This window comes from Rhodococcus sp. MT28, from assembly GCF_058792695.1.
The window spans coordinates 115,344-228,776 of sequence record NZ_JBXAFD010000006.1; the positions used below are offsets into that span (position 1 = coordinate 115,344).

The following is a 113,433-nucleotide window of genomic DNA, read 5'->3' on the forward strand; positions in this document are numbered from 1 at the left end:
CGACGAGATCGACGCCGTCGGTCGTCAGCGCGGCGCAGGCCTGGGCGGCGGACACGACGAGCGCGAGCAGACACTCAACCAGTTGCTCGTCGAGATGGACGGCTTCGGTGATCGCACCGGCATCATCTTGATCGCCGCAACCAACCGCCCCGACATCCTCGACCCCGCACTGCTGCGTCCGGGACGCTTCGATCGCCAGATTCCGGTCGGCGCCCCCGACCTCGCCGGTCGCCGCGCGATCCTGCGCGTGCACTCGCAGGGCAAGCCGATCGATCCCAACGCCGACCTCGAAGGTCTCGCCAAGCGGACCGTCGGAATGTCGGGTGCCGATCTCGCCAACGTCATCAACGAGGCTGCGCTGCTCACCGCACGCGAAAACGGAACCGTCATCACCGAAGCCTCGCTCGAGGAATCGGTGGACCGTGTTGTCGGTGGACCGCGGCGTAAGAGTCGCATCATCAGCGAGCACGAGAAGAAGATCACGGCGTACCACGAGGGCGGTCACACGCTGGCTGCTTGGGCAATGCCTGACATCGAGCCGGTCTACAAGGTCACGATCCTCGCTCGCGGTCGCACGGGTGGCCACGCGATGACCGTGCCAGAGGACGACAAGGGTTTGATGACGCGTTCGGAGATGATCGCTCGTCTCGTCATGGCAATGGGTGGACGCGCCGCCGAGGAGTTGGTGTTCCACGAGCCCACCACCGGAGCGTCGTCCGATATCGACATGGCGACCAAGATCGCCCGCGCGATGGTCACCGAATACGGCATGAGTGCCAAGCTCGGCGCGGTTCGCTACGGACAGGAGGGCGGGGATCCGTTCCTCGGCCGTTCGATGGGCGTTCAGTCCGACTACTCACACGAGATCGCCCGTGAAATCGACGAAGAGGTGCGCAACCTCATCGAGGCAGCGCACACCGAAGCGTGGGCAATCCTCAACGAGTACCGCGATGCGCTCGACCTCATCGCTACCGAACTGCTCGAGCGTGAGACGTTGACTCGCAAGGACCTCGAGAAGATCCTTGCCGGCGTCGAAAAGCGTCCGCGCATCACGGCTTTCAACGATTTCGGTGGGCGCACGCCTTCGGATCGTCCGCCGGTGAAGACTCCTCGCGAACTCGCGATCGAGCGCGGCGAAACCTGGCCGGAGCCCGCTGCCGCACCTGTTCTCGTCAAGGCAGGTGCACCCAACAGCGGTGCCCCCAACAGCGGTGCCCCCAACGGTGGTCTCCCCAACAACGGCAACCAGGGACCCTCGAACGGCTACGCACAGCCTTCGTACCCGCAGCCGAGTGCTCCGCAGCAGACTCCGCAACCGGGAACACCCGACTACGGAGCGCCCGCCGGATGGTCGGCACCGGGTTGGCCTCCGCGTGAGAACCCGTCGCCGACGTACCCCGGACAGCAGTCGGGTGGGTACACCGGTGGACAGAATCCGACCCCGCCGAACCAGTCGCAGGGCCAGTACGGTCAGCCCCAACACGGTCAGCCCCAGCAGCCCGATCAGGGGCAGTACGGCCAGCCGCACCCGGGGCAGCAGGCGTACCCGGAGCAGCCGCATCCCGGCCGCCGTTACCCCGCGCAGCCCGATTACCCGGTGCAGTACCCGGACAGTGGACCCTTCGCCGATCCGAACCGGGGAAACCCGTCGGGTGAAAACCAGTGGCAGAGCCCCGCACCGGAACAGCCGCAAACTCCTCCGCCGCATCATTCGGCTGAGGACGAGGGACCGAGCACCGTTCGCTGGGACGGACCGGACGGATCTCGCTGACCTTGCGCCACTAGGCTCTGCGGCGGGGGACCTGTGAACAATTCTCGAGGAGAGTTCGGTTGTCGGTGAATGATGTGGCCAGTGAACTGGTGTCGCTCGGAACGGGCCGCCCGTTCGATCAGGCGCGAGCAGAGGCTGCCGTACGGGAATTGTTGATCGCGGTCGGGGAAGATCCGGAGCGCCCAGGCCTGCTCGATACGCCGGCCCGGGTTGCGCGCTCGTACAAGGAGATCTTCGCGGGTCTGTACTCCGAACCTGACGACGCGTTGAACACAACTTTCGACGAGGGTCACCAGGAGTTGGTGCTTGTGCGAGACATTCCGATGTTCTCGACGTGCGAGCACCACCTGGTGTCCTTCCACGGTGTTGCTCACGTTGGCTACATCCCGGGAAAGTCGGGCAAGGTCACCGGTTTGTCGAAGCTCGCGCGCGTCGTCGACCTGTACGCCAAGCGTCCGCAGGTTCAAGAACGCCTGACCAGTCAGATCGCGGATGCTTTGATGCGCAAGCTCGACCCGCGTGGAGCCATCGTCGTCATCGAAGCCGAGCATCTGTGCATGGCGATGCGCGGTATCCGCAAGCCCGGAGCCAGCACGACCACGTCTGCGGTTCGTGGGCTCCTGCAATCCAGCGCGGCCTCGCGGTCCGAAGCGCTGGACCTCATCCTGCGTAAGTGAGCAAGATGTCCGCGGCTCCCGTTGCAGGCAGCGATCCGGCCCGGATGGTCGTGATGGGGATTCTGAACGTCACCGCCGATTCGTTTTCCGACGGTGGTCAATTTCTCGATCGTGACGCGGCGATCGCTCGCGGACTCGAACTGCAACGCATCGGCGTCGACATCGTCGACGCCGGCGGCGAGTCGACGCGTCCCGGAGCCACCCGCGTCGATCCGAAACTCGAGGCGGACCGAATTGCCCCGGTGATCGAAGAACTGGTGGCAGCCGGAATTCGCGTCAGCGTCGACACGATGCGTGCTTCCGTTGCCGCCGCCGCGATCGAAGCGGGCGCAGGCATCGTCAACGACGTATCGGGCGGTCGCGCAGACCCCGACATGGCCTCCGTTGTGGCCGACGCCGGAGTGCCCTGGATCCTCATGCATTGGCGCTCGGCCGGTGACTATGTCCATCGTGGCAGCGCCGATCACTACGACGACGTGGTCCGCGATGTCCGTGACGAACTGCTGTCGCAGGTCGATCTGGCGTTGAAGGCGGGGGTCGATTCGTCGTCGATCATCCTCGACCCCGGCCTCGGGTTCGCTAAGAACGCCGACCACAACTGGGCACTGTTGCGTGCACTACCCGAGTTCAACGCGACCGGATTCCCGGTACTGGTCGGCGCTTCCCGAAAGCGGTTCCTCGGGTCTCTGCTCAGCGATCCCGACGGCAATCCGCGTCCACCTGGTGGCCGCGAGACTGCGACGGCCGTGGTCTCCGCCCTTGCAGCGCGCGAAGGCGCCTGGGGAGTTCGGGTGCACGACGCACAAGCTTCGCTCGACGCCATTGCCGTGGTCGACGCCTGGAACCGTGGACGAGAAAGGGCCTGACATGGGGGACCGAATCGAATTGCGCGGACTGAAGGTTCGCGGCAATCACGGAGTGTTCGACCACGAGAAGCGTGACGGTCAGGACTTCTTCATCGACATCACCGTGTGGATGGACTTGGCTCCCGCCGCGGCGTCGGACGACCTGACGCAGACCCTGCACTACGGCGAGTTGGCGGAAGCCGCCGCAGCGATAGTCGCCGGCCCGTCGCGCGATCTCATCGAGACCGTCGCCGCGGAGATCGCCGACGACGTCATGAAAGATTCGCGAGTCGAGAGCGTCGAGGTTGTTGTCCACAAACCGTCGGCACCGATTCCGCTGGTTTTTGCGGACGTCGCCGTCGTCGCGCATCGGACCCGATCGGCATGACGCGCGCTGTTCTGTCGATCGGTTCCAACATCGGCGACAGCGTGGCTCACCTGCAGTCCGTTGTCGACGGGTTGGGCAGCGCCGTCGTTGCTGTCTCACCGGTCTACTCGACCGCGCCGTGGGGTGGCGTCGAGCAGCAGGATTTCTACAACGCGGTGGTGGTGGTCGACGATCCCGAAGCCGATGCCGCTGAATGGCTTCGCCGCTCGCAAGCTCTCGAGGAAGCCGCAGACCGGGTGCGCGAACAGCGGTGGGGGCCACGGAGCCTGGACGTGGACGTAGTCGACTGCGAAGGCGTCGTCAGTTCCGATCCCGTGCTCACACTTCCGCATCCGCGCGCGCATCTTCGGGCATTCGTTCTCGTTCCCTGGCTGGACGTCGAGCCTGACGCGACGCTGATCGTCGACGGCCAGAAGTTGCCGGTGGCACAAATTCTCGACGGCCTCGATCGCACTGAGCGCGAAGGTGTCCGCACTACCGATGTGGTGCTTGCGCGGTGACCGAAAAAGACAAGGGTTTGAAGCCGACCCGGATCAGTGAACTCGCGGTACTCGCCGCAGTGGCGGCCGTGGCCACCTGGATTCTGATTCGCGTGTTCTACGGTTCGATGCCGCCCATCCCCGTTTATGCGGGAGCGTCGCTCTACTTCGTCGCCGTTGCCGAGGCCGTCTTCGCTTTTGTCATTCGTTCACGCGTCAAGAACCGGCAGGTCGGCGACGGGCTCAGACAGCTTCATCCGATCACCGCCGCCCGAGCGCTGGCATTGGCCAAAGCATCCGCTTTGGTCGGTTCAGCTACCGTCGGTGTCTGGGTCGGAGTGCTGGTGTATCTCATCCCACAGCGCTCGGTTCTGCAGGCTGCAGCCTCCGACACGCCGGGCGCGTGGGTGGGGTTGGGCGCCGCAATTGCGCTGGTAGCGGCAGCTCTGTGGCTCGAACATTGTTGCAAGACGCCGGAAGATACACCTGACGAGCCTGCGCACTGACAGCCTGGTCGGCAAATCACCCACCGAGGTACGTGGCGACCCCGGTCTCGGCAAGTACCCTGGCAACCATGACAAATTCTGGTCGATCGAAGTCTGCGCGCCGAAGCAAGCGCAGCGCGAGCCAGATGATCATTGCTGCTCTTCTGGCACTTGCTGTCATTGCTTCGCTGTTTCTGATTTTCAGCAACAGCGTTCAGCTTCTTCGGGTGGGTCTGGTCGTCGCTCTGTGGGCAGCCACCCTCGGCGCTATCGCCATGACCAAGTATCGGCGTGAGTCGGCACTGGACAAAGCCAAGGTTGCCGATCTGCAGACCGTGTACGAACTGCAGCTCGAACGTGAAATTTCTGCTCGACGTGAGTACGAACTGAGCGTCGAAGGTCGCGTGCGACGTGAGGTGACCGCGGACGCGGAGGAACTGGCCGGGCTGCGCGCCGAATTGGTGGCGCTGCGCCGAAACCTCGAAGCACTGTTCGAAGGTGGACTGCTGCCCGAACAGACCGCGCTCAAGACCGATTCCACGCGAGTACCGGAACTTGGCGGTAGTTCGTACGGCGCGTACCAGCCGGCACCGTCGGGGTTGTATGTTCCCGGCGCCGGCCAGAGCGGACCCAGCCAACCGGCACCGAACGTCGGCGGCTTGGCTTCGCCCAACGACGATCCGGTGACTGCTGAGACAACCGTCGTGTTCGCGGAGACGTCGTGGCGTGACAGCAGCTTCGTGGCGCCGCGCGTCATCCCGACCCAGAAGTCTCGAGAGACGCAGAAGCCACAAGAGACACAGAAGCCCCAGAGCGGGAACCTAGCGCCGAGTTCTCCGGTGAGTTCCTCGCCGACACGAACGGTGAAAGACGTTCCGGTGAAGAAGGATTCGGAGCCGGTCGCGCCGGTCGAGCCTGAAGTCAAGGCTCCCGCCCAGGCCCCGAACATCGAAGATGCCGTCATCGAAGACGCTGTCGTCGAAGAGGTGCCCGAGGTTGTTCCCGCGGTTGTTCCCGAAGCTGTCGCGGAAGCTGAACCCGAATCCGCTGCGGAGCCTGACGCGGAGCCGCGACGTCGTCGCCGTGCTGCCCCGGAAGATGCCGCCAGTGGTGCTCATTCCAACGGATTGACCGTCGCCGAAATCATGGCAAACCTGAGTTCGAACAGCCCGTCCGAAGGCTCCGGTCGACGCCGTCGCCGAGAGGACTGAGTCGCAGATCACTCGCCCGGCCATGGCATGACGGTTCGGGCGAAGGATATCCTCGGACGCAGAACGTCTGGTACCCGCCGAGCGGGACTGGAACGAACGAGAGGAATCCGGTGACTTCCTTCGGGATCACTAATGGACCTGCACCTGCGCGATTGACGGTAGGAATTGTCTCCGCAGGCAGGGTCGGAACAGCTGTCGGTGCCGCATTGGAGCGAGCCGGTCATGTTGTCAGCGCTTGCTCCGCCGTCTCCAGCGCCTCGGTTGCCCGCGCTGTGAAGCGGCTTCCCGATACCGAAATTCTTCCGGCCGCCGACGTCGCAGCTCGTTCCGAGTTGCTGATTCTCGCCGTTCCTGACGATCAACTTGCGGATCTTGTTCGAGGTCTGGCGGCCACCCATGCCGTCAAGCCGGGCACGCTCGTCGCCCATACGTCCGGTGCCAACGGGATCGCGATCCTGACTCCACTCACCGAACTGGGCGCACTACCCCTGGCTATCCATCCGGCGATGACGTTCACCGGTCACGACGAGGACACCGCACGGCTGTCGTCGGCATGCTTCGGAATCACCGCTGCCGACGACATCGGTTACGCGATCGCGCAGTCACTGGTCCTCGAGATCGGCGGCGAGCCCGTCCGAGTGCGCGAGGAGAACCGCGCGCTCTACCACGCCGCACTGGCTCACGGCAGTAATCACCTGGTCACGCTCGTGGTCGACGCCGTCGAGGCCCTGCGAGCGTCGTTGCAAGGTGACGAGCTGCTCGGTCAGCAGTTGGTCGACGGCGATCCGGGTGGAGTGGCCGAGCGAGTCCTGCAGCCGCTGCTGTCGGCGGCCTTGGACAACGCGCTACGACGCGGTCCCTCGGCGTTGACCGGCCCGGTGGCACGCGGCGACGCTGCTGCTGTCGACACACATTTGCGCGTACTGACAGACCTGGATCCGGAGCTCGCTGCCGGCTATCGGGCGATGTCCTTGCGATCGGCCCAGCGGGTGGGCGCCCCCACCGAATTGTTCGACATCTTGACTGAAACGGGAGGTGACCGTCGTGAGTGATCTGCAGGGCGGATACAAGCGCGGCGAACTGACGGTGCACCACGATCCGGACAAGCTTCGGCGCGTCTCGCGGGCACTGCGAGGTGTCGGGCGTCAGGTGGCGCTCGTTCCGACGATGGGTGCGCTGCATGCCGGCCACATCGAACTGGTTCGTCAGGCCAAGGTCACCGGCGCCGTCGTGATCGTTTCCATCTTCGTGAACCCGCTCCAGTTCGGTGCCGGCGAAGATCTGGACGCGTACCCGCGCACTCTCGATGCGGATCTCGACCTGTTGCGCGCCGAGGGCGTCGAATTGGTGTTCGCGCCGAGCGCCAAGACGATGTACCCGCGTGGTCAGCGCACCACCATCGTGCCGGGCCCGTTGGGTAGCGAACTCGAAGGCGGAGCGCGCCCCACTCACTTCGCGGGAATGCTGACGGTAGTGGCGAAGCTGCTGCAGATCGCGGCACCCAATCACGCGTACTTCGGTGAGAAGGACTACCAGCAGCTGACGCTCATCCGTCAGATGGTGTGGGATCTCAACTTCGATGTACAGATCATCGGAGTTCCGACGGTTCGCGAGTTCGACGGCCTCGCGTTGTCCTCTCGCAATCGCTACCTCGACGAGAACCAGCGCGCGGCAGCGGTCGCGCTGTCCGCCGCTCTGATCGCCGGTGCACACGCGGCGGCTGGGGGAGCGGAAGCAATCCTGGAAACCGCACGCGCTGTTCTGGCAGCTGTTCCGGAAATCGAGGTCGACTACCTCGAGGTTCGGGGCGTCGATCTGGGCCCCGCGCCCGAGCGAGGTGACGGCCGACTGTTGGTGGCCGCCAAGCTCGGAACCACCCGTTTGATCGACAACGTCGGTGTCGCGGTGGGAACCGGCTTCCTCGAGCGTGACACCGACCCATCCGCCGACGCCATCGACGACCTGCTGTCTCACTGAGCACTTTTCACGAGTAAGGACCTGGATATGTTTCGCACGATGATGAAGTCGAAGATCCACCGCGCCACCGTGACTCACGCCGACCTGCATTACGTCGGCTCCGTCACCGTCGACCAGGATCTGATGGACGCCGCAGACCTCCTCGAAGGCGAACAGGTGTGCATCGTCGACATCGACAACGGTGCGCGTCTCGAGACGTATGTCATTGCCGGCGAGCGCGGAACCGGTGTCATCGGAATCAATGGTGCGGCAGCGCATCTGGTCAAGCCAGGCGACCTGGTCATCCTCATCGCCTACGGCGTGATGAACGAGCAGGAAGTCAAGGAGTACTCCCCGCGCGTAGTCTTCGTCGATGCCGACAACAAGCAGATCGAACTCGGTTCCGACCCGGCTCACGCGCCGGAGGGTTCGGGTCTGATCACCCCACGCATGCTGTCGACGCTCGAGGCCTCGCGCGAATCCAGCCTGGTGTAATCCATGCTGCTCACGGTCGACGTCCGGAACACCAACATCGTTCTCGGTCTGTTCTCCGGGACTGGTGAGTATTCGAAGCTGTTGCAGGACTGGCGAATGCGAACCGATCCTCGGATGACTGCCGACGAGTTGGCGTTGACCTTCCGTGGGCTGTTGGGTTCTCATGTCGATCAGATCACCGGCGTTGCGGCGCTGTCGACAGTGCCGTCCGTCTTGCGTGAAATCCGTGTGATGCTCGAGCGGTACTGGGGTCACGTTCCCCATGTGGTGGTCGAACCGGGTATTCGCACCGGAGTGCCACTGCTGGTGGACAACCCCAAAGAGGTGGGAGCCGACCGGATCGTCAACAGCCTTGCCGCTCACCATCTTTACGAGGGGCCATGCATTGTCGTGGACTTCGGTACGTCGACCTGTGTCGACGTCGTTTCCGCCAAGGGTGAGTTTCTGGGCGGCTGCATCGCGCCCGGACTCGAGATCTCGACCGATGCCTTGGCGTCGCAGTCCGCTGCGCTGCGCAAGGTCGAATTGGTGCGCCCGCGTTCGGTGGTCGGCAAGAATACCGTCGAATGCATGCAGTCCGGTGCGGTATTCGGCTTTGCGGGCCTCGTCGACGGATTGGTCAACCGCGTCCGCGACGAACTACCGGAGTTCGGTGGTGACGACGTCTCCGTGATCGCGACCGGGGACAGCGCACCGCTGATCATTCCCGAGTCCGACACCATCGATCACCTCGAACGGGACCTCACCCTCGAGGGGCTGAGGTTGGTCTTCGAGCGCAATCAGGCGCGTCGTGGATCCGGTCGACGACCCGTCGCCTGATCGATGGTTTCGTTCCAGCGGTTTCGCGATTGCAAAAGTTATGCCACAATGGTGCTCGTGAATCGCTGCATGGGTGCTCAGGAGTGTTGTCGAGGCTGACCGCTGCCTTGACCAATTCACATTCCTTGGAGCTAGCTCGTGCTATCCACATATTCTGCAGATCTCTCTGATTTGACCCCGACTCTCGCTGCTGATCGTGCTGTTTCCGCAGGTCGTAGCGCTAATCGTGGGGCGTCCGGACGCCGTCCGAGTGGTGCGTCGTTGCCTACCCGCCTTCGCCCGGCCGATCTGCTGCGGCTGACCGACGAGGGAGCAAACGGCGTGCTCGACGGCCGTTTCGATCACCTCATCCCCGATACCTTCCCGACGCTCGACCGTTGGTCCACCCGCTTGCACGCGGACGACGACGTCGATGTGTGGCTCATCAGTTGGGTGCCCGAACGCAACACCGAATTGCACGACCACGCAGGCTCGTTCGGCGCCTTGACCGTCCTCAGTGGTTCGCTCACCGAATTCCGTTGGGCCGGTGACGCCCTGGTGGAACGCCAGCTCGACGCCGGCGATCAGGCTTCGTTCCCGCTCGGATGGGTTCACGATGTCGTGCGTTCGACGGATGCTCCCGGTGCTCCGATCGAAATCAGCTCTGATGCACCGACTCTGAGCGTTCACGCCTACTCGCCGCCGCTGACGGCAATGTCCTTCTACGAAGTGACGGATCACCGGACACTTCGCCGCACCCGTACCGAGCTGACCGACCTGCCCGAGGGGGGGCACCAAATGACCATCGACCAAATGCTCGACGACGCTCGCGCACAGATCGATCGTATGTACGTCTTCCAGCTCACCGAAGCCTTCCACCGCGGCGCGATCTTCGTCGACATTCGCCCGCAGGCGCAGCGCGCCATCGAGGGAACTCTCCCCGGTGCACTCGCGATCGAGCGGAACGTGCTCGAATGGCGCCTTGACCCCACCAGCAGCGCACACCTCGCGTTGGCCACCGACCACGACGTCGAGTGGGTGATCGTCTGCTCCGAGGGTTACACCTCGAGCCTGGCCGCAGCGTCGTTGCAGCAGTTGGGTCTGCACAAGGCCACCGATCTCGTGGGCGGGTACCAGGCGATCAAGGCCGCCGGCCTGCTCGGTGCGCTCAGCGGAGTTCGTCATTGCTCCCGCGAGTTGGCGGCGGTTTCGGCTCATTGAGGTATTTGCTGTGCGCCTTTCTTCACCGCGGGCGGTTAATAAAGGCGCACAGCGGGTCTGGCGGTACATCTTCGGGCTCATTCCGTGATGACGGGTGAACGCGGTTGTGAGGGCAAAGGGGCTCGAGTAGCCCACTTCTCGCGCGATCGACGACACCGTTCGTGCCGGGTCTGCGAGTAGATCCGCCGCCACGGACAGTCGCCACTCGGTCAGATAGCCGACAGGTCCGAGCCCCATGAGGCTGGTGAACCTGCGCGCGAAGGCCGCTCGTGAACTGCCGGACTCCTGGGCCAGGCTCGCGACCGTCCAGGGGTGCTCCGGCCGATTGTGTATGAGCCGCAAGGCATGCCCGATGACGGGATCCTCGTAGGCCTTGATCCAACGCGGTGATCGATTCGGGTTCTCGGCGAACCACGTACGGACCGCCGATATCAGGACCAGGTCAAGGAGCCTGTCCAACAACACTTCCTGCCCTGGCCCGTCGGCGGCGATCTGTTGTTCCAGAAGGTTTGTCATCGGCGCGGTTTCGATGCTGCGTCGTACTACCGCGACGGGTGTCAGGCTGTCGAGGATCTGACGGCTGACATAGGAGTCCAAACGGTATGTGCCCGTGAGCATGACGGTCTGACCACTGGTCGAGTTGCCCCAGGTGCGAATGCCGTGAACTGACATGTCCTCGAGTGGTGATCCGTCGACCGCAGCGCAGTTTTGTGCCTCGTCGATGAGTACGTGGACCGGGGTGTCCGGGTGATCGGCGACCGTGTAGGGATCGGGGCCGCGCAGGAGTGCAACGTCGCCGGCCTCGAGATCTTCTGTCTGTCCGGTGTCGGAGACGACGACCGCGCTGCCTCGAACCAGAACCAGCACGGTGATCGGTGCGTGGTCCTCGATACGTAATGACCACGGTGGATCGAGCAGCGAGCGCAGTAGAAAAGCGCCCTCCGCCCGCGATCCCGCCAGCATCATCGACAATGCATCCATGCTTCGACCGTAGACGCTGGCGTATGTTTTTGCGACCTTCGGCTATGGATCGTATTGATGCTCCGCGGTCGAATGAGTGCATGACGACAACAAGCGACATTCAATCGGCAGTAGTGATCGGTGGTACCGGTAAGACCGGTGCGCGCGTTGCGCAGAGGCTGACGGCGGTGGGAATCCGTACCCGAATCGCGTCGAGAACATCCGGGACGCGTTTCGACTGGAACGATCAGACGACGTGGCAGCCAGCAGTGTCCGGCGTCGACGTGGCATATGTGACGTATGCGCCAGATCTGGCTGTTCCGGAATCGAGCGCCCACATCGAGGAGTTCGCGGAGCTTGCGTACCGCGAAGGGGTTCGTCGCATGGTGCTCCTGTCCGGGCGCGGTGAACCGGCGGCGCAGAAAGCCGAGCAGGTTCTCGCCGACAGCGGTCTGGAATGGGCTGTGGTGCGGGCCAGTTGGTTTGCCCAGAACTTCAGTGAGGGGTACCTACTCGATCCGATTCGGGAAGGCCACCTGGCACTTCCGGTCGGTGAGGTGGGGGAGCCGTTCATCGACGTCGACGATCTCGCCGACGTTGCGGTGGCCGCATTGACTCGAACCGACCTCCTCGGCCGAGTTCTCGAGGTGACAGGTCCGGAGTTGCTCACTTTCGCGGCGGCGGTTGATGCGATTTCGACGGCGTCGGGTCGTCTCGTGACATTCGAAAGAATTGGACTCAAACAGTTTTCCGACGGCATGGCGGAGGTCGGCGTCCCGAGTGACGTCGTGGAGTTACTCAGGTACCTGTTTGCCGAGGTTCTCGACGGACGAAATCAAAGTGTGACCGGTGTCGTCGAAGAGGTCCTGGAACGACCCGCTCGAGATTTCACCACTTTTGCCGCCGAGGCTGCCCGAACGGGGGTCTGGTCGTGAAGAAATCCGAGATTTTCTTGGAGCTGCTGCTCGGCGTGACTGCACTCGGCGCGCTCGTCGCCGGTGGTGCGTTGTTTGCCTTCTCTTCCTTCGTGATGCCCGCCCTGCGGTCGGTGGATGCACATACCGCGATCACGTCGATGCAGGCGATCAACGTCGAAGCGCCGCGTAGTGCGTTGATGCTGCCGCTGGTCGGATCGGCGCTCACCGCGATCGCCGCTGGAATCTGGGCATCGATCTCCAGACCGGACGGCTGGGTCCTTGCTGTCGTCGGTTGCGTCGGGGTGCTCGCGTCCTTCGCGGTGACCGCGTCCTACCACGTCCCTCGCAACGACGCTTTTGCCTCGGTCAGCGCTACCGACGCAGCCGCATGGGCGTCGTACGAGGCGGGTTGGACTATGTGGAATCACGTTCGGGTCGGGCTGTACCTGCTGTCGGGAATCGTGCTCGCGGTTGCCGCGGTGCTACCAGCAACAAACGCGGTGGACACGGCCCAGTAGTCTTGTACCCCGTGAGTGATGTAGAAGCCCAGCCAGTCGACGACACCCCCGAGCAGCTCCGTATCCGGCGCGAGAAGCGTGAACGGATCCTCGCGCAGGGGCAGGAGGCGTACCCGGTTTCGGTCGATCGCACCCACACGCTCGCGCAGATCCGCGCGGAGTACCCGGAACTCGAGCCGGACACGGCGACTGGCGTGCTGGTCGGCGTCGTCGGCCGCGTCATCTTCATGCGCAACACCGGCAAGTTGTGCTTCGCGACTCTGCAGGAAGGCGACGGTACCCAGCTGCAGGCCATGATCAGCCTCGCCGGCGTCGGCGAAGAGGCACTGGCTGCCTGGAAGTCCGACGTCGACCTCGGCGACTTCGTCTTCATCCACGGTGAGGTCATCAGCTCCCGTCGCGGCGAGCTCAGCGTGATGGCCGACGCGTGGCAGATCGCGTCCAAGTCGCTGCGCCCCCTGCCGGTTGCTCACAAGGAAATGAGCGAAGAGTCCCGGGTGCGTCAGCGCTACGCGGATCTGATCGTTCGCCCCGAGGCTCGGGACAACGCCCGCAAGCGTGTCGCTGTTGTCCGTGCGCTGCGCAATGCACTCGAGAGCCGCGGCTTCCTCGAGGTCGAGACGCCGATGCTGCAGACGCTGCACGGCGGCGCGGCAGCTCGCCCGTTCGTCACGCATTCGAACGCCCTCGACATCGACCTGTACCTGCGTATCGCGCCGGAACTGTTCCTCAAGCGTTGCGTCGTCGGCGGTATCGAGAAGGTCTTCGAGATCAACCGCAACTTCCGTAACGAGGGCGTCGACTCCACCCACTCGCCCGAGTTCGCAATGCTCGAGACGTACGAGGCCTACGGCACGTACGACGATTCCGCAAAGATGATTCGTGAACTCGTCCAGGAAGTTGCGCAGGAAGCATTCGGCACGCAGGTCCTCACCCTCGCCGACGGTTCCGAGTACGACGTCAGTGGCGAGTGGCAGGTTCTCGAGATGTACCCGTCGCTGTCGGCTGCCATCGGCACCGAGGTCACGCCGGATACGACGGTCGACGAGCTTCTCGCTCTGGCGGAGAAGGTCGGCCTCGAGGTTCCCAAGGACAAGGGCTACGGCCACGGCAAGCTCGTCGAGGAACTGTGGGAACACCAGTGCGGCGATCAGCTGTACGTGCCGACGTTCGTCCGTGACTTCCCGGTCGAGACATCGCCGCTGACCCGTGATCACCGCAGCAAGAAGGGTGTCACCGAGAAGTGGGACCTGTACATCCGCGGATTCGAGTTGGCGACCGGCTACTCCGAACTTGTCGACCCGGTCATCCAGCGTGAGCGCTTTGTCGACCAGGCGCGCCTCGCGTCGGCAGGCGACGACGAAGCGATGGTGCTGGACGAGGAGTTCCTCGCCGCGATGGAACAGGGCATGCCGCCGACCACCGGCACCGGCATGGGAATCGATCGACTGCTGATGGCTTTGACTGGTCTCGGTATTCGCGAGACGATCCTCTTCCCGATCGTTCGTCCGTCCGCTCGCTAGCTTTACTTCGATCAAGGTTCGGCCGCACATGTTGCGGCCGAACCTTTTTCAGTTGAGGCGCTCCCAAGGTATTCGATAGTTCCCAACGACATTCGCCTGCGGCAAAGGATTCATCCATGCGCGGTCGCCCGAGTTTCGGACTCTCGAATTGTTGCGATGATTTGGTCGATCGTGCCCTGGTTGAGTGCGTCAGGTAGTCCCCGATCCGACTGGACAAGGAAGACCATGACCTCGGCTGTGGAGTATCCGGGTGTGGTGACGACATCGAATTGTGCTGAGGGCGGATCGCATTCGTTGTCCGCCGGGATATTTGTGACGGTTGGGGTGTACCGGATCGCCGGGCGTCCGGAGATGGTGAAATTCGTGGGTCCGCCGTAAGCGATACTGGCGAGAGTGCCGTTCTTGGAGGCGAAGATTGCGCTCGGTAGAGGTCTTTTCTCGAGCCGTCGTCTGTCATGATTCCCCCGTCTGGATGCATCCCCCGATGCGCCGCAAAGAATGTATCGGCACTGTCTTTGTCGCAAGACAAGTCGACTGGCATACCCGGCGGAGATCAGTCCCAATCATCCTGACGAGCCGAGACAGGACGTTTGTCCAGGTGCTATTGTCGCTGCTTATCGAAGGATCTGGGGAGGAATGGTCGTGGTGAAAAAGGTTGTTGTCACGATGGTTGACGATCTGGACAAAAAATCGCCCGCCGACGAAACTGTGGAGTTTTCCGTCGACGGAGTTGCTTACGAAATCGATCTCACCGCCGCCCACGCCGCGGAACTGCGCGATGCACTGAAAAAGTGGATTCCTCATGCGAGAAAGTCGAATTCCGCCAAATCAGTCAACGGAGCGGTGACCAAATCCCGTCCCGTTGCGGACCGCGATCAGAGTGCCGCCATCCGCGAATGGGCCAAGGGTGCAGGCTTCGAGATTTCGGCCCGCGGTCGTATTTCCACCGAGGTGCGCCGAGCCTACGAAAAGGCCGTCTGAAATGGATCGCGAATGGATTCGGGCGCATTTTGCCGAAACGGATTGATAACGCGTTCTAGTTTGTTAGCGTCTGCACGGTTCGCATCTCTCGTAGAGGAGTCGGTCGTGCACAGAAACAGGTTGTTCGGGGGCGTGGTTCTTGCCGCTCTGATGCTCGTCGGGTTCACCTCCGTGGCTTCGGCTCAGGCCCCGTTGCCCGTGCCCAATGCCTTCCTTGCCGGTGTTCCTCAGGAGTTGGGAAATCCTGGCGGTTCAGCTCCTGGATCCAATGACTTTTCGTGTAAACCGACTGCCGAACATCCCAATCCGGTTGTGCTCGTTCACGGAACGGGTGGAAACAGGCAGACCAACTGGGCCACCTATGCGCCGTTGCTCGCCAACGAGGGCTACTGCGTCTTCGCGCTGACATACGGCAACTTCCCCGAGCAGCCGTGGCCGTTGTCGGCCATCGGTGGAATGCAGGAAATTCCTTCCAGTGCAGCGCAATTGTCGAATTTTGTCGATCAAGTACTTGATGCCACGGGTGCTACATCGGTAGATCTGATCGGACATTCCCAGGGCACCATCATCAACGGGTACTACGCGAAGTTCCTCGGTGGTGCCGACAAAGTGGACAACATCGTCTCGGTGGCGTCGCTGTGGAAGGGAACGCTCGGAAACGAGCAGGCAAGTGTCGGCCGCAGCCTTCGCGAACTCGGGGTATCCGAGGCAGCGCAGGCCGGATTCCCGATCTGCAAGGCATGTCTGAACATGGGGGCAGGCTCGGAGTTCATCGAAAATCTCCGTGCGGGAGGCGTTTACGCGCCGGGTGTTCACTATACGAACATCACCACCCGCTACGACGAACTGGTGCTGCCGTATACAAATGGGCTGGAGCCTGGGCCGAACGCCACCAACATCGTCGTCCAGGACGGTTGTGAGCAAGACATCTCCGATCACCTCGCCATCGCGGCATCGCTGCGCGCCGCGACTTTTGCTCTCAATGCACTCGACCCCGCGCATCAGCGGCCGGTACCGTGCAACTCGGTATTGCCCGTCGTGGGTTGATCACTATGCGGAGGCCTTCGGTGGGGATTCGAACATGCGTGGGCGCTCTCGCTGTGGCGGGAGCCGTGGCCGTGTCCGCGCCGTCTCTTGCGTCGGCGAACGAACCTCTTCCCGTCCCGTCCGGTTTCCTCAGTGGAATCGCCCTCGAAGCGACCAACCCGGGCGGATCGGCCCCTGGCACCAACGACTTCTCGTGCACGCCTTCCGCTGCTCATCCTGATCCAGTCGTCCTGGTGCACGGGACGGCGGCCAACCGTCAGACCAATTGGGGCGTACTCGCACCCGTACTGGCCAACGAGGGATACTGCGTTTTTGCGCTCACCTTCGGGAATCGAACGGACCAGCCGTGGCCGATTTCCGCAGCCGGCGGTCTCGCACCACTCGGAGACAGCGCAGGGCAGCTGTCGGACTTCGTCGACGACGTTCTCTCTGCGACGGGTGCCTCGAAGGTCGACCTGATCGGGCACTCCCAGGGGACGACGGTCAGTGCCTACTACGCCAAGTTCCTCGGCGGTGACACGCACGTTTCCAAGATCGTCTCCATCGCTCCGATGTGGGACGGCTCGGAGGTCGGCCCGCCGGAAGGCGTCGGGGGACCGGATTTCGACAACGCCAGCTTCGTCACCGAACTGCGCGACGCGGGCGTCTACTCCGATGACGTCGAGTACACCAACATCGTGACTCGGTTCGATCAAGTGGTCGTTCCGTACAGCAGCGGAATACTGGTCGCGTCGAACGCGTCGAACATAGTTGTTCAGGACGGTTGCGAACAGGACCTGTCGGATCACATCGCGCTGGTGGCGTCGCAGCGAACGGCGACTCTGACGCTCAACGCGCTGGATCCGTCGAATCCGCGTGAGGTGCCGTGCGCTCGGGTACTCCCGATATTCGGCTGATCAGGCGTCGAAAATCGCTGTTCGCTTCAGGCGTACAGGAACCGGGAAACGATTCCCTCAGCTGCGACGTTGTGAACGGTAAGCAGTCCGGCTTCCGCCGCCAATCGGGTGGAGGAGCAGCAGGTGGACTTCGCGCCCTCTAGAGTAATAAGTGGGGTCGTGCAACCTTTGTCGATTCGTGGACGTCAGTCCGCTGACCGGCGAGGCGATCAGTCTGTAGTGCCGGAGCGAAACGCGGCGACCAGGGACGAGACATCCGGTCTCGAACCTGCCCGCCGGAGAGTGTGAGGGAGAGCGATGTTCGAGAGGTTCACCGATCGCGCGCGGCGCGTTGTTGTCCTGGCTCAAGAAGAAGCCAGGATGCTCAACCACAACTACATCGGCACGGAGCACATCCTTCTCGGCCTCATTCACGAGGGCGAAGGTGTCGCAGCCAAGTCGTTGGAGTCGTTGGGTATCTCCCTCGAGGGAGTCCGCAGCCAGGTCGAGGAGATCATCGGCCAGGGCCAGCAGGCTCCGTCCGGTCACATCCCCTTCACACCGCGCGCCAAGAAAGTCCTCGAGCTGAGTCTGCGCGAAGCGCTGCAGCTCGGACACAACTACATCGGTACGGAGCACATCCTGCTCGGTCTCATCCGTGAGGGTGAGGGCGTAGCAGCCCAGGTTCTGGTCAAGCTCGGTGCCGATCTCAACCGCGTCCGCCAGCAGGTCATCCAGCTGCTGTCGGGCTACCAGGGCAAAGAGCCCACCGAAACCGGTGGCACCCGCGGAGAGGCCGGCACGCCGTCCACCTCGCTCGTGCTCGACCAGTTCGGTCGCAACCTGACGCAAGCTGCCCTCGAAGGCAAGCTGGACCCGGTCATCGGCCGCTCGAAGGAAATCGAGCGTGTCATGCAGGTTCTCTCGCGTCGTACCAAGAACAACCCGGTTCTCATCGGTGAACCCGGTGTCGGTAAGACCGCTGTGGTCGAGGGCCTGGCTCAGGCAATCGTCAACGGTGAGGTCCCCGAGACCCTCAAGGACAAGCAGCTGTACACGCTCGACCTCGGGTCGCTCGTGGCCGGCAGCCGTTACCGCGGTGACTTCGAAGAGCGCCTGAAGAAGGTTCTCAAGGAGATCAACACCCGCGGCGACATCATCCTGTTCATCGACGAGCTGCACACCCTCGTGGGTGCGGGCGCGGCCGAGGGCGCTATTGACGCGGCCTCCATCCTCAAGCCCAAGCTTGCTCGCGGTGAGCTGCAGACCATCGGTGCCACCACGCTCGACGAGTACCGCAAGTACATCGAGAAGGATGCTGCTCTCGAGCGTCGTTTCCAGCCCGTTCAGGTGGGCGAGCCGACCGTCGAGCACACCATCGAGATCCTCAAGGGTCTTCGTGACCGCTACGAGGCTCACCACCGTGTCTCCATCACGGACGGTGCTCTCGTGGCAGCGGCGACGCTGGCCGACCGCTACATCAACGACCGCTTCTTGCCGGACAAGGCGATCGACCTCATCGACGAGGCGGGCGCGCGAATGCGCATCCGTCGGATGACTGCACCGCCGGACCTGCGCGAATTCGACGATCGCATCGCCGACGCGCGTCGCGAGAAGGAGTCCGCGATCGACGCGCAGGACTTCGAGAAGGCTGCGAACCTGCGTGACAAGGAGAAGACCCTCGTTGCTCAGCGCGCTGAGCGTGAGAAGCAGTGGCGTGCGGGCGACCTGGACGTCATTGCCGAGGTCGACGACGAGCAGATCGCCGAGGTTCTGGGCAACTGGACCGGTATCCCCGTCTTCAAGCTCACCGAGGAGGAGACCACTCGTCTGCTCCGCATGGAAGAGGAACTGCACAAGCGGATCATCGGCCAGGAAGAGGCGGTCAAGTCCGTCTCGAAGGCGATCCGTCGTACGCGTGCAGGTCTGAAGGATCCCAAGCGTCCCTCGGGCTCGTTCATCTTCGCCGGCCCGTCCGGTGTCGGTAAGACGGAGCTCGCGAAGTCGCTCGCCAACTTCCTGTTCGGTGACGACGACGCTCTGATCCAGATCGACATGGGCGAGTTCCACGACCGCTTCACCGCTTCGCGTCTGTTCGGTGCCCCTCCCGGGTACGTCGGATACGAAGAGGGCGGCCAGCTCACCGAGAAGGTGCGCCGCAAGCCGTTCAGCGTCGTGCTGTTCGACGAGATCGAGAAGGCACACCAGGAGATCTACAACACCCTCCTGCAGGTGCTCGAGGACGGCCGTCTCACCGACGGTCAGGGACGTACCGTCGACTTCAAGAACACGGTGCTGATCTTCACGTCCAACCTCGGTACGTCTGACATCTCCAAGGCAGTCGGCCTGGGCTTCAGCTCGGGAACGGGCACGGAGTCGAACTACGAGCGCATGAAGCTCAAGGTTCACGACGAGCTGAAGAAGCACTTCCGTCCCGAGTTCTTGAACCGTATCGACGACATCGTCGTCTTCCATCAGCTCACGAACGAGCAGATCGTTCAGATGGTCGACCTGATGCTCGCTCGCGTCGAGGCGGCACTCAAGAACAAGGACATGGCCATGGAGGTCACCGACAAGGCCAAGTCGCTTCTGGCCAAGCGCGGATTCGATCCGGTACTGGGTGCACGACCGCTGCGTCGCACCATCCAGCGCGAGATCGAGGACCAGATGTCCGAGAAGATCCTCTTCGGAGAGATCGGACCCGGCCACATCGTGCTCGTCGACGTCGAGAACTGGGACGGCGAAGGCTCGGGCGAGGACGCGAAGTTCACGTTCACGCCTACCAAGAAGCCGATCGACGTGCCGGACGCACCGCCGATCGAGCTGACCAAGGCCGGCGAAAGCGAAAGCGCAGCAGACTAGTACAGCAGAGTAGGTAACGAACGGGCGGCACCTCACCGGTGCCGCCCGTTTCGTGTATCACGGGAGAGGGCGTACACATGAACGACATCGAACTGGGTCACCTGCGTCGTTGCGTCGAATTGGCAACGGAAGCATTGGATGCGGGCGACGAACCTTTCGGTTCCGTCCTGGCAGCGGCCGACGGAACATTTCTGGCGGAAGATCGAAACCGGATCGCGGGCGGCGACAACACTCGCCACCCCGAGTTCGAGCTGGCTCGGTGGGCGGCCCAGTACCTGACGCCGGAAGAGCGTTCGACGGCAACGGTGTTCACCTCGGGAGAGCACTGCGCGATGTGTTCGGCCGCGCACGCGTGGGTGGGCCTCGGACGGATCGTCTACATCTGCTCTTCGGCCCAACTCGGCGACTGGCTCGCGGAGTGGGGTGTGTCCCCGGCGCCGGTGAAGTCTCTGTCCGTCAACGAGGTTGCGCCGAACGTCCCGGTCGAAGGCCCGGTGCCGGAGTTGGTTCCGCTGGTGCGAGAACTGCATCGGAAGTTGCATTCGCAGAGCGCTTGACGGGCACACACAAACGGGCGGCACCTCGCTGGAGGTGCCGCCCGTTTGCGTGTGAAGTCAGGAAACTGCGTCGACCGCTCGAACCTTCTCTCGCAGTTCACCCTTGACGACCTTGCCGCTTGCATTGCGCGGCAGTGCTTCCACGACGACGATGTCCTTCGGGTGCTTGTAGCGCGCGAGACGATCGTTGAGGAAGCTGCTCAGCTCCTCGATGGTCAGGTCCACGGCTGAACCTGGCGCCATCGCGACGATCGCTACCGGCACCTCGCCCCACTTGGTGTCGGGGCGACCGACGACGGCCGCTTCGACGATCAATTCGTGTTCGTAGAGAACGTTTTCCACCTCCGCGCAGTAGATGTTCTCTCCGCCGGAGATGATCATGTCCTTCTTGCGATCCACGACGTAGACGAAGCCTTCGTCGTCGACTCGAACGAGATCGCCGGAGTGGAACCATCCACCGTGGAAGGCGTCAGCGGTGGCGGTGGGGTTGTTCCAGTATTCGCTCATCATCGTGGGCCCGCGGTAGACGATTTCACCGATTTCACCGGGTGCCACGTCGTCCATGTTCTCGTCGACGACCCTGGCCGAGATGGTCGGGATGACCCGACCGACGGATCCGAGCTTACGAATCGCATCCTCGCCGTCGAGAACGCAAGTGATGGGCGACATCTCGGTCTGACCGAAGACCGCGACATTGAATGCGTCCGGGAAGGTTTCGGCCATTGCCCGCAGGATCGTATCGGACGACGGTGCGGCGCCCCACGAGATGTTCTTCAGCGACAGTGCTCGAGGTTGCGCCTTCTGTACTGCGCACACGGCCTGCCATTGCACGGGCACGAGGAACAAGCTGGTGACCTTCTCGGCTTCCAGAATGTCGAGTAGTTGACCCGGGTCGAATGCGCCGACCGGATGGATCACCGTGGTCGTGCCGAGTTGCAGGCTCGGCGCTATGGAACCGAGGGCTGCGATGTGGAACATGGGCGACGCACAGAAGCCGATGGAATCGGCATTGAACAGGTGGAAGGCCCTGATACAGGTCAATGCTTGCGAAGACAGGTTGGAGTGGGAGAGCACCGAGCCCTTGGGGCGACCGGTGGTTCCCGAGGTGTACATGATGAGTGCAGGAGTGTCGTCCGGGATGTCGACGAACGCGTGCGACTCGCCCTCTTCGCTGATCAAGTCCTCGTAATTCAGGCTGTCACCCTCGGCGGGGGCGCCTACGGTGATGGAGATGTCGATACCCTCGGACGCGGCTCGCGCAGCTCCGGCCAACGGAGCCAACGGTCCTTCGGCGACAATGACTTTGGAGCCGGAGTCGTTTACCAGATAAGCGACCTCGGGTGGTGTCAGACGGAAGTTCACCGGAACAGCGATGGCGCCCAGTGCGTTGGTCGCGAGCACGACCTCGAGGTATTCGGGGCGGTTGAGCATCAGGATGAGCACGCGGTCGCCGAAGCTGACGCCGCGTCGGGCAAGAGCGTCCGCCAGCTTCTCGACGCGTGCGTCGAGGGTGCTCCAGGTGATGGAATCGCCCAGGAATCGCAGTGCGGTGCGATCGGGAATCATCTGCGCATGCCTGGCGATCTGATTGTTCCAGTTGGTGCGGCGTGAACGCTGCGCCTCGGAGACTGCATCGGTGGAGGCCATCGATGGGTTCCTCTCATGCGTGGGTGATTGTGTGACTCAGGCTACAGTGAGCCGTCGATTCGTACAGTGGTTTTGTTAACGAAAATTCGCAGTGATTACTTGAAGTGGGGCGCGCGTTTCTGCAGCATCGCCATCGCGCCTTCTTTGAAGTCCTCGCCAGTGAGAAGTTCTGCCTGACCGGTATTTTCGAGCTCCAGCGCAGCATCGAGGCGGTCCAGTGTCGCCGCATTGAGTGCGCGCTTGGTGAGTTCGAGGGCGCGTCGGGGAGCCTTCGACGTGCGATCGACGACGGAGTCGACGAGTGCGTCGAACGCGTCGTCGGCGACGGTGCGGGACACGAGCCCGAACCGCTCTGCGTCCTCGGCGGAAACTCGCTCGCCCAGCAATGCCATCTCGGCCGCTCGGGCGCGTCCGATCGCTGCCGGTACCAACGCACTGGCGCCGCCGTCGGGCATCAAGCCGATGTTGACGAAGGAGAGGAGGAAATAGGCGCTCGATGCGGCGTACGTCAGGTCCGCGGCTAGAGCGATGGACACGCCGACGCCGGCGGCCGGGCCGTTGACCGCGGCGATCACCGGGACCGGGGCGCTGGTGATGGCGCGAATCAGCGAAGTCGCCGCATCCATGACGACTTTCGGGTCTGCGGGGTTGACGGCCGCTGCGGCGAGGTCGGCTCCGGTGCAGAACGCTCGACCGGATCCGGTGATGACGATGGTGCGAACGGCCGGGTCTGCGCCGCCGTCGTGGACGGCAGCTGCGAAAGCAGTCATCGTGGGCAGATCGATCGCGTTCATCCGCTTCGGGCGGTCGAAGGTCAATCGCAGTACACCGTCGGTGATTTCGGAGCGAAAGCCCGTCTCGGCGGTGGCGGTCATGCCGCGCTCACAGCCGTGACGAATCCGGAAAGCCGTGAGGTGATGAGGTGTTCGGCCTCCGAGACCATGCGGTCGATCATGTCTGCGACGGTCGGGATGTCGTTGATCAATCCTTGGCTCTGTCCGGCGGACCAGATGCCTGCATCGAGGTCGCCGTCCTCGAAGACCTTGCGTCCGCGGGCTCCGGCTACCAGATGCTGAATGTCGCTGAACTGCGCGTCGCCACGTGCTTCGATGTCGACGACCTCGGCACTGATCGCATTCGCGGCTACGCGCGCGGTGTTGTGAAGGGTCCGGAAGATCAGCTTGGTGTCGCGTTCGGTGTTTGCGACAATCTGCTCTTTAACCGATTGTGCGACAGGGGATTCCACGGTACACATGAAGCGAGTTCCCATGTTGACGCCGTCTGCTCCGAGCGCAAGCGCCGCGACGAGTCCACGTGAATCTGCGATTCCGCCTGAAGCGATCACCGGAATCGTGAGTTGCTGCGTGGCCGCCGGAATCAGAATGAGCCCTGGTATGTCGTCCTCGCCTGGGTGCCCGGCGCATTCGAAGCCGTCGATGCTGACGGCGTCGACGCCCAGTCTCTCGGCTTTGACCGCATGTCGAACTGCAGTGCACTTGTGGATAACCTTCACGCCCGCGTCCTTGAAATGCGGAAGATGATCGATCGGATTGGAACCGGCGGTTTCGACGATCTTGATCCCGGATTCGATGATCGCCTGGCGGTATTCGGCGTACGGCGGCGGCGTGATCGACGGCAGAATAGTGAGATTGACGCCGAAAGGCTTGTCGGTGAGATCGCGGGTTCGAGCAATTTCCTTGACGAGGTCTTCCGGTGCGGGTTGAGTGAGGCCCGTCAAGAACCCGAGGGCGCCGGAATTTGCCGTGGCCGCAACAAGTTCTGCCCGTCCCACCCACATCATGCCCCCTTGCACGATGGGATGGTCAACGCCGAACATTTCGGTGAAGCGAGTGCGAATCATCTGCTCACAACTACTTTCTTACGGTCGGTCATTCGGCATCGAACCCTCTTGCGGGCGAAGAAAACTTCACGCCGCAGGGAACGAGCCCGCCAGCGGACTACGTGCGAGGTTGTGCGAATCGTCACTAACATAACACCGCTGAGAGAGCGGGTGTCAAGACTCTTTTTCCGGAATCCGTCCGCCGCTACAACGGCGTTGTAGGGTTTCGGGTGAAGCAGTACCGGGCGCGAATTGCGACCTTCGCGACGGTTAACATGATCCGTTCGGACTCGCGCCCGTGGAAGTGCGGTGCAGCGGACGAAGGCAGTGCAAGAGAAAGCAACGGAAGTGGAGGGTCAGGTGCCCGGACAGACACGCGTCTCCGTGCGTGGCGGCGACCCTGCACCACGGACGCGTCCGAAGAATCGGAAGGCGCAAATCGCGGCCGCTGCTGCGGAAGCATTCAGCGAACGTGGCTACCACGCGGTGGGCATCGACGAGATCGCAGCGAAGGTCGGAATTTCCGGTCCGGCCCTCTATCGTCATTTCCCCACGAAATACGCCCTGTTCGTCTACACCGTGAACAACCTGACGCAGGCGTTGTTGGATGCCAGCGATCCAGCTGTGCACGGAAACGAAAATCCACGCGAGCAGTTGAACTCCACGATGGTGGGTGTCATCCGCGCGACGATCGAGAATCGGCGCCGGGGAGGGCTCTACCGATGGGAGGGCAGGTATCTGGTCGACGAGGATCGTGAGCAATTGCGGGTGGGAATGCGCACGCTCAATCTTCGGATCGCCGAGCCGCTGGGAGCGGTTCGTCCGGAACTCGACCCGGCGGATGTAGAACTCATCGCGCCCGCCGTGCTCAGTGTGATCGCCAGTATCACCGGTCATCGATCCGCGTTGTCCGGCAAGCAGATCGAAGCGCTGATTCTTGCGGCATGCTGGTCCGTCATCGGCGTCGAATTGCCCGCTGCCGAGGAGGACGGCGCGAGGGCAGGGGCGTCCGAACGCAAAACAGGCCTCGTACGGACGTCGAAACGCGAAGTGCTGCTTCAGGAAGCAGTGTTGCTGTTCTATCAGCGCGGCTACCACGACGTGAGCATCGAGGAGATCGGTGCCGCGGCGGGTATCAACGCGTCGAGTGTGTATCGGCACTTCGCGAGCAAGGCCGACCTTCTTGCTGCGGCCTTCCACCGTGCGTCCGATCGTCTGACTATGACGTTGGGCTCGGCGTTGGCTGAGTCGGAGACTCCTCTCGCGGCCGTCGAGACGTTGGCGAAGATGTACGTCGAGGTTTCGTTCGGAACCAGCGAACTGTTGGCCGTGTACTTTGCCGAGATCGGCAGCTTGCCGGATCGATCACGGACCGAGTTGCGCAACATTCAGCGTTTGAACGTCGAGGAGTGGGCGCACTTGTGTGTCGAGGCGCGTCCGGAGTTGACGATCGTCCAAGCGCGGTTCCTCGTCCACGCGGCGCTCGGACTGGTCTTCGACATCGGCCGAATTGTGCACTTTTCCTCGGAGAACTCCGCGCAGGCCCGCGTCGAGAAACTGCTGTCCGCGACGCTCCTCGGGTAGTCCCGCCCGAAACAGTAGGTGTGACTTCACGTATCGCGGGTAGGTTCGTGATCGCAAGGCGTTCACCGAATCATGTGAAGACGGAAGTAGGGACAGCAATGCCAACTCGTACCGCACGCACCGCCTGGAACGGCACCCTCGAGGCCGGATCGGGACAGGTGGAACTCACCAGCTCGGGCGTCGCCACCTTCGACGTGTCGTTCCCCAAGCGCGCAGCTGAGGAGGCCGGCGGAACCACCAGCCCCGAGGAACTCATCGCCGCGGCGCATTCGTCCTGCTACGCGATGCAGTTGTCGGCCCTGATCGCCGAGGCCGGCGGGACCCCCCAGAGCCTCGACATCACCGCGGACGTGTCACTCGGCCCCGACACGGTCGGATTCAAGCTCACCGGAATCAAGCTCACCGTTCGCGCCGAGGTCGACGGCCTCGACGCCGACGGTTTTGCCAAGGTTGCCCAGGCGGCCAAGGAAACCTGCCCGGTCAGCAAGGCACTGACCGGCGTCGACATCACGTTGGATGCGGCCCTGGACTGATCATCTCGCGCTCGGGCGCCCCCTCCGGCGCCCGAGTGCGGTGGTGTGTGACGACCAGATAGCTCGCGAACAGGATCGGGAGCACCCACAGGTCCGAGGGATCGCGATAGACCAGGATCGGCAAGAGATCTCCGCGGAATCCTCCTGCGGTCAGGCGGAGAAACCCGATCACCCACTCGTATGCGTCGCCGATCGGCGATATCACCTTCACGGCGGCGAAGCCGATCCCCGTGACTGCGATGGACCAGGCGATCGCTGCTCGCCCCACCAGACTTCGCCTGAGCACCTCGAGAACCGAGAGCAGAAGCAGGGGAAGCAGGAACACACCGGCAACGTCGGACAGCTTGCCCGTCATCGTGTTCCCGAATGCCCCTTTGAGTACGTGGTCGTTGATCAAGATGACGGCCACCGAGACCAGTGCCCACGGATTCAGCAGCAGATCGCCCGGACGGTTCACGACAGGTTGATGGTTGCCGAGCCGGACGAGAACAGATCGCACTTGAACTGAAGGCGCAGACCGGTGGCGGCTTCGGGGACCTCGTACGCCAATTCGCCTCGTTTGGCAGCGCCCGGCGCGAGCTCTCCGTCGACACTCGAAGTGCTGCTGTCGGTGAACGTGATGTTGTACGACTTGTTTGCCGAGTCCTGCAGTTCGAAGCACATCATCGACGAGACCGTCGACGGCTTGTCACTGTTGTTGGTGACCTCGGTGTCGACCACGACGTAGCGGTTTCCGGGATCAGCGGTGATGAACTGATTGGTCGAGACGTAGGGATCGACGACGCCGTGTACCTGGACGCGCCAGTCGCCCAGTTCGACGACGTCACCGATTCCGAAGGCGGCCGCAGGTGCGGCGGAAGAACCGTTGTCGTCGACCTTCTTCGCTTCGTCGGTCTCGCCCGAGGCGATGGTTGCGAACAGGGCTGCGCCGACGGCGAGGAGGGCGAGGGGAGTGCGGAGTGATCGCATGATGTGCGCCTTTCGAGAGTTGGTATGGCACAAGTCAACGATGTGAGGACTGCTCACCGCTTCGGTCGAAAGATCGGTCCGCCTCATCCTTTCGGTCGGAGCCTGGCGGTTCGTCCACCCGTTCGGCTGATTCGAGGCGTCGGTGGCGGTGGATACGCTTGCTCGGTGATCACCACCAAAGGAACCGTTGTGCGACGACGCGTATGGACTACCGCCGCTGTCGCGTTCAGCCTTTTCTGTTCCTTCATGACGGTGGGCATCGCAGGCGCGTCGGGAAATATGCCACCGGTATTGGTCGGTATCGGGTTCGTCCTGGGCGTGGCCGGTGGGATATCGCTTGTGTGGCGCCATCAGTATCCCTGGGTGGTTCTGGCGATCACGCTGGTCGGCCCGTTGTTCTTCCCCACCGATGCGACGGCGGCGCTCATCGCATTGTTCGCCGTTGCTCGGATCGCGCGTGGGCCTCGGCTTGCTGCCGCTGCGGCAGCTGTCTTCGTCGCGTGCGGAATTTCGTTGACCTACGACGCTTTTCGCAATCGTGAGTACTCCGTTCTCACGATGGGAACGATGAAACCCAAGGACGGTTCGGCGGTTGTTCAATACGACGTCGCCATCTGGATCCCGTGGCTCGTCGCAGCCGTCATGGTCGGCATCGTCGTGGCGCTCTCGCTCCTGATTCGGACCAGAACCGAACTCGTCGAGGCAGAGCACGTACGGGATCTTGCCACCGAGAAAACCGATGTGATGCGCGACGAGATGATTCGCACCGAGGAACGAACGCGGATCGCTCGCGACATGCACGACACGATCGCGGCCAGTTTGAGCCGGATCTCATTGTTCGCCGGCGGGTTGCAGGTCAGCGCGGCAGACAATCCCGAGAAGGTCGTCAACACCGCAGCGATGATCAGAACCACCGCGCACGAGGCTTTGGACGAATTGAAGGGAATCGTCGGAGTGCTCAGGGGAAGCGGCGATCGCCGCGAACACGGTGGGCACCAGGGGATCGACGCGATCGGTGACCTGGTCAACAGTGCACGCGCGGCAGGCATCCACTGCCGTCTCGAATCGGAGTTGCTCCCGGGTGATGTCGGAATGCTGGCGGGGCACGTCTGTTATCGCGTCGTTCAGGAATCGTTGACCAACGTCCAGAAGTACGCGAGCGACCAGATGCTCGTCGTTTCGGTGACCGGGTCGCCGCACGACGGAATTCGTATCCTCGCACGCAACAAGCTGAGCGAGCTTGCACCCATGACGTCGATCGGTTCGCGGTCCGGCTTACGCGGGTTGGCCGAACAGGCAAGAGAAATCGGCGGCAAGGTGGAGGCAGGCGCGCTGGGGGACGATTTCCTCGTCAGTTGCTGGGTGCCCTGGTCGTCGTAACCCTCCCACCCTCCGACTGTCGGGGGCTCTGGGTAATCTGAGCGCACTATGGACGCTGACTCGCGCATCACAGTTTTGATCGTCGACAACGACGCCTGGGTTCGGCGCGGAATGAAGGACATCCTGGAAGCAGCGCCGGACATCGTGGTGGTTGCCGAGGCCGAGGACGGCGATCAGGTCGCAGCCAAAGTCACTCGGTTTCGTCCGCACGTGGTGCTGATGGATCTGAAGATGGCACGGGTCGGTGGCTTGGAGGCCACCCGAGAGTTGATGACCATGAGCAATCCGCCGAAGGTCATTGCGATGACCGCCTTCGACGTCGACGACATGGTCGTGCAGGCGGTCGAGGCGGGCGCGCACAGCTTTCTGAGCAAGGACGCGGCCCCACAGGCGTTCCAGCAGGCAGTACGGGTGGTGGCGTCGGACCACTCGTTGTTCAGCTCCGATTCTCTACGTGCCATCGTGGCCTCGGCGCCGCGTCGGCAAGCACCCGACCTGACTCCCCTCGCTTCGCTCACCGAGCGTGAGCGCGAAGTGCTGACAATCCTGGCGACAGGCGCGGCCAACAGCGTCATCGCGGAGCGGCTGTACCTCGGTGAGACCACCGTCAAGACGCATATCTCCTCGTTGTTCGCCAAGCTCGGTGTGCCCAACCGGGTGAGTGCGTCGTTGATCGCGTTCCGGTGTGGTCTGGTCACGTGATTCTGTGACCTCGTGACGTGAGCCGGGACTAATCCCGGCCCTGTTCGTTGTTGCACCGTCGGTGACTGATCAAATCGTGATTGACCAAGACGTGACCATCGAAGTGTGGTCTGACGTCGCTTGTCCGTGGTGCTACATCGGAAAGACCAGGTTTCTTTCGGCTCTGGATCGTTTCGAGAACAAGGACCGCGTCAACGTCATCTGGCGCTCGTACCAGCTCGCTCCGGAGACCCCGGTGGGAGAGGGACGAACCGAACTCGACGCCTTGGTCGAGATGAAGGGGATGGCGCCTGAACAGGTACGTCAGATGTTCGCCCACGTCAGCGCGACGGCAGCCGAGGTCGGCTTGACCTTGGACTTCGACACCGTGATCGCCGCCAACACCTTTGATGCGCACAGGTTGCTGCATCTCGCGGGTGAGCGGCAGAACGAACTCCTCGAAGCGCTGTTCAAAGCGCACTTCAGCGACGGCAAGGTGATCGACGACCGTGAGGTGCTGGTCGAGCTGGCCGTGAGCGTCGGCCTCGACGCCGACGTCGTGCGCGAGCAACTGGGCTCCGATGCCGCAGCCGAGGCTGTTCGCGAAGATCTGTCCATGGCCCGCCAACTGCAGGTCAGCGGCGTTCCGTTCTTCGTCGCCAACCGTGCGGTCGCAGTATCCGGCGCTCAACCCGAAGAGGTGTTTCTGCAGTTGCTTACTCAGGCCTCCGAACCGGCCTGAGTAAGGCGAGCGGCACGAACTGCCGGGGCGTTCGAGAACGGCAACAGATGTGCACCGTCGTCGGGGCAGGAAAGCGTGACGTGCGCTGCATCGACGAACCGGTACGGCTGCGCTGCAACAACTCCGGCAAGGTTCTTGCGCAGACGCGACATCTCGGCCCGCGCGGTCACCGTGCGGGCCGGGTCACCGAAAAGATCCTGCGCCAACCGCGATGCGGTCAGTCCACGCCTCTCGGATCCGAGGAGAAACAGAATCTCCGCATGCCGCTGGGTCGGGGAGTAGGCCCATTCGCCCAACCCCGACGTGACGGTCACCGACATGTTCTCGGAATCGCGCAGATCGATATGCACCGTGGGCGCACTGATTTTCTCGCCGGTGGCGATCGGCCGGACCACCCACCCGCCGGGAAGTGGATCCAGTTCGCACAGACCCAAAGCGGGGAACCACGTCCTGCCGGGAGCCAAAGCCGCGGGGAGCAGCACGCGCGAGCGATGAGGTAGCGCATCGACCGCCGCTACCCAGCCATGAGTATCGATCACCAATGCCGGTGATCCGCTACGTGCAAGCATCGGCCCTGCAACAGAACGCAATTGATCGAGATTGTCCCGATGCTTGTCGCGCAGGTGTGATTGCGCGAGGCGTGCGACGGCGTCGACCAGAGCGAGTGTGGTGGGGTGGACGGTCTTGGCGGGACCACTGATGTCGACGACGCCGATGACACGGTCGTCCCGCGGATCGCGGATGGGTGCCCCCGCGCAGGTCCACGGATGATGGCTGCGCGCATAGTGTTCCGCCGAGAAGATCTGAACCGCTTGTCGTGACACCAATGCCGTTCCGATGGCGTTGGTGCCGACGCTGTCCTCGGCCCAGTTCGCACCCTCGACAAATCCCAGACGCGCAGCTTGGTCCAGTACTCGATGGGACCCGCTGCGCCACAGTACAGTTCCGCGAAGATCTGCGACGACCATGATGTTCTCACCGCTCGCGGTAACTGATTCGAGTCCACGCGTCACGTCGTCGAGCACGTCGTACAGTCCGGACTCACGACGACGGAGATCGAGTTCGGCGACGTCCATGGACGGTTCGACCCGGTTGTGTTCGGGGTCGATACCTAACTCGCGCAGGCGTTGCCACGATTGGCGGACCACGTCCCTGGGGCGGGCCGGTGCGCGGTCTCCGGCCATCGTCGCGTCGTACACCGCGGCGAGGGTCCTCGCGTAGTCGCGAGGATCCTCGCCGGGCGGCATCGCGGGCTCGGGCAACCGCTTTTTCAGCGAAGATACCGTTTTCAGCGAAGACACCGCTTTCAGTGAAGACACCGCGGTCAGCGGTAGACGAGGCCGCCGTCGATGAGACCGGCCTGACCGGTCATGTAGTCGGAATCGGGCCCGGAAAGGTACGAGACGAAACCGGCGACATCGTCGGGGGTTTCAGCTCGACCCAGCGCAATTCCGCCGACGAACTTCTCGTAGGTGGCGCCCTCTGGTGCACCGGTCAATTCGGCGAACCTCTTGTCGATCGTCACCCACATGTCGGTGCCCACGACGCCGGGGCAGTACGCGTTGATGGTGATTCCGTCGGACGCGTATTCCTTGGCTGCAGCCTGAGTGAGGGCCCTGACCGCGAATTTTGTTGCGCTGTAAACACCTAACATGGCGAACCCGTCGTGACCGGCGATGGATGACGCGTTGATGATCTTTCCGCGCTGACCCAGAGCTTGGAACTTTGCTGCTGCAGCTTGAATTCCCCACAGGACGCCGTCGACGTTGACGCTCCAGATCTTGGAGACCTCTTCCGGCGTCGCGTCGGAGATCGGGCCGACGAGAGCGATTCCCGCGTTGTTGACGATGACGTCGAATCCGCCCAATTCCTGGTGTGCATGTTCGACGGCTGCGTGAACCCGCGCGCGATCGCTGACGTCGGCGACAAACGTCGTTGCACGACGGCCGATCTGTCTGATCTCGTCGGCAACCGCATCCAGCTTGGTTTGGTCGAGGTCGACCAACGCGATGTCGGCGCCGTCGTGGGCGAGGCGGAGAGCGATTCCGCGTCCGATGCCTTGGCCGGCGCCGGTGACCAGTACTACCTTGCCCGTGATGCTCATGCAGTTTCTCCTCGTAAGCAGTGAACCGGTTGCCTGGGAACCGGTGAGTGATTTGTATGTGACGGCGACCACAATGCGGAAGGGTTGCACCGTGTTGCAATTCCGCAGAATGGGGCAGCGGTTGCAACCCTCGGCAACCCTCCCGGTATCCCGCGCGACGGCTCCATAGTTGCGCCACCACTTCGCGAATCATCTTGCGAGACAATCTGGGAGAGGGAACATGACCGCTACAGTCGACACACCCACGGAACCGGCCACGCCGAGCCGACAACCGTCACGCCGCTGGATCGGGTTCGGGATCGCGAACCTCGTGATCGTTCTCGTGCTGGCGGTTGCGAGTTGGTACCTTCTGGCCGATCCGACCACCAGTCCCTGGAGTTTCTATCCTCTGCCGTTCAACGCGGCGCTTTTCTGGGCAATCCTTTTTGTTGTGTTCATCGGCTTCAACTGCGAGTTCGCCGGCTTCGACCGACTCCCGCAGCCGGCGAAAGGCCTGGCGATCATGGTCGCGACCGCGGTCTTCGCCGTCGTCGTGACGTGGCTCCTGGCAAACGGCTTGGGGAGTTTGTACCCGGATTTCGCGGCCGATCGTGAGGGCGGCCTCGGATATTTCGCGGGTGCGCTGTTCGTACTCTTCGGCTTCGGGACCTGGGTGATGGTGGTCCTGAACTGGCAGCATCGGCCGTGGACTTCCCTGGGGATGAAGCAGCCGTTGGTGGGTTTGTGTGAGATCGCGTTTGTCGCCGTCCCGACGCTGACGCTGTACTTCGTGTTCGGTCTGCCGTCCGTATCGCTGTCCGCCACGGATCCGTTGATGACCGTCGACACCGTGCTCGGGTGGTTCTACTGCGTCGTGGTGGTCGTGATCCTGACTGGCCAGACGCTCGACAACTGGCCGTGGCGACTGTTCGGCGGCGGGGGTAAGACGGCGCTCGCAGCCACGATCGGTAACTTCGCCGTGGGAACCGGCTTGTACTTCGTGGCACTTCCGGTCGTGAAGGCGCTGGTGGGAAGCGATGCCGTTGCCGAGTTGGGCGGTGTGATCCATCAATTCCCGGCGCAGCTCGGGGTGTGCTGGGCATTCTGGATGATCTTCTGGGCCAACGCCTTCGGTAACAAACCCACGGGCTTTGCGGACGGGGTCAACCTGGCGATCCGCGCGCTGCTCACGTTTGCGCTCGCGGTGGTCACATTCTTGTTCTATTACCGCTTTGCGGCAGAGTACATTCTTCACGAGCCGGCAGTTGTCGACGGATTGCACGGCAATGCACTGGGTTTCGTGGATTGGGCCGTGTTGTGGACGCTGTTCTACGTCGTGGGATTTCAGTCGCTGGGACTCGGCAGATTCAAGCCTGCTGAGGGGTGAGTCGGTTGCCCGCACCTCGGTGCGGGTAACCGGTATCGGACGCCGGCACCGCGTCCACTGATTGCAACAGACTGCAACGCTTGTGACCGGGGCCACTTATGGGATGTGCTGTGTGTCACATTCACAAACAAGGAGAAGTGATGACGCAAACCATCGATTCCGCAGTCACCCCCGAGGTGAAGTTGACGGCGGTGACACCTCAGGAGCGCGTCGACGCCTGGCTGGCGGATTTCGAGTCGGCCCTCGCGGCTCGTGACATCGAGCGTGTGGCAGGCAAATTCGCACTCGACAGCTTCTGGCGAGACCTGGTGTCGTTCACCTGGAACATCAAGACCGTCGAAGGTCGCGAGCAGATCGCCGACATGCTCTCCGCGCGACTCGACGACACCGATCCTTCGGGATTTCGGACGACCGAGACACCCGACGAGGCCGACGGCGTCACGTCAGCCTGGATCGAGTTCGAGACTGCAACCGGTCGCGCGCACGGGCACCTTCGTTTGAAGGGAGATGAAGGTTGGACCCTGCTGACGTCGCTGCAGGAGTTGAAGGGACACGAAGAAGGCAAGGGCACTCGTCGTCCGCGCGGCGCCAAGCATGGGGCAGACCCGAACCGCATCACGTGGGCCGAGCAGAAGGAGATCGAAGACCGCGAACTCGGTTACACCACACAGCCTTACGTCGTGATCGTCGGCGGCGGCCAAGGCGGCATCGCCCTCGGTGCCCGGATGCGCCAACTCGGAGTACCGGCCATCGTGATCGACAGCCACGAGCGACCCGGCGATCAGTGGCGCGGACGCTACAAGTCCCTGTGCCTGCACGATCCGGTTTGGTACGACCACCTGCCATACATGCCGTTCCCCGACAACTGGCCGGTGTTCGCGCCCAAGGACAAGATCGGCGACTGGCTCGAGATGTACACCAAGGTCATGGAGGTTCCGTACTGGAGTTCCACGACCTGCACCTCGGCGTCGTTCGACGAGAAGACCCAGGAATGGACCGTCGAGGTCAACCGCAACGGCGAGAAGCTGACGTTGCGTCCCAAGCAGTTGGTGATGGCGACGGGTATGTCCGGGAAGGCCAACGTTCCGACGTTCCCCGGGCAGGACAAGTTCCTCGGCGATCAGCACCACTCGAGCAAGCACCCCGGCCCGGATCAGTACGTGGGCAAGAAGGTCGTCGTGATCGGGGCCAACAACTCCTCGCACGACATCTGCGGCGCACTGTGGGAGAACGGTATCGACGTCACGATGGTGCAGCGCAGCTCGACGCACATCGTGAAGTCGGATTCGCTGATGGATTTGGGCTTGGGCGATCTGTACTCGGAGCGGGCACTGGCCGCCGGCATGACGACACACAAGGCGGACCTCACGTTCGGTTCGCTGCCGTACCGGATCATGCACGAGTTCCAGATCCCGGTGTACGACGCAATCCGTGAGCGCGACAAGGATTTCTACGATCGCCTCGAGAAGGCGGGCTTCGAGCACGACTGGGGCGACGACGGTTCGGGCCTGTTCATGAAGTACCTACGCCGTGGCTCGGGCTACTACATCGATGTCGGCGCTGCCGAACTGGTTGCCAATGGAGACATCAAGCTCGCGCACGGCAATGTTCGTGAGCTGACCGAGAACAGCGTGATTCTCGAAGACGGTACGGAATTGCCTGCCGACGTGGTGGTCTACGCGACCGGCTACGGCTCGATGAACGGCTGGGTGGCGGATCTGATCGGTCAGGACACCGCCGACAAGGTCGGCAAGGTGTGGGGCCTGGGGTCGAACACCACCAAGGATCCGGGACCGTGGGAAGGCGAGCAGCGCAACATGTGGAAGCCGACGCAGCAGGAAGCGCTGTGGTTCCACGGAGGCAATCTGCATCAGTCGCGCCACTACTCGCTGTACTTGGCATTGCAGTTGAAGGCGCGCTACGAGGGCATCCCGACGCCGGTGTACGGACTGCAGGAAGTGCATCATCTGAGCTGAAATGGAACTGCTGTGCGCCTTTATTAACCGCGGGAGGTTAATAAAGGCGCACAGCAGGTTCAGCGAAGGGCGTACTTCTTTGCTACTTCGGTGTTCTTGGTTGCGCGCTCGGTAAGGAAGGCGAATGCCAACCCGAGTACGAGCCAGAGCGTCGCCTGCGTAGCGAGCGAGGAAAGTCGGAACTCCCACAGCAGAGTTGCCGGGAAGTCCTCGCCCACCTCGTTGATGCCGGGAAGCGAGACGTAACCGATCGCGACGATCACCAGGAACGCAGCCACCGGAGCAGCGATGCGCACGCTGAGGAACTCGTGCCCGGAAACTGCCTTTGCCGCCGCTGCTGCCGCGGTGACGGACAGCAGCCCGAGAATCACGGCGGCCAGCCACAGCAGTGTGCGCTGGTTGATGGTGTCGGGATCTCCGACGGCCGGCGGATTGGCCGGGTACTTGAAAAAGGGGACAGCCTCGATAGCCAGCCAACCACCGACGGCGATGGTGATCGCCAACAAAGGCCCGGACATTCCGGTGAGTCGTCGAGCGTAATTGGCAACGACCGAGAAGATCGCCCCGAGTGCCAGTCCGGCAAGCGCCGTGCCCAGGAACAGCCCGGCGCGCTGCCCGTCGCGGCTCACCAGTGGTTCTTCTTCGTCACCGTGCGAATGCCCAGCGGCTTCGCCGGAAACCTCACCGGTGGCGCTGTTGGCTTCTTCGATCGCAATGGCAGCGTTGACGTGCGGTTCACCCAGCACGAATGCAACTCCGCCGGCAAGGATGCCTGCGATCAGACCAGCCAACAAACCACGAATGAGAAGCTTCGTGAAATTGTCGGCTAGTGGCACGGCAGGCCCATCAAGTGTCGACCGTCGTGCATCAATTCATGCATGTACATGCCGGTGCGAGAGATAGCGCCCTGGTCGAATCCGACCAGGTAGAGAGCCAGCATCGCGAACAGAACTACTGCAGCGGCGAGGAAAGCAAGACGAGTCGAATCGATCGACGTATCGGGAGAATAGGCGAGAGCCATCGAAGCCTCCTGGGATTTTCGCGTCCCCTAGGTCCATGCGATGGCCGAAGTGTCTGGCTGTCGAAATTGTCGTGCCGAAAAAGGCACTTCACCTCGAATTACAGTGGCGCGACCGCTCCGGGCTTTCACCGGATTCCTGTCGGACCATCGCGTTTACATGCGAACTTTTGCACTACAGCCCGCACCGTGTCAACGCGTGAAGCCGAGATGACCGTCGATTGTGCCCGCCAAGGCAGGCACAATCGCTCGAGATCAGCTCTTTGCGGCGACGTCCAGGACAACTTCGAATTCGAGCAACGACGCACCCGAAGCGACGGGCTTCGCGCGCTCGCCGGAATGGGCTTCACGGGCGGGGCCGTCACGCCAATCGGCGAACGCCTGCTCGGACTCCCACTGAGTCACCACGAAGTAGCGGCTCTCACCGGCGGTGGGGCGGAGGAGTTGGAATCCGAGAAAGCCCGGGGAGTTCTCGACTGCGTGAGCGCGTGCTGCGAAGCGCTTCTCCAGTTCGGGGCCGGCGCCCTCGGGGACCTCGATTGCATTGATCTTCACGACTGCCATGCAAGCGACATTACCCGCGCACCTTCACCGCGTACCGTGACACTCGTGTTGCATGACGAAGGTGGAACGGGACAACCGATTCTGTTGTTGCACGGCCTCATGGGCAGCTCCCGAACGTGGCGACGCCAGGTGCCGTGGATCCGCGAGTTCGGCCACGTCTACACCTTTGACGCTGCCGGTCACGGCAGGCCGGCGCCAGCGGCACTGACTACCGAGGCATTCGTCGAGGACCTGACATCGGCGGTTGCGTCCATCGAGGAGCCGATGATCGTGATCGGTCATTCGATGGGGGCTCTGCATGCGTGGTGCTTCGCCGCCGCGCATCCCGAAAAGGTTTGTGCGCTGGTCCTCGAAGACATGGCCCCGGACTTTCGTGGACGCACCGCTGCGGACTGGGCGCAGATGATCTCGGCGTGGCCGCAGCCGTTTGCTTCCGAGGAGGCGATGAAGGAATTCTTCGGCCCCGTCGCCGGCCAGTACTTTCTCGACTCTTTCGACCGCCGCGACGACGGGTGGTACCTGCACGGCGACGTGTCGACCTTCCGCGACATCTCGGAGGAGTGGGGCACGAGGCATTTCTGGGATCAGTGGAAGGCGATCGAGGTGCCGACCTTGCTGATCGAGGGAGAGTTCACCATCACCCCCGAGGGACAGATGCGAGAGATGGCCGAGAGGCCGGGAACTCGGTACGTATGTATTGCCGATGCAGGCCACCTGGTCCACGACGATCAACCGCAGCGCTATCGCGAAGTGGTGACGGAATTCCTTCAGACCGTGAGCTGACTTCGGATCGACGCGCCCACCTGCTCCAGCTCGACGGCTCGCCTGGCGAGGAGTCCAGCAGCGAACTTCGCCTTGTCGCCGCGATGGCGGGGGACGACGTGCAGGTGCGAGTGGAACACGGTTTGGCCCGCGGCACGCCCGTCGTTGACGAGAAAGTTGACTCCGTCAGCGGCGATGTCGCAGCGGCGTAGAGCTCCGGCGATGAGCGTGCCGACGCGGAACATCTCTGCGCCTTCGTGACTTTCGAGAGCATCGAGGTTCTCTGCATGACGCTTGGGGACCACCAGGGTGTGTCCGCGACTCACCGGCCGTGCATCGAGGAATGCGAGAGTTGTCTCGCTCTCGTGAACGAGAATCGCCGGCTCGGTCAGCGCGACGATCTTGCAGAAGACGCAGGAATCGGTGCTCATGCCTACAGAATGTAGTCCGAAATCAGATCCGACCCCGGACTACAGCAAGCGCAGTTGGCGTGCCCTCGTGATCGCTTCGTTTCGATTGTGTACGTCGAGCTTCTTGTAGAGAGTGCGCAGTTGAGTCTTGACGGTGTTGACGGACACGTACAGTTTGTCGGCCATCGCAGCCGACCCCATGCCGAGCGCCAGGAGTGAGAGGACTTTCTGCTCGCGTTCGGTCAACTCCACGATATGTACGAATTCCGGAAATGATTCCGCAGGCGACCTTTTCGAGAACTCGGCGAGTGCACGCGATTTCGTTTCGGCCATCGATTCGAGTTTCTCGACGTCCGCCGATGCGATGGTCGCGAACGAACGTAGAAGTCCGGTCTGATCCGCGATGCTGCACGCTCTGGACCACTCCTGAGAGGCGAGGCGTGGCTCACCCAGCTCGGAGTGTGCAACCGCTTGCACCAGAAGCGATTCCATCTGTGCCCGCGGATAGGATACGCCAGACCAGTCGAACTGGTGACACAGCGCCACCGCGGCCTCGTTCTGGCCGATCCGCTGACGTAAACGCGCCACCGACGTGAGCGTCCACGGATTGGCGGCAGGATCGATGATCTCCTTGGCCAGTGCTACGGCATTGTTCCCCTGTCCGAGAGCGAGCAAGAGATCGATCTCTGCGGATTGCAACAGAGGAAGCGCGAAAGATGTAGCCGTGTACTGCTTGGAATGTGCTTCGATCGCATTGTGGAGCAACAGTAGTGCCGCAGTGTGGTCGCCGGAGGTCAAGGCGAATTGGCAATGCGCATAGACGACGAATGCCCACAGTTCCTCGGTGTCGGACGGAAGACCGAGTTCGGTCAATGCGAGACGTGCGTCGTCGAAGTCGAGTGTGTCGAGAGCAGTGAGCGCCCGTGCTGTCAGGCCGGCGATCTTGACCACAGGTTCGAGCCAACCGCCGGGGTCTGGATGCTTCTGTTCGAGTTCGGACCAGTGTGTGGCCTGCCGCGGCTCACCAGCCAGCGCCCAATTCAGGGCGGCACTTCCCGCAGAGTTACGAGCGATGAAGTCGACTCCATGAGACAGGGCGCCGTGGTACGCCATTCGAGCCTTGATCGTGGATTCTGTGAACCTGCCGCTCAATTGAAAATTGATCGCCCATTGAAGTCGCATGAGAGGGAGCTGTGCGCTGACCGCTTCCGGGTTGTTCTCCAGCGCACTGCGACTGAGATGAGACAGGCGCCTGGTGGTTTCTGCTGCGAGCCCGTACTCGCCTGCCATCCTGAGCATGATCGATTGAACGCAGGCAATGCTCAAGGCGTCCTTCGCGCCGGCTTCAGCGCCGAGAGCCCACAGTTCTGCCGGCGATTCGGGTAGCAAGTCGACTACCGTCGAGCGCTCGCTCGGATGCATCGTGAACAGTGCGCGCCCTGCCTCCACTGCAGAGTGTTTGTCCGCTGCTTCCGCCGGAATCCGTTGGAGAGCAGAGCGAACCGAGTCCAGATTGTGGACGATCATCGTCACCCAGTGTTGCTCGACGATGTCTACTGCCAGGGTCCAGTTCTGTGCCTCGACCGCGTAGTCCAGCGCCGACGCGTGATGACCGTGGTCGAGTCGGTTGTGTGCGAGGAACGAAAGACGTTGCGCCGGATCGGCTCCAGCGCGCTTTTGGTGCGCGAGTATCGATCGACGAATGGCGGGAGGCAGCTCCCAGGTTTCTTCGGCTTCGGTCTCGACCCGTGACAACAACCCGGCTGTCTCCAGTATCGCCAGGCGCACGCGAATCTGATGAACGGTCTCGCCATCCTCAGGGTGTTGGGACTCGAACAGCATGGCGGCGATGTCGACGGTGATCGATCGCGCAAAGGCCGTCGCGAGCAGGAACTCGAGTTGTTCCACATGATCAGCGGTCATGAGAACGGATTTGTTCACGTAGTCGTCGATCGCCTGCGCGATGTTCTTCCTGATCATCTGCTCGCGGTTGCGGCTACCCGATGTCTGGACGGCGGGAACGGCGACACGAACCAGCGCTGGCAGCCCACCTGTCAGGGATGTGATTTGTTCGGCATCACCGTCAGTCGTGTTTACGTCAGCTTGTGCGAGCAAATGGGCGGTATCGGCTCTCGTGAACAACAGCTCACTCGCGCCTATCACCTCGTGGTCCGTGTCGAGCAGGTACGGCTCGGAGAACATGCCGAAGCCCGAGAGCGTGACCACGAGGTCCAGGTTGTGACAGAGGGCGAGGAGTTCGATCAACTGATCGTCCAACTCTGGTTCCGATATCAGATCCGGCCTGATCAGCACGAGCAGCACGGGGCGGCTGAGGGCGTTCAGGGATTTGGCGACAGCGGTGAAAGGATCGGCGAGATCGTCGACGTCGGGCAGTGTGATTCCGGCAGCGTGGATTCGATCGAGGACAACGGCCCAGAAATCTTCGAGTGTCGACGAGGGCCGTGGGGCCGAGACCCAGACGAGTATTCGTTCGGATGCCAAATGGGCGCGCAGCCACGATGCGATCAACGACGATTTCCCGTGGCCGTTCGGTGCACGGACGATGGTCAGCGCGGCACGTCGGTCAAGTTTGTCGAAGAGCGCTTGCCGGGGAATCGACGTCGCGAGGGTGCGCCTTTCGGGAATAGCTGCCCAGTCGTGGCCGTCCATCCCGAACATCAGCGCGGACCCTTTCTGCTTTCGCGCCCCGCAATGATTGAAGAGTTTGGGCGGATTGTCTCGATCCATCTATCTACAGGGAGGAGCGTAGCTGGTGCGAATCCAGAGCGTGCCATCCCGGGCAATTCACCCGGGAATTCACCCCGGCTGAGAGAAGTTCACCCACACAATCACGCCGTCACCATTGGCTTTCGAGTCCCTCGAGCGACTTCTATTGAACGTAGCTCGGGATTCGCCAAATGTGGCCGCGAGCGCCTGTCGGAGGCCCGAGAGTCAGACATCGAAGGAGCGTCGTGAGAACTCGTCTGTCAGAGGTGCGGTCGAAGGCCGTTGTCGTCGGACTCCGGCCGAGAGCGTGGCGCCGAGGAGTGCGAGGTATCGGCATAGTTGTCGTGACCGGAGCTCTGGTGGTCGGCGCTGCTGCGCTCGGCTTGCTGCCGATGCAGTCGGATGTTCGATTGGCGGCCGAGGGAGAGTTCGTGCCTCCCTTCACCGTCGAGCTGACGGCGATTGACGGTGCACCGCCCTTCGATCCCGCTGACGGTCCAGGGCTCGATTCGGGACCGTCCAACGGCATTGTCCGAGAGGGTGATCCGGTGACGTATGTCATCGACATCGGTGTCCGGGGCAACCCGCTCTCCGACGTGGTCGTGCAACTTCCGGTGCCTCGAGGTTTCGTTCTGCCGTCCGTGCCTGATTACTGCGGAGACGGCTCGGGTGTCGACGAGGTCGGATTACATTGCCTGATAGGCAATCTGGAAGCGGACCGGTACTTCACCCGAACGGCGACGATGACTGCGGGAAAGCGGGAAGACGCCGACGGTCTACCGATCGCTGCACTGGTCACCGCAGATCGGGGGGCGGTTCGCGTGCGGTCGGGCGATGTCACGGTGCGGGTGGCGACCACCCCGGGAGTGTGTGATCCGTACGGGATTTCTGTTGGTGGTCAGAGAAGCCAGTGGGCTGCTGTCTCGGCAGATGGACGAATCTCAGGTCTGGTGACATCGGGCATCTCGGAGGCGGTGGTGATCAACGGCGTCGATCAATGCGGGCACGCGACAGCGCGGACGGTGAAACCGTTCGAGGGTCACTTCTCGTTTGTCGGACTGCTACCGGGGACGTATCGCGTCACGGTCGACGGCCGAGCGCCGGTGGATGTGGTGCTGGAACCAGGTGCGATGGCGGTCGGTGGCCTGACGTTCTGATACAGCTTCGCAGGAATGGCAACACTCGTAACAGTCAGTAGCAGTCAATGGAGGATCCAGTGCGTGAAAGCCTGGGCGTTGTATTCGAAAATCAGTCAATTTCAACAGCTCTCGTAGATGCAGACACACCCCTTCTTGGCTCGATCGACGAGTTCCGTCACCCCTGGGGTGCAGACGGGACTGTTCCCTCTCCGCAAGCGTCGGCGCGCGCACTCGCCTCCGCGGCCGAGGTCGCCACCGGTCGAGCTCTGCGCTCGAATCTGTGCCCCACTGTCGTCGGAGTGATGTGCGAGCGTGCGGACGTGCGCGAACTTGTCTCGGATTCGTTGTCCTCCAGTCCTTTCGAGAACGTCGAGTTGGTCAACGGTCTCGACGCACGGCTTGCCTACCTGCGGACGGTCGACGCTCTCATTGGTGTTTCGCCGATTCTCGCGTTCTGGCCGGACGGCGGTGAGACCGTGATCGCGGCCGTCGACCCGAGAGCAGGCGTCGTGGACTCGGCGCATCGTTACGACACGGCCGAGTTGCTTGCGGACAGCTCGACATTTGCTGCGACATTGGACCTCCTCGTCGCCGAACGAGACCCTGTGCCCAAGATGCTCGTCGCGATGCTCGTGAAGGAAGACTCTCGGCAGCCGTCCGCGGAAGCCGCTGAACTGGCAGGTCTCGGCTTCCTGTTTCTCGGCGAGCGGACCCAACTGGCGATAGGGGCTGCGCTGGTAGCGGCCGATCGCGGAAGCGAAGTTCGGTCCGATGGCGGCATGGCTGTCCGGCCCGTCAACAGGGTCCGGTGGGCGGCGGCAATAGTACTGCCGCTTCTACTCATGTTGACGGGGTTGCTGATCGCGCTGTCCCCAGACGGGTCGCGCGCGGTGTCCACGGATAGCCCGAACATCGGCGCCGAGTCGGCGACCTCCACCAGCGGGCCCCCGCCCGGCGCTGCCCTACAGATTCCGACACTTGCGCCTTGCGATCCAGTGGTGCCTGCCGTTCCTGCAGTACTTCGGCGTTCTGATCCGGAAGTCGCACCGCTCCAGACCGACGAACCCACAGCCGAAGAATGCACCCCGCTGCGAGTCGGCTAAGCCGTACCCTCTCCGGCCAGCGCAAACAGGCCGTCGTCGGTCTGCTCGACCAGTCCGTCGACCAGCAGTGAATGCAACGCACGGTCACGCTGACCCGGATCGGCCGGCCAGACGATGTCGAGTTGCGCGCGCTCGACCGGACGGTGACTCTCGCGAAGAACGGCCATCAATTTTCCACGAACCTGGCGATCTGTGCCCGCGAACTTCTGCACCTTCTTGGGTGGTCCGGTGTGTGCCGGTTTGCCCGAAGCGACCCACGCGCAGTTCGGCAAAGGGCAGTTCTCGCAGTTCGGGTTCCGCGCCGTGCAGATCAGTGCACCGAGTTCCATGAGAGCAGCGCTGTAGGTGGCGGCGCGCGCACGCGTCCTCGGCAGCAGCGCCGCGACGTCGGCGAGGTCTCGCGTGTTGGACGGGTTCCCGGGTTCCGCATTGCCGTGGACGGCTCGCGCAACTACGCGTCGTACGTTGGTGTCCACCACAGGCACTCGCTGTCCGTAGGCGAAACACGCGACGGCGCGGGCGGTGTACGAACCGATTCCCGGTAGCGAGAGCAAGGTATCGACGTCTTCCGGGACTACGTCACCGTGCTCGGCAGCCAGGACGCCCGCGCATTCGTGTAACCGCAGCGCGCGTCGTGGATAACCGAGTTTGCCCCACGCGCGAAGCACCTCTGCCTGGCTCGACGCTGCCATCGCCGACGGCACCGGCCAGCGCTCGACCCACTCTTCCCAGATTGGCGCAACGCGCACCACCGGCGTCTGCTGGAGCATGATCTCGCTCATCAGGATCTGCCAGGCACTGACGCCCTCGCGTCGCCACGGCAGGTCGCGAGCCGTCTCGGAGTACCACTTCAGCAGCACCGAAGATTCCACTGCCACTGCTACCGACACACTCCTCGAACCTTGCGCTCCCGGTCGACGAAGGAGACGTCGACTTGTGGGGGCCACTTTATCGGCAGTCGCAGACACGGCTGTCTTTGACGCCCGACCGCCGGGTCACAACAACTGCACGTTACTCAGTTTCCACTCGCCGTCCTCGCGGACCAGCGAAAGTTGCATCCGGTTGCGGTCGATTCTCGGATCGGGGGAGTTGGTGTTCGTGATCGTCTGATCGAGGAACACGAGCACCTCGGCGTTGTCGCGATCACTGCTCGCCAACCCGGCTGAAATGATCTGAGCGGACGAGGTCGCCTGATACTGCACGATCATGTTCTGCAAGTTGGCTGCCACCTGGGCGTACTGACCGGCGAATTCGCCGACAGAATTGTCACGGACCACGGAGAGATTCTGATCGAGGTTCTGGAAGTTGTACGTCGCAAGATCAGTGGCGAATTGCCGTCCGCTGTCCAGGGCGCTGATACGCGCGTTTTCGTCGACCGATTTCTGCCAGGTCGCGAATGCGCCCCATCCGAGCGCCGCGACCACGACCAGGGCGCCGGCAACGATCGCTACGGTCTGCTTGCGAAGCCGCTTGGGCTTGTCGACGATTGTGGGCGTCTGGGGTTCGGTTGTCTCGGTCATTGCGTTCCTTGTACTAGTAGTGCGGCAAACGAGTTGTCACCGAGAACGGTGTTCTGACCACCGTTGAGGCCCAGACGAATCGACGTTCCGTCACCGGCTGCGACCGTTCCGAGGGCAGGATCGTATTCAGCAACCCCGTCGATCGTTCCAGTTCCGGTGGGGACGTTCTGCGATCCGCGATTCTGGATCCGGCCCGACTGGTCCGCGCAGTGTTGGTTCTTGTCGAGCGTGGTCGGTGAGGTGTCCTGTACCGATCGCCGGGGCGTGTCGTAGATACAGACCGGTCCGAGTGCTGTGATCAGATCAAGCTGTGCCCGTCCGTCTTTGACGATACTTCCGAACTTCTCGAATCCTTTGGGCACCACCACCAACAAGGCATCGACGGCGGGCATCCGTGCAGTGACGATCTGAGTGGAGACGAGAGAATTGGCCAACAGCAGACTGAACGGCTCACGACTCTGTTCGATGAGAGGCAGTATCTGATTGTCGAGAACACTCGGGCTTCGATCGAGGAGTGTGCGCAGTTGCGGATCGGAGTTTCGTACCTGATCTGTCAATTGGCGAAGTGTGAGTGCAACTTCGGGAAGAGCGTCAACATTTTCCTCGTTCGCAGTGAACAGTGAGCGCGAGTTCTCGACGAGTGTGTTGACACGCGGTTGATCGGATTGGACAGTGCGCGCGAGCACGTCGAAGTTGTCGACGAGCGCCTGCAGATCCGGACCCAATCCGTTCAATCCCTCGCCGAGTTCGTGCGAGAGGGTTCGCAGGTCTGCCGGATCGACGGTGTCGGCAGCAGCGTTGAAATTCGCAATCACGGTTCCCAACGCGACCGGGATCGAAGTGCGCTCAGTCGGAACGACGGAACCTTCAACCAGATACGGGCCGCCGTCGGTCTGCGAGGACAACTGAACTTTCAATACCGGAACGGCGGTGTCCTGGCTGATGGCCACATGCGAATCGTTGGGGATCTGTTTGTCGGCGGCGATGCTCAACGTCATCACGACGAGGTCCTGGGCAGAGTCCACCTCCACCGACTCGACGTCGCCGACGGTGACTCCGCGATAGGCCACTTCCGAACCGGGAGCGATTCCGGCCGCGTTCTCCAATTCGACGATGACCGAGAAGGTTCCGGTGAACGGATCTCCGGCACCGACTTGCCGGAGTACGTACGTCGTGCTGACCACCGCGATGAGGAGAAAGGCGGCGATCTCGAAATAGACGGTTCGGTTCTTCATCGCGTTCCTCCTTGCAGGGGTGTCGTGATCGGCAGTTCCCGATCGGAGGCGGGCAGAGGTGGCAGTGGCGGTGCGGCGCCCGGGATTATCTCGTTGAGCACTCCGGTCACGGTGCCCTCGACATCGACGTCGAGGTCGATGTTCACGTAATCGCCTGGGCTGGCACGCTCAAGGAGCACTCTTGCGTTGTCCAGGTTGGCCATCGTCTCACCCAGTGTCGGCCCCATTGCCGAGAACTGGTCGAGGATGGGTGACAGTCGTCCGGTGATCTCGGAAATCTGGTCGGCCGACTGGTCGAGTACGGAATTGGTTGCGGTACTGAGCCGATCGGTTTCGTCGAGTAGATCGAGGAGCGGTTGTCGTTGGTCGGCGATCACGCCCAATGCGGGTGTGAGTGTGCGCAAGCCTTCGTCGATGGTGGCGCTCTCGTCTCCGATCAGAGCGCTGAGCCGGTTCAGTGAATCCAGTGCCGAATTGATCGATTCCTTTCGGTCGTCAAGTGTTCCGAGAAAAGTGTCAAGGCGTGCAAGCAGATCGCGGATCGTCTCCTCCCTGCCGTCGAGAATCTGATCAGCCTCACTGACGATGTTCTTGACCTGCGCCAACCCACTGCCGTTCAACAGAGTTCCGACGGCGCCGAGCAGTTGTGCGACATCGGGTCCGCGCACGGTCTCCGATCGCTCGATGGTGGAACCTGGTTCGAGAATGGGGCCCGCTGGATCGACCGGAACTTCGAGGTTGACGAACGCATCGCCGATCGGGGTCGACAGTTCGATCCGAGCGCGGGTGCCGACAGGTAGTTCGATGTCCGACGCGATTTCGGTATGTACCACGGCTGCAAAGGTTTGCGCGCTCATCGACATGACTCTGCCGACCACTGCCTGGCCGATCCGCACCTCACCGCCGACGGGAAGTAACGACGCGTCGACGAATTCCATGTTCAGCGGGTACGACTCTCCTGGCAGACCGCGTCCGAGGGGGAGGTGCTGGAAGTTGAGACTGCAGCCGGTCAATGGCGCCGCGATGACAAGTGCCACGACAACGCTCACTACGGACTTGTTCGACGCCATCAGTTGCCCCCACCGAGGATGCGTGCCAGGTCGGAGCTGCCTGCCGAAGGAAATTCGATGGGATTGACGATTCCCGGCCCTGTGCACAGCGGTATCGGCATCTTCTCGCACAGTTCTCTCGTCGTGTCGAACTGTGAGAGATCGGTGGCGACGTTCAATCGTGCTCTGGCTCGGCCTTCTTCGGTGACGAGGTTGGCGACGTTCTCGAATCCCGTTGGTGCCGTTTCGATGATCTCGCGCAGTTGATCCTGTTTGGTCGCGACTGCACCGGCCAACTGTGCGAGCGTACCCAGATCGGCGGTGACCGCCTCGCCGTGTTCGGCGAGTAGCGCTGAGACCTGTCCGAGCAACGTGGTCAGGGAATCGAGCGCCCCGCTGATGTCTTCTCGCTGGGCGCTGAACGTGCGGGCGGTGACTGTCACCGAGTTCGACAGGGAGTCGACCTTGGTCTGGTTGTCCGCGATCAACTGCACGAGGGTGTTCAGGTTCTTCACCAGTTCGGAGATGTCGGGACTTGCACCCGCCAGTACCGAACTGGCCTGTGAGATGGACCGAACGGCATCGTTGAATGCTTGCCCGTTGCCGTCCAACGCGTGGGCGCCTTCTCCGATGAGGTCACCGATCCCGCCGCCGTCGGCGCCAGGGCCGAGCGCCACCGTCAATTCGTTCACCGATGCGGTGAGTTGGTCCCACGTCAGAGGGGAGTGAGTGCGTTCGAGAGGGATCACCGCGCCGTCGGTCAGGAACTCACCGTCCTCGTAGCCGGGGCCGAGTTCGATCGTGCGGTCACTGATGACCGAGGGAGACAGGACCCAGGCCTGCGCATCGGCAGGTATACGTGTTCCGGATGGCAGGCTCAGCGCCACTCGTACCCGGGCCCCTTCCGGCGTGACGCTCTCGACCCTCCCGCTGGGAACTCCCAGAATCGTCACCGTGTTCCCGGTGAAAATAGCGTCGGTCGAGGTGAATTCGGCGGTGAGAGTGAGTCTGTGTTCGTCACGCGTGACGAACAGGACGGCACCGATCGCGCAGATCACAATCGCTGCCAGCACGGCGAGTTTCTTGACGGTCGTGGTCATCGACACCCCTGAACGAGCCCGACGACGCACAACCAATTGTCCGGGATGAGGGTGGAGGGCGAGTTGAGGTCGAGCCAGTTGCCGTTACCGGTCGCGTTGGTGACGTAGCGGACGCTGGGGGCGAAGTTGTCGAGCAGTGTGGTCAGTGATTGTTCGTTCTCGGACAGAACTCCCGTCACCACGTGGATGTCTCCCATGACCGAGTCGACCAAAGCCTGGTTGTCGCCCAGGAACTGGGCAAGTGTGGTGCTCAACTGATTCAGGTCTTGTACAAGCACATTCAGCACATCTCGCCGGTCGGCGATCGTGGACATCACCAGATCCGCATTCCCCAGAAGGGTTTCCAGAGTGTCCTTCTGCTCGATCAGTGTTGCGGTCGTCTGCTGCGCTCCGGTGAGAAGGGAACGGAGCGCAACGTCGTTGTCGTTGACTACTCCGGAGAGTGCGTCGATTCCCTCGAGTGAGCGGCGAATGAGTTCGGGATCGTCCGGTGAGTTGTCGGACACCACGGTCAGCATATTTCGCAGTTGTTGCAGATCAAGGTTTTCCGACGTGGATTGTGCTCCTCGACCGAGATCGTCGAGAGTGAACGAAACGCTCGTGTTCTCGATGGGGATGGTCGAACCTGTGGGTAACGAGCGCGATCCGTTCGGAGTGACGTCGAGCGAGCGTCGGCCGAGCAGAGTCGAGATCTTGATGTCCGCACGGGAGTCTTCGCCGAGAGTGACGCCGTCGTCGAGTCGGAAGGTGACTTCAACCGAGTTGCCGCTGACCGCCAACGAGGTGACCACCCCGCTCGGGACTCCCGCGACGTTGACCGGATCGTCCTGCGTCAACCCGGTGGCGTTGGCAAAGACGGCGTGGTACTCGTTGGTCTTGACCTTCAAGATCAGTTGAGGGACAACGAGTGCGGCCAGAACCACACCGACTCCGACGAGGATGCAGATGATTCCGTTGCGGACCGGGTTCTTGACGGTGAGCCAGTTCATCGGCACACCGCCGAACGCTCGGGGCCGCCGAGGGTCACCGATTGGTCCAGCGCGCTGAGCCGGAAGTTGCAGATGTAGATGTTCGCCCAGCTTCCGTAGCTCATCGCGATCCCCAACTGGGTGAACAGTTGATCGAAAGCGGTGATACCGGTCGCCAGCGACTCACGATTGTCGACGACGACGCGAGCCGACTGATCGATCGAAGTCAGCGCGCCAGCCAAGTCCGGTTCCACGCCCGTCACCAAGTCCTGAAGTGAAGAAGTCAGTGCGCCTGCGGAATCCACTGCGGCCGAGATCTGTTGGCGGTCCTGTGCCAAACCGCCGACCAGTGTGTCGAGCGTGTTGATCATCTCGACGAAGTTGGGTCGATTCGTCGTGGTCACGGTAAGGACCCGGTCGAGGTTGTTCAGTAGTTGGTCCAAGATCGCGTCCCGGGACGTCAAGTTCTCGGTGACGGCAACAGTGCGCTCCAGCAGGCTTTCGATGGTGGAACCTTGTCCTTGGAATACCTGGACGACCTGTGCGGCAAGCTCGTTGACTTCTGCGGGGTCAAGTGCGTCGAACAGGGGACGGAATCCGCCGAGGATGTCGGTGAGGTCGATCGCCGGCTGAGTCTGTTCCACGGGAATTGTGGCCCCGGGGGAGAGGTAGTTGCCTGTTGCGTGTTCGGCCTGTCCGGGTTCGATCGAAATTGTTCGCGCTCCCAACAGGTCTGCGTACCTCACCACAGCGCGACCGTCGGACGGAATACGTTGTGCAGATTCGAGTTCGAAGCCGACGACGGCTTGGTTGTTCACCAGCTCGACGCTGTCGACGCGCCCTACTCGCACCCCGGCGATCTGAACATCGCTGCCGGTGACCAGGCCGGAGGCATTGACGAAGACGGCCCGGTACTGCGAACTCGACCCGGAGACTGGGTTGATCAGGGTGCTCACCACAACCACGGTGGCGAGAATCGACAGTGCAGCAAACAGTCCGAACCTGATCAGAGATTTCTTCACGCTCATCCGCCCACCACCGTCGTGCCGCGAAATACCGGCCCCGCCACGAGAGTGTCCAAAGCTGTACCGCCCTGGGTGAGAGCCGAGATCAGGGACTGTTCGGCAGGGCTGCCGACCGGGCCGACGGTTCCGCCGAACGCGGTCGCGGCGGCAGGACAGTTGGGTCCGCGGGTTCCGTCGTACTGTGGGCAGTCGGTCTTTCCGTACGGATACAGATCTGTGACGGACAGCCGTAGATCGGTGCTGAGCCACGGACCATGCGCCAACGCGGGCGGGAGCTTGATCGTGAGATTGCGCAGGCCGTTGTAGAAGGTGGTGATGTGGTCCGGCCGCGAAGTGATTGCGCCGGTCAGGGAATCGGCGTCGTCGACCAAGGTGATCATGCGGTCGCGATTGTCACCGATCAGACTCGTGGCAGCAGCTCCCGTGCTGGTGCCGGCACGCAGAAGCCCCGCCAACCCGTCGGATTTCTCGACGACGGTCTTGGATGTGGTGATGGAGTTCTCGAATGCGGCGAGCATGTCCGGCGCACTCGTCGAGAGACTGTCGGCGAGGGTGGCTATGTCGTCGAGGTCGTCACCGAGTCCGTCGATGACGGGCTGCGCACCGACCAACGCTTGGTGGACTGAATCGAGCGATTCGCCGATCTGGTTTCCCTTGCCGCTCAACGCGTCCGAGACTGCCGTGAGTGCGACGTTGATGTCGGCGGGGTCGAGGGAAGAAACGAGCGAGTAGATCCGTGAGATCGATTGGTAGAGCTGGACCGCGACTTCGGACTGATCGGATACCAATTCGGTACCCGGCACGAGAGCAGGACCACGCGAGAGTCCGTCAGGTTGAATCAAGTCTACGAAGAAGTCACCGAAGATGTTGCGGGGCATCAGTCGCACCTGACTTGTCGACGGTATGTCCTCGAACGCTCCCTCGTCGATCGCGAGTGAGACAGTCGAAGCGGTGGTGCCCGGCTCGATCTCGGCCACAGCGCCGACGACGACGCCGCGGTACTGTACCGAGGATCCGACTCGCAGCGCACCGGCACTGGCGGGGACGACAGCACTGACCTGCGGTGTGGAACCGGTGGAGTCCGTACCTCTGCTGAACAAGAAGACGTAGGCGAGGATCAGGATGACCACGGCGAGTAAACCCCGCAGTGCCAGGGTGATTCGGCTGGAATTCGTGACGATCATCCGGTCAGCCCGGGTACGTGAGGTTTGAGTCCCCACAGCGCAATGGTCATCGCGACGTCGGTGAATGCAAGGAAGACGATGCTGGTGCGCAACGCTCGTCCGGCGGCTCGTCCGACGCCTTCGGGTCCACCCGTCGCGGTGTAACCGTAGTAGCAGTGCACGAGGGTCACGACGACCGCGAACACCATGACTTTTATCAAGGACAACCAGATGTCGTTGGGAGAGAGGAAAAGACTGAAGTAGTAGCCGTACGTTCCCTCCGACTGGCCTTTGACCCGGATCACCGCAAGCGCCGTTGCCATGTACGAAGCAAACAGGCCGACCAGGTACAGCGGGACCACCGCGATGAGCGCCGCGATCATTCGGGTGGTGACCAGGTACCGCAGCGAGGGAATCGCCATGACTTCGAGCGCGTCGATTTCCTCGGAGATCCGCATCGCTCCGAGCTGCGCGGTGAATCCGGTTCCGACCTTGGCTGCCAGGGTGATTGCGGCAACGAGTGGTGCCACCTCGCGAGTATTCGCGATGGCGGACATCACGCCGGACAGCGGTGCGAGGCCGACGAGGTTGAGTCCGCGGTAGCCCTCGAGTCCGATCTGGGAACCGGCGAAGAACGAGATCGCGAAGATCACGACGACGCTGCCGCCTCCGGCGAGCAGGGTGCCCGAACCGAATGCCACCTGGGCGACGAGACGGGCGACTTCACGCCAATAGCGCTTGAGGGTTGCGGGAATCGAGGTGATGACACGCGCGTGGAACGTGAACTGATCGCCGAGTCGACTCAGGCCGTCGACGGTCCGCGAACTGACCCGCTTGGCACGAATTGCGATGGGCAGGTGCATCAATAGGCACCTTTCACCGAGACGAACAGTGGGTAGAACTGAGTAATTGCGAGGTTGGCGACAAACACGAGGACAAACGAGAGCACGACGGTCTCGTTGACTGCGTCGCCGACGCCTTGAGCTCCGCGCTTGACGGTCAGGCCCTTGTAGCAGGCCACGATTCCCGAGATGAGAGCAAAGGCAACGGCTTTGATGCCGGAGACGACGAAGTCGCTGGGTTGACTGAATTGAACGAGATTGCGCAGGAAACTCTGTGCGTTGCCGTCGAGTATCAGGACGTGAACGAAGAGGCTAGCGCCCAAACCGATTACGAGAACTATCGAGTTCAGTAGGAGGCAGACGACGGCAATGGCGATCATCCGGGGTACGACCAGGCGTTCGAGCACGGGTAGACCGAGCACTTCGAGTGCATCGATTTCCTCGCGTATCGTTCGCGCTCCCAAATCTGCGCAGATTGCGGAACCGCCGACACCGGCGATGATCAGGGCGCACACCAGGGGGCCGGCCTGTCCGATGATGAGGAACGCGACGACGGCACCGCTGTACGCACCCGCGCCGATTTGATCTGCGAGCGCACCGATCTGCAGTGCTACCCCGACACCGAGGGGAATCATCACCAGAGCGGACGCGACCGAGGTGACGTGGGCGAGAAACCACATCTGGTCGAGCGCCTCACGCCAGGCGAGGCGCTTGTGTCGAAGAGATGTGAACGCCGCAACGCACACGCGAACGGTGAAGGTGAAGAGCAGTCCGATCTCGGAGAGCAGGTTCGAGAACATGTTCGTCTTGGCGGGGGAGCCAGCAGTTGTTTCCCCGGTTGTTCCATTCCCGGTCGTCGTAGCTTCGGTGCTCACGCCATCCCCCTCTCCGGCCGAATCGTTCTGGTCGGGTTTCTTCGATCACACTCGGTAGCTCGAAGTGCTCCAGGTCACGTTCGGAGACGGTATCAGGAAACTGACTCTGAAGTAAGTTCCATTTCGGCCACTTCATCACCGGGCGCGAATGTCGACGCGGAACTTTCGTTTGCGTCCACGCAACCTTCCCGGCGAGAGCCCGAAATGCGGCGGGTGCACAATGAGTGAATGCCACGATCAAGCCCCATTTCCGCTTGGAAGTCCCTTCGCGAAGGCAACGAGCGATTTGTCAACGACGCGTCCATTCACCCCAGCCAGGGAATCGCGGACCGCGCGAAACTCGTCGATGGGCAGCACCCCACAGCGGTGCTGTTCGGTTGCGGTGATTCGCGCGTAGCCGCCGAGATCATCTTCGACCAGGGTCTCGGCGACATGTTCGTCGTGCGCACTGCAGGTCACGTGCTCGACGATTCGGTGCTCGGTTCCATCGAGTACGCGGTTCACGTGCTCAACGTGCCGCTCATCGTCGTCCTCGGGCACGACGGTTGCGGTGCCGTGAAGGCAACGCTCGACGCCCTGGACAAGGGCGCAGTTCCCGACGGATTCATCCGCAGTGTGGTCGAGCGTGTTGCTCCGTCCATCCTGATGGGCCGCAACGAGGGCTTGTCCACCGTGGACGAACTCGAAGGCCGTCACGTCGTGGAGACCGGCTCGCTGATCATGCAGAGGTCGCGGATCATCGCCGACAAGGTGGACAAGGGTGCGTGCGCGATCGTCGGCGTCACGTACACGTTGTCCGACGGTCACATGCGAGTTCAGGGCGCGGTCGGCGACATCGGCGAGAGCGTCGAGACCGTCGAGGGTTAGATCTTCCGGGGCAGTGGTACCTGGCAGCAGACAATGGGTACCGACACGCCGCCTCAGCTGACGGTTAGTGGACCCTGCGCCAACTACCGTTGAGTCCGTGTTGGAACCTAATGGACCACTGCCCCCCGAGATCTACTGGCGTCGCCGGGCGCTGGCCATTGGTGCCGCCGTCATTGCACTGGCGTTGATCATCTGGGCGGCGTCCGCCCTCTTCGGCGGTGGAAGTGATACCCCGGAGGCCGATTCGGCCGCTGCGAGTTCCTCGCTGACGACGGACGTCTCCTTCACCCCCAACCCTTCCGGCTCCACCGCGCCGGACGGTGGCGGTGGCTCGGGTGGCGGCGCTGCCGGTGGATCAGGTGGCTCGGGCACGCAGGCTTCGGGATCGTCTTCGTCTTCGTCTTCGTCTTCTTCCTCTTCGTCGACCACCGGGGCTCCGGTCCCGGCCGGTCAGTGCGCCGACTCGTCGCTGGCAGTCAAGGCCACCGCAGACAAGGCGACCTTCGCTCCCGGCGAAGAGCCGTCGTTCACGATCGTCATCACCAACATCGGTTCGGCACCCTGTGATCGAGATCTGGCCGGCGGCCTTCAGCAGGTGCTCGTCTACAGCATCGACGGCAAGACCCGGTTGTGGTCCAACGTCGACTGCTACCCGCAGCCCGCAGCCGACGTACGCAATCTCGCGCCCGGCGAGCAAGCTGCGTTCAAGGTCGCCTGGTCGGCCACGACGTCGACCCCCGAGTGCGCGACCGCGCAGAACCCCGAGCGCAATCCGGTGGGCGCAGGCGCTTACACGGTTGTCGGGCAGCTCGGTGCACTGCGAAGCTCCCCGGAGCCGTTCAACATCGCATGAGCGCGGGCAAGCCTGAACAGGCCCGCTAGTTGAAGGATCCGGTGATCGACGTTTCCGCGAGCCGGGAAAGTCCCTCACGGATGTGACGGGCCCACAGCCCGCCGATGCCCTCGACCGACTGCAGATCGGCAGCCGTAGCGGCCAGCAGCGACTGGAGAGTGCCGAAGGATCCGACCAACCGGTGGATCTGATGGAACTGCAATCGAGGTACACGCATCAGCACGCGATATCCGCGAGGAGTCATCGGAGTGTCGAGGGCTTCGATCGTGCCCGGATAACCGAGAACACGCGCAAGAGTCGTGAGATCGAGTAGATCGGCGTCGGTGACGCGATCGAGTGCGACGAGGACGTTGTCCATCGCCGCGGTGCCGATGGGTTCGGGACCGGCAAGATAGTCCCGAACGATGAGTTGACGTGCAATGTCGTTGTCGCCGACCAGTTCTTCGAGCTGCAGTGCCAACTGGCGACCGTCGGTGCCGAGCTCGAGGACATCCTGTTCGATTTCGATCGACACGCGGCGAACCATTTCGAGTCGCTGCACGACGGTCAACGCGTCGCGCAGAGTCACGAAATCCTCGATCTCGACCACCGACAGTTGCCGTGTCACTTCGTCGAGTCGCGCTTTGTATCGTTCGAGCGTCGCGACGGCCTGGTTGGCGCGCGAAAGTATGGTGGCCGAGCCGTCGATGACGTGCCGGATACCACCGACGTACACACTGACGATCGACATCGACTGACTGACCGAGACCACGGGATAGCCGGTTTGAATTGCCGTGCGCTCGGCGGCACGGTGCCTCGTGCCGGATTCGACGGTGGGAATCTTGTGATCGGGAACCAGCTGGACGTTGGCACGCACGATGCGTGTGCCGTCCGTCGAGAGGACAACCGCGCCGTCCATCTTCGACAGCTCACGCAATCGGGTCGGTGCGAACTCCACGTCGAGGTTGAATCCGCCGTCACACAGCGCTTCCATTTCCTCGTCGTATCCGAGGACGATCAGCGCGCCGGTACGGCCGCGCAGAATTCGTTCGAGCCCGTCTCGCAAAGCGGTACCCGGCGCCAACCTGGCGATGGTCTCTCGCAATGCCGACGACGACTGTGTGTCCGCCATCGCACTGATCATTGAGAAACTCCCTGCTGAGGTCGATGTCACTTCGGTCGGGTCCGATGCCTGCGCCGGACGGATCCCCGTTTAGATTACCTATCCATGAGTAGTACCTGGACCCTGCCTGATGACCTGACTGTCCCGGAGCCGGTCGAATTCTTTCCGGCCGCCGGCGAGAAGCTGCCTCAGCACTGGTCGAAATGCTTCGGCTGCGGCGACGACCAGCCTGCGGGAATGGCGATGAGTTTCAGGGCTGGTAACGGACTGGAAGTGACCGGTCGTCTGGAGGTCGCCAAGAAGTATCAGGGCGGTCCAGGTGTCATTCACGGCGGCATTCTGTCGACGGCATTCGACGAGGCTCAAGGTATGGCATGTATGGCTCTCGGCTCGCCGGTGGTGACCGGGCACCTCGAGATCGACTTCGCCCGGCCGATCCCGTTGGGATCGGTGCTCGAATTCCGGGCTCGCATCGACGGTGTTGTACGCCGCAAGGTCTACACCAGTGCAGAAGCGGTGATCGTCGAAGGTCCGACAGCGGATCCGGACACGGTGGTGGGAACCTCCCGCGGACTGTTTCTGACCATCACCTCGGAACACTTCGCCAAGACCAAGGAGTTCGTGGACGGCGAACCGACGTCCCCGTTCGGCACCTCGTCGGTCTGACGAGGTAGTCGGCCGAACGACGATCACTTCACCGGCGTGAGCTTGGGGCGAGACGGGGCTTGTTTGCCGCCCATCAATCCGGCGTAGGCCAGTGCCTCGGCCAGATTCGCTACTTCGTTGACGCGCATGCCGGGAATGTTCGGGCCGGAATCGACCGGCACGATGGCGCTGGTGAATCCCAGTCGGGCAGCTTCGATCAGCCGTCGGTTCACCCCGGCAACCCGTCGAACCTCCCCGGCGAGTCCGACCTCGCCGAGGATGACGAGCCCCTTGGGGACGGGTTTGGCTTTCACGGCGGAAGCGACCGCAATGGCGAGAGCCAGATCGGCACCCGGCTCGGTCATCCGCATACCGCCGACGGTCGCGGCGTAGACGTCGGCCTTCGAGATCGACACTCCGACGCGGCGTTCCAACACGGCCAGAACCATGGCCACACGGGCGGTGTCGAGCCCGCTGACGGCTCGGCGAGGTGTCGGTAGCGGCGTGGCGGCGACGAGCGCCTGAACTTCACCGAGTAGAGGTCGCTTACCGTCCATCATCACGGTGACGGCAGTGCCTTCCACAGCTTCTTCACGGTGATGCAGGAACAGGCCGGACGGATCGCTGATCTCGTTGATGCCCTGCTCGCTCAGCTCGAAGCATCCGACCTCGTCGGCCGCACCGAATCTGTTCTTGACGCCGCGGACCATGCGCAGGGTGGAGTGCTTGTCACCTTCGAAGTGCAGAACCACGTCCACGAGATGCTCGAGCGAGCGCGGACCGGCGACGGCGCCGTCCTTGGTGACGTGGCCGATCAGAAGCACCGGGATTCCGCTGGCCTTTGCCAGGGAGGTCAGGGCGCTGGTGACGGCCTTGACCTGAGTCACGCCGCCGACGACCCCGTCGACGTCGGCAGCAAGCATGGTCTGCACCGAGTCGACGATGACCAGTGTCGGTTTGACCTGCTCGATGTGGCCGAGGATGGTCGCGAGATCGGATTCGGCCGCCAGATACATCCGTTCGTGGACAGAGTTGGTGCGATCTGCCCGAAGCCGAACCTGACCGGCGGACTCCTCGCCCGTGACGTACAACGCTCGATCATCCGCGCTGCGCATCGCCCAGCGGTAGACGACCTCGAGAAGTAGCGTCGATTTTCCGACGCCGGGCTCGCCCGCGAGCAGCACCACCGAACCCGGTACGACGCCACCGCCGAGGACGCGGTCCAACTCGCCGATCCCCGTGGGTTTGGCCTGCGTCGAGGTGCTGTCGATCTGTGTCAGCGGCGTGGCCGGCGTCGTAGGCAGCACGGCGCTTGATCCTGCTTTGGCGAGTGAGGCGCCGGCGCGACTGGCGACGGGTGCCACTACGGCGACCTCGGTCATCGAGCCCCACGAATCGCAGTCCGGACATCTACCGACCCACTTGGGCACTACCGACTGGCATTCGGAGCAGCGGTAGTTCGATTTCACTTTGGCCACCGGGACAGACTAGAGGCGGGGTCCGACATGGACCCCGCCTCTAGTGTGATTCTGAAGTTGTTCTGCGAGGCGCATTGTGCGCGTTGGTGATTCGAGGCTCAGTGCCCAGCTTCTGCAACGTCGGGTGACTTGTCCGACTCGTTGCGCTCGAGCTGCGGGCCTGCGTCGACAGGCACGTCGACGGTAACCGATCCGGCCTTCTCGAACTTGAAGGTGATCGGGACGGTCAAGCCGGGGCGAACGCCTGCCTTGATGTCCTGCAGAACGACGAGAGTGAGCGCAGCGGGTGCGTCGTCGTTCTCTTCGTTGTTCTTGATCTGGGTCTCGGCCTCGGTCGCGGCGCCTTCGCCTGCGGGCAACTGACCGGCCTGCAGCGACGTCTGCGGCTTGATCGTCAAGCCACCTACCTCTTCACCTGCGATGACGCGTGCTGCGTAATCGGTGGTGATGCTGACGAGCTTGTCCGTGGTCTCGGCGCTGTCGTTCACGACGGTGAACGCGAGCACGGCGTTGCCGCCCGGCTCGATGCTGTACTCCTCGGACGAGGGGTAAGCGATGTGCACGTTGCGCAGTGCGATCTCACCGAGGTCGGCGCTGTTGCCGTTCACGGCGGCCTGCTGGACGGCGGTCTGGCTCACCTGTCCGGAACCGCAAGCGGACAGCGCGATGGCTGCGCCTGCAGCCAGTGCAATGGCGGTAGCGACTCGACGAGTCGGCTTACGGATAGCAGTCACGATTTGTCCTCCACGGCGTCAGGTTCGCACTCCACTAGGCAGAGTAGTAGATAAGGTCCCGCGGGCTGGCCGTCGGGTCGCCACAACGGTTGTCTGCGTGGGCTTTCAGTCCGTTACGCAGGGGTGCTCCAGACCAGTTGAATGCACGTACAACAAGCCCTGTCAACCCCTACGCTCGAGCAAGGATGCCCCTGACCTGCACAGTTGATGAGTGGTCGGTTCTTTCACGTGTTAAACTAGTGGAATCGAAAGGGGCACGGGACACATGATTTTCAAGGTCGGAGACACCGTCGTATACCCCCATCACGGTGCGGCGCTGATCGAAGCTATCGAAACCCGCACCATCAAGGGTGAGCAGAAGGAGTACCTGGTTCTGAAGGTCGCTCAAGGCGATCTCACAGTACGGGTTCCTGCAGACAACGCAGAGTACGTCGGAGTTCGTGACGTGGTCGGCCAAGAAGGCCTCGACAAGGTTTTCCAGGTTCTGCGAGCACCGCACACCGAAGAGCCCACCAACTGGTCTCGTCGATACAAGGCAAATCTCGAGAAGCTTGCCTCAGGTGACGTGAACAAGGTTGCAGAAGTTGTTCGTGACCTGTGGCGTCGTGAGCAGGACCGCGGACTTTCCGCTGGTGAGAAGCGCATGCTCGCCAAGGCTCGTCAGATTCTCGTCGGAGAGCTCGCGCTCGCCGAGGGCACTGACACCGAGAAGGCAGAGACCATTCTCGACGAGGTCCTCGCGGCCGCGTCCTGACTGCAACACAACAAAGCTGACAGTGGCAGTAGTAGCCCTGGTACCTGCCGCAGGTCGGGGAGTGCGATTGGGCGAGAAATTGCCCAAGGCATTTGTCGAACTCGGTGGGTGCACCATGCTTGCACGCGCGGTCGATGGACTCCGGAAATCCGGAGCGATCGACCGCGTTGTTGTCATTGTGCCGCCTGAACTGGTCGAATCCGTCGTAGCCGACCTCGGTCGTGCAGCGGACGTCGACGTCGTCGGCGGTGGTGCCGAAAGAACCGATTCGGTTCGAGCCGGCCTCAGCGCTGCCGGCGACGCAGATTTTGTACTCGTGCACGATGCCGCACGGGCATTGACACCGCCGGCGTTGATCGCGCGCGTCGTCGGAACTCTCCGAGCCGGCAGCTCCGCTGTCATCCCGGTACTTCCGGTTACCGACACGATCAAGTCGGTCGACGTACTCGGCGCAGTCACCGGTACGCCTCTGCGTTCGGAGTTGCGTGCGGTTCAAACTCCCCAAGGATTCTCCACCGACGTCCTGCGCAGTGCGTACGACGCCGGTGACGTCGCCGCGACCGACGACGCCGCTCTGGTCGAGCGTCTCGGTGTTTCGGTGCAGACGATTCCCGGCGACGCTCTCGCCTTCAAGATCACCACTCCGCTCGACCTGGTCCTTGCACGGGCGCTCCTGAGCTCGGAGACAGCGTTGAGTGCGGATTCACAGGACGGAAATTAGATGCGCGTCGGTCTCGGCACGGATGTTCATCCCATCGAGGTCGGTCGTCCTTGCTGGATGGCCGGGTTGCTGTTCGAGGAAGCAGACGGGTGCTCGGGCCATTCGGACGGCGATGTCGCCGTCCACGCGCTGTGTGACGCGTTGCTCTCTGCGGCGGGCCTCGGTGACCTCGGTTCGGTTTTCGGCACCGGCAGGCCCGAATGGGACGGCGTGAGCGGCGCTCGAATGCTTGCCGAGGTTCGCCGACTGCTCGAAGAGAACCAGTTCGCCGTCGGCAACGCCGCGGTGCAGGTCATCGGCAACCGTCCGAAGATCGGGCCACGTCGCGACGAGGCACAGAAGGTGCTCTCGGACATTCTCGGCGCGCCTGTTTCGGTGTCCGCGACCACCACGGACGGCCTCGGCTTGACCGGTCGAGGCGAGGGGATCGCCGCCATGGCCACCGCGTTGGTCATGACAACCGAACACGACAGGTAAGATCGCTGGTCGTGACCCTGCGCCTATACGACACCGGTACGCGGGCCCTTCGGGATTTTGTTCCGTTGGCCCCCGGACATGCATCGGTGTACCTGTGTGGGGCGACAGTTCAGGGTGATCCTCACATCGGACACGTACGCAGCGGCGTCGCTTTCGACGTGCTGCGTCGCTGGCTGTTGGCGCACGGCAACGACGTTGCCTTCGTGCGCAACGTGACGGACATCGACGACAAGATTCTCAACAAGGCCGCCGGCGCCGGTCGACCTTGGTGGGAGTGGGCGGCGACGTTCGAGCGGTCGTTCACGTGGGCCTACGACCAACTGGGTGTGCTGCCACCGTCCATCGAGCCACGGGCCACCGGCCACGTGACGCAGATGGTCGAGATGATGGAACGTCTGATCGAGAACGGCCACGCGTACGCGGCGGGCGGTGACGTCTACTTCGACGTGCAGAGCTACCCCGAGTACGGCGCACTGTCCGGCCACAAACTCGACGACGTTCATCAGGGCGAGAGCGCTGCCGAGGGAAAGCGTGATCCTCGCGACTTCACCCTCTGGAAGGCCGTCAAGCCCGGTGAGCCCTCGTGGCCGACACCGTGGGGACCCGGCCGTCCGGGCTGGCACCTCGAGTGCTCGGCCATGGCGGAGTTCTATCTCGGGGCGGCATTCGACATCCATTGTGGTGGACGCGATCTCGTCTTTCCGCACCACGAGAACGAAATTGCGCAGGCCAAGTGCGCCGGCGACGATTTCGCTCAGTACTGGTTGCACAACGGCTGGGTCACGATGAGTGGCGAGAAGATGTCCAAATCGTTGGGCAATGTTCTCTCGGTGCCGAACGTGCTCAAGAAGGTTCGTCCGCAAGAACTTCGGTACTACCTCGGTAGTGCGCACTACCGTTCCAATCTCGAGTACTCGGACGAGGCGTTGGACGAAAGTGCGAAGTCCTACCAGGGGCTCGAGTCGTTCGTCCTGCGCACACACAAGCGTGCGGGCGGCGTCGAACTCGGTACGTGGACCGAAGGTTTCGCGGCGGCTCTCGACAACGACTTGTCGGTGCCGATCGCGTTGGCCGAGATTCACGGCAAGGCGAGCGAGGGTAATTCCGCGCTCGCTGCCGGTGATCTCGACGCGGCTCGGGTGGCTGCCGGCCAGGTGCGGGCCATGCTCGCGATCCTGGGCGTCGACCCACTCGACGAGCATTGGACGCAGTCCGGTGGCGACACCGAGACGGCAATGGAAGCTTTGGACGTGTTGGTGCGGGCCGATCTCGATCGTCGGCAGCAGGCACGTACGGAAAAGAACTGGGCGGTGGCGGACGAGGTCCGCGATCGCCTCATCAAGGCGGGTATCGAAGTAACCGATACTCCCGACGGACCCGAATGGTCCCTTAAGGCAGGGCAGTAACAATGGCTGGAAACTCGAGCAGGCGCGGCGCAGTCCGTAAGGGCGGCACCAAGAAGGGCCAGGTTGCCGGTTCCGGCGGTAAGCACCGTCGCGGTCTCGAAGGGCGTGGCGCTACGCCGCCCGCCGAGGCACGCACCAAGCATCCCGCGGCAAAGCGTGCAGCGCGCGCCGCACGTGCCGACGAGAAGCAGGGCCGCGGTGGCCGTCCGGGTCCGGGCCGCAAGGTTCTCGACGGTCCCGAGACAGTGCTCGGACGCAACCCGGTGGTCGAGTGCCTACGCGCCGGCGTTCCCGCGACTGCACTGTGGGTCGCCGTCGGCACCGAGAGCGACGATCGACTGAAGGAATCCGTTCAGCTCGCTGCGGATGCCGGCATCTCGATCCTCGAGGTCCCCCGCACCGATCTGGATCGCCTCAGCGCCAACGGTCTTCACCAGGGCATCGCCCTGCAGGTTCCGCCGTACCGCTACGCGCACCCGGACGATCTTCTCTCGGAGGCACGCAAGCATGCCGAGCCGCCGCTGCTCGTCGCGCTGGACAACATCACCGATCCCCGCAACCTGGGTGCCGTCGTGCGCTCGGTCGCAGCTTTCGGTGGACACGGCGTCGTGATTCCGGAGCGTCGTAGCGCGAGCGTGAGTGCTGTCGCTTGGCGTACCAGCGCCGGCGCTGCCGCTCGTTTGCCGATTGCTCGGGCAACCAACCTCACCCGCACGCTCAAGGACTGGGCATCGAAGGGTGTTCAGGTCGTCGGTCTCGACGCCGAGGGCGACACCACTCTCGACGATTTCGACGGCAGCGGTCCCGTTGTGATCGTGGTCGGTTCCGAGGGCAAGGGCCTTTCGCGCCTCGTCCGCGAGAACTGCGACGCGATCCTGTCGATTCCGATGGCCGGTCCGGTCGAGTCGCTCAACGCCTCGGTTGCCGCCGGAGTCGTCCTGGCGGACATCGCCCGCAGGCGTCGTAGCAGCTGAGTTCTAACGGCTTTCGGGTGAGTCTGGCGGGGTTCTAGCTCCGTACCGACCAGGCTTCCCACAGTGCAGCGTAGGAACCGTCCGCGCCGATCAGTTCGTCATGTGTCCCGCTCTCGACTACGCGGCCACCGCTCATGACGAGTATGCGATCGGCGCGGACTGCTTGGCTCAGCCGGTGTGCGATCACCACGGCGGTCCGGCCGGTGACTGCTAGTTCGGCTGCCTGATCGAGTAGACCGGCTGCGGTGGTTCCGGCTTCGGCAGTCGCCTCGTCGAGGATGACGACGGGAGGATCGAGCAGAGCCAGTCGGACGAGGGCTATGTGCTGTGCCTGCGCTGCCGTCAACTGGTACCCACCGGCCCCGACCCTGGTCTCGAGTCCGTCCGGAAGTTCATGAATCCATTGAGCTTTCATCGTGTCGACGGCTTCGGCGATCTTCGCATCGTCCGAATCTGGTGCACACAACCGGAGATCGTCGGCGATCGTCCCGACGAACACGTGAATTTCCTGGCTGACGAGGACGACTTCGTGCCGAAGTTCGGCATCACTCAGGTCGTCAATCAGTGTGCCGTCGACGGTGATTCGCCCGTCCCCGACGGGAATGATGCCGGCAATCAGTTTGGCGAGCGTGGTCTTTCCGGCGCCGCTGCTTCCGACGACGGCGATTCGTTCCCCCGGTGCGATCGAGATCGAGATCGAATCGATCACCGGGGTGGAGTTGTCGTACGAGTAGGAAACCCGGTCCACCTCGACGCCGATGGGTTCGGACCGAGCCGAGGCAGGAATGCTCGTGGGCCGCCCGGGCATCGCGGTGACTCCGATCAGGCGAGCCAGGCTGGCACCCGCATCCTGCAATTCGTCGATGTTCGAGAGAAATACCGCGATGGGGCTGAACAGACTGTGGAAGTAGAGGGCGGCGGCGGTAGCGGCCCCGATGGACACCGAGCCTGTGGTCACGAGCCAGTAGCCGACGCTCAGGACGGCGGCCAGTCCGAGCAGTTCGGCGCCGTTGAGTTGGGCGAAGAAGTTGGTGCGCAGGCGAACTGCCTGCATGTCGAAGCTGATGGCATGCTCGGAGGTCTCGGCGATTCGGTCGATGTGCTCGTCTGTTCGCCGCAGGGCAGTGACAGTGCCTGCGCCTCCGAGAGTTTCGATGAGCTGTTGTCCCCGCCTGGCCTGCGCAGCGCGAGAGCGTCGGTAGACGGGTCCGGAGCGTCGGAGGAAATGACGAAGAGCGAAATAGTGAATCGGCGCAACGGCAACGATTGCCACGGTGAAGCGCCAATCGATCACTCCCACACCGACAAGCGTCAGTGAAATCATGAACAGGGCAGACACGGTGGCGGGTAGTACTCGCGCGATGACGGTGTTTACCGCTTCGACGTCGCCCGAGACCCGGGAAATCAGATCACCGGTTCCGGCATCCTCGACCAGTGACGAAGGCTGCGCGAGGGTGGCGGCGAACACGTCCTCACGAAGATCGGCCAGCACGTTCTGCGCGACGTTCGCCAGAAGCTGTGTGCTCCACCAGGTCAGCGCAACCCCTGCTGCCGCTGCGCCGAGCATGAACGCGGTGATACGCAGGAGTGAGGCAAACGGTTTGCCCTCCGTGACCGCATCGACCATGAGTCCGAGCAGTGCCGGGGTGGACAGGCCGCAGGCCGTAGCAGAGAGAAGTACGACGGTCGTGAGTGCGAGCGCTCGCTTGCGTGGCCGAAGCAGTGCGATCAATGCGCGGACGGTCTGCTTGGTCGACGCGATCGGCAGGGCAGATACAACCGGAACAGCAGATGCATCCGGAAGGGTATCGGTCACAGCGACTCTCCCTCCCGAACGCCGTGGTCGATCGTGACGACACGGTCACACGAATGGAGCAGGGTCGGGCTCGAGGTGATCACCAGAATGGCCTTGTCGGGGAAGTTTCTCAGCGAGTGTGCAATCCGATGCTCGGTGACAGAGTCCACGGAAGTGGTGGGTTCGTGGAGGACCAGGATCGGCTGGGGTTGATGGAGAGCGCGGGCGAGGAGAAGGCGTTGGCGTTGACCTCCGGAGAGTTTCTTTCCTTGCTCGCCTACCTCGGAGAGGTGGCCGTCGGGCAGATGCGTCAACACGTCGTCGAGCGCAGATGACGTCATTGCCGACGAGTCGACGTTCGGTGCAGCCAGATTGTCGAAGACGGTGCCGGTGAACACGGTTCCTTCATGGGCGGAGACGAACACCTGATCACGAACTCCGTCCGGGCCGAGGTCGGTTGCATCGGTGCCGAAAACGAAGTAAGAGTCGGGGGCGAGCGGGGTCTGATAGGCGAGTTGTCGTGCCAGTCGGTCGGCGGAATCGTCAGCGCGCACACCCACCACTTCTCCGCGGCGAGCTGAGACGACGGTTCCGTTGTCCGCCGAAATCAATAGGGCGTCTTCAGTTCTGGCAGGTTCGGTCGCGGCCGTGGGGGCCAGCGATTCGATCAGGTGTGGCTCGGCCAACAGTTCGGAAAGTCTGCGCGCGGAACCTCGCTTGGCAGCGAGTTCGGCACCGAAGAACCCCAGCGTTTCCATCGGACCGGCAATCACTCTGCTCAAGCCGACAACGGTGACGAAGTTGCCCACGGTGATCGTGCCTTGATGCGCCATCCACGCGGCTCCAAGCGCAACCGAAGCCAGCACCAACGCGGAGACCCCGGAATTGAGCGCGGTCAGGCTGGACATTGCTCTGACCGTCCGGATCGCTGCCTTCATCGACTCCCGGCTCGCGTTGACGTATCGCGACAGGGCGGTGGGTTCAGCCCCGAAACCCTTCAGTACCCGCAGTCCCAGCGTGAAATCCGTTGCAAGCATGCCTGCCTCGGCTGCCTTCTTCTGCTCTGCATACACGCGCTCGTCCAACGGACCGCTGATCTTGTGGATGAATATGAGCTGCGCAGCGGTGATGAGTACGACGATCAGTGCGAGCGGCCACGAGACGAAGGCAAGCGAAATCACTGCCGCGGCGAGCCCCGCAAATGCCGAGCCCTGTTCGGCGACAACCCAGGAGAAGCCCGAGACGTGTGAGGCATCCGAGGTAGAGATGGTGAGAACTTCACCGGTCGAACGCTGAGCTTTCATCCCCCTGGCATCGAGTATTCGTCTGGCAGCATTCAGTCGTAGGTCGTGTTCGCCGTAGACGAAGACCTGCGTGTTCAGGCGAACTGCGATGCGCCACGACAGAGCGAGTCCCACGAACAGAGCACACAGCACCGCAAGCCACACGAGAAGTGCTGTGCTGTCGGACTTTCCGATTGCCCGGTCGACGACGGTGCCGATCAGCACCGGGATGAGGGCTTGAGCTACCTGATACGACGCCTGCCCGGTGACGGCTGCAACCAGTCGCGGGCCGCGTCCGGAGGAGAATGATCCGACTCGGATCATCTCCATCGGACCGGAACGAGTTTCGGGCAGCGCTGACACTCGTGAAACTCCTCGCCCAGATCTGAACATTCGTTGTGCAGTTCTACGGTAGAGCCGGTACGAGTGCGGAAAGTGCTCGCAGATGCCAAGGGCTACGCGGCAGCGGACAGATGGAGTATCGACACCCCATTACCGGGATCGGGTCTCGATATACCTGGCTGGTCGAAACAAAGTACGTTTGCGAAGAGAGCTGACAGAAGATGAAGAGCACTACCCGAATAGTGGCTGCGTTGGCCGCGATTGCCCTGCTCGCAGGCTGCCAGAGCAGCACCGAGTCAACAGCGTCGGAGGGCACGACGCAGTTGGCCGAGGCCGGCGCGCTGCCGGTCACCGTTGATCACGCGTACGGGTCGACCACCATCGAGACCGAACCTCAGCGGATCGTGACGATCGGCTGGAACAGCCAGGATTCGGTCCTCGCACTGGGCAAGACACCCGTCGCCATGGAGTCGTTCAGTGGGGCAGGCTTGGAGAACGGCATCCTGCCGTGGGACGAAGAATTGTTGGGCGATGTCGAACCCACGTTGCTCGACAGCACGTCCGGTGTGCCGTTCGAGCAGATCCTGGCGTTGGAGCCGGACGTGATCATCGCAGTGGTCTCGGGAATCACCGAAGACGACTATGCACGTCTTTCCCAGATCGCACCCACCATTCCGTTCAAGGAGACCGCATGGGCGACCACGTGGCAGGAACAGTTGTCGACCATCGGATCAGTACTCGGCCAACCGAAGCGGGCTGCCGAGCTGATCGAGGAAACTGACGATTCCATAGCCGACCTGGCTGCCGGATCCCCCAATCTGAACGGGAAAACCTTGACCTTCCTCTCGGGAAACATCGACGGCCTCACCAATTACTGCGCTGACGACGGCCGAGTCATCCTGATGTCCCAGCTCGGACTGAAGCAGTCGGCCGGAAGCGCAGAGCTGTGCGGCGACACCCAGGGGTCGGTGACTGCATCGCGCGAACAGTACAACGAACTGGACGCGGACGTGATCGTGCTCAACGACGCGAGTGGGCAGGGGCTCCCCGGATTGATGGGGGACAAGTTGTTTGCCGACCTGCCGGCAGTCAAGGACGGCAGGCTGATTCAGCAGCTCGGTCTGGCACGAGTCATGGCCTTGGCTTCACCCACGTCGCTGAGCGTCAAATATGCTTTCGCGGAACTGGTCTCGAAGATGAACGGGTTCTGACCAGTTAGGCTGACAACTCGCACGCGTCCGAGTAGTAGTTCTTCGGTGTGCGTCCGGTGACCTTGCGGAACACGCTGGTGAAGGCGCTGGGGGTTTCGTATCCGACGCGACGGCTTACCGTCGAAACAGGAACGCCCGCAGCGAGATAGGACATCGCAGCGCGGACGCGAACTTGAATTCGCCACTCGGTGAAGGACATCCCCGTGCCTTGAGAGAACACGCGGCTCAGGGTGCGGGGGCTTCCGCCGACCACGTAGGCCCAATCGGCAAGCCCGCGTTGATCGGCGGGGTCGGCGATCAGGCGGCGTGCGACGGCGAGGGCCCGGGGATCGGCGGGCATCGGTACTGCGACATCAGCCGCCTCGATGGGCGCGAGCGTGTCGAAGACTACGGATTCGGCGCGCAAGCGAGCCTCGGTAGGCATATTTCGCTGGTGCAGATGGATGAGCATCGTCTTGACGACGTCGTCGATGCCGATGATCGCGGGTTTTGTCCACGGGTGGGGGAACGACTCGGGCCGGAAATAGGTGAAACGAGCCTCGGTGGATGCGCCGAGCGTGATGCGCCGTGGAGTTCCAGCCGGAATCCACATGCCGACCGTCGGTGGTATCTGCCAACGAACGTCGTCGATGTACGCGCTCATCTCGCCGGAAGCGCCCCAGAGGAGTTCGTGTTCGGGATGGCGGATCTCACGCCACGCGCGCTTCTGATCACGCCCGATGGTGGACGTCGTCATCGAGAAGGGGAGCGGAACGTACCGGCCTGCCGGCACAGCCCAGTACGGAAATCCTGTGGAACTCATCGGTGGATCATACCGCGAATGACTTAGGTAATGCTTTCCTATTTGGTTCTTTGATGCAGGCGCGACGGAGTGTGATCGCCACAAAAGATCGAGGGTGGCACCGAGTCCGAAGACTCGATGCCACCCTCGAACACATTCCCCGACGGAGTGTTTACAGGTGGAGCAGGCGGAGCGAGTGAATCAGCTGCCGTTGGCCAGGACACCGCTGATGATGTCGGAGATGAAGCCGGCCGGGTTGTCGAGGATGGAGGATCCGGCCGAACCGGTTCCGCCCTCGCCGTCAGAAGAGCCGAAGCCCAGATCTGCCGAGCCCGATGCGGCCGCCTCGCCGGGGTTCTTGGCGCGGATCTTGGCGTAGACGCCGCTGATGTTCTGTTCGGTATTGAACGTCGAGATACCGATCGAGCTCGACATTTCCTGGTACGAGCCGATCGGTGCATCGTCGGCGACGAGGTACTGCGCCTCGATCGTCACGGTCTTGCTTCCGGTGGGTGAGATCAGCCAGCCGGTGCTGGGCACATTCACGGTTCGGGCGGCAGTGTCAACCGAAGGCGTGACGGATTCGGTCTTCTGACCGCCGATCAAGTGCCACGCGTTGACCGCTGCCGTGCCCTGGATGTACTTGAACGTGGCGGGGTAGCGGTCGACGAACTGGTCGACGTAACGCTCGGGGTGGCCTGTTGTGGAGATGACCGTGCGCACGGTGACTTTGCCGCCGGGTGCAACTTCGCCGTCGCCCACGATGCTCTTGGTGATTCGGACGTTGGAGGAGTTGACCGTTGCCGCGGACGGGTGGGTGGCATCGGCGCTCGCGGTGCCTGCGGTCATCACGAGTCCGCTGGTGGCAAGTGCAGCGATTGCGATTCCGGTGAGTGTTTTGCGCATTGAAAAACGTGACATGAAATTCTCCGTTCGAGGGGTTCACGCTGACGGTGATGGGATGACTCTTCAAAGGTTGCGCCGCGGTAACCATTGAAACCTATCGGACGCTTGCCTATGTATCAGTTCGGCAGAATTTGCGGAAAAGTCCGAATTAAGAGGACTTTTTCGGTGTCGATTGCCTGCCGTTAACTGATTGTCGACTATTTCGACGAAAAGCTGGGCGAATGTCCAGGTCGACTGTATCGTACTTCGAGAGTCGGGTTGCAACAAGTTCCAGTAATCAATGAATTCGGTTGTCCTGGAACCACACAGAGTGGAGATTGTTCGTGGCAAAGTTTGGATCCAGGAATCGTAGTCTGTCCACCGTTGGAGCTGGTTTGGGGGTGATTGCTCTTGCTGTGGGCGCAAGCGCGCTGGGTGCGGGAGTCGCGACTGCCGAGACAGCAACTTCCGGTGCCTACACATTTACTCGCACCGTGGACAATGCGTCGCCGAAGATCGGTGACACGATCACCTACACGACAGTGTCGAAGAAGAGCGGAATCGACGGGTATATCAGCAGGTTCACCGAGACGCATGCCGCATGCTTGACCTTTGTCCCGGGCTCGGCGAAGGTCACGAAGTTTCACGTTGGCGGGACGATGACCGAAACCACTGAAACGCCGGAACTGACAGCCACGACGCTCGAGGTGACCAGTGCCGGCTGGATCAACAACGGCAGCAAACCGGTGACCATGAAGACCAGCTACACGGTTACTGCTTCGTGTGCGCCGGGAACCGTGTACGGAAGTGGATTGGCGGTAGGTGCCACGGTGATGGGCAACGGATTCCAGTCGAGTGCGAATTTCGCCAACTTGGGCCCGTCCATCACTGTCCGCGCCGCGGATGTGGTCGATCCGGTTGACCCGGTCGATCCCGTTGATCCGGTTGATCCCACTGGCCCCGGAACCGGTGGCGGAATCGGATCGCTCGGCTCGTTGAGTGGTGGCCTCGGTTCCCTCAGCGGCCTGTTCGGTTCGAGCTAGGCGAGAGTTGTGAAACGGCGGGCCGAGACTGTCGTAGTCTCGGCCCGCCGCGGTTGTTCGGAGATCGGGTATTCAAACCATCAGGTGCTCAGCCGAATTCGATCGAGGTGTTGATTTCTTCCACCTGGTTGGAGGTCTGCATGTTCGTCGTGTCGGTGAACTGGTTTGCAAAGCTGACCAGGTAGACCGGCGAGTTGTCGTCGGCTTGGTAAGCGACGACCGTCATGACGGCGTAGAGCGGAACGTCCAGGTTTGGGGCGGTCCAGGTTCCGGAGAGGCGGAAACCCTGCTGTCCGTCGACGTCGATCTCGGTGTACTTCACCTCGGTCCACCCGTCGAGAGTGGCGATCGTTTCACGCGCAGCGGCAAGAACCTCGTCTTTTGTTGCGGTGCCCTGGTTTTCGACCGTCACCGTGGTGTTCGGCATGAAACCGCTGGGTTCCTGGCTGTTGCTGGACAACGCGTCCGTAACGCCGGCAGGGATGTTCTCGCCGTGAGTCCAGCTCGGCGGGAGGCTGACGCTGATGCTCGGCGCTTCGGGGTCGTCGCCGGTTTCGATCGTCGTCCGCTCACCGATGAACGGTGTTCCGTCCCGCAAAGTCGGCGTCGCGGCAGCGGCAGACGGCGAGGATGCAGAACTTTCGGAAGCAGTGGTCTCACTGGTGTTGGTATCACTGGAGACGGCGTCGCCGCTTTCCGAACTGCTGCATCCGGACAAGACGAGTGCAGCAGTGATCAGTGACGCTATTCCGAGAGCAAGTGTGCTGCTCTTAGGGCTCATAGTGTGACAGTCCTTCAGGTTTTGGCGACGGCCGAGCGCCGCCGGCAGCATTGCTGGCGCGGCTGAGACTATCAGCGCTACGACGGCCGAGTAGTGGCCTTGAAGGTAATGGTGCTGCCGGGCCGCAGCTGTGCCAGCGACGCAATCCCGGCGTCGGAAACGACGGCGATGACCGGGTATCCGCCGGTCACGGGATGGTCGGCGAGGAACACGACGGGCTGGCCGCCTGGCGGCACCTGGATGGATCCCGTCACGACGCCTTCGCTCGGCAATTCCCCGGTGCGTGAACGATGCAAAGGCCCTTGGCCCTGTAGCCGGACCCCGACTCGGTTGGTGTGTTCGGTGACTTTCCACGTGGTGTGAAGGAGCGCGTGAACGGATGCGGCGGTGAACCAGGAATTTCGGGGGCCGAGCGTGATCTCGATCGGAACCGCGCCGAGTGCAGGTGCCGGCGGTGGAATCAACTCTTCGGTGGGCCACGTCCCTTCCTCGGCCCCGAGGAGGACTAGATCGCCGGCGGCGAGCGGCGGCGGCCCGAGTCCGGAGAGCGTGTCGGTGGATCTGCTTCCGAGTACCTGCGGGACGTCGACGCCACCGCGTGCAGAGATATACGTTCTCAACCCGGTTGTGCTGTAACCCAATTCGAGAATGCTGCCACTACCCAGATGGATGCTCGCGTAGTCAGGTGCCGGCCGTCCGTCGACGGCCAGCGGCACCCGCGCGCCTGTCGCTGCCACCGTCATCGAACCGACGGCCCGCATAGCGAAACCCCCAGCGGTGACTTCGATGGTTGCTGCTCGAAAAGTGTTGCCTACGAGTCTGTTGGCGCTGTCATGCGAGATCATGTCGACGGCGCCGGATCTTCCGACCCCGAGGGCGCCGTAGCCTCTCCGCCCGCGGTCCTGAACTGTGGCGAGCGGGCCGGTACGCACAACCTCGAGCCAGGCCATGAATCCATTGTCCCGCAACAGCGCGGTGAAGACACCAAAATCATGCTTGCACCAAAATCATGCACGGACAAAGGTGACTGTGGTGCCGGGTAGAAGCAGCGCCGGCGGGCGGCGCTCGGCATCCCACACCGACAGTTCCGTCGTTCCGATCAACTGCCAGCCGCCCGGGGAGCTACGCGGGTAGACGCCCGAGAACGGTCCGGCCAACCCGACTGCACCGGCCGGGACCTGCCTGCGCGGGTCCGATCGACGTGGAACTTCGAGCTTTCTCTCGTTGCTGGTCAGATACGCGAAGCCGGGGGCGAAACCGATGAACGCGACGGTCCACGACGCAGCCGTGTGAGCGTCGATCACACCGTCGACCCCGAGGCCGGTCAGCTTGCCCACCTCTACGAGATCGGGGCCGTCGTAGCGGACCGGAATCTCGACGGCAGGCCGCCCACTCTCGTCAGCTGTGAGTTCGATCGGTACGGCCCCACGTACCCATTTCTCCACCAGTTGGTGCGCGGTGATCGTGTTGTCGTACTCGATCAAGATGGTTCGCGCCGCGGGAATCAGGTCGATCACTCCGGGGATCCGACTGGCGTCGAGAGCCCTGAAGTTGCCCAGCACACTCGGCAGTTCGTCGTACTCGACGAGGACTGCGGATTCACCGGCGGGCAGGATCGCGATCATGTGAACGGCGTGATCTCGACGTCGGAAGATTCGAGGAGAGCGCGGATTGCCACGGCCATGTCGACGGCTGCCGGACTGTCACCGTGCACGCACACCGATGCGGCAGCGACTTTCAACGTGCTCCCGTCGACTGCGTCCAACTCGCCGTCGACGACCATTCGCCGAACCCGCTCTGCAACAAGTGTCGGGTCCTGCAGAACGGCGCCCGACTCGGTGCGGGGGACCAGGGTGCCTTCCGCCGTGTACGCACGATCGGCAAAAGCCTCGGCGACCGCGTCGAGACCGGCCTCGCGCGCCTCTTCCAGAAACACCGAACCAGGTAGTCCGAGAACAGGTAGCGAACTGTCATAGGCAACGACGGCGGCGACCACGGCCCGCGCCTGCCGTCGGTGATGGACTATTGCGTTGTAGAGCGCGCCGTGGGGTTTGACGTACGTGACCCGCGATCCGGCGACACGAGCCAAACCGTCGAGTGCCCCTATTTGATAAATGACGTCGGCGGTGAGGTCCTTCGGGGACACGTCGATGAAGCGTCTGCCGAAACCGGCGAGGTCTCGGTACCCCACCTGCGCGCCGATCCGGACGCCGCGGGCGGCGGCGGATTCGCAAGTCGCCAACAGCGTTGTCGGGTCGCCGGCATGGAATCCGCAGGCGATGTTCGCGCTGGTGACAAGTTCGAGCATGGCGTCGTCGTCGCCCAGGGTCCAGGCTCCGAAGCCCTCGCCGAGGTCGCTGTTCAGATCAACGCTGTAGCCCATACCTCGATTCTAGGTAGGTATGGGCTCTCGGTGTTCAGGCGTGCGCCGGAATCCGTCCGGCATTCTTGCGACGTGCGGATCCGAAGAGTCGGCATATCAGGTAGATCACGAACGAGACCGAGGTGACGAAACTCGAGACGGGAACGCCGGGGGCCAGCGAGAGAAGGATGCCGCCGACGGCTGCCAGTTCGGCGAACACGACGGAGAGGATCGTGGCCTTGAGTGGGCTTGCCGTGACGTACGCGGCGGCCGCTGCGGGGGTGATCAGCAGCGACATCACCAGCAGAGCACCGACGATCTGTACGCCGAGTGCTGCGGTGATGCCGACCAACACTGCGAACACGATCGACAGTGCCCGGACCGGAACACCGCGAGCTGCAGCAACTTCGGGGTCGGTGCTTGCGAACAGCAAAGGGCGGTAGATGAATCCGAGTGTGCCGATCACGATGACCGCGCACAGCAGCAGAAGTTCGAGACCACTGTTTCCCGGCGCCACGATCTGTCCGACCAACAACGAGAAGCTGGTTCCCGTGCGACCGTCGTACGCCCAGAGGAACAACACCGACAGGCCGAGGCCGAAAGCCATGATCACGCCGATCACCGAATCTCGGTCGCGCGCTTTGGCTCCGAGCAGTCCGAACAGCACTGCCGCGACCACGGATCCGACGATGGCACCGAAGCCGACGCCCACACCGACGAGAAGTGCGGCGGATGCGCCCGTCAGTGACAGCTCACTCGTTCCGTGCACCGAGAACGACATCTGACGGCTCACGATCAGCGGCCCGATGATGCCGGCCAACAATCCGAGGATGGCACCGGCAATCAACGCCTGTTGGACGAAGTCGTACTGCAGTAGGTCGACGGTGGCGGACACGTCGAACATCCGCGACATCGCGTCGGTGAACTTGTTACTCACTGGTGGTGATCCTCATCAGAATGGTGAACGCCTTCTCCCGGGCGTAGTCCGCCTGCGCTGCCGAGCGCGTCGATGGCGTCTCCGGTGCCGATCACGACGAGGCGGCCACGAACCTGCAACACTTCGACGTCGGTGTTGTACAGATCCGAGAGAACCTCGGACGTCATCACTTCGGCCGGCGTCCCGATCCGGAATTTACCGTCCACCAGATAGAGCACTCGATCCACCAACGGCAGGATCGGATTGATCTCGTGCGTCACGAACAGCACCGCGGTGTCATGGCTGCGCCGACGCTTGTCGATCAGCGTCGAGACCAGGTGCTGGTTGGCGAGGTCGAGGCTGAGCAGCGGCTCGTCGCACAACAGGATCCGCGGGTCGCCGACCAAAGCCTGTGCGATCCGCAGTCGCTGCTGCTCACCGCCGGACATGGAACCGATGGGAGCGTCGGCGAACGACTGGGCGCTGACCTGTGCGATGGCGTCGTCGACGATCTTGCGGCGACGACCCCGACGCAGTAGGCCCGTACCCCACTGGTGACCGTCGACGCCGAGGCCGACCAGGTCGCGGCCGCGGAGCGGGAGGCCGTCGTCGATCGATTTCTGCTGCGGGATGTACCCGACGTGTGAGTTCCCGGCCCGTGCCGGCGTGCCGACGATCTGTGCACTACCGCCGCTGAGTTGTAGTTGGCCCAGCAGAATCTTCAGGAGCGAGGTCTTGCCCGACCCGTTCGGCCCGAGTACGGCGATGAACTCACCTGGCTGTACCTCGAGATCGAGCCCGTCCCACAATGTGCGGGCGCCGAAGGACAATCGAGCGTCCTTCAGCGTCACAGCGGGCACGGAGGCCGCTGAAGGCGCGGTGTTACCAGAAGGCACGGTGTTACCAGGGGGCACAGGAGTATTCGCGGAAGTTTCTGTCACAAGCCGATCGGTTCTTCTCGGAAATGGTGGGGCAAATAATTACTGGGCAGAGAGGGCGTTTGCGAGCGACTCCGCGGTCTGCGTCTGCCACTGAATGTAGTCCAGGCCCTCGGGGAGAGTCTCCGTAACCTCGACGACGGGCACTCCGGCGGTTTCGGCGGTGGTGCGCATATCCTGGGTCACTTTGTCCTGTGTCTGGATGTTGTAGACCAATGCGCGGGCCTGCTTCTCCGAGAGGAGCTGGCGCGTTGCGGCGATTGCGGCCGGTGACGGATCGTTGCCGTCTTCGATGGCGTTGGTGAACTCTTCGGGAGTTGCGTCCTTCAGTTCAGCTGCGACCAGGAGGTAGTGCGCGATCGGCTCGGTCTGCGCCACCGGTGCGCCTGCGTGAGCAGCGGCGATGGAATCGGTGATCGCTGTGACGCCGGCGAGCTTCTGGCTGTATGCCTTCGCGTTGTCCTCGTAGGTCGCCGCGTTGTCCGGATCGAGAGCGCTCAGCTGATCGGCCACCGAATGTGCGACGGCGTCGACGGTCGGGATGTCGAACCAGACGTGTTCGTTGACTGCGCCGTGGGTGTGACCGTCATGCGATTCGCCCGCGGTTTCGCCGGCGTGGATGCCGCCGTCGAGCAGGTTGTAGGCGTTGACCGTCTTCTGCTCACCCTTGCCCGCGTCGAGGACGTCGGTGATGAACTGGTCGTAGCCGCCGCCGTTGTAGACGACGAGCGATGCGTCGGTGATCTTGGCGGCATCGGCGGGAGTCGCTTCGAACGAGTGCGGGTCCGCGGACGGCTCGTTGATGATCGACGTCACGGTCAGCTTGTCGCCGGCGACGGCCTGCGCGACGTCGCCCCACACGTTCGTCGATGCGACGACGGTGATGCCGTCGTCCTTCGAGGAGGTTGAGCTGCACGCGGTGAGCGCGAATGCTGCGGCGACCGAGACGGCCGCGAGGGCGGTGGCGGTGCGGAATTTCGACGACGAACGCACGTGCTTTTCTCCTGAACAAAGGCTGGGCTAAATGCTATTGGAAACCGTTACCGTTACACATTAGCGCATAGTCGCTGGTAGTTCACCTTCGGTTCAGCCCCAACGCGCCGTCTGCGGGCACTACGGCTAACGTCCGTTTATGCCCCGGTCCCGTCAGCCACGCCGTCAAGCCACTTTGGCGTCGCTTGCCGCCGAGCTCAATGTGTCGAGAACTACAGTCTCGAACGCGTACAACCGACCCGATCAGCTCTCCGTCGAGCTGCGGGATCGAGTGCTCCAAGCGGCCAAGCGACGCGGATACCCCGGACCTGATCCGGTCGCCCGCTCCTTGCGAACTCGCAAAGCCGGTGCCGTCGGTCTTCTGCTCACCGAAGCACTCAGTTATTCGTTCCGTGACCCGGCCGCCATGAGCTTCCTTGCCGGTCTCTCGGAATCGTGTGAGGACGCCGGCCAGGGCTTGCTGCTCATCCCGGCCGGGCCCGGCCGCGACGAGGTGGATGCTGCAGCCGTGGTCCAGCAGGCGGGCGTCGACGGCTTTGTCGTCTACTCCGTGGCCGACGACGATCCGTATCTCGCTGCCGTGCTCGAGCGTCACATTCCGATCGTCGTCTGCGACCAGCCGCGCGAGATTCCCGGTGCATCCCTCGTGGGCATCGACGACCGCGCTGCCATGCGCAAGGTCGCCGATTACCTCATCGGGCTCGGCCACCGCGACATCGGCGTGCTCTGCATGAGGCTGGGGCGCGACCGGATGGACGGCGTGGTCAGCCAGGAACGACTCAAGTCCCCGCACTTCCACGTCCAGCGTGAGCGGATCGAAGGAGTGCGCGACGCGATGGTGGCGTCCGACATGGACCCACTCTCACTCACCGTGATCGAGCGGTACGTCCACACATCGCAGTCCGGGCACTCGGCGGCGGCGGAAGCTCTCGCGACCAACCCCGAGATCACCGCACTGGTCTGCACCACCGACGTGCTGGCTCTCGGCGCCTTGGACTGGGCGCGCTGGCAGGGCATAGATGTACCTGGCCAACTGTCGATCACCGGATTCGACGGCGTCGACGAGGCGCTGCGCGAATCACTGACAACGGTGCGCCAGCCCCAGGAAGAGAAGGGCCGGCGTGCCGGTGCGCTCCTGATGTCGCCGTCCGGATCCGGCGTTCCGATAGTCGAGATGCTCGACACCGAACTACTGGCCGGGCGAACATCAGGTCGGATCAAGGGGTAGCGCTCACGCCAGGAGTTGGGCGCAGCGCAACAAGCCCAGATGGCTGTACGCCTGGGGGTGGTTGCCCAGTGAGCGTTCCGCGATGGGGTCGTACTCCTCCGCGAGCAGTCCGGTGGGACCCGCTGCCGCGACCAACTGGTCGAACAGTGCCTCTGCTTGCAGGCGTTGCCCGATCAGTAGGTATGCCTCGACGAGCCAGGCGGCACAGAGATGGAATCCACCTTCGATGCCGGGCAGGCCGTCGTCGTGATGGTAGCGGTATACCGTTGAGCCGCTGCGTAGTTCGGCCTCGGTGGCTACGACGGTCGCTGCAAAGCGCGGATCCGTCGGATCGATCAGCCCCGACAGCCCGATGTGCAGAGTCGCCGCGTCGAGATCGGTACCGTCGTAGGCTGCGGTGTACGACTGGACGTCGTCCTTCCAGCCCTTGTGTCGTACTTCGTCGGCGATCTGGTCACGCAGTTCCACCCACTCGGGCAGGGCCTCGCGAGAAAAGCGGGTCGCAAGATCGACGGCGCGGTCGACGGTGACCCAGCCCATAACCTTGGAATAGACGTGGTGGCGCGGGTTGTCGCGAATTTCCCAGATGCCGTGATCGGGTTCGAACCAGCGCCGCTGCACTGCTTCGACCATGGCGCACACCAGTTCCCAGTCGCGGTCGCTCAAAGGATCGGGATCACCGGCCTTTTCGCGTGCATTCGCCAGTTCGACGATGAGCTCGACGATCGGGCCGAACACGTCCAGTTGAACCTGCTGATTCGCGGCGTTTCCGACGCGGACCGGCCGGGAGCCGGCGTATCCGGGGAGTGAATCGATGACGGCCTCTGGCGGTAGCGAAGTCCCGTGGAGCGTGTAGAGGGGGTGCAGGCGCTCGGGTCCCGGCAGTGTTTCGAGCACGCGGTGGACCCAGTCCAGGTAGTTCTCGGCCTCGTCGGTGGATCCGACGCTCACGAGAGCTGTTGCGGTGAGGGCGGCGTCGCGCAACCAGCAATAGCGGTAGTCCCAGTTGCGGACTCCGCCGATCTCTTCCGGCAGGGACGTCGTCGCGGCAGCCATGATGGAACCGGAATCGGCGTGGACCAGCCCGCGCAAGGTCAGTGCAGAGCGTTTCATCAAGTCCGGCTTCAGCTTCGGGAGTTCGAGCGTCTTGGCCCAATCGGACCAGTAGGCCTCCGAGGTCGCTCGACGCTCCAGCTCCGGAACGTCGGAAGGGCCGATTTCTTCTGTTCCGCAGCGCAATTCGAGGACGACGTCACCCTTGGACGGCTCGACGATGGCGTGGGCGGTCTGCTGGTTTCCGTCGGTGGCGATGTTCCACAGCACACCGGGGGAGCGGAGCACGTACGGCTCGTTGGTGCCGAGGACCCGAATGCCCTCGTCGACGACCTCGAGCGTGACCTGACCCTGGCCGAACTCGGGACGGGGTGCAAACGAGACGATCGCGTCGGCCTGACCGGAAATGATGCGGGTCAGGTCGGTTCGTCCCTGTGGGACGTCGTGGGGGAGGTAGTCGGTGACGGACAGGCTCGCCCAGCGGGTCTGAACTGTCATCGTGCTGTCGATGTACTTCTGGCTCAGTGGTAAGGCTGTGCGTCGAGGCCCGACCGAGAAGTGGCCGGCCCCGGTTCCGCCGAGAAGGTGTGCGAAGACGGCCGCTGAATCCGGTTCCGGGTGACACAACCAGGTCAGCGTCGCATCCGGGGTCACCAAAGCGACGGTGCGCGGACTGGCGAGCATCGAGAGTCGCTCGATGGGCGGAGCGTCGGCGCCGGAAAGCCACGTACGACGCTCGTCGAGCAGGAACGCCAGAGCGGCAGCGACGTCCTCGGTGCTGTCGACGCGATAGTCGGCGACGGTGTCCCCGCTGCCGACCTTGATTCCGATGTCCGGCCCCTGAAGCCTGCTGAACGCCTTTTCGTCGGTCACGTCGTCGCCGATGAAGACGGCAGCGGTTGCGCCGTCCTGATGGCGAATCAAGTCGAGTGCGTGCCCCTTGTCGGTGGCGATGACAGCCAACTCGACCACCGATTTGCCCTCGGTGACCTGAACGCCTGGCCAGAGTGCCGATTCGGTGCGGACGGCGATGAGCGCCTTCTCGGCGTCGTCGGCACTGGTGTTGCGTACGTGCAGTGCAACGCTGGCGGGCTTCTTCTCCACCGTTGCCCCAGGGGTGTCGGCGGCGATTCGGCCCAACTCGGTGACGATCTCGTCGAGCAGTTTCCTGGCGTCGGCGTCGATCGCGTGAACGAATCCGATGTCGAACTCGGAGCCGTGGCTGCCGACCAATTGCACTTCGGCGGGAAGTCGGGACAGCGCAGCCAGATCCTTGAGGGCGCGGCCCGAGATCACGGCAGCCGTCGTCGACGCGAGGCTGGCGAGAGAGCGAAGCGCACGCACCGTTTCCGCCCGGGGATACGCCTTGTCCGGGTTGGCGACGATGGGTGCCATCGTCCCGTCGTAGTCGGAGGCTACGAGCAGACGCGGCGTGCGTGCCACGCCTGACAGCGCTCGGCGGAGTTCGATGGACAGATCTTGTGCGCTCACCTCTTCAAATCTAGGTGATGCAGCGACTCCTGGCTCGATACGTTTCCGGCCGATCAGTGCAAAAATGACAGATGCGACAAAGGATGTCTATTCGGGTTTCCGAGTTCCGTCACCGAGCAGCAGTTCAACCGTCAATTCCAGTCGATTGGCGACATCGGTAGCCGAAGAGCGTCGCGTGAGCCATGCCACCAAATTGGACAGCCACACATCGGAAATCACGCGCGCGATCGCCAACTGCTCTTCGGTTGGCTCCTCTTCGGTCATCGCTCGTGCGAAGAGGCGGTCCATCAACTGGCCCACCTGATCGACCTCGGCCGCTGCGGAGGCGTCGGCGAACATGAACGCGCGAGTCATCGCTTCGGTGAGGAGCGGATCGCGCTGCATCGCGCGGGTGATGAGGCTGAGGATCAGCTGCATCCGCTCGAGCGGACTGGTTCCAGGCGGGATCTTGCCCTTGGAATCGATCTTCTCGAATTCGCGTGCCAGGGCGGACACCAGTAGGTGAACCTTGGACGGGAAGTAGCGATAGAGCGTTCCGACTGCGACGTCGGCACGCTCGGCCACGGCGCGCATCTGAACAGCCTCGTAGCCCCCCTTGGACGCCAAGGCGAGTGTTGCGTCGAGAATCCGCTTGCGGCGTTCACGTTGCGCGTTGGAGCTGAGATCGTCGTCCCCGAGCGTTGCAGAAGCAACCGCGTTGGAGCGGGATCGGGATGTTGTGGTCATCGACAAATTCCTTCGCGCCTTGACTCTTGGCCAGGTGTCATATTAGAACACGTTCTAAACAATTGTGTCACTTATCGAGAGGCGGGAACCAGTTGTGACAATCGCCACGACCGATGAACAGCGGGCGGTCCAGGAATCGATAGAGGCCTGGGCTCGCTCGGCCACGCCGATGGACATGGTACGCCGTGGACCAGCAGTTTCGTGGCGGGAGAAATGGTCCGAGTTCGCGTCTCTCGGGATATTTTCGGTCGCCGTTCCCGAAGCGGTAGGCGGAGCCGGGGCCGAAATCGTCGATCTCGCAGCAATGCTCGAGCAGGCGGCAATCGAACTCGTGCCGGGTCCTGTTCTCACGACTGCACTCGCAGCTCTGGTGGTGGGGCGTAGTTCGTCGCCCGCTGCCAAGCGATGGTCCGAAACGCTCGCCGACGGTGCGCTGCCGTGTGCCGTCGTATTGGACGAAAGTCCAGTTGCGGCAACGGCGAATGCGTCCGGCGGCATCGAGCTTCATGGCGAAGGAGGTTACGCCTGGGGCGGCGATTCAGGCGTATCGGTACTCGTGTCGGCGGGCGTCGTGTCCGAAGACGAAGGCTCGCGTGTCGTCTGGGCTCTCGTCGACGGAGACAGCGAAGGCGTGACCTACGAAGCGGTCGACACGATCGACAAGTCGCGACCACTGGCGCGAGTCTCCTTCGATCGAGTGACGGTCGATGCCGACCGAATCCTCGATGACATTGCGCCAGGATCGGTTTCCGACCTAGCGGCGGTACTTGGGGCTGCCGAAGCTGCCGGAATTGCGGCGTGGAGCCTGCGTACTGCGGTGGAGTACGCGAAGATTCGCGAACAATTCGGAAAGCCCATCGGCTCGTTCCAGGCGATCAAACACATCTGCGCCGAAATGCTGTGTCGCGTAGAGAATGCCGGAGCCGTCGCCTGGGATGGTGCGGTCGCTGCCGAGTCGGGCGACGAACTTCCGATCGCCGCAGCAGTGGCCGCCGCGGTGTCGCTGGATGCCGCTGTCGACACGGCAAAGGACTGCATTCAAGTGCTCGGCGGCATCGGATTCACCTGGGAGCACGAGGCGCACTTCTACCTTCGTCGAGCACTGTCGCTCCGGCAGATTCTGGGCGGATCGTCTCATTGGCGCGCACGCGTCGCGGAATTGACGATCGGCGGCGCACGGCGTCACCTTCAGATCGACTTGAGTGAGCTCGAATCCGACCGGTCCGAAATTCGCGAAGAGGTAGCGCAATTGGTGACGCTGCCCGAATCCGAGCAGCGCAACGCGTTGGCCGAATCGGGCTACCTTGCGCCGCACTGGCCCAAGCCGTACGGCCGGGGCGCCAAGGCCGCGCAACAGATTCTGATCGAAGAGGAATTGGCGGCCGTCGGTATCGGCCGACCTGATCTGGTGATCGGCTGGTGGGCAGTGCCGACCATCCTCGAGCACGGCAGTGCGGAGCAGATCGAAAGATTTGCGACTCCGACGCTCAAGGGCGAGATCACCTGGTGCCAGCTCTTCAGCGAACCCGGCGCAGGTTCCGATCTTGCCGCACTGCGCACGACCGCGGAAAAGGTCGACGGCGGTTGGAAGCTGAACGGCCAGAAAGTCTGGACTTCGCTTGCGCGTGAAGCTGACTGGGCCATCTGCCTCGCCAGGACCGATCGCGAGGTTCCCAAGCACAAGGGCATCACGTACTTCCTTCTCGACATGAAGACGGCCGGGATTCGGATCTCGCCGCTGCGCGAGATCACCGGAGATGCCCTGTTCAACGAAGTCTTCCTCGACGACGTCTTCGTCCCGGACGAGTGCGTCGTCGGCCAGCTCGGTGGAGGCTGGAAACTGGCCCGAACGACCCTCGCCAACGAGCGAGTCGCGATGAGCGGTGGCTCTTCGCTCGGCGGTGCGATGGAGGAATTGCTCGAGCTGGCCGGCGACCCCGATCCTGTGGTGGCAGACAAGCTCGGTGGGCTGATCGGAACCGCCATGGTGGGCTCACTGCTGGAATTGCGCACGACACTGCGGCAATTGGACGGTCAGGATCCGGGTCCGGCGTCGAGCGTCCGCAAGCTGGTGGGCGTGCGCCAGCGCCAGAATGTCGCGGAGTTCGCCATGGAATTGGGTGGTACTGCCGGGTGGGTGGAGGGCCCGCTTTCGCGTGAGTTCCTCAACACGCGATGCCTGTCGATTGCCGGCGGAACCACGCAGATTCTGTTGACCGTCGCCGCGGAGAGAATTCTGGGCCTGCCCCGTGATTAGACGGCGTGAGTAGAGGCCTTTAGAAATGTCCACGTTGGTGATACAACTAGAACACGTTCTACATCAGAGACAGGATTGCCAGCGTGGACTTCACTCCCGATGAAACCCAGGAAGCGGTAGCCGAGGTGGCTACCGCGCTCCTTGCCCGCGAACTGGAGCCGGACGCGCTTTGGGCGGCATTCGCCGATGCCGACCTGCTCACGTTGGCCCTGCCCGAGCGTCTGGGCGGCGAGGGACTCTCCGTCGCCGACGTCGGTTCCCTCCTCGTCGAGGTCGGCCGGGCCGCCGCTCCAATTCCGGCTCTCGCAACCCTCGGCTTCGGTGTACTCCCCATAGTCGCACTGGGGACCGACGCTCAACAGGACGAATTGCTCACCGGAGTCGGCGCCGGACGGGTGTTCACCGCGGCGCTCGGTGAGCCGGGTCAGCAGTTCCCGGCACAGCCGTCGACCACCGCGCAGCAGTCGGGCGACTGGTATCGCGTCAGCGGGACGGTGCTTGCCGTGCCTTTCGCGGCGAGCGCACACAGAATTCTTGTGCCCACCGACGCCGGAGTCGTTCTCGTCGATCCGACCGCCGCCGGCGTCGCATTGACGCCGACTCCCAGTGCGTCCGGCAGTCCGGAGTTCGCAGTCACCATGGACGAGGCAGTCGGTGAACTTCTCGGTGCCGGCGAGGAAGCCGTCCAGACGCTGTACCGGATCGCCACGGCAAGCATCGGAGCCGTTGCAGACGGTTTGGTGTCCGGTGCCGTCGATCTCACTGCGGCGCATGTCGGCTCGCGTGAGCAATTCGGTAAGCCGCTCGCCACGTTCCAGGCAGTCTCACAACAGATAGCCGACGCGTACGTCACCTCTCGGACCCTTCACGTCGCGGCGTTGTCGGCGTCCTGGCGCGTGTCGGAGGGCCTGGACGCCCAGTCGGACCTCGACGTCATGGCGTACTGGATCGCCCAAGAAGTGCCTGCCACGATGCAGGTGCTTCACCACCTGCACGGCGGTCTGGGCGTCGACGTCACGTATCCACTTCATCGTTACTACTCGACTGCAAAAGACTTGGCACGCCTGCTCGGCGGTGCTTCGCAGCGACTCGACCTCGTGGGGGCCCGGTGTTCATCGATCTGACCGACAGTCAGCGCGCATTGCAAGCTGAACTTCGACGCTACTTCTCGACGCTGATCTCGCCCGAAGAGGCCAAGATCATGCGCGTGGAGCGGCATGGCCCTACCTATCGCGAGGTCATCCGTCGTATGGGCAAGGACGGCTGGCTCGGCGTCGGCTGGCCGGTGGAGTTCGGCGGACGTGGGTTCGGTGAAGTCGAGCAGCAGATTTTTGTCAACGAGGCTGTGCGGGCGGATGTCCCACTGCCTTCGGTGACGTTGCAGACCGTCGGCCCGACTCTGCAGAAGTACGGCAGCGAGGAGCAGAAGCAGAAATTCCTGCCCGCGATCCTCGCCGGTGAAGTGCACTTCGCGATCGGCTACACCGAACCGGAAGCCGGCACCGACCTTGCAGCACTGCGCACTTCGGCGGCACGAAATGGTGACGAGTACGTCGTCAACGGCCAGAAGATTTTCACCACCGGCGGGCATGACGCCGATTACGTGTGGCTCGCCGTGCGGACAGGGTCTGCCGATTCAAGGCACCGCGGCATCTCCATCCTGATCATGGACACCAAAGATCCCGGCTACACCTGGACCCCGATCATCACCTGCGACGGTGCGCATCATGTCAACGCCACCTACTACGAGGACGTTCGCGTTCCGGCGAACATGCTTGTGGGTGAGGAGAATCAGGGCTGGCGCTTGATCACGACGCAGCTCAACCACGAACGCGTCATGCTCGGTCCGGCAGGTCGTGTCGCAGGGATTTACGACCACGTCTTCGATTGGGCCAAGCGTGAAAACCTGCTTGATCACGTTGACGTACGGCGCGCGCTCGGCGAAATTCATGCGACGTACCGCCTCAACGAGCTGCTCAACTGGCAAGTGGCGTCGAGTGATTCGGATTCGGTGGATATCGCCGACGCTTCGGCAACCAAAGTGTTTGCGACCGAGCGTATCCAGCGGGTCGGTCGACTGGCGGAAGAGATCGTCGGGCGGTACGGAAATCCGATCGATCCCGAAACTGCTGATCTCATGGAGTGGTTGGACATGCAGATCAAGCGCAACCTGGTGATCACCTTCGGCGGTGGAGTCAACGAGGTGATGCGCGAACTGATTGCGACCGCCGGCCTGAAGCTTCCTCGCGTTCCGAGATAGGAAACAAATCGTGTCAGATCCCATTCTCACTGCTGCCGAGCGGGTTCGAGAGGACGGGCCAAGCGCTCCTCGCGCCGGCCGGGACCCCGTGAACCTGCCGATGATCCGCAACTGGGTCGAGGCGATCGGTGACGAGAACCCGATCTATGTCGACGAATCGGCCGCCCGCGCCGCCGGACACGACGGAATAGTCGCACCGCCGGCGATGGCGCAGGTATGGACGATGCGCGGTCTGGGGGCAATTCGAGAAGCCGACGATCCGTTGGGCCGGATGACGGACATCCTCGACGAGGCCGGATTCACCTCCGTCGTCGCGACCAACTGCGATCAGATCTACCACCGCTACTTGAAGCCGGGTGAAGAAGTCACCATCTCCTCGGTGTTGGAAGACGTTGTGGGACCCAAGAAAACAGGTCTTGGTCAAGGATGGTTCTTCACTACTCGCAGCTTCTGGCGGGTCGGCGAAGAACTGGTCTCGGAGATGATGTTCCGGATCTTGAAGTTCGCGCCGCCAGTCAGCGAGAGTTCCTCCACTGACGTGCCTGCGGACCTGGACGCATCTCGAATGCTGCGTCCGACAGCATCCCTCGACACGCAGTTCTTCTGGGACGGTGTCGCCGCACACGAGTTACGTATTCAACTGCGTGCGGACGGTTCGGTACAGCACCCGCCGGTGCCCGCGATCTGGAAAGACAAGTCGGAGCAGACCGACTACGTGGTCGCGTCAGGTCGGGGAACGGTCTTCAGCTTTGTCGTTCACCACGCCCCCAAGGTTCCTGGTCGGTCATTGCCGTTCGTCGTTGCCCTGGTCGAACTGCCTGAGGGTGTGCGGATGCTCGGCGAATTGCGCGGCGTCGATCCGTCGAGTGTGTCGATCGGGATGGAGGTGGAGGCGGTCTACCTCGACTTCCCCGGAGACGAAGAGACCGGGGGAACTCCCTGGACTCTGTACGCCTGGCAGCCGGTTTCTGTGTCTGCGGTGTCTGCGGTGTCTGCGGTTTCTGCGGTGAAGGAGTGACGATGACTTTGACGACGGATATCACTGTGGGAGAGGTTCTTCCGCAGCTCTCGATTTACGGCGACCCGACGTTTGTGGTCTCGGCGGCGCTCGCTACCCGCGATTTTCAAGATGTTCACCACGACCGCGATCTCGCACAGAAACGCGGCTCGAAAGACATTTTCGTCAACATCCTCACCGACACCGGCTTGGTGCAGCGATTCGTGACCGATTGGGCCGGACCGCGGGCTGTACTCACGTCGATCAAACTCCGCCTCGGAGTCCCCTGGTACGCCTACGACACCTTGACGCTCTCCGGAACGGTGACCTCCTACGACGAGGATCTCGTGTCGCTCGCGGTGGTCGGCAAGAACAGCCTGGGAGATCACATCACCGCACAGGTCACACTGGCATTTCCGGCGTCGGGCTCGAATGGAGACATTGAAAACGGAGACATTGAATGAGCGCATTGTCCGGCAAGGCAGCGATCGTCGGAATCGGAGCCACGGATTTCTCGAAGGACTCCGGTCGCAGTGAACTGCGACTGGCCGCCGAGGCTGTTCAAGCCGCGTTGGACGACGCCGGTCTGACACCCGCCGACGTCGACGGTCTTACCTCGTTCACCATGGACACCAACACCGAAGTGGCAGTAGCTCGTTCGGTGGGGATTCCGAACCTCAAGTTCTTCAGCCGCATTCACTACGGAGGCGGTGCCGCTGCGGCGACGATTCAGCAGGCCGCCATGGCTGTTGCCACCGGCGTCGCAGACGTCGTCGTCGCTTACCGCGCGTTCAACGAGCGATCGGGTGCGCGTTTCGGGCAGGTGAACTCCGGCCTTGTGGCGCAGGTCAATTCGTCGGGTACGGACAACGCTTTTTCCTATCCTCACGGATTGGGTACTCCTGCATCGTTTGTCGCGATGGTCGCGCAGCGATACATGCACGTATACGGAGCGTCCAGCGAGGACTTCGGTCGAATCGCCGTCGCGGACCGTAAGCATGCAGCCACCAATCCGAAGGCGTTCTTCTACGGAAAACCGATTACCCTCGAGGACCATCAGAACTCGCGATTCATCGCTGAACCTTTGCATCTTCTCGATTGCTGCCAGGAATCCGACGGCGGCATCGCCATCGTCGTCACCTCGGCAGAACGAGCCAAAGATCTGAAGAACACCCCTGCCGTTATCGCTGCCGCCGCACAGGGCAGCGGGGCAGATCAATACATCATGACCAGCTATTACCGCGACGGTTTGACCGGCCTACCGGAGATGGGCCTTGTCGGCGATCAGCTCTGGTCACAAAGTGGGCTGCGCCCGTCGGACATGCAGACGGCGATCTTCTACGACCACTTCACGCCCTATGTTCTGATGCAGCTCGAGGAACTCGGTTTCTGTGGCAGGGGAGAGGCAAAGGACTTCATCGCCGGTGGCGCAATCGAACTCGGCGGCAAGCTTCCGATCAACACCCATGGTGGACAGCTCGGCGAGGCATACATTCACGGGATGAACGGTATCGCCGAGGGTGTTCGGCAGATCCGCGGTACTTCGGTCAACCAGGTCGACTCCGTCGAGAATGTACTGGTGACTGCGGGAACGGGCGTTCCGACATCGGGGCTTGTGCTGACTCGCTGATTATCGTGGGCACAGCTTCATCAAGCGTCACGGCCTGTTGGCACCGCATCGGGGTCTCCTTCGATGCGGTGCTCGGTCCGTGTTCTGTTGTCGCCAAAGAGGTTTGACCTCTCAGGTTTTGAAGGTGGTGTTCGCCGGCCGCGGGTGCTGCTGCGGGTCGATCGAGGGCGGCGGAATGAACCACGGTTTGTTGTCGACACCGATCCGAATCGCCCATTTCCCGACGAACGCGGCTTTGCGGTGCATCAACCGATGATGTGAACGGCACAGCAGGACCAGGTTGTTCATCACCGTCGGGCCACTGTTCGCCCAGTGCTTAATGTGGTGCGCATCCGTCCAGGCCGGTACACATGTGCAGCCGGGGAACGCGCAGCCCTTGTCCCGGGCGATCAACGCCACTCGCTGTTCGGCGGTGACCAATCGTTTACCTGGTTGCGCATCCAAGGGCGCGCCGTGATCATCGAGCAGCACCGTGGACAGGAAACAATCGCACCCAAGGAGTCTGGTCTGCGAGACCGAGAGCGGCCCCAGCCACGGCATGTGCCCGACATCAAGATCAGACACAGCCACTCCACCACCATCAGTTGGTGTGGCGGCGCAGTCCCGATACTCCGCCAAATCACGGGCGTTGATGTGCACGTTCACATGCGGACGCTGACCACCATCGGTACCAGTCTTGGCGCAATCGAGATAACGCCGGATCAGTTCGGTGAACCCGTCCGCCGTGCGTTTCGCCGTCGACCGAGCATCCGGGGTTCCATCGGGTGCCGGGGTGGGCATCGTCAGATTCGACAACGCCGACAGCAGCATTTCCCCGGTCAGGGCGTCGAAATCGCCGCGCACCACCACCCGACCGTTCAATGTCGAGGCGATCCGCAACTCATTGAGATCGACATCCTCGGCGGGCGGGATCTCATCCGATTCGAACACTCGCTCCAAGGTCGCGATCACGTTCCGCACTTTCGTCGTCGTCGCTTCCACACCCGACGCAGCCGCCAACAACAAATCGATGCACTTCGGTAATGCCTCCTCCGGCATGCCCTTCGGCGGTGACTCACAGAACGCCACGATCAACACGGCATGATCGAACGAACAATCCCCGCCATCGAACCGAGCCGCCACCGCCGGAAACGGCCGCAAAGCCGCACCCAATGCGGCGATCTTCTTCCCGTCCCGAACCTGCAGCATGGTGTTCGCCGCCAACCACGAACCGACACCGCGGCTGGCGATCACCTGATCATCGGAACGCAACGAGAGTTCGTCGACCACGGCCACTCGAACGGCTTCCAGGCGCAGAATCTCCGCGCTCGCCGACACCGCAGCCGCACGTAACTCAGCAGCCGACAACTGCCACAGACGTCCACGTAACCCCACCGCAGAACCCGACACCACATCCGACAACAAGACACTCATTGAATCCCCCGATCCCCTCCCCAAATCATACTCGAACATGCGTTCGAGTCAAGAGGTGCTTTTGGGCTCGCTCTAGGATCGCTGGATGTTCACGTTGACTACGGAACGCCTTGTTCTTCGAGATTTCACTGCCGCGGATGAAGGTGCCGTCCATCAGTACGCGTCCGACCCTGCCGTCTGTAGATATGTTGATTGGGGGCCGAACACCCCCGCGGTGACCAGGGCATTCCTGGCTGACGCGGCACTCGAAGCTGCGCTCGTCGAACGTCGCACGTTCACCCTGGCCATCACGTCGAAGGCCGATGGAGCGGTCATCGGTTCGGTAGCTGTGTGGGAAGTATCCGCCGCGCACCGGCGGGCGGAACTCGGTTTTGTCGTGAACCCGAAGTTCCAAGGGCGAGGCTATGCGTCGGAGGCGGGGCGCGCGGTTCTGGAATTCGCCTTTGCTCGCTTCGGAGCGCAGCGAGTGCAAGCAACGTGTCGTCCCGAGAACTCGGCGTCGGCGTCGGTGCTCACCAAAATCGGAATGGAGGAGGAGGGGCGAATGAGGGCACACATGGTGATCCGGGGGACCGCGGTGGATTCGCTGCTTTTTGCTGCAACACGACCCGCCGCCGTACAGCCAGAGATCACGTCATCTCACTTCGCGTGACCTTCCCGGGCCCTGGTGCGATACTCGAACCATGTTCGAGGATGCCTTGCTCATCGACGCGGCCGGCCGGCCCACTATGCAGCATCACCAGGCCTTTTCTCGGGACTGGGACCGCATCAAGGAGTGGTCCGACAACATCTACATGCCGTATACGGTCACGCCGATCGGAAGTCGGTTGAAGCCGGCTTCGGACATGTACTCCGCGGCAGTCGGCAAGATCGACGTCACCAGATTCTGTTACGGGATTCCGGTCTCCGTCGGTGAATGTTCGCCTGAGGCCGGAAACATTCTGGTTCTGACGACTATCAGAGGCAACGGTCGACATGCCCTCGGCGGAGGAACTGCGGTGAATACTGCCGTGGGGGAGACCTTTGTCGCCGACTGTAGCCGGACCGACTACTTCGTCGAATTCGACGAAGATCATCTGCAGCTGAATCTCACTGTGCCGCATCAGCTTGTCGCCGATCACGCCATGCAATGGTTCGGGTCGGTTCCCGACGACCGTCTGTGGCGGCACAAGTGCACCATTGGCGGGCGGGGCTCGAGTTGGCTGGCATTGATGGACTACGTCGTTCGCGCAATTGCAGAGTCGCCTGAGGCGATGTCGAGCGAAAGGCTGGGTGCCAGGGTTCAAGAACTCATCGCGGCTCAGCTTCTCGACGAGTGGGCGACGCAGGCCGGGCTGCAACTCGGCGTCGACGTCGCCTCCGCCGAACCTGCCTACGTGCGATCGGCAGAGGAGTACATCGATACGTTTGCTCGCTCGGTGCCGACGGCATCGGAGATCGCGGCTGCGGTGGGTGTCAGTGTCCGGGCGCTCACTGCGGGATTTCGACGGTACCGAGACACCACGCCGGGGCAACGATTGCGCGCGCGTCGGTTGGAGGGTGTACGCGGCGAACTGTTGCGTTCCGACGGGAGAACCGTCTCCGAAATCGCCAACGCCTGGGGCTACGTCAATCTGGGCATGTTTGCGGCCACATACCGGAAACGGTTCGGAGAGTTGCCTTCCGAGACCCGGAATCGACTCTGAGGACAGTTGTTTGAACGGTCATGACGATCGTTTTACGCACTCGATGAACTGCCGTGATCCGTTGTTTCGTGTCGGAGCGTTCTGCAAGGATTGAAATCGAACGTGACAGCAATCCCACGAGCTAGGAGTACGTCATGGCAACTCGACTCAATCCGTACATCAGCTTCAACGGCAATGCCCGTGAGGCGTTGGAGTTCTACAAAGAAATCTTTGGTGGCACGCTGGCGCTGAGCACGTTCGGTGAGTTCGGCAATCCCGGTGAAGGCGGCGACAAGATCATGCACGGAATGCTCGAAACCGATCAGGGATACACCCTGATGGGTGCCGACACTCCGCCCGGCATGCCGTACAACCCCGGCGACAACATCACGGTCAGCCTCAGCGGCGACGACGGCGATGTGCTGCGCGGGTACTGGGAGCAGTTGTCGGGAACGGGAACGGTGAGCGTTCCACTCGAGAAGCAGATGTGGGGCGACGAATTCGGCGCCTGTACAGACAAATTCGGCATTTCCTGGCTGGTGAATATCGGAGCGCCCCAGAGCTGACTCCAATCTCTGCCCGGTTCTGCCGAAACGAGACAGTTTTCCTGCCGTTTCGAGGCAGAGCCGGGTGTGTGATCGCCGTTACATTCTGTTCGACAAGACAAGTTGCAAGTCGGATGGAGAAATGCAGTGACGATCGAAGATATTGCGCGGAAGCCCCTTTCGAAGCAGCGCCTCGACGACGTGCTGGCGCGAGCAACTCAGGGGGCTGATCGCGTCCCGGGTGTGGTCGCGATGATTACGGATCGAGAAGGCAACATCTACGAGGGTGCTGCGGGCGAGCGGACTCTCGGTTCCGGCGTTCCGATGACCCTCGATACAACCTTTGCGCTCTTCTCCACCACCAAGGCGATCACCGGTACCGCTGTCCTGCAATGTGTGGAGGAGGGATTGCTCGATCTCGATGCACCTGCAGCGACCTATGTTCCCGACATCGGTGAGCTGAAGGTCCTGGACGGTTTCGACGCCGGCGGAAACCCCGTTCTTCGGGAACCCAAGCGTGACATCACCACTCGCATGCTGCTCCTTCACACTGCGGGGTTCGGCTACGACTTCTTCAACGAGTCGTACAACCGGCTCTCACAGGAACATGGGCAGCCCAGCGTGATCACGTGTAGCAAAGCGGCGCTCAAGACACCGCTGCTCTTCGACCCGGGTGAGAAGTGGGAGTACGGCACCAACATCGACTGGGCCGGACATGTCGTCGAGTCGATTCGAGGTCAGCGACTCGGCGATGTCATGCGTCAGCGCATCTTCGAACCTCTCGAGATGGCCGATACGGCATTCACGATGAGCCCGTCGATGAAGGATCGACTTGCGCCGATCCATCAGCGTGAGAGCGACGGAAGCCTCACTCCGCTCATCGGATTCGAGCTTCCGGCCGAACCCGAGGTGCACATGGGTGGTCACGGTTTGCACGGCACTGTCGGCGACTACATGAAGTTCATCCGTATGTGGCTCAACGACGGCGCGGGCACTTCGGGTCGCGTGTTGTCGTCGGAGACGGTAGCTGCAGCCGTTCAGAACGGGCTCGAAGGCCAGCACGTGGGGTTGTTGCCCGGAGTTCTCCCGACGCTGTCCAACGATGCGGAATTCTTCCCCGGTGTACCCAAAGGATGGGCATACTCCTTCATGACAAATGAAGAGGTGGCACCCACCGGTAGGCCGGCCGGATCGCTGGCTTGGGCGGGTCTTGCCAACCTCTATTACTGGATCGACCGGCAGACCGGCGTCGGCGGGTTCTGGGCAACGCAGATTCTGCCGTTCGCGGACGCTGGATCCATCAACGGATACCTGGAATTCGAGACCGCCGTTTACCAGTGATCGGCTGGATTCCCGCTGTCCGGGATCGACTGTTTCTTTCGGGCGGGTTCGGAGTACGCATGCAGTACAGCGCACGCTTGCATACGACGAACTAGGAGACGGCATGAACAGCCTCGAAGGCAGCTTCGAAGGAAAAGTTGCACTGATCACCGGCGCCGCACGCGGTCAGGGGCGCGCCCACGCTGTCGCATTCGCGGAGCGTGGCGCGGACATCGTGATCTGCGACCGGTGCGAGAACAGTGATGTCGTCGCCTACCCCCTCGCAAACGAGGAGGATCTGAAGGAAACCGTTCGTTTGGTGGAAGCCACCGGTCGTCGGTGCATTGCCGTCAAGGCAGACACTGCTGATCGCGAAGCAATGGACGCGCTCGTTGCCCGCGCTGAAGCCGAGTTCGGCCGTGTCGACATCGCCGTCGCGAATGCCGGTGTGTCCGTGCCCGCTCCGGTCACGTCGATGACGTCGGCACAGTGGAACGAAGTCATCTCGTCGAACCTGACCGGTGTGTTCAACACCGTTGCGGCCGTGTCAGGTGGAATGGCGGAACGTGGTTACGGTCGCATCATCACGATTTCCTCGATGATGGGTCGATCCGGTGGCACCCAGATGGCGGCGTACGGCGCCTCCAAATGGGGCGTCATCGGTTTGACGAAGAGTGTGTCGCTCGAACTGGCCAACTCGGGTGTGACCGTGAATGCTATTGCGCCGGGGAATATCTCGACGCCGATGATTCACAACGACATGATGTACGCAATGATGCGGCCTGACCTCGAATCGCCGACGGCAGACGACGTCGAACCCGTGTACGCGACTCTGCATGCGCAGCCGGTCGGTTGGCTGGATCCCTTCGAGATCACGCGAGTAGTCCTGTTCCTCGCCGCCGACGCGAGTGCCCACATGAGTGGCATCGTGGTTCCTGTCGACGCCGGAGTAGCCGCTCGCTCGAACGCTTGACGGACAAGACTGTTCGCGCGAAAGCGCGGACCGGGTGGGTCGTCGGCGTCCTGAGTCTGAGCGGTGTGGTGGTCGCGCTGCAACAGACCTTGGTGGTGCCGGTCCTGCCTGCGTTCGCGACGGCATCGGGAGTATCGTCCTCCACCGCTTCCTGGCTGGTGACCTCGACGTTGCTGACCGGTGCCGTCGCGACCCCTCTCATCGGCAGACTCGCCGACATGTTCGGTAAGCGCGCGATGATGCTCGTCTGTCTTGCCGTGATGATCGTCGGCTGCATGGTTGCGGCGCTCAGCCAGAGTTTCTGGTTACTGATCCTCGGGCGCTCGTTGCAGGGGTTCGCGACGGCACTTCTGCCCGTCGGAATCAGCATCATGCGCGATGTCCTTCCTCCGGAAAAGCTCAGTGGTGCAGTAGCTCTCATGAGTGCGACGTTGGGGATCGGTGGCATGTTCGGTATGCCGATGGCTGGGGTGATCTCGGCGCACTGGGGACTACCCGCGCTTTTCTGGGTCACCGGTGGATTCGGGGTAGTACTGATAGTCGTCTTGCCGCTGGTGGTGCCGGAATCGGCTGTGAAGAGTCGCGGACGCTTCGACTTTCTGGGGGCCACGGTCCTCACACTCGCTATGACTGCACTGCTGCTGGCCGTTTCGAAAGGAACCGAATGGGGCTGGGCAAGCCCCGAGGTTCTGGTTCTGATCGCGTCCGGCGTGGTCTTGCTCTGTGGATGGATTCCGTGGGAACTGCACACGCCGGCACCGCTGGTCGATCTGCGGACTTCACTTCGCGCTCCGATTCTGGTTTCGAACGTCTGCGCAGTATTACTCGGTTTTGCCATGTTCATCAGCGCGTTGGCGGCAACGCAGGAACTTCAGTTGCCCCTGGCGTCGGCGGACGGTCTCGGACTCTCGGCTGCCGAAGCCGGACTGGCGATGATGCCGGGCGGAGTCCTGATGATCGGATTGGCGCCGGTGTCGTCGAAGGTGACGAGGCGATGGGGAGCGAAGGCCACGTTGGCCTCAGGAGCGATCGTCATCGCAATCGGATACGTCTTGCGTGTGCTGTTGACGCCGACGCTGGTCAATATCGTGATCGGCGCTGCCGTGGTATCGGCCGGTGTGGCATTTTCCCTGGCAGCCATGCCGACTCTGATCACCGAATCTGCGCCGATCCATCAGACTGCCTCGGCCAACGGATTCAACAGCCTGCTCCGTTCGGTCGGTACCTCCACCGGAAGCGCCGTTGCGGCAGCGGTATTGGCCGGTTCGACGGTGGTGATCGGTGCGAGCACTGTGCCGACCCTGCATTCGTTCGCGGTTTTGTACTGGATCGGAGCGGGCGTATCGGCACTGGCGGCCGCGGTGACCTTGGCAGTGAGGGTGGAGCGGACGGGGGCGGTATCGCGGCCCGAGTTACCAATTGCAGCCGAAACCGATGGCGCAACGAAGATCGGGTGAGTCGACGGACTCACCCGATCTTCGTCACCGTTATCTCCGACTGGAATCGACCAGGTACTCGAGATTCTGGTTGTACGGTGTGGCCGTCACCGCCGCGTGTGAACTCACCCGAGACACCTCGGTAGTGCCGCGAACGACAGAGGCCTTGATGGAACCTACTTTCAACGGGGCGATGCAGCTGCTCATCCCGGCCGGGGCATTGCAGGTGGTTGTCGTGCTTCCAACAGTCACTTTGACGACTGCGGGAGCGGTCAAGAAGGTGAGAACCTCGACGGTATCGCGAGCGGGGGATGACCATTGGCGCAGTGACATCGGGGGTGTCGAAGGGTTGGCCGGAACTGCGGAAACTTTCTGCGTTCGATAACTCAGATAAGCAGTATCGCGGACGATCGTCGGCATTACCCCTGACCGGAACCAGTACAGACCATAGGCGTTGATGTCCAGCAGGGAGCGTCCGTGCCCCGCGCTGGGAGCAAAGGAAGTCCCCTCGCTGTAATCGTTCCAGGTTGTCAGTTGGACCCATTCGCTGCCTGAATCGAGCGCGATCTGCCAGGTATTGCGAAGATTCTGCGTGTTTTCCGCTTCGTCGTAGATGGCCTGGTTCGGTCTGACGTCTTGGAAGGAGACCGATTGCATCCAGATCTTTCCCAACGCATGAGCCGCGGCAGCCAAATCAAGCGGAGTATTTGGGCTGTTTACCACTGGGTTTCCCGCCGGATTCCGGTTTCCCCAACTCGACATGCCATAGCTGATGGAGGCAAACGCATTGCGGTTTGCCGCTGCGTCTAAAAATACCGGAACTAATGCGACATTTATCCCATAGGACTGACTCATCAGGGTTATGAACTGCGACCACCATGTTGGACTTTTGGCTTCTGCAAGAAATGGGGAAATCACGAGGCGCCCGTCCCCAAGTTTGAATACGGACGGTTTTGTCGCATATGGTGCCATTTCTGCGGCGAGCTCTGCAGGGGTCATGTTATTGAAGGAAGCGCTCATATCGGGCATGAGCATTACTTTGAAATTCGGATCTACTGTGGCTGCGGCTTGCATGAGCGCGCCGGGAATGATTGAACCCCACCAACTGGTGTCCGTTGCCTTGGCCATGATGTCTACAGAGAACCCGTCGAGTCCAGCAGCGACCGCCTGACGAACTTCAGTTTCGAGATCTCTCTGACGCCACTGGGGATCTGCGATCGGAGGGCGTGGAGCAGGCCGATCGCGTATGAATCCAGCTGAGTTGACGTGTGCATTGTTCTCTCCGTGCACTGTCATGTACTGAGTTGTGTAGAAGTCGCTGTTCGGGGTCGCGTTGTCGATAGATACCGGGTACGGCGGAAAATAATGTCCGAATACCTTCCGCCCGTTCAGCGTTGCCCGGTCCGGAATGTCGAAGGGGAGAGCAGCAGATTCCGGATTGACAGAAAGAGTAGTGGGGGCAAACGTAGGTGATTCTGTGTGCCCTTGCCCCTGATAGGAATAGGCAAACGTGAGGGATAACGCGATTGCTGTCGAGAGACATAGGACTCGGATTGTTTTCGGCAGGATCGCGTACCGCTGAATGCGGACTAAACGCATGGGAGTTATCCTCCAGGTCGTATTTCTCGGCTGTAGAGACGTTTGTCTGGGAAGTGTTTGTGAGGCGCGAGTCGTGCGACGTTAACATGAACTGGATTCCGGGGCACTTTTATCTGCTTGGATACGCGAGCGAGCCCAATTGTGAGGATTCTGGACGGTTGACTCATGTCAATGGCCCCATGTGCAGCGCCCTTGCGGAAAATTTCCTGGAATGTGTCGGCCTCCTGGGTCACACTGGGGAACGGACTACCGACGGATTACCGATGCGGGAGGGCTCATGACCGAAGCGATTGTGGCCGAGGGGCTGGTCAAGAAGTACGGCGACGTCACGGCATTGGACGGCATCGACCTGGAAGTGCGCGAGGGTTCGGTGATGGCTCTGTTGGGCCCCAACGGCGCCGGAAAAACCACTGCGGTAAGGATATTCACGACGCTGCTCATTCCGGACGGTGGACGCGCCAAGGTTGCCGGGCTGGACGTGGTCGAGGATGCGCGGGCGTTGCGATCCAAGATCGGTGCTTCGGGTCAGTACGCCGCGGTCGACGAGTACCTGACGGGCTATGAGAACTTGGACATGGTCGGGAGGCTGTATCACCTCGGCGCCCGAAGCAGTAAGGCCCGAGCGCGTGAATTGCTCGAGCAGTTCGATCTCGTCGAGGCTGGAGATCGGCCGGTCAAGGGCTATTCCGGCGGAATGCGGCGACGTCTCGATCTCGCCGGCGCATTGGTTGCTCGGCCACAGGTGTTGTTTCTCGACGAGCCGACCACCGGCCTCGATCCTCGGGCGCGACTCGGTCTCTGGGACGTCATCGAAGGGTTGGTGGCTCAGGGGACCACGCTGTTGCTCACGACGCAATACATGTAGGAAGCCGAGAGGTTGGCCGACCAGATCGCCGTCATCGACCGCGGCTCGGTCATCGCGCGCGGTACTGCAGACCAGTTGAAGGCGCGGGTCGGGGGTGAGCGCATCGAATTGAGCGTGCACGAGGTCGAACATCTCGACATCGTCCGCGAGGAATTGCGCTCGCTTGCCGTGGGGGACATTCAGGTTCAAGAGAATGTCCGTCGCGTCACCGTTCCTGTCGACGACGGTACCGATGCGTTGGTCGCAGCGCTGAATCTCCTGTCGGCACGAGGCATCCGCGTGTTCGACGTCGGCTTGCGCAGACCCACTCTCGACGATGTCTTTCTCACACTGACCGGGCATCAGGCTGAACTGGAGGATCAGAAATGACCGTGCAGATGGCGCTCGAAGACGGTTTGACCATCGCCAGGCGAAACTTGATCAAGATCAAGCGCGTTCCGGATCTGCTGGTGTTCACCACTTTGTCGCCGATCATGTTCGTGCTCTTGTTCGCGTATGTGTTCGGCAGTGCGATCTCCGTCCCGGGCACGTCGTATCGAGAATTCCTGATCGCCGGAATCTTCACGCAGACGGTCATATTCGGTGCTACCTGGACTGGTTTGGGGATGGTCGAAGACATTCAGAAAGGAATCATCGACAGATTTCGATCGCTGCCCATGGCTCCGTCTGCCGTGCTGACCGGCCGAACATCGAGTGACGTGTTGATCAACGTCATCAGTTTGGTGGTCATGTCGTTGACCGGTCTTCTGGTCGGGTGGCGGATTCACTCCAGTTTCCTCGAAGCGGTGGCGGGTTATGCGCTGCTTCTGTTCTTCGCGTACGCGTTGTCGTGGGTCATGGCTGTTGTCGGGCTTTGGATCCGGACGCCTGAGGTATTCAACAACGCGAGCTTCATCGTCATCTTTCCGCTGTCGTTCATCGCGAACACTTTTGTCGAGACCACCAATCTTCCCGGCCCGCTCAAAGTGATCGCCGAATGGAATCCGGTGTCGGCGGTTACCCAGGCGGTGCGTGAATTGTTCGGCAATACCAATCCTGCGATGACGGTTCCGGATGCGTGGCCACTGCAGAATCCGGTCATTGCGTCGTTGTTGTGGACTTTCGGTTTGCTGATCGTCTTCGTGCCGTTCGCTATTCGTCGGTATCAGAAGGCAGTCAGCCGCTGACCTGGTGATTCCGGCCGGTAGGGTGGATATGTGCCGGAGCCCGAACGCATCGACAAACGCAGCCTGAGATACGCCGGGCGACGTGAGGAGTTGCTCGACGCGCTGACCCGCTACGTCATCGACAACGGTGTCGGGGAGTTGACGGTGAGGCAGCTCGCCAAGGCCGTGGGTGTGTCGCATGCGTCGTTGCTCAACCATTTCGAGAGCAAGGAGAATCTGCTCTCCGAGGTCATCGAGAACATGCGTGGTGAGTCCATTCCGATTGCGGTGCCGATGAAACCGGGGGTCGATCCGGCGACAGTGCTGACTGCGTGGTGGACCGAACGTACGACGCCGGAGGTCCTGCCGCGGTTCCGGGTGATGGTCGAGATCTACGCCCTCGCGCTCGGCGACCGCGACCGCTACGGACGGTTCCTGGACCGTTTTGTGGGCGATTGGATCGAGGCACTGGAAGCCGGTCTACGACAAGCGGGTTGCCCCGAGGACGATGTTGCCTCTGTCGCTACTCTGTTGCTCTCGCAAATGCGGGGTCTGTCGATGGATCTTCTGGCCACCGGGGACCGGGCCCGCGTCGATCGTGCGTTCGGGCTTTTTGTCGACGGCTTTGCCGCCCGCGCTCGGGAGTGGTCCACGCCAGGATCCGATCGCCTTCAACGCTGACCGATCACCACGGTCGACGCGGTCTCGCTGTAGGTTGCCACCCGAGTGAGAAACCCTCCCCGAGTGAATGTTTCAACAGTCATTTCGACCTGCTCCGTACTCGTCTCGACGAGAAGACAGCCACCCGGTCGTAGCCACGGCGCGGCGTCCGCGATGATGCGACGCTGCAGATCCAGTCCGTCGGTACCGCCGTCCAACGAGACCAGCGGTTCGTGAAGACGGGCTTCGGGCGGCATCAGCCTGATCGATTCGGTGGGGACGTAAGGTGCATTGGCGACGACGACATCCACGCGACCGAGTAATTTCGTCGGCAGTGGTTCGAATAAATCGCCTTCGAGTACACGCTCGGGCGGTGTGATGTTTCGGCGAGCGCACCGCACTGCGGCCGGTTCCACGTCTACCGCGTACAAATCGACGGCGTCGAGCGTCGACTGCAGGACAGCACCGACAGCTCCTGAGCCGCAACACATGTCGACGACGACGCTTCCTGGGGTGACAAGTGAGCAGGCCTGCCGGGCGAGGAACTCGGTGCGCCGGCGTGGGACGAAGACTCCGGAGTCGATGTGAATGCGCAAGCCGCAGAACTCGGCCCATCCGAGGACGGGCTCGAGTGGTTCGCCGGCAACTCGTCGGTCGACCATCGCGTCGAGTTCATCGCGAGAGCGTGCGGTGTGAAGAAGTAGGCGAGCCTCGTCTTCGGCGAAGACGCAACCTGCTGCTCGGAGGATCGCGGCCACCGACTTCTGCTGCGAAGCAGGGAAGGTCGGGAGATCAGGTGCTGACATGAGAGAGCCTTTCGGCCTCCTGATCTCGCGGGGGACCTGCACGTATCGAACACCGCCACCCTACCCGAGCAGGCGTGTCACGACGGTCGATGCGGAGCGGAAATTTAGGTTGACCAAATGGTAAGGCTGTTCTATGGTCTGAACTCGATCAGCTGATGTGGGGCCGATCACCACATATGCACCGTCACCGCAATCGGTAGGAGAAGTACGTGAGTAAGCGACTGTGTAGGACGCTCGTCGGACTGAGTGCGAGTGCGTTGGTGGCGTTGACAGTTGCGGCGCCGGCCGGAGCGGAACCGAACGATGCTCCGGGTGCTGTCGTGAGTCAGGAGTTGCTCGGTCCCGACCGGGTGATCCCGGGTGCCGTGAGCGCAACGAAGGTGACGTACTGGTCGACGGGCCCGAAGGATGCGCCGATGACGAGTACCGGTGTGGTGTATCGCCCAGAGGGAGCTCCGCCCGAGGGTGGTTGGCCGGTCATCTCCTACGCGCACGGGACGGTGGGTGTCGCGGATCAGTGTGCGCCGAGCAGCAGTGTTCCACTCGAACGGACCGCGACGCATCTGGGTCACTGGCTGGAGCAGGGATACGCGGTCGTGACCACCGACTACGTGGGGCTCGGAACACCCGGTGTTCACCCGTATCTCGACGGTCGTTCCGCTGCACACAGCGTTGTGGACATGGTGCGTGCCGCTCGTGCGGTCGACGACGACCTGTCGAGCGCATGGGTTGCGATGGGGCAGTCGCAGGGCGGGCAGGCGACTATGTTCACCGCTTCGCTTGCCACTGATTACGCGCCGGAGTTGGACTACCGCGGCGCTGTCGCCACTGGTGTCCCCTCGAACATCGAGAATCTTCTACCGCTCGGCGGTCCGGCTTTTCCGGCGCTTCCGCTCAAGGGTACGACGGTCTACATCGCGAACGTTCTTGACGGACTGCGTGCTACGCGGCCGGATATCGACATCGACTCGTATCTGACCCCGCTCGGCAAGACCATCCTCGACGACGTCGAGAACAACATGTGCTACACCGAGGCGCGCACGAAGTACGGCACCGTCACACTCGGGCAGGTGCTGACGAAGTCGCTGGACAATCCAGTATTCATGGAGGCTGCGCGTGACCTGCTCACTGTGCCGACCGCAGGATACGACCGCCCGTTCTTCATCGGTCAGGGGTTGTCGGACATCGATGTTCCGGCACCGCTGACACTGAAGTTCGCGGCCGACCTTACTGCCAACGGTGTCGACTTTGCATTCCATACCTATCCCACTGATCATCTGGGAACCGTTCCGGCTTCGGTTCCAGACAGTACCCCGTTTGTCGCGGCACTGTTCTCTGGTCAACGGCCATGCACCGGAAGCCTCTGCTGACCAACATCTTTCAGGCGGCACCAACTCCGCGCAGATAGATGTCGATCGGGATCCGAAGTTGCCGAACGGTTTCGGAGGAGCGGGGATCTCGGCTACGCGCTCCGAGACAGTAGTCGAAGATCAAGCCCTCCAGAAGGCTCAGATAATTTGCGGCGGCGACGTCAGGATCGTCAACGCCAACGATGTCGAAGACAGGCCTTGCCTTCTCCCGTGAAAACAGGCTGTCTTCGAGGAGTTGGTGCAATGCCGAATCTCGGGGAGTTTCCAAGAGCAGTGCATATCTCGCGATCAATTCGTGTCTGCGGTGCGAGAGAAGATCATCGAGATACTCGGCCGTCAGGGCAGCAGGATCGCTGGGCCTCTCGCGGAGTTCGTCGAATATCGAACGTGACCGGTGCACGATGTGCAATGCGGTTGCTTCGAGTAGTGCCTCGCGAGTGCGGAAATAGTACGACGTCGAACCGGCAGGAAGTTCCAGGGACTGATCAACCGCCCGATGGGTGAGTGCACGCGGGCCCTGCTCGGCGATGATCGTGACGGCGGATGCCGCGATGAGGGCTCTGCGATCAGGCTTCATGTCGTTCCTTGTTGTCGATGTTGCATGCTGCAGATGGTGCGTCGTGAGGGTCACATTGACTCGATTTGCCTTCGATCACTAGCCTCGACTCTACAGACGTAGAGGAGTCTTATGCTACTGGACAAAGAGCAGTTGGCGGCACGCGAAGCCCTCGACGCACTGCAGGCCCGGATCTCGGGCGGTGAGGTCGGGGGTGGGATCTATCTCTGGGGTAGCGTCGGCCGCGGGAAGACGATGCTCATGGACGAGTTCTACGACAGGCTCCCGGTCAGCAAGCGGCGCATTCACTTTCATCGGTTCTTTGCAGATCTGCACTCTCGGGCGCATGAACTCGGCTCGATGGGCGTGGCACTGGATCACGTCGTCGATGGAATCCGTGTGCTCTGTTTCGACGAGTTCCACATCGACGACGTCGCCGACGCCATGTTCATGGCAAGGGTTCTCGACACAATCGTCGCGAAAGGCGTGACTGTTGTCGTCACGTCCAATGTTCCGCCGACCGATCTTCTTCCCAATCCGCTTTTTCACGAGCAGTTCGTTCCGTCGATCGAGTTGATCGAACGGACTCTCGAGGTGATCGAGTTGGGTGGCTCCGTCGACTATCGGACGGCGGGACAGCCAGGTGCCGGGGACTACCGATTTGCGACAGGGGAATTCCTCGTCGGCTCGGGAATTACGCGGCCTTCGGGCGAAAGTGTCGAATTGACGATAGGCACACGCACATTGGAGTGCTCGGCGATTCGAGACGGTGTCGTCTGGTTCGACTTCGAGGTGCTGTGCACTGGTTCGACCTCGGCTGCCGATTACCTCGCGCTCGCCGCCCGCTTCGACGACTGGGTGATCTTCGGAGTGCCGGTGCTCGCCGAGGCGTCGGAATTTGCCCTTCGCCGTTTCGCGAATGTCGTCGATGTTCTCTATGACGTCGATGCGCGGCTGACGATCTACGCCGACGCTTACGTCGAAGAAGTGGCAGGCAGCCTCCGGGACGTGCCGGGGTTGGCGCGCCTCTACAGTCGTCTGTCGTTACTGGCGAGGTCGGCGGCGGGCAGCATCAGTTGAGGAGCAGCGTCAATTCCAGGTGAGATCGCCGGTCGCGGCGCTGGGCGTGAGTCCGAACATGCTGTGGCAGATCCGGTTGAGATGGGCGCTGTCGGTGAAACCGGCCTCGTGTGCACTGGTTGTCAGGGTTGCGCCACTGCTCATCACTTCCATGGCACGTCGTAACCGTAACCAGCGGATGTAGGTCGAAAAGCTCATCTGCAGTTGATCGTTGAAGATTCTTCCCAGCCGTCCGGGCGAGATGGAGACCAGGGCGGCGGTGTCCGTCACCGTTATCGGCCCCGAAAGTCGCTCGGGCAGTATCGTCAGAGCATGCTCGAGTGCAGGGTGAAGAGCGCGTACGCTCGACGGCTGCTTGCTTTCGGACAGTGAATCGATCAGCCTCGCTGCGTATTCCAGATCCGAATCAGCGCCGCGGTCCGTCATCGCTACTGCGGTCTGCCCACGGTCCGACCAGTCGGCCACACCACCGCGGCCCGGCTCCGGTGGCCTGATGCGCAGACCCATCCCGGTGGTGGAGTCAATGTAGATCGCCCGTCCCCGCGCACCCTCGGAGGCGGACAACGCGTGGGCCGCCCCGGATGGAATGACCACGGACCGCACGACTTCACTGTGGCCGTCCCCGTCCGTGACCATGACGTCCCCGTCGTCGATGATCATGATCTGAACAGCGGCGTGCGAATGCATGTGCGCGGATCCCACTGCGCCGGTGAACATGAGAATTCCGGGCTGCATGTGGACGGCGCCGGACCAGGTCATGTCGGAAATCATAGTGACGACCCTGACAGAGCTCGGGGTCCGGTCATCCTCCGGTAGGACCGAGCTCAGTCCGAAGATCGTGCGCTGGGCCGATGTGTTCGCGAGGGGTTCACGAGAAGGTGGAATCATGAACAACGCACAAGCACCCGCAGTCCTGTCGGTCCACGCGCTGGGCAAGTCGTACGGCGACGTTCCAGTGCTCCGAGGTGTATCGCTGGAAGTGCGCGCCGGTACTGCTACGGCCATCATGGGTCCTTCAGGGTCGGGCAAGTCGACTCTGCTGCATTGCATGTCAGGAATCGTCAAGCCCGACTCGGGAGCAATCCTGCTGAGCGGCAGGCATATCGAGAACCTCGGTGAGAACGACCGCAGCCGCCTCCGACGCGAGTCGTACGGATTCGTTTTTCAATCGGGCCAACTGTTACCGGAGCTTCCGGCGATCGAGAACGTCGCTTTGCCCTTGGTGCTCAACGGGTTGTCCATCGCCGAAGCCAAGCGGACGGCGCACGGCTTCTTCGCGCCATTGGGACTGGACGGTCTGCAGGACCGTCGCCCGGGTCAGATGTCGGGTGGTCAGTCGCAACGTGTGGCGATTGCGCGAGCGTTGGTGACCAAACCCGCCGTTCTCTTCGCGGACGAGCCGACCGGTGCCCTCGACGCGCAGACGAGTTGGGAGGTGATGAGGGTGTTGCGTGATTCGGCTCAACAGATCGGTTCTGCGTTGGTCGTCGTCACTCACGATGCCGAAGTCGCTCGGTGGTGTGATCGCACGATGATGATGCAGGCCGGTTCGCTCGTCGGGACACAGGTGGCGGCATGAAGGCCACAGCGCGCGTTGCATTGATGACGGTGCGAGGTGAAGGCCGAAAGGCCTTGAGTACCTTCGCGCTCCCAGTGTCCGCATTTGCCGCCTCGACGACGTTGTTGCTGACGGTGCTCGGCGGCTACGGTGCATTTGCGGGCAGATCGAGCGAACCCGAAGCCGAGGCGTACCTAGCGCTCGCAGGGGTTGCTTCGGTGTTGATGATCGTTCCAGCCGTCACTCTCGGTCTGGCGGCGGCCCGCTTGGGCGCGCGCCGTCGCGACGAACGACTTGCCTCGCTGCGACTCATCGGATCCACCCCTCGCCAGATCGTTGCGCTGTGCGCTGCGGAATCGGGTATCCAGGGCTTGGCCGGTGCGTTGATCGGTGTGGTGGGATACCTCCTCGCGTTGCCGCTCGTAGCTCTCTTGAGATCTCAAGGTCGGACATTCGAGTGGAGTGAGCTTTGGGTAGGCGCACTTCCGCTGGTGGGCATCGTATTCGGAATGACCATCCTGGCTGCTTTGACGTCGATGCTCGGGATGCGCCAGGTGTTCGTGAGCCCGTTGGGCGTCACGGCGGGCAATCCCAGCGCCGCACCGAAGATGATCTTCGCGGTGGCTGGGGTGGGGGTTCTTCTGGGGTGGAGTGCATTTGGGGGCTCCGCGGCAAGCATCGCGGCAATCCTGGTGGGCCTTGGTCTCTGCTTCGGCGTTGTTGCGTTGGTCGGTCCGTTCGTCATTTCGCTGCTTGGACGGATCATGCTCAAATGCGCCAAAGACGGTGCTTCGCTGATTGCGGCGCGTCGGGTCCTGGATAATCCGAAGGCTGTGTGGCGCACGGTCAGCGGTGTGACGATGGCCAGCTTCGTTGCCGCAGGCACATCTCTCCTCGCCGCGATAGGCAACGGGGAAGGGCAGGATTTGCAGCCAGGGCAGGAGTTCCTGTTCGCGGACATGAGAACCGGGGTGTTGTTCACTCTCGGAGCAACATTCACGTTGGCGGCCATCTCGTCTGCGCTCACCCAGGTATCCGGGATCCTCGACAACCGTGAGCTGTATCGGAGTCTGACTTTGGCCGGCACACCTGTCGAGGTGATGGACAGCGCCCGCATGAGGCACGTTCGCACTCCCGTGGTGGTGATGGCACTGGCCGGCGCCGGCGCTGCACTGCTGTTCCTCTTCCCGCTGGCAGGGGCAGCCGTATTGACCACTCCGATGGCGCTGGTTCAGTTGGGCGTCACCCTGGCTGTGGGGATCGCGTTGGTGTTGGCCAGTGCGTTTGCAGCCAAGCCCGTCATGCGACGGGTACTCGCGGGCTGAATCTCCACCCCTCGTCCGTCAGTTCTGTCTCCGGAACGGTTCGGCCAACTGGCCGAGGTAGTCGTCCGGGTAGTCGGGCTTGGCCGCCATTCCGAGATCGTCACTGCTGAATCGCTTTTCCGGATCGAAAGAATAAGTGCGGAACAGGTGATCCCAGATCAGAGTGAACAAACCGAAATTGACGTCACCGATTCCCGCCCACTTGAGGTGATGGAATCGGTGGCCGGCGTTGATGGCGAGTATCGGGCGCAGGGGGCCGATGCGGTAGTCGGCATTCGAATGCTGAAGCAGGAGTTGGACAGCGACACAAACCGCGAGCGCCGAGGCAACTGGAACGGGCATCCCGAGGAGGATCAGTGGCAGGACGCCACCTGCGGTTTCGAAAGTCTGATGCACGGGGTGCTTCATCAGTCCGTTCATACCGTAGAACCGTTCGAGGCTGTGATGAACCGCGTGGAAACGCCACAACCATCCAACCCTGTGGCTGATCAAATGCACGACGGTGATGCCGAAATCGGCAACCAACACTGCGAAGACGACCTGAACGACAAACGGAAGACCGTTCGGCCACAGCCCGTCGAACGGAATCACCGCTGCCATCAACGGGATGACCGCGACGCTGACCAAGATGAGAGATTCGTTGACAAACGCATGGACCGCGTCGCGAAACCTGTCCGGTCCGGGGGCATTCCACGAAGATTCGTAGGGAAGCGCCCGTTCGGCGGCGAAAGAGCAGACCACTGCGAAGAGAATCAATGCCACCAGTGACCATTTCGGCGCGCCGGATGCCGCCAGCGCGATTGCGGCTCCGTTGATTCCCAAGAGCACGAACGGGACGTACCCGTATCTGACGATGAAGGTGAGCATGTATTCGATGGTGCACGGCGCGGGTGGTCCTCGACTTGTACGAATCGGTCGACTTTCAGTCAGCCGAACAAGCGGTATCGCGTTACTTCGTCAGCACGGTGGCGAGTGCAGCGCTCAGATACGGAGTGATGTTCTCGACGACCCGTGTCACGATCGCAGTGGCGACGTCGGCGGGTTGCAGTGGCACCGATGGTGTCTGCGGCAATGCCGGGGGAGCAGGCGGAGCGGGCTCGGACATCATCGGCGTGTAGGTGTTGTGTTTCGTGAAGTAGCCGAAGACCGAATCCACGAACACCTCGGGCGCATCACGCGGCTTGGGCATGTTGCAGATGCCGTCACCCTCGATGCAGACTTCCTGCACTGAGATGTCTCCGAATCCGCCGCGTGCTCCGGACATCGTCGCTCCCGGAACGACATTGGGCACTACGGTTTCGATGCCCCCGGCCGAGTTGCGAGGGTCGGCGTAGAGGACGCCTTCGACTTGCGACTGCGGAATGGATCCGTCGCGTGCGATGTCACCGAGAACGTCGCCGGCAATCCGTGCTCCCTGTGAGTATCCGGTGACGACGATCTCGCTGCCCGGGCACTGAGCGTGGAAAGCGTTGACTTCAGTGCGAAGCGTCTGGGCGCCGGCGGCAACGCTCTGGTCGTACGTCTGTTCGCCGAGCGGCCAGAAGCTGGCGGGGTAGGTCACCGGCTTGGAGGCGTAACCCTGGGCGACGTAGCGGTCGGTGACGGGTTGCGTCGTTTGTCCCGTCGGATCCCACGTTCCGCCGACCGCGAATACCGCACCGGCCGGGCACGACCCACCGTCATTCGGGTCCGCTCCGGCAGGTACCGACATCACAAGAGTCACCCCCGCTGTGACTGCAACCGTGCATGCCACTGACATCGCGTATTTCCTCATCGGGCCTGTCCCCATCTATCTACGTTCTCGTTCACTGGCGAGACAACCCGCGGTCCGACGCGTTTCGTTCGGTACTGAAGAGAATGGTGATGGGGCGATAAGTCCTGGAGGTAATCCGTGCGTAAACAGGAAGTTGCCGACCGGCGCTGTTTACTACCAGCGTGTGTGGGGCGTCACGGCGTCGGTACCTGCGGCGGGTGATCCGGCTCGAGGAGGGTTCCGATCTCCTTCCCCATCGACACGGCGTTGTTGAGGTCCGCGTTGGTTGTCGGCCCGAGTGTGGCGTAGACGACGATCGTCGTCTTCGAATCGGGGTAGTAGAGCGCGAGACCGTTGTAACCGCCGTACGACGGGTTCATCACCAGCCAGCCGTCGAGGTGCCCGGTCCCGAAGGAAAAGAACTTGTCCGCCGTCATACTTCCCAAGCCCGCAGTCGTCGGCGCCATCTGCTGCTCGAAAGCCTTGTCGGAGAGTAACTCTCCCGTTCCCAGCGCGCGCACCCACTTTCCGACGTCGGCGACAGGCGCGTTCATGTTTCCGCTGTGCAGGAACGCCGTCGGATTCCAGAAAGTGGAGTCTTCGAATACTCCACGTTCATTGGTGTAACCGTGCAGGATCGGTTCGTCCATCTGCGACGTGAGTACAACGCTGCTGTGATCCATCCCGAGTGGATCGAAGACGCGCTGCTGAAGTAGTTCGCCCAGCGGTTTTCCAGTCGCTTTCTCCATGACGTCGCCGAGCAGCGTCAGGTCGCTGTGCGCGTACGCCCAACTGGTGCCGGGTTCGAACAACGGCGGGCGGGAGTTGGCAAGATCCAGGATCTCTCGAGAAGTCCAGCCCTTCATCGGGTTGTCCGTGAAGAGTTTGAGGAACTGTGGATCGGTCACGTAGTCGGAGATGCCCGACGTGCTGTTGGCCAGCATTCGCGGAGTGATGGTGTCTGCGCGTGGAAAGTTCGGTTCCCACTTCGCGATCGGTTGATCGAGGGGAAGCGTTCCCTCTTCGTCGAGTTGCAGCAGGACTGTCGAGAGCATCGGTTCCATCGGTTGGCCGACGCGCAACTGCATGTCGGTTGTCGCCGGAACTCCGACAGGGGACTCTCCGTCGGCGCCGAGAGCAACTTCGTCGTCGCCTCGCCACACCCCGAACACAGCGGCACTGAGGCCCAAGTCGGCCACTTGGCGGCGGACGATGTCCGTGATCTCGGTGGATTCCCGACTGCTCGAGGTGCTGGGAGAGGCGCTGCCCGTGTTTGTTGCGGAGTCATCGTCGGAACTGCACGCAGCGGTTGCAATGGCAACGGTCAAGGCGATCGACAGAGCAGACAGCCGCACCCGAGCGCGGTGGTGGGAGGAAGTCATGCCTGCGATCCCTTCGATGTGGAAATCGAGCAACCGACGCCGAGCAATGTCCCAATTGGCCGAATTTACCGCAGTTGGAAGGAGGAGGGGTCAGATCGACCGTATAGGCGCATCTGCTGTTCGAGTGCAGTCCTCATTCGGGTGCCGCGTCCGGTTCCTCTCGCAGGTCCTGCGCTTGCTGAAGCTCGGCGTTGATGCGACGGGCTTCGGTGAGTTGGTCTTCGAGGATGATGATGCGGCAAGCCGCGTCGAGCGCCGTGCCGTTGGCTACGAGTTCGTGCGCGCGGGCTGCGATGCGCAGCTGGTAGCGGGAGTAGCGGCGATGTCCGCCCTCAGAGCGTTGCGGGGTAAGTAGTTTCGCGGCATCGAGGCTACGAAGGAAAGCTTGCCTGACACCGAGGATCTCGGCCGCATGTCCCATGCTGTACGCAGGATAGTTCTCGTCGTCGAATCTGCCGGAGGGGTCCCCCGGTGGTGTATCTGCCGGAATGGCTCGCTTCTTTCGCTGAACGGACGGGGCCCCCGGCGCGAGGAGCGCCGGGGGCCGGATGGGGTTGAACTTACTTACATAACTGCATTCTTTCGAACTTCCGGACTCGCACAAGACATCCGGTAGCCGCTTTGAAGGGGGGTGCCGGGTCCGACTACACACTCACACACGAATTCGGCCCCGGCACGTCCCTGCCCTGCGGTACTGCTTGCGGGTAGTTCATCTCTCCCGCATCTCTTGACTCGTTCCTTGCTACGAGAAAAAAGATACAACAGCCTCGCGAGAATGTCTACCCTGACCGCTGTAGATATTTTGTTGCGAACATTCTAGGTGTTGATATTCAGGAACGGCCTGGTCGCCGGGGGTGAGAGCGCTCAATGTGAGTCATAGGAGATGGATCTGGGACAATGCTCCGATGCGAAATACCCCGAAGTCCGAGTCGTTGTTGCGCGCCCGCGCGGAGAGGGAAGAGCGCACCGGCTCCTCCGAGCATCCAGCTGGTGGCGCGCCGAACCCCGGAGAGGACTCGTCGTCGTCCGAGCCGGGGGCACGCAGCGACAGCGCCACGATTCGGTCGGCTCGGTCCGAGCTCTCAACTCACGCCAGGGCAGTGGAAAGTATGCACGAGGCGATCCATCCTGATCGCGATTGAGGCAGCTGCCTCGTCGGAATGCGGGGGACTCCTTCATCCCGCTCACTGCAACGCACGACGGCCGCCGCACTCCCGAAAGTAAGGGGAGTGGTGACGACCGTCGAGTTGTCAGAGTGTGCGCTCAGTACTTGAACCTCAAGGCAGCAACTGGTCCAGGAAGGTGTTGCTGAAGACCTTGTGCGGATCCAACGCGTTGAATGCGGCGTTGGCGGTGTCCCAGTTGTCGCTCGATGGGACGCCGTCGCGGTAGGTCTGGGGGAGGCCCTGGGTGATGATCGGGGTGTCGGTGTACGGCTTGTCGGGGCCGAACGCCCAGCCCTTGGACCACTCGGGGCGGAAGGTGGCGTCGTTGTTGTTGTAGTGATTACGCATCCACTGTTCCATTTCGCGGTAGAACGCGAACATGCCGGGGGTTCCGGGGACGCCGAGGACGTTGAGCCAGATGGCGGTGTCCCATTCCGGATGGTCGGGGCGAGGGCGCATGGCCGAGATGGTGGGGGCGCCTGCCGAGTCGACCTCGACATCCGACGGTTGATCGAGGCCGCAGCAACGGATTTCGACGGGCCCGTTGAGGGGGAACTGTCCGATGGAGCGGTAGTACTCCATGCGGCCGTTGAACCACTGGGTGAAGTCGTGGATGACCTGGCCGATGTTGGCGCGAGAGGTGATGACGGCTCCGCCGCCCTCGGTCAGGCGCAGGGTGGTGGCCCGGATGTAGAACTGGACGTCCTTGGACCATCCCCACAGGTCGTTGGAGAACGTCGCGGCGAGTCCGGCAACGGTGGTGGCGTACATGATCTGCCCGAATGCCGGTGCGATGCCCGGGTTTCCGGAGTTGATCTGGCCGATCATGTCGGTGACCGGCTCCGGGAGGTTGTCGGAGAAGATGTAGTTGTACGGTCCGGTCACCTCACGCGAGAACGGCGGCTTGGTGGGGGCAAGTGACCACACCTTCATCCACGGGCGTTCGGTGAAGGGGTACCAGATTGCTTCTGCGCGACCGTTTTCGCGGACGAACTTCTCGAAGGTGCGTCCGGACGCTCCGCGGGCGCCGAAGAGTTCCTGCCAACCAATGTCGGTGTGGCTGACGCAGCGCATGCGGTAATTGGGGGCGGCCTGCAAGGTGACGGAGGTGAGGAAGGTGCGTCCGAGGTGAGTCAGCAGCGGCTTGATCGCCGCGTCGCTACGTGCATACGTCTTCAGCGCGTACTCGCTGCCGTTCCAGACCACTGCGGTCAGGGACGTGACGAGGTTGGAGAGTGAGCCGAAAGTCTGTCCGGGAACGTGTGCTTCGCCTTCGGCGGGAAGAGCTGCGCCGTGAGCGTCGACGGCGAGGCAGCCGGCAATGGTCAACACACCCGGCGCCGGCAGGTTCGCGAACCCGAGGCCCTGTGCCTGCAGTGCGGTGGTGATGGCGTCGAGGGTCGCGCCGGGTCCTGCGGTGACGGTGGCTGGGCTGCCACCGGCGTTGACGGAGACTCCGGTGAGGTGGACCGTGGTGTCGGCGAGGATGACCTTGTCGACCGGCGCACCGTTGACGATGGTCAGCGGCGTCCAGCCGTGCATGGCACCGCGGGGACGAATGGTGTAGCCGTTGGCATGACCCCAGTTCGCGAGGCGGACTACGTCTTCGGGCGTCTTGGGTGAACAGGTCCAGATCGCGTCGAGCATGATCTCTTTGGACCAGTTCTGATATGCCTGCTGGTACAGCGCGATGCCTTCGGGGAAGGCAGGCGGCGGTGTGAGGGTGGACACGGGACCACCCGCGGAGCCGGAAGAGCCGGCGGGGACGGCGTAGGCCGGCGTCCAGCCGGCGAATGCGGTCGCTGCCACGGCGCCGGCTCCAGCGGCCATGAAACCTCGTCGGGACAGTCGGAACTTTTCGTCTTGTGCCGTCATCTTCGGGCTACTCCATCGGGTTCGAGAACTACGGTGAGTTCTAACAGGTGGGTATCAGACAGGTTGGTATCAGACAAGAGTGAGAACTACGTCAGCCAGGGCAGGAGCTTCGCGCTCCAGTACAGAAGCTGAGATCAGGAGTCGCCCATTGTCTTTCCAGATCTGGATACTCAAGTTCTCGCCGGGAAATACGACCCCGGCAAAGCGGGCCCGAAATCCGGCTACCCGACTGCTGTCGCCGTCGAGCATGGTATCCACTGCGGTCTTGCAGACCATTCCGTAAGTACACAGTCCATGCAGGATAGGCGCTGGAAAGCCTGCCGCGGAGGCGAATTGCGGATCCGAGTGCAACGGATTCCGATCACCACACATCCGGTACAGCAAAGCCTGCTGTGGAAGCACAGGCGTCACCACTGTCTCATCTGCTTCGCGATCCGGAAGCGTAATCGACTCCGACGGACCACGTTCACCCCCGAAACCACCCTCGCCGCGGGCGAAAATGGACGAGCGAGCTGTCCACAGCGGGTTGCCCTCGGCGTCAACCGTGACGGATTCCTGCACGATCACCGCGGCCTTGCCCTTGTCCCAGACCTCGGCGATTCGAGTTGTGGTGCGGCCACTTCCACTTGCCGGGATCGGCTGATGGACAGTGACTTCCTGGCTCCCGTGGACTACCTTCGCCAGATCGATTTCGACGCCGGGGAACGACACCTTCGGTGCTTCGGTGGCGTGGAAGTTGGCGGCGACGGTGGCAAAGGTGGGTAGTACCTGAGGCTTTTCGTCGTCGAGGTATCGAAGCTCGTTCGGATCAAGCGGACGAGCACCTGCCCCCAGGGCCAAGTGGTAGTGCTGCACGTCCGACGGGGTCCACGAGAACTCTTGTGGCGCAAGCTCGGCGCCGAGTGCGATCTTCGGATCAATTGGCATGGTCGACCGCCGTCTTTTCAGCTGCAGGTGCTTCGGTTGTCTCGGCCTTCTTCGCACGCTCGACGATGTCGAGTACGGCCAAGTAACCGAAAGTCATTGCGGGACCGATGGTCGCGCCTGGTCCGGCGTAGGTGTGGCCCATGA

Annotated in this window: 111 protein-coding genes, 3 pseudogenes and 1 riboswitch (2 of these 115 running past the window's edge); of the genes and pseudogenes, 62 read left to right on the forward strand and 52 right to left on the reverse strand. The window is 62.4% G+C overall.

What is annotated here, in order from left to right; genetic code table 11:
• From ftsH to AC1Q6C_RS23075, 13 genes and pseudogenes are all read left to right on the forward strand, one after another.
• Positions 1-1,771: the 3' portion of an ATP-dependent zinc metalloprotease FtsH gene (gene ftsH / locus AC1Q6C_RS23015; RefSeq protein WP_230359473.1), read on the forward strand. The gene continues 794 nt to the left of window position 1, outside the view; 1,771 of the gene's 2,565 nt are visible here — the last part of the coding sequence; its start codon lies beyond the left edge, outside the window; its stop codon occupies positions 1,769-1,771.
• A gap of 59 nt (positions 1,772-1,830) precedes the next feature.
• The gene (gene folE / locus AC1Q6C_RS23020; protein WP_019746783.1) at positions 1,831-2,448 is read left to right on the forward strand and encodes a GTP cyclohydrolase I FolE; all 618 of its coding nucleotides are present in this window, start codon (positions 1,831-1,833) and stop codon (positions 2,446-2,448) included.
• 5 nt (positions 2,449-2,453) lie between these two features.
• Positions 2,454-3,314 carry a dihydropteroate synthase gene (gene folP, locus AC1Q6C_RS23025; RefSeq protein ID WP_492666863.1) on the forward strand — a complete coding sequence of 287 codons (861 nt, stop codon included), beginning with the start codon at positions 2,454-2,456 and terminating at the stop codon, positions 3,312-3,314.
• Between the two features lies 1 nt (position 3,315).
• Complete coding sequence (gene folB / locus AC1Q6C_RS23030) at positions 3,316-3,681, forward strand: dihydroneopterin aldolase (RefSeq protein WP_003945780.1); 366 nt, start codon at positions 3,316-3,318, stop codon at positions 3,679-3,681.
• Entirely contained in the window at positions 3,678-4,181 is a 504-nt protein-coding gene (folK, locus tag AC1Q6C_RS23035; protein WP_003945848.1) for a 2-amino-4-hydroxy-6-hydroxymethyldihydropteridine diphosphokinase, read from the forward strand. The genes folB and folK overlap by 4 nt, the downstream gene beginning before the upstream one ends.
• Before the next feature lie 17 nt (positions 4,182-4,198).
• On the forward strand, positions 4,199-4,666 hold the full coding sequence (locus tag AC1Q6C_RS23040; protein WP_153213529.1) for a DUF3180 domain-containing protein: 468 nt from the start codon (positions 4,199-4,201) through the stop codon (positions 4,664-4,666).
• A gap of 68 nt (positions 4,667-4,734) precedes the next feature.
• Positions 4,735-5,856, forward strand: coding sequence for a DUF6779 domain-containing protein (locus tag AC1Q6C_RS23045; RefSeq protein WP_193777147.1), 1,122 nt, complete (start codon positions 4,735-4,737; stop codon positions 5,854-5,856).
• Positions 5,857-5,966: 110 nt separating this feature from the next.
• The gene (locus AC1Q6C_RS23050; RefSeq protein ID WP_003945822.1) at positions 5,967-6,908 is read left to right on the forward strand and encodes a Rossmann-like and DUF2520 domain-containing protein; all 942 of its coding nucleotides are present in this window, start codon (positions 5,967-5,969) and stop codon (positions 6,906-6,908) included.
• The gene (gene panC, locus AC1Q6C_RS23055) at positions 6,901-7,833 is read left to right on the forward strand and encodes a pantoate--beta-alanine ligase (protein WP_003945953.1); all 933 of its coding nucleotides are present in this window, start codon (positions 6,901-6,903) and stop codon (positions 7,831-7,833) included. The genes AC1Q6C_RS23050 and panC overlap by 8 nt, the downstream gene beginning before the upstream one ends.
• A 27-nt stretch (positions 7,834-7,860) precedes the next feature.
• Complete coding sequence (gene panD, locus AC1Q6C_RS23060; protein ID WP_003945761.1) at positions 7,861-8,307, forward strand: aspartate 1-decarboxylase; 447 nt, start codon at positions 7,861-7,863, stop codon at positions 8,305-8,307.
• 3 nt (positions 8,308-8,310) lie between these two features.
• On the forward strand, positions 8,311-9,126 hold the full coding sequence (locus tag AC1Q6C_RS23065) for a type III pantothenate kinase (protein WP_007726991.1): 816 nt from the start codon (positions 8,311-8,313) through the stop codon (positions 9,124-9,126).
• Positions 9,127-9,387: 261 nt separating this feature from the next.
• Positions 9,388-9,894: pseudogene (locus AC1Q6C_RS23070) on the forward strand (cysteine dioxygenase); the annotation flags it as partial.
• Positions 9,895-9,903: 9 nt separating this feature from the next.
• Positions 9,904-10,326, forward strand: coding sequence for a rhodanese-like domain-containing protein (locus tag AC1Q6C_RS23075; protein WP_003945445.1), 423 nt, complete (start codon positions 9,904-9,906; stop codon positions 10,324-10,326).
• A 24-nt stretch (positions 10,327-10,350) separates the two neighbouring features.
• Here AC1Q6C_RS23075 and AC1Q6C_RS23080 read toward each other — a convergent pair.
• Positions 10,351-11,307: pseudogene (locus tag AC1Q6C_RS23080) on the reverse strand (AraC family transcriptional regulator); the annotation flags it as partial.
• Positions 11,308-11,387: 80 nt separating this feature from the next.
• Here AC1Q6C_RS23080 and AC1Q6C_RS23085 point away from each other — a divergent pair.
• Genes AC1Q6C_RS23085 through lysS form a run of 3 tightly spaced genes read left to right on the forward strand, consistent with a single transcriptional unit; the run spans position 11,388 to position 14,244 of the window.
• Positions 11,388-12,221 (forward strand): NAD(P)H-binding protein, encoded by an 834-nt coding sequence (locus tag AC1Q6C_RS23085; RefSeq protein WP_083055974.1) that lies wholly within the window; start codon positions 11,388-11,390, stop codon positions 12,219-12,221.
• Positions 12,218-12,721 carry an anthrone oxygenase family protein gene (locus tag AC1Q6C_RS23090; RefSeq protein WP_208722009.1) on the forward strand — a complete coding sequence of 168 codons (504 nt, stop codon included), beginning with the start codon at positions 12,218-12,220 and terminating at the stop codon, positions 12,719-12,721. Before AC1Q6C_RS23085 ends, AC1Q6C_RS23090 begins: the two co-directional genes overlap by 4 nt.
• 11 nt (positions 12,722-12,732) lie before the next feature.
• Positions 12,733-14,244, forward strand: coding sequence for a lysine--tRNA ligase (gene lysS, locus AC1Q6C_RS23095; protein ID WP_003945834.1), 1,512 nt, complete (start codon positions 12,733-12,735; stop codon positions 14,242-14,244).
• 110 nt (positions 14,245-14,354) lie between these two features.
• On the opposite strand, the gene AC1Q6C_RS23100 is transcribed toward lysS, so the two are convergent.
• On the reverse strand, positions 14,355-14,807 hold the full coding sequence (locus AC1Q6C_RS23100) for a DUF8017 domain-containing protein (protein ID WP_054826784.1): 453 nt from the start codon (positions 14,805-14,807) through the stop codon (positions 14,355-14,357).
• A 79-nt stretch (positions 14,808-14,886) separates the two neighbouring features.
• Between AC1Q6C_RS23100 and AC1Q6C_RS23105 the strand changes: the two genes are divergently transcribed.
• The 5 genes from AC1Q6C_RS23105 (at position 14,887) to AC1Q6C_RS23125 (ending at position 20,566) form a co-directional block, all read left to right on the forward strand.
• Positions 14,887-15,225, forward strand: coding sequence for a histone-like nucleoid-structuring protein Lsr2 (locus AC1Q6C_RS23105; RefSeq protein ID WP_003945673.1), 339 nt, complete (start codon positions 14,887-14,889; stop codon positions 15,223-15,225).
• 150 nt (positions 15,226-15,375) lie between these two features.
• Complete coding sequence (locus AC1Q6C_RS23110) at positions 15,376-16,272, forward strand: esterase/lipase family protein (RefSeq protein ID WP_047269726.1); 897 nt, start codon at positions 15,376-15,378, stop codon at positions 16,270-16,272.
• Positions 16,273-16,277: 5 nt separating this feature from the next.
• Complete coding sequence (locus AC1Q6C_RS23115; protein ID WP_492666831.1) at positions 16,278-17,168, forward strand: esterase/lipase family protein; 891 nt, start codon at positions 16,278-16,280, stop codon at positions 17,166-17,168.
• Between the two features lie 297 nt (positions 17,169-17,465).
• Positions 17,466-20,009, forward strand: coding sequence for an ATP-dependent Clp protease ATP-binding subunit (locus AC1Q6C_RS23120; RefSeq protein ID WP_133727743.1), 2,544 nt, complete (start codon positions 17,466-17,468; stop codon positions 20,007-20,009).
• A gap of 77 nt (positions 20,010-20,086) precedes the next feature.
• The gene (locus tag AC1Q6C_RS23125) at positions 20,087-20,566 is read left to right on the forward strand and encodes a nucleoside deaminase (RefSeq protein ID WP_054187906.1); all 480 of its coding nucleotides are present in this window, start codon (positions 20,087-20,089) and stop codon (positions 20,564-20,566) included.
• Positions 20,567-20,623: 57 nt separating this feature from the next.
• On the opposite strand, the gene fadD5 is transcribed toward AC1Q6C_RS23125, so the two are convergent.
• The 3 genes from fadD5 to AC1Q6C_RS23140 all read right to left on the reverse strand — a co-directional run bounded on the left by fadD5 (position 20,624) and on the right by AC1Q6C_RS23140 (position 24,074).
• The gene (fadD5, locus tag AC1Q6C_RS23130; RefSeq protein ID WP_042451945.1) at positions 20,624-22,213 is read right to left on the reverse strand and encodes a fatty-acid--CoA ligase FadD5; all 1,590 of its coding nucleotides are present in this window, start codon (positions 22,211-22,213) and stop codon (positions 20,624-20,626) included.
• Between the two features lie 95 nt (positions 22,214-22,308).
• Positions 22,309-23,088: an enoyl-CoA hydratase gene (locus AC1Q6C_RS23135; RefSeq protein WP_003945899.1), complete on the reverse strand. Its 780-nt coding sequence runs from the start codon at positions 23,086-23,088 to the stop codon at positions 22,309-22,311.
• Positions 23,085-24,074, reverse strand: coding sequence for an NAD(P)H-dependent flavin oxidoreductase (locus tag AC1Q6C_RS23140; RefSeq protein WP_492666832.1), 990 nt, complete (start codon positions 24,072-24,074; stop codon positions 23,085-23,087). The genes AC1Q6C_RS23135 and AC1Q6C_RS23140 overlap by 4 nt, the downstream gene beginning before the upstream one ends.
• 339 nt (positions 24,075-24,413) lie before the next feature.
• On the opposite strand from AC1Q6C_RS23140, the gene AC1Q6C_RS23145 reads away from it, so the two are divergent.
• Positions 24,414-25,637, forward strand: a complete 1,224-nt coding sequence (locus AC1Q6C_RS23145; RefSeq protein WP_230359476.1) for a TetR/AcrR family transcriptional regulator — start codon at positions 24,414-24,416, stop codon at positions 25,635-25,637.
• Between the two features lie 98 nt (positions 25,638-25,735).
• Positions 25,736-26,170 (forward strand): OsmC family protein, encoded by a 435-nt coding sequence (locus AC1Q6C_RS23150; protein WP_007726950.1) that lies wholly within the window; start codon positions 25,736-25,738, stop codon positions 26,168-26,170.
• On the opposite strand, the gene AC1Q6C_RS23155 is transcribed toward AC1Q6C_RS23150, so the two are convergent.
• Positions 26,145-26,627, reverse strand: a complete 483-nt coding sequence (locus tag AC1Q6C_RS23155; RefSeq protein ID WP_042923589.1) for a hypothetical protein — start codon at positions 26,625-26,627, stop codon at positions 26,145-26,147. The genes AC1Q6C_RS23150 and AC1Q6C_RS23155 overlap by 26 nt on opposite strands.
• Entirely contained in the window at positions 26,624-27,139 is a 516-nt protein-coding gene (locus AC1Q6C_RS23160; RefSeq protein WP_003945701.1) for a DUF4352 domain-containing protein, read from the reverse strand. The genes AC1Q6C_RS23155 and AC1Q6C_RS23160 overlap by 4 nt, the downstream gene beginning before the upstream one ends.
• Positions 27,140-27,163: 24 nt before the next feature.
• On the opposite strand from AC1Q6C_RS23160, the gene AC1Q6C_RS23165 reads away from it, so the two are divergent.
• The 3 genes from AC1Q6C_RS23165 to AC1Q6C_RS23175 all read left to right on the forward strand — a co-directional run bounded on the left by AC1Q6C_RS23165 (position 27,164) and on the right by AC1Q6C_RS23175 (position 29,942).
• Positions 27,164-28,519, forward strand: a complete 1,356-nt coding sequence (locus AC1Q6C_RS23165) for a sensor histidine kinase (RefSeq protein ID WP_230359477.1) — start codon at positions 27,164-27,166, stop codon at positions 28,517-28,519.
• Between the two features lie 48 nt (positions 28,520-28,567).
• Positions 28,568-29,221, forward strand: a complete 654-nt coding sequence (locus AC1Q6C_RS23170) for a response regulator (RefSeq protein ID WP_042451934.1) — start codon at positions 28,568-28,570, stop codon at positions 29,219-29,221.
• 91 nt (positions 29,222-29,312) lie between these two features.
• Positions 29,313-29,942, forward strand: a complete 630-nt coding sequence (locus AC1Q6C_RS23175; RefSeq protein WP_228232432.1) for a DsbA family oxidoreductase — start codon at positions 29,313-29,315, stop codon at positions 29,940-29,942.
• Here the strand turns inward: AC1Q6C_RS23175 and AC1Q6C_RS23180 are convergent.
• The gene (locus tag AC1Q6C_RS23180; RefSeq protein ID WP_020968367.1) at positions 29,921-31,189 is read right to left on the reverse strand and encodes a GAF domain-containing protein; all 1,269 of its coding nucleotides are present in this window, start codon (positions 31,187-31,189) and stop codon (positions 29,921-29,923) included. The genes AC1Q6C_RS23175 and AC1Q6C_RS23180 overlap by 22 nt on opposite strands.
• 77 nt (positions 31,190-31,266) lie before the next feature.
• Entirely contained in the window at positions 31,267-32,046 is a 780-nt protein-coding gene (locus AC1Q6C_RS23185) for an acetoin reductase (RefSeq protein ID WP_230359478.1), read from the reverse strand.
• A gap of 220 nt (positions 32,047-32,266) precedes the next feature.
• On the opposite strand from AC1Q6C_RS23185, the gene AC1Q6C_RS23190 reads away from it, so the two are divergent.
• Together AC1Q6C_RS23190 and AC1Q6C_RS23195 are read left to right on the forward strand one after the other, a co-directional pair.
• On the forward strand, positions 32,267-33,412 hold the full coding sequence (locus tag AC1Q6C_RS23190) for a hypothetical protein (RefSeq protein ID WP_230359479.1): 1,146 nt from the start codon (positions 32,267-32,269) through the stop codon (positions 33,410-33,412).
• A gap of 140 nt (positions 33,413-33,552) precedes the next feature.
• Entirely contained in the window at positions 33,553-35,388 is a 1,836-nt protein-coding gene (locus tag AC1Q6C_RS23195; RefSeq protein WP_007726929.1) for a flavin-containing monooxygenase, read from the forward strand.
• Positions 35,389-35,447: 59 nt separating this feature from the next.
• On the opposite strand, the gene AC1Q6C_RS23200 is transcribed toward AC1Q6C_RS23195, so the two are convergent.
• The 3 genes from AC1Q6C_RS23200 to mhuD all read right to left on the reverse strand — a co-directional run bounded on the left by AC1Q6C_RS23200 (position 35,448) and on the right by mhuD (position 36,970).
• On the reverse strand, positions 35,448-36,224 hold the full coding sequence (locus tag AC1Q6C_RS23200; RefSeq protein WP_492666833.1) for a CbtA family protein: 777 nt from the start codon (positions 36,222-36,224) through the stop codon (positions 35,448-35,450).
• Positions 36,215-36,409, reverse strand: coding sequence for a CbtB domain-containing protein (locus tag AC1Q6C_RS23205; RefSeq protein ID WP_003945915.1), 195 nt, complete (start codon positions 36,407-36,409; stop codon positions 36,215-36,217). Before AC1Q6C_RS23205 ends, AC1Q6C_RS23200 begins: the two co-directional genes overlap by 10 nt.
• A 25-nt stretch (positions 36,410-36,434) precedes the next feature.
• A riboswitch (cobalamin riboswitch) is annotated at positions 36,435-36,573 on the reverse strand.
• An 88-nt stretch (positions 36,574-36,661) separates the two neighbouring features.
• Entirely contained in the window at positions 36,662-36,970 is a 309-nt protein-coding gene (gene mhuD / locus AC1Q6C_RS23210) for a mycobilin-forming heme oxygenase MhuD (RefSeq protein ID WP_007726927.1), read from the reverse strand.
• Between the two features lie 45 nt (positions 36,971-37,015).
• Here mhuD and AC1Q6C_RS23215 point away from each other — a divergent pair, with 45 nt between their 5' ends.
• Positions 37,016-37,753, forward strand: a complete 738-nt coding sequence (locus tag AC1Q6C_RS23215) for an alpha/beta fold hydrolase (RefSeq protein ID WP_081558744.1) — start codon at positions 37,016-37,018, stop codon at positions 37,751-37,753.
• On the opposite strand, the gene AC1Q6C_RS23220 is transcribed toward AC1Q6C_RS23215, so the two are convergent.
• Positions 37,738-38,163, reverse strand: coding sequence for an HIT family protein (locus AC1Q6C_RS23220; RefSeq protein ID WP_003945905.1), 426 nt, complete (start codon positions 38,161-38,163; stop codon positions 37,738-37,740). The genes AC1Q6C_RS23215 and AC1Q6C_RS23220 overlap by 16 nt on opposite strands.
• Before the next feature lie 39 nt (positions 38,164-38,202).
• Complete coding sequence (locus tag AC1Q6C_RS23225) at positions 38,203-40,890, reverse strand: helix-turn-helix transcriptional regulator (protein WP_230359480.1); 2,688 nt, start codon at positions 40,888-40,890, stop codon at positions 38,203-38,205.
• 224 nt (positions 40,891-41,114) lie between these two features.
• Between AC1Q6C_RS23225 and AC1Q6C_RS23230 the strand changes: the two genes are divergently transcribed.
• Both AC1Q6C_RS23230 and AC1Q6C_RS23235 read left to right on the forward strand, forming a co-directional pair.
• Positions 41,115-42,026, forward strand: coding sequence for a hypothetical protein (locus AC1Q6C_RS23230; protein WP_230359481.1), 912 nt, complete (start codon positions 41,115-41,117; stop codon positions 42,024-42,026).
• A 59-nt stretch (positions 42,027-42,085) separates the two neighbouring features.
• Positions 42,086-43,111 carry a hypothetical protein gene (locus AC1Q6C_RS23235; protein ID WP_230359482.1) on the forward strand — a complete coding sequence of 342 codons (1,026 nt, stop codon included), beginning with the start codon at positions 42,086-42,088 and terminating at the stop codon, positions 43,109-43,111.
• On the opposite strand, the gene AC1Q6C_RS23240 is transcribed toward AC1Q6C_RS23235, so the two are convergent.
• From AC1Q6C_RS23240 to AC1Q6C_RS23285, 10 genes are all read right to left on the reverse strand, one after another.
• Complete coding sequence (locus AC1Q6C_RS23240) at positions 43,108-43,989, reverse strand: HhH-GPD family protein (protein ID WP_007726916.1); 882 nt, start codon at positions 43,987-43,989, stop codon at positions 43,108-43,110. The two genes, AC1Q6C_RS23235 and AC1Q6C_RS23240, sit on opposite strands and share 4 nt — an antisense overlap.
• Before the next feature lie 117 nt (positions 43,990-44,106).
• A complete protein-coding gene (locus AC1Q6C_RS23245; RefSeq protein WP_042451875.1) occupies positions 44,107-44,631 on the reverse strand; it encodes an Rv1363c family protein in 525 nt (174 codons plus the stop codon).
• Entirely contained in the window at positions 44,628-45,866 is a 1,239-nt protein-coding gene (locus tag AC1Q6C_RS23250; protein WP_042923604.1) for an MlaD family protein, read from the reverse strand. Before AC1Q6C_RS23250 ends, AC1Q6C_RS23245 begins: the two co-directional genes overlap by 4 nt.
• Positions 45,863-46,936: an MCE family protein gene (locus AC1Q6C_RS23255; protein ID WP_058227253.1), complete on the reverse strand. Its 1,074-nt coding sequence runs from the start codon at positions 46,934-46,936 to the stop codon at positions 45,863-45,865. Before AC1Q6C_RS23255 ends, AC1Q6C_RS23250 begins: the two co-directional genes overlap by 4 nt.
• Positions 46,936-48,015 (reverse strand): MCE family protein, encoded by a 1,080-nt coding sequence (locus AC1Q6C_RS23260; RefSeq protein ID WP_064688634.1) that lies wholly within the window; start codon positions 48,013-48,015, stop codon positions 46,936-46,938. The genes AC1Q6C_RS23255 and AC1Q6C_RS23260 overlap by 1 nt, the downstream gene beginning before the upstream one ends.
• Positions 48,012-49,004 (reverse strand): MCE family protein, encoded by a 993-nt coding sequence (locus AC1Q6C_RS23265; protein WP_230359483.1) that lies wholly within the window; start codon positions 49,002-49,004, stop codon positions 48,012-48,014. Before AC1Q6C_RS23265 ends, AC1Q6C_RS23260 begins: the two co-directional genes overlap by 4 nt.
• Positions 49,001-50,011: an MCE family protein gene (locus tag AC1Q6C_RS23270; RefSeq protein ID WP_230359484.1), complete on the reverse strand. Its 1,011-nt coding sequence runs from the start codon at positions 50,009-50,011 to the stop codon at positions 49,001-49,003. The genes AC1Q6C_RS23265 and AC1Q6C_RS23270 overlap by 4 nt, the downstream gene beginning before the upstream one ends.
• A complete protein-coding gene (locus AC1Q6C_RS23275) occupies positions 50,008-51,228 on the reverse strand; it encodes an MCE family protein (RefSeq protein WP_230359485.1) in 1,221 nt (406 codons plus the stop codon). Before AC1Q6C_RS23275 ends, AC1Q6C_RS23270 begins: the two co-directional genes overlap by 4 nt.
• Positions 51,189-52,034 carry an MlaE family ABC transporter permease gene (locus tag AC1Q6C_RS23280; protein ID WP_003945610.1) on the reverse strand — a complete coding sequence of 282 codons (846 nt, stop codon included), beginning with the start codon at positions 52,032-52,034 and terminating at the stop codon, positions 51,189-51,191. The genes AC1Q6C_RS23275 and AC1Q6C_RS23280 overlap by 40 nt, the downstream gene beginning before the upstream one ends.
• Positions 52,034-52,888: an MlaE family ABC transporter permease gene (locus tag AC1Q6C_RS23285; protein WP_230359486.1), complete on the reverse strand. Its 855-nt coding sequence runs from the start codon at positions 52,886-52,888 to the stop codon at positions 52,034-52,036. The genes AC1Q6C_RS23280 and AC1Q6C_RS23285 overlap by 1 nt, the downstream gene beginning before the upstream one ends.
• Positions 52,889-53,116: 228 nt before the next feature.
• On the opposite strand from AC1Q6C_RS23285, the gene AC1Q6C_RS23290 reads away from it, so the two are divergent.
• The gene (locus AC1Q6C_RS23290; protein ID WP_007726896.1) at positions 53,117-53,755 is read left to right on the forward strand and encodes a carbonic anhydrase; all 639 of its coding nucleotides are present in this window, start codon (positions 53,117-53,119) and stop codon (positions 53,753-53,755) included.
• A gap of 97 nt (positions 53,756-53,852) precedes the next feature.
• Positions 53,853-54,608: a DUF4232 domain-containing protein gene (locus AC1Q6C_RS23295; protein WP_064688705.1), complete on the forward strand. Its 756-nt coding sequence runs from the start codon at positions 53,853-53,855 to the stop codon at positions 54,606-54,608.
• Between the two features lie 25 nt (positions 54,609-54,633).
• Here AC1Q6C_RS23295 and disA read toward each other — a convergent pair whose 3' ends face one another.
• Positions 54,634-55,719 (reverse strand): DNA integrity scanning diadenylate cyclase DisA, encoded by a 1,086-nt coding sequence (disA, locus tag AC1Q6C_RS23300; RefSeq protein ID WP_024487741.1) that lies wholly within the window; start codon positions 55,717-55,719, stop codon positions 54,634-54,636.
• Between the two features lie 96 nt (positions 55,720-55,815).
• On the opposite strand from disA, the gene AC1Q6C_RS23305 reads away from it, so the two are divergent.
• Complete coding sequence (locus tag AC1Q6C_RS23305; protein WP_003945494.1) at positions 55,816-56,376, forward strand: PaaI family thioesterase; 561 nt, start codon at positions 55,816-55,818, stop codon at positions 56,374-56,376.
• Positions 56,377-56,399: 23 nt separating this feature from the next.
• Here AC1Q6C_RS23305 and radA read toward each other — a convergent pair whose 3' ends face one another.
• Both radA and AC1Q6C_RS23315 read right to left on the reverse strand, forming a co-directional pair.
• Positions 56,400-57,833, reverse strand: coding sequence for a DNA repair protein RadA (radA, locus tag AC1Q6C_RS23310; RefSeq protein ID WP_003945739.1), 1,434 nt, complete (start codon positions 57,831-57,833; stop codon positions 56,400-56,402).
• Between the two features lie 98 nt (positions 57,834-57,931).
• The gene (locus tag AC1Q6C_RS23315; protein WP_003945942.1) at positions 57,932-58,567 is read right to left on the reverse strand and encodes a copper chaperone PCu(A)C domain-containing protein; all 636 of its coding nucleotides are present in this window, start codon (positions 58,565-58,567) and stop codon (positions 57,932-57,934) included.
• 265 nt (positions 58,568-58,832) lie between these two features.
• On the opposite strand from AC1Q6C_RS23315, the gene carD reads away from it, so the two are divergent.
• Genes carD through rlmB form a run of 5 tightly spaced genes read left to right on the forward strand, consistent with a single transcriptional unit; the run spans position 58,833 to position 62,899 of the window.
• The gene (gene carD / locus AC1Q6C_RS23320) at positions 58,833-59,321 is read left to right on the forward strand and encodes an RNA polymerase-binding transcription factor CarD (RefSeq protein ID WP_003945666.1); all 489 of its coding nucleotides are present in this window, start codon (positions 58,833-58,835) and stop codon (positions 59,319-59,321) included.
• A gap of 22 nt (positions 59,322-59,343) precedes the next feature.
• Positions 59,344-60,042 carry a 2-C-methyl-D-erythritol 4-phosphate cytidylyltransferase gene (gene ispD / locus AC1Q6C_RS23325; RefSeq protein WP_039972758.1) on the forward strand — a complete coding sequence of 233 codons (699 nt, stop codon included), beginning with the start codon at positions 59,344-59,346 and terminating at the stop codon, positions 60,040-60,042.
• A complete protein-coding gene (ispF, locus tag AC1Q6C_RS23330; RefSeq protein WP_047269647.1) occupies positions 60,043-60,519 on the forward strand; it encodes a 2-C-methyl-D-erythritol 2,4-cyclodiphosphate synthase in 477 nt (158 codons plus the stop codon).
• 11 nt (positions 60,520-60,530) lie between these two features.
• Complete coding sequence (cysS, locus tag AC1Q6C_RS23335) at positions 60,531-61,925, forward strand: cysteine--tRNA ligase (protein WP_003945830.1); 1,395 nt, start codon at positions 60,531-60,533, stop codon at positions 61,923-61,925.
• A gap of 2 nt (positions 61,926-61,927) precedes the next feature.
• The gene (rlmB, locus tag AC1Q6C_RS23340; protein WP_003945749.1) at positions 61,928-62,899 is read left to right on the forward strand and encodes a 23S rRNA (guanosine(2251)-2'-O)-methyltransferase RlmB; all 972 of its coding nucleotides are present in this window, start codon (positions 61,928-61,930) and stop codon (positions 62,897-62,899) included.
• 34 nt (positions 62,900-62,933) lie between these two features.
• Here the strand turns inward: rlmB and AC1Q6C_RS23345 are convergent, their stop codons facing one another.
• Together AC1Q6C_RS23345 and AC1Q6C_RS23350 are read right to left on the reverse strand one after the other, a co-directional pair.
• Positions 62,934-64,715, reverse strand: coding sequence for an ABC transporter ATP-binding protein (locus AC1Q6C_RS23345; protein ID WP_230359487.1), 1,782 nt, complete (start codon positions 64,713-64,715; stop codon positions 62,934-62,936).
• Complete coding sequence (locus tag AC1Q6C_RS23350) at positions 64,712-66,340, reverse strand: ABC transporter transmembrane domain-containing protein (protein ID WP_075832090.1); 1,629 nt, start codon at positions 66,338-66,340, stop codon at positions 64,712-64,714. The genes AC1Q6C_RS23345 and AC1Q6C_RS23350 overlap by 4 nt, the downstream gene beginning before the upstream one ends.
• Positions 66,341-66,540: 200 nt before the next feature.
• On the opposite strand from AC1Q6C_RS23350, the gene AC1Q6C_RS23355 reads away from it, so the two are divergent.
• A complete protein-coding gene (locus AC1Q6C_RS23355) occupies positions 66,541-67,530 on the forward strand; it encodes an iron-siderophore ABC transporter substrate-binding protein (protein WP_003945426.1) in 990 nt (329 codons plus the stop codon).
• Positions 67,531-67,534: 4 nt separating this feature from the next.
• Here AC1Q6C_RS23355 and AC1Q6C_RS23360 read toward each other — a convergent pair whose 3' ends face one another.
• Together AC1Q6C_RS23360 and AC1Q6C_RS23365 are read right to left on the reverse strand one after the other, a co-directional pair.
• Positions 67,535-68,332 (reverse strand): helix-turn-helix domain-containing protein, encoded by a 798-nt coding sequence (locus AC1Q6C_RS23360; RefSeq protein WP_031332820.1) that lies wholly within the window; start codon positions 68,330-68,332, stop codon positions 67,535-67,537.
• A 180-nt stretch (positions 68,333-68,512) separates the two neighbouring features.
• Positions 68,513-69,232 carry a hypothetical protein gene (locus tag AC1Q6C_RS23365; RefSeq protein WP_492666834.1) on the reverse strand — a complete coding sequence of 240 codons (720 nt, stop codon included), beginning with the start codon at positions 69,230-69,232 and terminating at the stop codon, positions 68,513-68,515.
• Positions 69,233-69,597: 365 nt separating this feature from the next.
• Between AC1Q6C_RS23365 and AC1Q6C_RS23370 the strand changes: the two genes are divergently transcribed.
• Positions 69,598-70,239 (forward strand): hypothetical protein, encoded by a 642-nt coding sequence (locus tag AC1Q6C_RS23370; protein WP_047269642.1) that lies wholly within the window; start codon positions 69,598-69,600, stop codon positions 70,237-70,239.
• 88 nt (positions 70,240-70,327) lie between these two features.
• Here AC1Q6C_RS23370 and AC1Q6C_RS23375 read toward each other — a convergent pair whose 3' ends face one another.
• From AC1Q6C_RS23375 to AC1Q6C_RS23405, 7 genes are all read right to left on the reverse strand, one after another.
• Entirely contained in the window at positions 70,328-71,020 is a 693-nt protein-coding gene (locus AC1Q6C_RS23375) for an LpqN/LpqT family lipoprotein (protein WP_039973380.1), read from the reverse strand.
• Positions 71,021-71,097: 77 nt separating this feature from the next.
• The gene (locus AC1Q6C_RS23380) at positions 71,098-71,970 is read right to left on the reverse strand and encodes a 5-oxoprolinase subunit C family protein (RefSeq protein WP_007733989.1); all 873 of its coding nucleotides are present in this window, start codon (positions 71,968-71,970) and stop codon (positions 71,098-71,100) included.
• A gap of 57 nt (positions 71,971-72,027) precedes the next feature.
• Positions 72,028-72,645, reverse strand: a complete 618-nt coding sequence (pxpB, locus tag AC1Q6C_RS23385) for a 5-oxoprolinase subunit PxpB (protein ID WP_007733990.1) — start codon at positions 72,643-72,645, stop codon at positions 72,028-72,030.
• Positions 72,642-73,403, reverse strand: a complete 762-nt coding sequence (locus tag AC1Q6C_RS23390; protein WP_007733991.1) for a LamB/YcsF family protein — start codon at positions 73,401-73,403, stop codon at positions 72,642-72,644. Before AC1Q6C_RS23390 ends, pxpB begins: the two co-directional genes overlap by 4 nt.
• Before the next feature lie 34 nt (positions 73,404-73,437).
• A complete protein-coding gene (locus tag AC1Q6C_RS23395; protein ID WP_003945811.1) occupies positions 73,438-74,319 on the reverse strand; it encodes a metal ABC transporter permease in 882 nt (293 codons plus the stop codon).
• Entirely contained in the window at positions 74,316-75,194 is an 879-nt protein-coding gene (locus AC1Q6C_RS23400; protein ID WP_047269722.1) for a metal ABC transporter ATP-binding protein, read from the reverse strand. The genes AC1Q6C_RS23395 and AC1Q6C_RS23400 overlap by 4 nt, the downstream gene beginning before the upstream one ends.
• Positions 75,195-75,278: 84 nt before the next feature.
• Positions 75,279-76,229, reverse strand: coding sequence for a metal ABC transporter solute-binding protein, Zn/Mn family (locus AC1Q6C_RS23405; RefSeq protein WP_007733993.1), 951 nt, complete (start codon positions 76,227-76,229; stop codon positions 75,279-75,281).
• 139 nt (positions 76,230-76,368) lie between these two features.
• On the opposite strand from AC1Q6C_RS23405, the gene AC1Q6C_RS23410 reads away from it, so the two are divergent.
• Positions 76,369-77,457: a LacI family DNA-binding transcriptional regulator gene (locus AC1Q6C_RS23410; protein WP_007733995.1), complete on the forward strand. Its 1,089-nt coding sequence runs from the start codon at positions 76,369-76,371 to the stop codon at positions 77,455-77,457.
• Positions 77,458-77,460: 3 nt separating this feature from the next.
• Here AC1Q6C_RS23410 and otsB read toward each other — a convergent pair whose 3' ends face one another.
• Positions 77,461-80,001: a trehalose-phosphatase gene (otsB, locus tag AC1Q6C_RS23415; protein ID WP_007733998.1), complete on the reverse strand. Its 2,541-nt coding sequence runs from the start codon at positions 79,999-80,001 to the stop codon at positions 77,461-77,463.
• A gap of 87 nt (positions 80,002-80,088) precedes the next feature.
• Complete coding sequence (gene kstR, locus AC1Q6C_RS23420) at positions 80,089-80,727, reverse strand: cholesterol catabolism transcriptional regulator KstR (RefSeq protein WP_003945752.1); 639 nt, start codon at positions 80,725-80,727, stop codon at positions 80,089-80,091.
• 94 nt (positions 80,728-80,821) lie between these two features.
• Between kstR and AC1Q6C_RS23425 the strand changes: the two genes are divergently transcribed.
• From AC1Q6C_RS23425 to AC1Q6C_RS23450, 6 genes are all read left to right on the forward strand, one after another.
• Complete coding sequence (locus tag AC1Q6C_RS23425) at positions 80,822-82,984, forward strand: acyl-CoA dehydrogenase family protein (protein WP_007734000.1); 2,163 nt, start codon at positions 80,822-80,824, stop codon at positions 82,982-82,984.
• Between the two features lie 83 nt (positions 82,985-83,067).
• Positions 83,068-84,108, forward strand: a complete 1,041-nt coding sequence (locus AC1Q6C_RS23430) for an acyl-CoA dehydrogenase family protein (protein ID WP_003945711.1) — start codon at positions 83,068-83,070, stop codon at positions 84,106-84,108.
• Entirely contained in the window at positions 84,093-85,244 is a 1,152-nt protein-coding gene (locus AC1Q6C_RS23435; RefSeq protein WP_007734012.1) for an acyl-CoA dehydrogenase family protein, read from the forward strand. Before AC1Q6C_RS23430 ends, AC1Q6C_RS23435 begins: the two co-directional genes overlap by 16 nt.
• Before the next feature lie 7 nt (positions 85,245-85,251).
• The gene (locus tag AC1Q6C_RS23440) at positions 85,252-86,262 is read left to right on the forward strand and encodes a bifunctional MaoC family dehydratase N-terminal/OB-fold nucleic acid binding domain-containing protein (RefSeq protein ID WP_230359879.1); all 1,011 of its coding nucleotides are present in this window, start codon (positions 85,252-85,254) and stop codon (positions 86,260-86,262) included.
• Between the two features lie 2 nt (positions 86,263-86,264).
• Entirely contained in the window at positions 86,265-86,705 is a 441-nt protein-coding gene (locus tag AC1Q6C_RS23445; RefSeq protein WP_020968404.1) for a MaoC family dehydratase, read from the forward strand.
• On the forward strand, positions 86,702-87,871 hold the full coding sequence (locus AC1Q6C_RS23450; RefSeq protein WP_003945661.1) for a lipid-transfer protein: 1,170 nt from the start codon (positions 86,702-86,704) through the stop codon (positions 87,869-87,871). The genes AC1Q6C_RS23445 and AC1Q6C_RS23450 overlap by 4 nt, the downstream gene beginning before the upstream one ends.
• A 111-nt stretch (positions 87,872-87,982) precedes the next feature.
• On the opposite strand, the gene AC1Q6C_RS23455 is transcribed toward AC1Q6C_RS23450, so the two are convergent.
• Entirely contained in the window at positions 87,983-89,284 is a 1,302-nt protein-coding gene (locus AC1Q6C_RS23455; RefSeq protein WP_230359489.1) for an HNH endonuclease signature motif containing protein, read from the reverse strand.
• A gap of 85 nt (positions 89,285-89,369) precedes the next feature.
• Here AC1Q6C_RS23455 and AC1Q6C_RS23460 point away from each other — a divergent pair, with 85 nt between their 5' ends.
• The 6 genes from AC1Q6C_RS23460 (at position 89,370) to AC1Q6C_RS23485 (ending at position 95,243) form a co-directional block, all read left to right on the forward strand.
• Entirely contained in the window at positions 89,370-89,936 is a 567-nt protein-coding gene (locus tag AC1Q6C_RS23460) for a GNAT family N-acetyltransferase (RefSeq protein WP_058227269.1), read from the forward strand.
• Positions 89,937-89,967: 31 nt separating this feature from the next.
• Positions 89,968-90,969 (forward strand): AraC family transcriptional regulator, encoded by a 1,002-nt coding sequence (locus tag AC1Q6C_RS23465; protein WP_007734026.1) that lies wholly within the window; start codon positions 89,968-89,970, stop codon positions 90,967-90,969.
• 134 nt (positions 90,970-91,103) lie between these two features.
• Positions 91,104-91,514 (forward strand): VOC family protein, encoded by a 411-nt coding sequence (locus tag AC1Q6C_RS23470; RefSeq protein WP_047269632.1) that lies wholly within the window; start codon positions 91,104-91,106, stop codon positions 91,512-91,514.
• A 126-nt stretch (positions 91,515-91,640) separates the two neighbouring features.
• On the forward strand, positions 91,641-92,834 hold the full coding sequence (gene acmB / locus AC1Q6C_RS23475) for a methyl acetate hydrolase AcmB (protein ID WP_492666835.1): 1,194 nt from the start codon (positions 91,641-91,643) through the stop codon (positions 92,832-92,834).
• Between the two features lie 103 nt (positions 92,835-92,937).
• Positions 92,938-93,786 carry a mycofactocin-coupled SDR family oxidoreductase gene (locus AC1Q6C_RS23480; protein WP_047269630.1) on the forward strand — a complete coding sequence of 283 codons (849 nt, stop codon included), beginning with the start codon at positions 92,938-92,940 and terminating at the stop codon, positions 93,784-93,786.
• Positions 93,783-95,243 (forward strand): MFS transporter, encoded by a 1,461-nt coding sequence (locus tag AC1Q6C_RS23485; RefSeq protein ID WP_047269629.1) that lies wholly within the window; start codon positions 93,783-93,785, stop codon positions 95,241-95,243. The genes AC1Q6C_RS23480 and AC1Q6C_RS23485 overlap by 4 nt, the downstream gene beginning before the upstream one ends.
• Before the next feature lie 30 nt (positions 95,244-95,273).
• Here the strand turns inward: AC1Q6C_RS23485 and AC1Q6C_RS23490 are convergent, their stop codons facing one another.
• Complete coding sequence (locus AC1Q6C_RS23490; RefSeq protein ID WP_221741631.1) at positions 95,274-96,821, reverse strand: glycoside hydrolase family 71 protein; 1,548 nt, start codon at positions 96,819-96,821, stop codon at positions 95,274-95,276.
• Positions 96,822-97,098: 277 nt separating this feature from the next.
• Between AC1Q6C_RS23490 and AC1Q6C_RS23495 the strand changes: the two are divergent.
• From AC1Q6C_RS23495 to AC1Q6C_RS23505, 3 genes and pseudogenes are all read left to right on the forward strand, one after another.
• A pseudogene (locus AC1Q6C_RS23495) lies at positions 97,099-98,055 on the forward strand (ATP-binding cassette domain-containing protein).
• Positions 98,052-98,852, forward strand: coding sequence for an ABC transporter permease (locus AC1Q6C_RS23500; RefSeq protein ID WP_003945537.1), 801 nt, complete (start codon positions 98,052-98,054; stop codon positions 98,850-98,852). Before AC1Q6C_RS23495 ends, AC1Q6C_RS23500 begins: the two are co-directional and overlap by 4 nt.
• 30 nt (positions 98,853-98,882) lie before the next feature.
• Positions 98,883-99,512: a TetR/AcrR family transcriptional regulator gene (locus AC1Q6C_RS23505; RefSeq protein WP_007734052.1), complete on the forward strand. Its 630-nt coding sequence runs from the start codon at positions 98,883-98,885 to the stop codon at positions 99,510-99,512.
• Here the strand turns inward: AC1Q6C_RS23505 and AC1Q6C_RS23510 are convergent.
• Entirely contained in the window at positions 99,503-100,297 is a 795-nt protein-coding gene (locus tag AC1Q6C_RS23510) for a putative protein N(5)-glutamine methyltransferase (RefSeq protein WP_214924495.1), read from the reverse strand. The genes AC1Q6C_RS23505 and AC1Q6C_RS23510 overlap by 10 nt on opposite strands.
• Positions 100,298-100,506: 209 nt before the next feature.
• On the opposite strand from AC1Q6C_RS23510, the gene AC1Q6C_RS23515 reads away from it, so the two are divergent.
• The gene (locus AC1Q6C_RS23515) at positions 100,507-101,667 is read left to right on the forward strand and encodes a lipase family protein (protein WP_492666836.1); all 1,161 of its coding nucleotides are present in this window, start codon (positions 100,507-100,509) and stop codon (positions 101,665-101,667) included.
• A gap of 10 nt (positions 101,668-101,677) precedes the next feature.
• Here AC1Q6C_RS23515 and AC1Q6C_RS23520 read toward each other — a convergent pair whose 3' ends face one another.
• Positions 101,678-102,244 (reverse strand): TetR/AcrR family transcriptional regulator, encoded by a 567-nt coding sequence (locus tag AC1Q6C_RS23520; protein WP_230359491.1) that lies wholly within the window; start codon positions 102,242-102,244, stop codon positions 101,678-101,680.
• A gap of 111 nt (positions 102,245-102,355) precedes the next feature.
• Between AC1Q6C_RS23520 and zapE the strand changes: the two genes are divergently transcribed.
• Positions 102,356-103,303, forward strand: a complete 948-nt coding sequence (gene zapE / locus AC1Q6C_RS23525; protein WP_230359492.1) for a cell division protein ZapE — start codon at positions 102,356-102,358, stop codon at positions 103,301-103,303.
• Between the two features lie 9 nt (positions 103,304-103,312).
• Here zapE and AC1Q6C_RS23530 read toward each other — a convergent pair whose 3' ends face one another.
• Positions 103,313-104,062, reverse strand: a complete 750-nt coding sequence (locus AC1Q6C_RS23530) for a helix-turn-helix transcriptional regulator (RefSeq protein WP_204856146.1) — start codon at positions 104,060-104,062, stop codon at positions 103,313-103,315.
• Here AC1Q6C_RS23530 and AC1Q6C_RS23535 point away from each other — a divergent pair.
• Together AC1Q6C_RS23535 and AC1Q6C_RS23540 are read left to right on the forward strand one after the other, a co-directional pair.
• On the forward strand, positions 104,037-104,882 hold the full coding sequence (locus tag AC1Q6C_RS23535; protein ID WP_029254452.1) for an ABC transporter ATP-binding protein: 846 nt from the start codon (positions 104,037-104,039) through the stop codon (positions 104,880-104,882). The genes AC1Q6C_RS23530 and AC1Q6C_RS23535 overlap by 26 nt on opposite strands.
• The gene (locus tag AC1Q6C_RS23540; protein ID WP_492666837.1) at positions 104,879-106,186 is read left to right on the forward strand and encodes an FtsX-like permease family protein; all 1,308 of its coding nucleotides are present in this window, start codon (positions 104,879-104,881) and stop codon (positions 106,184-106,186) included. The genes AC1Q6C_RS23535 and AC1Q6C_RS23540 overlap by 4 nt, the downstream gene beginning before the upstream one ends.
• A gap of 18 nt (positions 106,187-106,204) precedes the next feature.
• On the opposite strand, the gene AC1Q6C_RS23545 is transcribed toward AC1Q6C_RS23540, so the two are convergent.
• The 4 genes from AC1Q6C_RS23545 to AC1Q6C_RS23560 form a co-directional block, all read right to left on the reverse strand.
• Positions 106,205-107,053, reverse strand: a complete 849-nt coding sequence (locus AC1Q6C_RS23545) for a sterol desaturase family protein (RefSeq protein ID WP_204856148.1) — start codon at positions 107,051-107,053, stop codon at positions 106,205-106,207.
• Positions 107,054-107,135: 82 nt separating this feature from the next.
• Positions 107,136-107,945 (reverse strand): PE-PPE domain-containing protein, encoded by an 810-nt coding sequence (locus AC1Q6C_RS23550; protein WP_230359493.1) that lies wholly within the window; start codon positions 107,943-107,945, stop codon positions 107,136-107,138.
• A gap of 188 nt (positions 107,946-108,133) precedes the next feature.
• Positions 108,134-109,321 (reverse strand): serine hydrolase domain-containing protein, encoded by a 1,188-nt coding sequence (locus tag AC1Q6C_RS23555; protein WP_047269621.1) that lies wholly within the window; start codon positions 109,319-109,321, stop codon positions 108,134-108,136.
• Positions 109,322-109,454: 133 nt separating this feature from the next.
• Complete coding sequence (locus AC1Q6C_RS23560) at positions 109,455-109,742, reverse strand: MerR family transcriptional regulator (protein WP_003945791.1); 288 nt, start codon at positions 109,740-109,742, stop codon at positions 109,455-109,457.
• 484 nt (positions 109,743-110,226) lie between these two features.
• Between AC1Q6C_RS23560 and AC1Q6C_RS23565 the strand changes: the two genes are divergently transcribed.
• A complete protein-coding gene (locus AC1Q6C_RS23565; protein WP_007734072.1) occupies positions 110,227-110,463 on the forward strand; it encodes a hypothetical protein in 237 nt (78 codons plus the stop codon).
• A gap of 135 nt (positions 110,464-110,598) precedes the next feature.
• Here AC1Q6C_RS23565 and AC1Q6C_RS23570 read toward each other — a convergent pair whose 3' ends face one another.
• The 3 genes from AC1Q6C_RS23570 to kstD form a co-directional block, all read right to left on the reverse strand.
• Complete coding sequence (locus AC1Q6C_RS23570) at positions 110,599-112,362, reverse strand: cholesterol oxidase substrate-binding domain-containing protein (protein ID WP_007734073.1); 1,764 nt, start codon at positions 112,360-112,362, stop codon at positions 110,599-110,601.
• A 69-nt stretch (positions 112,363-112,431) separates the two neighbouring features.
• Positions 112,432-113,289, reverse strand: a complete 858-nt coding sequence (locus AC1Q6C_RS23575; protein ID WP_003945880.1) for a MaoC/PaaZ C-terminal domain-containing protein — start codon at positions 113,287-113,289, stop codon at positions 112,432-112,434.
• Positions 113,279-113,433, reverse strand: partial view of a 3-oxosteroid 1-dehydrogenase gene (gene kstD, locus AC1Q6C_RS23580; RefSeq protein WP_197523639.1) — the end only. Its footprint extends 1,570 nt past the window's final position; only the last 155 of its 1,725 coding nucleotides appear in the window; its start codon lies beyond the right edge, outside the window — the gene reads right to left on this strand; the stop codon is at positions 113,279-113,281. Before kstD ends, AC1Q6C_RS23575 begins: the two co-directional genes overlap by 11 nt.

Excerpts from the sequence above, each read along its gene's own strand:
- AC1Q6C_RS23480 (WP_047269630.1), top strand. The coding sequence starts at position 92,938 with ATGAACAGCCTCGAAGGCAGCTTCGAAGGAAAAGTTGCACTGATCACC.
- AC1Q6C_RS23390 (WP_007733991.1), bottom strand. The coding sequence starts at position 73,403 with ATGGGCTACAGCGTTGATCTGAACAGCGACCTCGGCGAGGGCTTCGGA.
- AC1Q6C_RS23165 (WP_230359477.1), top strand. The coding sequence starts at position 27,164 with ATGGCACAAGTCAACGATGTGAGGACTGCTCACCGCTTCGGTCGAAAG.
- AC1Q6C_RS23570 (WP_007734073.1), bottom strand. The coding sequence starts at position 112,362 with ATGACGGCACAAGACGAAAAGTTCCGACTGTCCCGACGAGGTTTCATG.
- disA (WP_024487741.1), bottom strand. The coding sequence starts at position 55,719 with ATGGCGGACACACAGTCGTCGTCGGCATTGCGAGAGACCATCGCCAGG.
- panD (WP_003945761.1), top strand. The coding sequence starts at position 7,861 with ATGTTTCGCACGATGATGAAGTCGAAGATCCACCGCGCCACCGTGACT.
- AC1Q6C_RS23160 (WP_003945701.1), bottom strand. The coding sequence starts at position 27,139 with ATGCGATCACTCCGCACTCCCCTCGCCCTCCTCGCCGTCGGCGCAGCC.
- AC1Q6C_RS23185 (WP_230359478.1), bottom strand. The coding sequence starts at position 32,046 with ATGAGCATCACGGGCAAGGTAGTACTGGTCACCGGCGCCGGCCAAGGC.
- AC1Q6C_RS23120 (WP_133727743.1), top strand. The coding sequence starts at position 17,466 with ATGTTCGAGAGGTTCACCGATCGCGCGCGGCGCGTTGTTGTCCTGGCT.
- fadD5 (WP_042451945.1), bottom strand. The coding sequence starts at position 22,213 with ATGGCCTCCACCGATGCAGTCTCCGAGGCGCAGCGTTCACGCCGCACC.
- AC1Q6C_RS23150 (WP_007726950.1), top strand. The coding sequence starts at position 25,736 with ATGCCAACTCGTACCGCACGCACCGCCTGGAACGGCACCCTCGAGGCC.
- AC1Q6C_RS23455 (WP_230359489.1), bottom strand. The coding sequence starts at position 89,284 with ATGAGTGTCTTGTTGTCGGATGTGGTGTCGGGTTCTGCGGTGGGGTTA.
- AC1Q6C_RS23250 (WP_042923604.1), bottom strand. The coding sequence starts at position 45,866 with ATGAAGAACCGAACCGTCTATTTCGAGATCGCCGCCTTTCTCCTCATC.
- AC1Q6C_RS23360 (WP_031332820.1), bottom strand. The coding sequence starts at position 68,332 with ATGAGTTCCACAGGATTTCCGTACTGGGCTGTGCCGGCAGGCCGGTAC.
- AC1Q6C_RS23500 (WP_003945537.1), top strand. The coding sequence starts at position 98,052 with ATGACCGTGCAGATGGCGCTCGAAGACGGTTTGACCATCGCCAGGCGA.
- AC1Q6C_RS23140 (WP_492666832.1), bottom strand. The coding sequence starts at position 24,074 with ATGATTCGCACTCGCTTCACCGAAATGTTCGGCGTTGACCATCCCATC.
- AC1Q6C_RS23180 (WP_020968367.1), bottom strand. The coding sequence starts at position 31,189 with ATGCCGCCCGGCGAGGATCCTCGCGACTACGCGAGGACCCTCGCCGCG.
- AC1Q6C_RS23280 (WP_003945610.1), bottom strand. The coding sequence starts at position 52,034 with ATGCACCTGCCCATCGCAATTCGTGCCAAGCGGGTCAGTTCGCGGACC.
- AC1Q6C_RS23375 (WP_039973380.1), bottom strand. The coding sequence starts at position 71,020 with ATGAGCCCTAAGAGCAGCACACTTGCTCTCGGAATAGCGTCACTGATC.
- AC1Q6C_RS23195 (WP_007726929.1), top strand. The coding sequence starts at position 33,553 with ATGACGCAAACCATCGATTCCGCAGTCACCCCCGAGGTGAAGTTGACG.
- AC1Q6C_RS23530 (WP_204856146.1), bottom strand. The coding sequence starts at position 104,062 with ATGACCTGGTCCGGCGCCGTCCACATGCAGCCCGGAATTCTCATGTTC.
- mhuD (WP_007726927.1), bottom strand. The coding sequence starts at position 36,970 with ATGGCAGTCGTGAAGATCAATGCAATCGAGGTCCCCGAGGGCGCCGGC.
- AC1Q6C_RS23510 (WP_214924495.1), bottom strand. The coding sequence starts at position 100,297 with ATGTCAGCACCTGATCTCCCGACCTTCCCTGCTTCGCAGCAGAAGTCG.
- ispF (WP_047269647.1), top strand. The coding sequence starts at position 60,043 with ATGCGCGTCGGTCTCGGCACGGATGTTCATCCCATCGAGGTCGGTCGT.
- folP (WP_492666863.1), top strand. The coding sequence starts at position 2,454 with ATGTCCGCGGCTCCCGTTGCAGGCAGCGATCCGGCCCGGATGGTCGTG.
- AC1Q6C_RS23380 (WP_007733989.1), bottom strand. The coding sequence starts at position 71,970 with ATGGCCTGGCTCGAGGTTGTGCGTACCGGCCCGCTCGCCACAGTTCAG.
- AC1Q6C_RS23575 (WP_003945880.1), bottom strand. The coding sequence starts at position 113,289 with ATGCCAATTGATCCGAAGATCGCACTCGGCGCCGAGCTTGCGCCACAA.
- folB (WP_003945780.1), top strand. The coding sequence starts at position 3,316 with ATGGGGGACCGAATCGAATTGCGCGGACTGAAGGTTCGCGGCAATCAC.
- AC1Q6C_RS23560 (WP_003945791.1), bottom strand. The coding sequence starts at position 109,742 with ATGGGACATGCGGCCGAGATCCTCGGTGTCAGGCAAGCTTTCCTTCGT.
- AC1Q6C_RS23245 (WP_042451875.1), bottom strand. The coding sequence starts at position 44,631 with ATGACCGAGACAACCGAACCCCAGACGCCCACAATCGTCGACAAGCCC.
- AC1Q6C_RS23225 (WP_230359480.1), bottom strand. The coding sequence starts at position 40,890 with ATGGATCGAGACAATCCGCCCAAACTCTTCAATCATTGCGGGGCGCGA.
- AC1Q6C_RS23270 (WP_230359484.1), bottom strand. The coding sequence starts at position 50,011 with ATGAGCGTGAAGAAATCTCTGATCAGGTTCGGACTGTTTGCTGCACTG.
- AC1Q6C_RS23075 (WP_003945445.1), top strand. The coding sequence starts at position 9,904 with ATGACCATCGACCAAATGCTCGACGACGCTCGCGCACAGATCGATCGT.
- AC1Q6C_RS23085 (WP_083055974.1), top strand. The coding sequence starts at position 11,388 with ATGACGACAACAAGCGACATTCAATCGGCAGTAGTGATCGGTGGTACC.
- AC1Q6C_RS23410 (WP_007733995.1), top strand. The coding sequence starts at position 76,369 with ATGCCCCGGTCCCGTCAGCCACGCCGTCAAGCCACTTTGGCGTCGCTT.
- AC1Q6C_RS23125 (WP_054187906.1), top strand. The coding sequence starts at position 20,087 with ATGAACGACATCGAACTGGGTCACCTGCGTCGTTGCGTCGAATTGGCA.
- AC1Q6C_RS23450 (WP_003945661.1), top strand. The coding sequence starts at position 86,702 with ATGAGCGCATTGTCCGGCAAGGCAGCGATCGTCGGAATCGGAGCCACG.
- AC1Q6C_RS23065 (WP_007726991.1), top strand. The coding sequence starts at position 8,311 with ATGCTGCTCACGGTCGACGTCCGGAACACCAACATCGTTCTCGGTCTG.
- pxpB (WP_007733990.1), bottom strand. The coding sequence starts at position 72,645 with ATGATCGCGATCCTGCCCGCCGGTGAATCCGCAGTCCTCGTCGAGTAC.
- AC1Q6C_RS23205 (WP_003945915.1), bottom strand. The coding sequence starts at position 36,409 with ATGGCTCTCGCCTATTCTCCCGATACGTCGATCGATTCGACTCGTCTT.
- rlmB (WP_003945749.1), top strand. The coding sequence starts at position 61,928 with ATGGCTGGAAACTCGAGCAGGCGCGGCGCAGTCCGTAAGGGCGGCACC.
- AC1Q6C_RS23305 (WP_003945494.1), top strand. The coding sequence starts at position 55,816 with ATGAGTAGTACCTGGACCCTGCCTGATGACCTGACTGTCCCGGAGCCG.
- AC1Q6C_RS23535 (WP_029254452.1), top strand. The coding sequence starts at position 104,037 with ATGTGGACGGCGCCGGACCAGGTCATGTCGGAAATCATAGTGACGACC.
- carD (WP_003945666.1), top strand. The coding sequence starts at position 58,833 with ATGATTTTCAAGGTCGGAGACACCGTCGTATACCCCCATCACGGTGCG.
- zapE (WP_230359492.1), top strand. The coding sequence starts at position 102,356 with ATGCTACTGGACAAAGAGCAGTTGGCGGCACGCGAAGCCCTCGACGCA.
- AC1Q6C_RS23045 (WP_193777147.1), top strand. The coding sequence starts at position 4,735 with ATGACAAATTCTGGTCGATCGAAGTCTGCGCGCCGAAGCAAGCGCAGC.
- AC1Q6C_RS23290 (WP_007726896.1), top strand. The coding sequence starts at position 53,117 with ATGCCACGATCAAGCCCCATTTCCGCTTGGAAGTCCCTTCGCGAAGGC.
- AC1Q6C_RS23445 (WP_020968404.1), top strand. The coding sequence starts at position 86,265 with ATGACTTTGACGACGGATATCACTGTGGGAGAGGTTCTTCCGCAGCTC.
- AC1Q6C_RS23255 (WP_058227253.1), bottom strand. The coding sequence starts at position 46,936 with ATGGCGTCGAACAAGTCCGTAGTGAGCGTTGTCGTGGCACTTGTCATC.
- AC1Q6C_RS23265 (WP_230359483.1), bottom strand. The coding sequence starts at position 49,004 with ATGAACTGGCTCACCGTCAAGAACCCGGTCCGCAACGGAATCATCTGC.
- AC1Q6C_RS23190 (WP_230359479.1), top strand. The coding sequence starts at position 32,267 with ATGACCGCTACAGTCGACACACCCACGGAACCGGCCACGCCGAGCCGA.
- AC1Q6C_RS23540 (WP_492666837.1), top strand. The coding sequence starts at position 104,879 with ATGAAGGCCACAGCGCGCGTTGCATTGATGACGGTGCGAGGTGAAGGC.
- AC1Q6C_RS23520 (WP_230359491.1), bottom strand. The coding sequence starts at position 102,244 with ATGAAGCCTGATCGCAGAGCCCTCATCGCGGCATCCGCCGTCACGATC.
- AC1Q6C_RS23110 (WP_047269726.1), top strand. The coding sequence starts at position 15,376 with ATGCTCGTCGGGTTCACCTCCGTGGCTTCGGCTCAGGCCCCGTTGCCC.
- folK (WP_003945848.1), top strand. The coding sequence starts at position 3,678 with ATGACGCGCGCTGTTCTGTCGATCGGTTCCAACATCGGCGACAGCGTG.
- AC1Q6C_RS23545 (WP_204856148.1), bottom strand. The coding sequence starts at position 107,053 with ATGCTCACCTTCATCGTCAGATACGGGTACGTCCCGTTCGTGCTCTTG.
- AC1Q6C_RS23460 (WP_058227269.1), top strand. The coding sequence starts at position 89,370 with ATGTTCACGTTGACTACGGAACGCCTTGTTCTTCGAGATTTCACTGCC.
- kstR (WP_003945752.1), bottom strand. The coding sequence starts at position 80,727 with ATGACCACAACATCCCGATCCCGCTCCAACGCGGTTGCTTCTGCAACG.
- AC1Q6C_RS23565 (WP_007734072.1), top strand. The coding sequence starts at position 110,227 with ATGCGAAATACCCCGAAGTCCGAGTCGTTGTTGCGCGCCCGCGCGGAG.
- AC1Q6C_RS23260 (WP_064688634.1), bottom strand. The coding sequence starts at position 48,015 with ATGACCACGACCGTCAAGAAACTCGCCGTGCTGGCAGCGATTGTGATC.
- AC1Q6C_RS23470 (WP_047269632.1), top strand. The coding sequence starts at position 91,104 with ATGGCAACTCGACTCAATCCGTACATCAGCTTCAACGGCAATGCCCGT.
- AC1Q6C_RS23550 (WP_230359493.1), bottom strand. The coding sequence starts at position 107,945 with ATGTCAGTGGCATGCACGGTTGCAGTCACAGCGGGGGTGACTCTTGTG.
- AC1Q6C_RS23555 (WP_047269621.1), bottom strand. The coding sequence starts at position 109,321 with ATGACTTCCTCCCACCACCGCGCTCGGGTGCGGCTGTCTGCTCTGTCG.
- AC1Q6C_RS23490 (WP_221741631.1), bottom strand. The coding sequence starts at position 96,821 with ATGCGTTTAGTCCGCATTCAGCGGTACGCGATCCTGCCGAAAACAATC.
- AC1Q6C_RS23115 (WP_492666831.1), top strand. The coding sequence starts at position 16,278 with ATGCGGAGGCCTTCGGTGGGGATTCGAACATGCGTGGGCGCTCTCGCT.
- AC1Q6C_RS23355 (WP_003945426.1), top strand. The coding sequence starts at position 66,541 with ATGAAGAGCACTACCCGAATAGTGGCTGCGTTGGCCGCGATTGCCCTG.
- AC1Q6C_RS23365 (WP_492666834.1), bottom strand. The coding sequence starts at position 69,232 with ATGTCACGTTTTTCAATGCGCAAAACACTCACCGGAATCGCAATCGCT.
- AC1Q6C_RS23170 (WP_042451934.1), top strand. The coding sequence starts at position 28,568 with ATGGACGCTGACTCGCGCATCACAGTTTTGATCGTCGACAACGACGCC.
- AC1Q6C_RS23135 (WP_003945899.1), bottom strand. The coding sequence starts at position 23,088 with ATGACCGCCACCGCCGAGACGGGCTTTCGCTCCGAAATCACCGACGGT.
- AC1Q6C_RS23465 (WP_007734026.1), top strand. The coding sequence starts at position 89,968 with ATGTTCGAGGATGCCTTGCTCATCGACGCGGCCGGCCGGCCCACTATG.
- AC1Q6C_RS23220 (WP_003945905.1), bottom strand. The coding sequence starts at position 38,163 with ATGAGCACCGATTCCTGCGTCTTCTGCAAGATCGTCGCGCTGACCGAG.